This is a genomic window from Pseudoxanthomonas sp. PXM02 (genome assembly GCF_014851805.1).
GTDB lineage: Bacteria > Pseudomonadota > Gammaproteobacteria > Xanthomonadales > Xanthomonadaceae > Pseudoxanthomonas_A.
The window spans coordinates 903,831-1,015,824 of record NZ_JACVAK010000001.1 but is presented as its reverse complement, the minus strand read 5'-3'; the positions used below and the strand labels follow the sequence as shown (position 1 = coordinate 1,015,824).

The window sequence follows — 111,994 nt, the reverse complement described above, 5'->3', positions numbered from 1 at the left end:
GCGACGACGGAAGGCGCCTTCACCCTGCGGATTACCTGGGGCGGCGGCCAGACCGAAGACCTGGGTTTCGTGCGCCGGCTGACCGCGCGTGACCGCGAGGGCGTGGCGGAAGCGATCCGCACCGCCGGGCAGGGCGAAGACAGTCCCTGCGAAACCGACGCGCCCGCCGGCAGCGTGCGTGCGGCGCTGGTCTGCGGGCACGAGGAGTTCGGCGCGCTGGATGCCGGCATGCGCAAGCAGTTCAAGGAACTGGCGGACCGCTATCCCGACGGCGACAGGACGGTGGCCGCGGCGACCCGCCAACTGGATGCCTGCGACTCGCCGTCCTGCCTGCGCGCGGCCTATGCGCAGTGGCAGGCCTATTTCGACGAGAACTACGACCTGGGCGACGTCGTCGACTACCAGTGACCGGGGGCCGGTGATGCCCGCGGCCTAGACCATGGGCTAGTCGGTCGCGGCGGGGTGCCGTGATACCATTTTGCGCCGCAAAAACGACGGCGGCGACGCTCCCTAACCGTTCCCACGCGAGGTTGTGCAATGCCCCTGCTTGCCCGGCGCATCGGTCGCGCCAAGCCAAGTGCGATCATGGCGGTGGCCGAGAAGGCCAAGAAGCTGAAGGCCGAAGGCCGCGACATCATCAGCTTTTCGATCGGCGTTCCGAATTTCCTGCCCGGCGACCACGTCTACCAGGCCGCGCGCGACGCGCTGGCGAAGGACTCCGGCCAGTACGGCAGCAACCGTGGCACCGATGCGCTGCTCGATGCCTTCCTGCAGCACATAGAAGCGCTCGGCCTGACCGGCTACACCCGCGCCAACCTGTCCACTGGCATTGGCGCCAAGCACATCCTGTACAACCTGGCCGAGTCGCTGCTGGACGAAGGCGACACCATCGCCTATCCGTCGCCGTACTGGACCACGTACGCCGACATCGCCGACATCGTCAACGCGAAGGCCGTGCCGCTGCCGTGTCCGGCCAGCCAGGATTACAAGCTGACGCCGGCGCAACTCGACGAGGCGCTGGCGACGCACAAACCCAAAGTCTTCCTGTTCAACAACCCGTCCAATCCGACGGGCATGGTCTACACGCGCGACGAGATCGCTGCGCTGGCCGACGTGCTGGTGAAGTATCCGGACACCTGGATCATCACCGACGACATCTACAACCGCATGCTGTTCGACGGCCTGGCCTACACCAACTTCGTGCAGGCGCGGCCGGAACTGCGCGAGCGCACGGTGTTCGTCGACTCGCTGTCGAAGACCTATGGCATGCCGGGCTGGCGCGTCGGTTTCATGGCCGGTCCGGAGTCCGTCGCGAAAGCGCTGACCACGATGAACTCCAACCACATCACCAACGTGCCGGAAGTGGTCACCGCCGCGGCGATCGCTGCGCTGACCGGTCCGCAGGACGTGCCCGCGCAGAAGAACGCCGAGTTCCAGGCCAAGCGCGACCAGGTGCTGGCGGCGATGGAGGCGATCCCGGGCGTGGTCTGCCCGCGTCCGCAGGGCGCGTTCTACGTGTTCCCCGACATCAGCTGCGCATTCGGCAAGTCGCTTAACGGCGTGAAGATCGAGAACGACGTCGACTTCTGCAACGCGCTGCTCGAGGCCAAGGGCGTGGCCTGCGTGCCGGGTTCCGCGTTCGGCGAGCCGCGCGCGCTGCGCATCAGCTACACCTGCCCGACGCCGCAGCTGGCGCCGGGCCTGCAACGCTTCCAGGAATTTTTCGCCGAGTTGAAGTAATCGCACTGTGGGCCACGGCCCACGCTGTCCCCACGCGGCGGGCCGATGCCCGCCCTACGAAACCCCGAGGATCCGCATCATGAAAACCCCCGTCCGTGTTGCCGTCACCGGCGCTGCTGGCCAGATCGGCTACGCGCTGCTGTTCCGCATCGCCTCCGGCGAAATGCTGGGCAAGGACCAGCCGGTCATCCTGCAGCTGCTCGAGCTGCCGCTGGAGAAGGCCCAGGCCGCGCTGCAGGGCGTGATCATGGAGCTGGAAGACTGCGCGTTCCCGCTGCTGGCCGGCATCGTCGGCACCGATGATCCGGAAGTCGCGTTCAAGGACGCCGACGTCGCCCTGCTGGTCGGCGCGCGTCCGCGCGGCCCGGGCATGGAGCGCAAGGACCTGCTGCTGGAGAACGCCAAGATCTTCACCGCCCAGGGCGCCGCGCTGAACAAGGTCGCGTCGCGCAACGTCAAGGTGCTGGTGGTCGGCAACCCGGCCAACACCAACGCCTACATCGCGATGAAGTCCGCGCCGGACCTGCCGGCCAAGAACTTCACCGCCATGCTGCGCCTGGACCACAACCGCGCGCTGTCGCAGCTGGCCAACAAGGCTGGCGTGGCCGTCGGCGACATCGAGAAGCTGGTCGTGTGGGGCAACCACAGCCCGACCATGTATCCGGACTACCGCTTCGCCACCGTCAACGGCCAGTCGCTGAAGGACAAGATCAACGACGCCGACTGGAACGCCAACGAGTTCATTCCGAAGGTCGGCAAGCGCGGCGCCGCGATCATCGAAGCGCGCGGCCTGTCGTCGGCCGCGTCGGCCGCCAACGCCGCCATCGACCACGTGCGCGACTGGGTGCTGGGCAGCAACGGCAAGTGGGTGACGATGGGCATTCCGTCCGATGGCAGCTACGGCATTCCGGAAGGCGTGATGTTCGGCTTCGCCGTCACCACCGAGAACGGTGAGTACACGATGGTGAAGGACCTGCCGGTCGACGCCTTCAGCCAGGCCGCCATCGACAAGACGCTGGGCGAGCTGGAAGAAGAGCGCAGCGGCGTGGCGCACCTGCTGGGCTGATGGATCAAGCTTCCACGACAAAAAAGCCGGGCTTTGCCCGGCTTTTTTGGTTTAACCTGCGGCCGAGAGCTTCATCTGGCGATGGTAGGTCTGGCATGTGGTGTGTATTCGAGGCATGGATGTAAGTGTCATCAACCAAGGAGGATTGAATGAGCTTTCTATTGAGGGTCTTTACAGTTTTTGTCATGTGCGCTCCCTGCGTGGCATTCGCACAATCTTCCCGGCTCAGTGGCGCGTTTTTGCACTTCGGGTATGGTGCGAATGAGGAAGTCATCCGGGATGACCAGATTCCTGCGCTGCTGGATGAGCTTCAGGATCTGGGAAATGACGCCATAATTATCAATCAGACGCGGGCGGGGAAAACGCAAGCCTGTGCAACGTCATCGACCCAGTTCGAATGGGTGAAGGGCTTTCCTTCCAAGCTATCCACATTGCTGGATGCGGCGCACTCTCGCGGAATTTCTGTATTCGTTGGAACGACGTTGAGTTCGGGGTGCTGGAATTTCTGGCAGGGCACTAATTCCTTGTCAATTGAACAGGACGTTTATCAAAGCCACGCACTGGTAGCACAGCAGTACGCATCTCATCCGGCGTTCTCGGGCTGGTACGTGTCCGATGAGCCGGGATTGTTGGATGCTGACAAGCACGCGCACTATCAGCGGGTGGTTGCTGCTCTTAAGGATGTGGCACCTGGAAAGCTTGTGCTGGTTGCACCACATTTCTCAGAAGCGGAAAGCCTTTCGCCAGCAACGATCGCGTCCAGGGCGCTGGCATTCAGAAGCGCGACCGGAGTCGACATTCAGGTGTGGCAGGACAACCTGGGTGCAACGAAGTTGTTTCATTGGTCGCGCGCTGGCTACTCGTCGGAGCAGTATTACAGTGCGCTTGCGTCAGCGCTGGGCGCCAGTGGGCTGTGGGCGGACATTGAAGTTTTCAACTACGGAAAGCCGCTTATAAATCGAGTCGGCGGGGTGATGACCGGCGGATACCGTTCGGCCTCAGCGACTCGCATCAATCAGCAGCTTTGGAGCGCACGTGCTGCCGCAAAGCGCGTTTCATGGTTGCACCAGTGGCATATGTCGGAGGTCATAGGCCCCAGCCGGGGATACGTTGAAGCGCCTCTGGCGCAAGGTCTCTATCGGTCGATCTACGGCATTGGCGGAGCGGCCCGCCTGACTTCACTTAATTATTCTGGTTACTCGTTCGGTACCTCTCCAAACGCTTCTTATCCTGATTCAACAGGCTTTGAACTGTTCGATGGACAGACTGGCGACCCCATGAATCCAACGGATCGGGCGTGGATCGGGATTCCGGGCGCAGCCGGAGTGGTAAAAATGACGGTGGATCTCGGGGTTGCAAAAAAGACTGACTGGATTGGTCTGCATATGCTTACCTATCCATCGTGGGGCATCAGGTCCTCCACATCGGCAGATGTTTATTGCGGACAGTCGCTTGGAAGCCTCAACAAGGTTGCGACTATTTCGTCGCCGTTTTCTGCCGCGGCGCTCTTGACGTCTACTGGTGAAGAGTACCTGCTTGGAAACACGAGTCCGATTTCTGCGGTTTGCAGATTTATTGAGTTGAGAGTGGTTACCAATGGAAGTTGGCTGTTTGTGAGCGAGCTTGAGCTTGCGTCTGATTAGGTCGATTGCATGTTTCCGTCCGGTCGGTGGGTAGTTCGTGGAAAAGTGCCGATATCTTCCGGCATCAGCCGATAGCTCTTCACTCTGGGCGGATCGTGCCGGCATGGTGTACAAGAAGCGCCGGAGATCCCGGCGCTTTTTTTTGCCCCGTGCGGGGTGGGCGACCGGCAGAGAGGGAGCACATGATCGTTCCGCAGTACTGGGCCGAAGGGCGGTTGCGGCACCGTGCAAAGGGCCGGCAGGTCACCGTGCGCCGCTTCGGCTGGTCGGACTTGAGTCAGGAAGATGCGCAGGCGCTCGCGGACCAGCGCACGCGCGAGGCCTTCGACGAGGTGCTGGCCGGCGTGCCGTTGCCTCGCCGCGAGGACAAGCGGGCCTACAACGGTGCCGTGGGCGTGCCGATCCGCGAGGAGATCGTCGCGCGGGAAGGCGACTGCGTCATCACGCGCAACTCTTATGGCGCGCTTTGCCTCAATACGCCGAATGCATTGTTCGTGGATATCGACCTGCACGATCCAGGGCCGGAGCCGGCGCTCAAGCGCAAGGTCCGATGGCCGCTGCTGGCCTTGGCCCTGTGGGCCGGTCTGGCAGCTTCGTCGTGGCTGGTCGGCATCGTGGCGGCCGCGTTCGCGCTGTGGCTGGCCGCATGGGTCAGTCGTCGCATCCACGCATCATGCATGGGCAGGGATGGTGGTCCGGAGGCTCGGGCGGATCGTCGGATCGAGGCCTTTGTCGAGCAGCATCCGGATTGGCAACTACGCCAGTACCGCACCCCCGCGGGCATCCGGCTGCTGGCGATGCACCGTGCGTTCGATCCGCAGGAGCGGGAGGTCGAAGCCTGTTTCACCGCGTTACAGACCGATCCGGTGTACGCCGTGATGTGTGTGCGCCAGCATTGCTTCCGCGCGCGGGTCAGCCCCAAGCCATGGCGCATCGGCATCGGCCAGCACATGCGGCCACGTCCCGGCACATGGCCGATCGATCCGGAACGCATGGCCGACCGCATGCGTTGGGTGGCCGAGTACGAGCGACGTTCCGAAGGTTTTGCGGCATGCCGCTACGTCCGCACGCTCGGCGATGGCGCGACCGATCCCGGCATCGACGCCGTGCGAGCGCTGCACGATCGCCTGTGCCGCGCGGAGAGCACGTTGCCACTGGCGTGACCGGGCGTTTACTTCCCGCCCTCGGCTCGCACGACGACCTGCGATAGGATCGCTGCCGATTGCAGAACGATGATCAGGACGGGATGGACATGATGGATCCACGTGCGCCGCGCTACCGCTGGGCCTGGGCGACTCTGGTAAGTGCGCAGGTGATGCTGTTGATTGTCGGTGGGATCGCACTCGCCCTGTGGTGGTGGCCCGAGCCGCACAGCGACTGGGCTTATTACTGGCAGGCGGCAGGGCGACCGGAGGCCTACGTGCGTGGCGGACTGGGGCTGTGGTTGCTCGCGCTACCCAAGGTCCTCGGTCTTTCACCGGTGGCGGCATCGTTGGCGATCAACGTCCCCTCGGCCTTGTGGCTGCTGTTCCTTGCCTATCGACTGGACGATGGACGCTGGAAGATCCTCGCCCAGCTGGTCGCGTTGTACCTGCTGCTGATCACGCCTTTTGCGGGCATCGTGCAACTCGATCTGGTGGCCGCTGCCGCACTCGGTACGGCGTTCTGGCTGCTGGCGGATGACAGACTCAGGATGGCATCCCGCTGGCGCTCGGGCTTTGCCGTGGCCTGTATCGTGTTCGCTGTGTCGACCAAGCCGCAGTACGCGCTCGTGCTTTGGGCGCTGCTGGTGTTGACGCTTCCGGTTGCATGGCTGCTGCGCCGGTCCTTGTCGTCCGGCTTCCAGCGCGTGCTACTGGCGCTCCTGGTGGGGTCCGTGCTCGGCTTCGCAGTGGACATGGCAATGCGCGTGTCCAGCGGCAAGACGGAGCAGATCCGCACCAGTTCCGCGGTCACGCTCTATGGCGGTCTGCTGGTGTCGAGCGACCAGCGGTCCCAAGGGTGCGGCTACTGGTCCGTCGAAGCGGCGCAGGCGGCGAAGGATGATCTGCACAAGCCGTTGTCGGAAGCCGTGATTGATCGCCTGCGGGCGAAGCCGGCCAGTCACTGGGTGTCGGTGGTGCGCTGCAAGGCGCCGGAGATCCTGAGTCCGCCACCGTATGCGCTGTACTGGCTGATCGAATCGCCCAATGTCCGGGCGGCCATCGATGCGCGTCCGGACCATGAGCAGATCAATGCCACCTACCAACAGGCGCTTCGCGCGGAACGCAAGGTGTACGGCTGGGCACGCGCGCTGATCATCCTGGCGAGCGTCTGGACGGCCCTCGTGCTGTTGAGGAGGCGGAATCCGCTGGGCGCGCTGCCGTTGCTGTGGCTGGTGGGATTCTGGAGCGTGCACGTGGTGTTCGAGGTGCAGGGACGATACTTCCTGGGTCTCTTCGTGCTTGCGCCCCTGTTGTGCGCAGCGGTCGCGCGATTGGCCGAGCGGCCTGCGACATCCGGTGGGGGCGGATCGCAAGCGTTTTGACGTGCCGTGCGACCAAGGTAGGAAGGTCGCCGCCAGGACAGAGGACTATGCTCCTTCCAGTCGCTGCATCTGGGAGGATCGCATGGCATACGAAGACGTCTACCGGCGCTCTGTCGAGCAGCCCGAAGCCTTCTGGGGTGAAGAGGCGAAGGCGATCCACTGGCACGTGCCGCCGCAGCAGGTGCTGGACTACGCGAATCCGCCGTTCCGCCGCTGGTTCGTCGGCGGGCAGACCAACCTCTGCTATAACGCGATCGACCGCCATCTCGCCGAGCGTGGCGACCAGTTGGCGCTGGTGGCGGTGTCCACCGAAACCGACGTCACCCGCGAGCTGACCTACCGCGAGCTGTATCGCGAAGTGAATGCGTTCGCGGCGGTGCTTAAGAAGCTCGACGTGGGCCGCGGTGATCGCGTCGTCATCTACATGCCCAACATGGCGGAAGCCGTGTTCGCCATGCTCGCTTGCGCGCGCATCGGCGCGGTGCACTCGGTGGTGTTCGGCGGCTTCGCCGCGCACAACCTGGCGCTGCGCATCGACGACGCGCAGCCCAAGCTGCTGATCGCCGCCGATGCCGGCAGCCGCGGCGGCAAGGTCATTCCTTACAAGCCGCTGGTCGACGAAGCCTGCGCGAAGGCGCTCACGCCGCCGCCGAAGGTGCTGATCGTCTCGCGCGGACTCGACCCTGCCGAGCCCAGGATCGCTACCCGCGACGAGGACTACGCCTCGCTGCGTGCCGAGGTGGGCGATGCCGAGGTGCCGGTGGAATGGCTGGAGTCGAACGAACCCAGCTACCTCCTCTACACCTCCGGCACCACCGGCAAACCCAAGGGCGTGCAGCGTGATGTCGGCGGCTATGCCGTCGCGATGGCGCTGTCGATGCGCACCGTGTTCGATGTCGGGCCGGGGCAGGTGATGTTCTCCACGTCCGACGTCGGCTGGGCGGTCGGCCATTCGTACAACGTGTACGGGCCGCTGATCGTCGGTGCCACGTCGGTGCTGTACGAGGGGCTGCCGACCAACCCGGATGCCGGCATCTGGTGGGCGCTGTGCGAGCAGTACGGCGTGCGCACGATGTTCTCGTCGCCGACCGCGGTGCGCGTGTTGAAGAAGCACGACATCGACTTCATCAAGCGCCACGACCTGTCCGAACTGAAGTATCTGTTCCTGGCCGGCGAGCCACTGGACGAACCCACCGCGCACTGGATCACCGATACGATCGGCAAGCCCGTCATCGACAACTACTGGCAGACCGAGACCGGTTGGCCGGCGCTGACGCTGCTGCCGGGCCTGGACATGAAGCCGGTGCGCTTCGGCTCGCCCGGTTTCCCGAACCTCGGTTACCGGATGAAGGTGATCGACGAAGCCTCGGGCGAGGAAGTCGGTCCCGGCAAGAAAGGCGTGCTGGTGATGCAGCCGCCGTTGCCGCCGGGGTGCATGACCACCATCTGGAACGACGATGCGCGCTTCCTGTCCAGCTACTTCAGCCACTTCAGGGAACTGCTGTACAGCTCGCTGGACTGGGCGATCCGCGACGAGGATGGCTACACCTTCATCCTCGGCCGTACCGACGACGTCATCAACGTCGCCGGCCATCGCCTAGGCACGCGCGAGATCGAAGAGTCCGTCTCCGGCTTCGCCGCGGTCGCCGAAGCGGCCGTGATCGGCGTGGCCGACGAACTGAAGGGGCAGGTGCCGGTGGTGTTCGCCACGCTGCGCCAGGCCACCGACGAGCCGCACGAACGCGTGCGCGCCGCCGATGGCATGCGCCGCACGGTCGAACAGAGCCTAGGCGCGGTGGCGCGGCCGGCGCGCGTCTACATCGTCAATGCATTGCCGAAGACGCGCTCCGGCAAGCTGCTGCGGCGTTCGCTGCAGGCGCTGGCGCAGGGCGCGGATCCCGGCGATCTTTCCACGCTGGACGATCCCAACGCGCTGGAGGAAGTGAAGCGCGCGCTGCTGCGCGGCCCCGAGGTCGGCAGCTGAAACTCAGGATCCCGGCGGAGAGGGCGCTGCCGGATCCACGTTGCCATCCAGCGTCCACACCACGTCGCGGCCCTGCGGGTCGCGGCTGAGCACGAAACGCGCCGACGCGCCCGGGGTGAGCGGGGCCGGCGCGCGCGTGTCTTCGCTGTCATCGTCATTGGCTTCAATGACGGTGCGTTCGCCCGCGTGTCCGGCGATCGGCACGATGAACAGCCCGCGTGCGTCGATGCTCCGGCGCACCTTCTTCGTGCCCAGGTCGCCGACGTCGGCAATCGCGCCGTCGGTCTCGGCCAGCGGATTGCGGAAGTTGACCAGCAGGTCGGCGCGTGTGGGCGGATGGCCGGGCACGGCCAGGGTGCCGCCGCGCAGCATCAGGTCCGGCCAGACGTCGCCATTCTCCGGCAGGTCACGATAAAGCGCCGGCGACACGCCGGCATGGCTGCCAGTCGCAATGCTGTCCAGTGCGGCCACCATGCCGAGGAAGTAGAGCTTGCGCAGGCGCTGCTTCTGCACATCGCCTTCGATGCCGCCGGCCTCGATCAGCACCGTGCTGGCGCCCCATTGCGTGGTCAGGTCGCCGAACGCGCGCGGATCGAACTCTTCGTCCCAGCGTGCGATGTGGCCGGCAAGATACGGCTCCAGCGCGGTGCGGATGACGCCCGCCACTTCGATGGCGCGGGTGCGCACCTCGTTGACGTCGGCGGCGTGGTTGTACGGTGGCGACAGCAGCGCGATAGCGGTGCCGCGGTCGGAGTCGCCGGCGCGGTAACCGACGCGCTGGTCGTGCAGGTTGAAGCCGTATTTCGGCTTTACCTGGTCGAACAATGCCTTCAGCGTGCGCGCCTCGGGCGTGGCCAGCATCCGTGCATCGCGGTTGAGGTCGATGCCTTGCGCGTTGCGGCGCTGGAAGCGCGCAGCGCCGTCAGGGTTCACGATCGGGAAAAAGTGCAGCGTGGTGTTCGCCTGCAACTGTTTCACCAGCGGATGGTCGGCATGTTCGCCCAGGAAGCGGAACAGGTCGGCCAGTGCCATCGTCGCGGTGCTTTCGTCGCCATGCATCTGCGACCACAGCAGCACGGAGGTTTTTCCCGTGCCCCAGCGTACATGGCGCAGCGGACGGTCTTCGACACTGCGGCCGATTTCTTCGGTGCGGAAACCACGCTGCTTTTCCAGCAGCGGCGTGGCGACCGACCACCAATGTTCGGCAGTGAAGCTGCGGTCTTCCAGCCCGGCCACGCGCAGCTGCGTGTCGTAGAGCGCATCCAGACCGGGCAGCCATGCCGGCGGCGGAGGAACGGGTGTGGCGGAGGATGCCGCGGTCGCGGTCTCCGGCATGTGGGTGTTCCGGGCGATGGTGGTGGGGGTCATCATCGTCAGCAGCAGGCACAGGGTGAGGGCAGGGCGCATTGCAGCAGTCGCGGAGAGCGGACATCCGCAGGGTCCCTGCATGCGCCGGCGATGTCAAACCCGACGGTGCGCGCGGTTCACACCGTGCGGCGTCAATTCGGTGCTGCGGGCGGCGTGACGCCCGTGTAACTCGCGCGCGGACGGATCAGGCGACCCTGCGCCTGCTGTTCCAGCGCGTGCGCCAGCCAGCCGGCAAGACGGCCTGCGGCAAACATCACCAGCGCTGGCGTCGCCGGCAGCCGGTTGAGATGGCAGATCGCGGCGAGCATGAAGTCGATGTTCGGGCGCAGGCCGCTGATGTCTTCCGTGGCGGCGATGAGGGTTTCCAGCGCGGCCATCTCGCGCATGCCGGCATGGCGCAGGCGGGCGCGCGCGAGTAGTTCAGCGCCTCGCGGATCACCATGCGGATACAGCGCATGGCCGAAGCCGGGCAGGTCGTCACCGCGTTGCCAACGCTGTGCGATGAACGCGCGCGGAGATCGTGCTTGCTGCGCGTCGGCAATCAATGCGTACGCACGCGCCGTTGCGCCGCCATGGCGAGGGCCGGACAGGGCGGCGAGACCGCTGCACACGGTCGCGTGCAGATGCGCCCCGGTGGACGCCACCACGCGCGCGGCGAACGCGGACACGTTGAGCTCATGGTCGGCGCAGACGATCAGCGCGGCCCGCACGAGTTCGGCAAAGCCTTCGTCGTCGGGATGCCAGGCCTCCGCCAGCACGCGATGCACCGGTGCGTCGGACGGCGGCCGGGCGACGAGCAGGGCGGCGTTGTGGCGCAGCAGCCCGGCGGCGATCTCGTGGCGCACGCGCGGCGCGGAGCTGAAGGAGTGGCGCACGTCCAGGGCGAGCAGTGGAATGGCCGCCATCGCGCGCTCCAGCGGCGGCAGGGCGGCATCGGAGGCGAGCGGCGCCACGACGGCCGGCCATTGCGTCAGGGCGGGCGCCGCGAAGGGATCGTCCTCGCCGCCGTCCCACAGCTGCCGCGCCACGTCTTCCAGCGTGGCGCCTTCCTGCACCATCGCGATCGCCGAGCGACCGCGGTAGTACGGGCCGTCCGGACGGATCAGCGAGATGCGCGTCTCCAGAACCGGCAGGCCGCGATCGAGGCTCTGCGCGGCACCACGGGCGGCGCCACGGCCCACTTGCTTGCGCTGGGCCAGCCGTTCCACGTCCTGCAGCAGGTACAGGCGGCTGCGGTGGTCCTTGCCCGGGCGCGATTCCAGCAGGCCGCGGCTGACGTAGGCGTACAGCGTGGCCTGACTGATGCCGAGCAGGCGGCAGGTCTCGCGGGCGGTCAGCAGATCGGTGGCAGCGGCCATGTGGAAATATTGATTCGTTCGATCAAGATTGATCAACCCTGCGGATGGTGACAGATTTGCGGCCCGAGGAGGGGCGTACCCTTCACGCACCTCCGGTCCGGCCCCGATGGCCGGCCCCGAACACGAGGAGTTCCCGTCGCATGAGCATCCCGTCCGCAGGCAGCCGTTTCCGTGCCGCGCTCGCCGCTGAATCGCCGCTGCAGGTGATCGGCGCCATCAACGCCAACCATGCCCTGCTGGCCAGGCGCGCCGGCTACAAGGCCATCTACCTGTCCGGCGGCGGTGTCGCCGCCGGCTCGCTGGGCCTGCCCGACCTGGGCATCAACACGCTGGAAGACGTGTTGATCGATGTCCGCCGCATCACCGATGTCTGCGACCTGCCGCTGATGGTCGACATCGACACCGGCTTCGGTCCCAGTGCGTTCAACATCGAGCGTACGGTGAAGTCGCTGATCAAAGCCGGCGCCGCTGCGTGCCACATCGAAGACCAGGTCGGCGCCAAGCGCTGCGGCCATCGCCCGGGCAAGGAGATCGTTTCTGCCGGTGAAATGACCGACCGCGTGAAGGCGGCCGCCGATGCCAAGACCGATCCGGACTTCTTCCTGATCGCGCGTACCGATGCCATCCAGGTCGAAGGCGTCGATGCCGCCATCGAGCGCGCCATTGCCTGCGTCGAGGCCGGTGCCGACGGCATCTTCGCCGAGGCCGCCTACGACCTGCCCACCTACCAGCGCTTCGTCGAGGCGGTGAAGGTGCCGGTGCTGGCCAACATCACCGAGTTCGGCAAGACGCCGCTGTTCACCCGCGACGAATTGGCCTCGGTCGGCGTGGCGATCCAGCTGTATCCGCTGTCGGCGTTCCGCGCCATGAACAAGGCCGCCGAGAACGTCTACGAGGCGATCCGCCGCGACGGCCACCAAAAGAACGTCGTGGACACGATGCAGACGCGCGAAGAACTGTACGACCGCATTGGTTACCACGCCTTCGAGCAGAAGCTCGATGCCCTGTTTTCCGCAAAGAAGTAAGTAGGGAGTCCACCATGAGCGAAACCACGCCTGTCCCCGGCTTCAAGCCGAAGAAATCCGTCGCGCTGTCGGGCACCGCCGCCGGCAACACCGCGCTGTGCACCGTCGGCCGCACCGGCAACGACCTGCACTACCGCGGCTACGACATCCTCGACCTGGCCACGACCAGCGAGTTCGAAGAAGTCGCCTACCTGCTAGTGCACGGCAAGCTGCCCAACCGGGCCGAGCTGGCCGGCTACAAGGCCAAGCTGAAGTCGCTGCGCGGCATCCCGGCCGCGGTGAAGGCCGCGCTGGAAGAACTGCCGCCGTCGGCGCACCCGATGGACGTGATGCGCACCGGCGTGTCCGTGCTCGGCTGCGTGTCGCCCGAGAAGGACGACCACAACCATCCCGGCGCGCGCGACATCGCCGACAAGCTGATGGCGTCGCTGGGTTCCATGCTGCTGTACTGGTACCACTGGAGCCACAACGGCCGCGCCATCGACGTCGAGACCGACGACGACTCCATCGGCGGCCACTTCCTGCATCTGCTGCATGGCGAGAAGCCGAAGGACAGCTGGGTGCGTGCGATGCACACCTCGCTGATCCTGTACGCCGAACACGAGTTCAACGCCTCGACGTTCACCTGCCGCGTCATCGCCGGCACCGGCAGCGACATGCATTCGGCCATTGCCGGCGGCATCGGTGCGCTGCGGGGTCCCAAGCACGGCGGTGCCAACGAAGTCGCGTTCGAAGTACAGAAGCGCTACGAAACGCCGGACGAAGCGGAAGCCGACATCAAGGCGCGCGTGGAGCGCAAGGAAGTGGTGATCGGCTTCGGCCATCCGGTCTATACCGTTGGCGACCCGCGCAACGATGTGATCAAGGCGGTGGCGAAGGACCTGTCGGCCGAGCAGTCGAACATGAAGATGTACGACATCGCCGAGCGTCTGGAATCGGTGATGTGGGACATCAAGAAGATGTTCCCGAACCTGGACTGGTTCAGCGCGGTCAGCTACCACATGATGGGCGTGCCGACGGCGATGTTCACCCCGCTGTTCGTGATCGCACGCACCAGCGGCTGGAGCGCGCACGTCATCGAGCAGCGCATCGACGGCAAGATCATCCGCCCGAGCGCGAACTACACTGGTCCGGAAGACCTGGCCTTCGTGCCGATCGACCAGCGCTGAGCCGGTCCGGCAGGCGCCCGCGGGGCCGCTTCGACGAAGGTCGGGCGGCCCCGTGTCGTTTGTGTGACCCGTGTGGCAGCCCGGGAGGGGCCTGGCGCGGTACTACTGGCGGTCGCTAGGGGGTGTGCGTCGCGACCGTCGGGAGGGGCCCGTCGCGCGATGCCGGGGGACGCCATGCAGACCATGTGGTGCAAGACCGAGGCCGGACGCAACGAGATCCAGCAGCGCACGCGCAAGTTGCCGGCGGTGCTGCGCTCCATCCTGTTGCTGGTGGACGGGCAGCGCAACGACGACGAACTGCGCACGATGATGAGCGGGCTGCATGCGCCCGAGGATGCCTTGCAGCAGTTGGCGGCCGAAGGCCTGATCGAGCGCCGCTCGGGTGCGGCGTGGGTGCTGGCCGCAGTGTCGGCACCGAAACCTGGCGACACCGTGCAACCGTCCATCACGACGCCGGCCGACCGCTACAACCTGCTGTACGCGCGCATCACCGATGACATCCGGTCGTACATCGGATTGAAGGGTTACTTCCTGCAGCTGAAGGTCGAACGTTGCGCCGACGCAGACGAACTGGTGGCGTTGTTGCCTGACGTGGCCACCGCGCTGACGAAGGCGCGCGACCACACCTTCGCCACCCGCTGGTTGGAGGAAGTGCGCGCGTCGGTGGCCTGACGCGCGCGCATCACAATCAGCTCAGGCCTTCGGCCTTCAAGGCGGCCTGCACGCCGGCATCGGCATCCATGCGTTGCGTGAACGCGGCGATGTTCGGCAGGCCGGAGAGATCCACGCCGGTGCGCGCGGCCCAGCGCAGCGTGATGTAGAAATACGGATCAGCGAAGCTGCGGAAGCCCGCCAGCCATTCGCGGCCTTCCAGCTGCTTTTCCGCGCTTTCGAACAGGCCGCGCAGGCGCTTGCGCGCGGCATCTTTCACCGCGTCGAACTGCGTTTCGTCGCCGATGAAACGCGCCGGCCCGAACAGCGGGTGGAACGCCGGGTGCAGGTCGGAGTTGACGAACGACAGCCACTTCGCTGCCAGCGCGCGCTGCTGCGGAGAACCGTCACCTGCCAGGTGCGCCTGCGGATAGGTATCGGCGATGTAGCCCATGATCGCGGCGTTCTGCGTCAGTACGAAGTCGCCATCGACGATGGCCGGCACCGCGCCGGTGGGATTGATCGCGAGGTAGGCGGGTTCCTTCATCTCCGTCGCCGTCATCACCTGCACCTCGAACGGCTGGCCCGTCCACTGCAGCGCGATGTGGTCGGCGGTCGAGCAGGCGCCCGGCTTGGTGTAGAGCTTCATGCGATGTCCCCGTGGAAAAAAGAAAGGCCCGCGATTATCGCGGGCCTTCAATGGTTGCAGCGTGATGCGGGGTGCAACGGACCGTCGCACCGTCGCGGCTTGCCGTCTTACGAGCGCGGCTTGAGCTTCTGCACGCGCAGGAACGTGTGGTCGCCGATGGTGGCCACGTGGTACGCGTTGCGCCAGCTCGGGCTGGCGATCTGGTGCGCCATGAAGTGGCTCGCGCCCGGCACGATCTCCTTGCGCTGGCCGGGCGGCAGGGCCCAGTTGCGCTCGGCATTCAGGGCGACGCTGACCGACTTGGCCCAGGCGTCCGGGTTCTTCAGGCGGGTGTTCGGACCGACGATGGTCGGGGCGAACTGCTTGCGGGCGGTGACCACGGAGCAGACGGAGTCGCCCCACAGGCCGCTGTCGCGGCGGCGCAGGGCCACCTCGGCGACGGCCTGCTGGCCGCGAAGGGTCTGGTCGCGGGCTTCCAGGTAAACGGTCGTGCTGAGGCAAAGCGAATCGGCGGCCGGCTGCGGCAACATCTGCGACAGCCATAGGATCCAGGCCAGTTTCATAGGAACTCCTTGCTCCGTCTTTCCCGCACCCCTGCCTCTCCCGTCACGATGGGAGCGGCAAACCTGGGACATGCGGCAGGGCGTCATGGGGAGGCAGCCTTCACACGGGCTGCCCGGGGACCGGCAAGGCCGGACCAAGAGGGGTCCGAGCGCCGGGCTCAGCCCGCCTGAACTGGGCGGCGGGCCGGAAAGTCGGCGCAAGGTAGGGGGGGCAGTCCCAACTCGGCCTGAACGGGCCGGCTTGACGCGAAGGGTGCCCGTCTGGCTGGAAACTGTGAGGGGCGTCGCAGCCGCGGCCCGTCCAGGACCCGGCGAAGCCCCCTCCGGATACGGTGTTTACAGCCCGGCGGCGAGCCGGCTGCCCTGGTCGATCGCGCGCTTGGCGTCCAGTTCCGCCGCCACGTCGGCGCCGCCGATCAGGTGCGGCGTCTTGCCGGCCGCGACCAGGTCCGCCTGTAGTTCGCGCCGCGGTTCCTGGCCGGCGCAGACCACCACGTGGTCCACCGGCAGCAGCTGTTCGGCGCCGTCCACCTTGATGCGCAGGCCGGTGTCGTCCACGCCCAGGTACTCCACGCCGCCCAGCATCTGGACCTGTTTGGCCTTCAGTGTGGCGCGGTGCACCCAGCCGCTGGTCTTGCCCAGGCGGGCGCCGGGCTTGCCGGCACTGCGCTGCAGCAGCCAGACCTCGCGCACCGGCGGTTCCGGCTGCGGCTTCACTAGGCTGCCGCGGGCTTCGAAGGTCGGGTCCACGCCCCATTCGGCCATCCAGCGCTTCGGATCCAGCGAAGGCGAGTGGCCCTCGTGGGTCAGGTACTCGGCCACGTCGAAGCCGATGCCGCCCGCACCGATCAGCGCCGCGCGGGCGCCCACCGTGACGCGTCCGGACAGCACGTCCACATAGCTGACGACCTTGGCGTGCTCGGCGCCGGGGAACGCGACCTTGCGCGGGGTGATGCCGGTGGCCAGCACGACCTCGTCGAAGCCGGCCAGGTCGGCGGCGGTCACCGGCGTGGACAGTTTCACGTCGACGCGCGTTTCCTCCAGCCGGTGGCGGAAGTAGCGCAGCGTTTCGTGGAACTCTTCCTTGCCCGGAATCCGCTTGGCGTAGTAGAACTGGCCGCCGATCTCGTCCGCCGCATCGAACAGCGTCACCCGGTGGCCGCGCTCGGCGGCGACCGTGGCGCAGGCCAGGCCCGCCGGACCGGCACCGACGACCGCGACCGTCTTCGGCGCGAACGTCTTCTTATAGGTGAGGTCGGTTTCGTGGCAGGCGCGCGGGTTGACCAGGCAGCTGGCGAGCTTGTTCTCGAACACGTGGTCCAGGCAGGCCTGGTTGCAGGCGATGCAGGTGTTGATCGCCTGTGGCGTGCCGGCGCGGGCCTTGGCCGCCCACTGCGGATCGGCCAGCAGCGGGCGCGCCAGCGACACCATGTCAGCCTTGCCGGCGGCAAGGATGCCCTCGGCCACGTCCGGCATGTTGATGCGGTTGGTCGCCACCAGCGGCACGCGCACGTGCGGTTTCAGCTTGGCGGTGACGTCCACGAAGGCCGCACGCGGCACCGAGGTCACGATGGTCGGCACGCGCGCCTCGTGCCAGCCGATGCCGGAGTTGATGATCGTGGCGCCGGCCGCTTCCACGGCCTTGGCCTGCGCAACGATCTCCTCCCACTGGTTGCCGTCCTCGACCAGGTCCAGCAGCGACAGGCGGTAGATGATGATGAAGTCCGGACCGACCGCCTCGCGCACGCGGCGGACGATCTCCACCGCGAAGCGCATGCGCTTCTCCGGCGTACCGCCCCAGGCGTCGTTGCGCTTGTTGGTGCGCGGGGCGGTGAACTCGTTGATGAAGTATCCCTCCGAGCCCATGATCTCGACGCCGTCGTAGCCGGCGTCGCGGGCGAGCTTCGCCGCATTGGCGTAAGCATTGATCTGGCGTTCGACGCCGCGGGCCGACAGCGCGCGCGGGGTGAACGGGTTGATCGGCGCCTTCAGCTTCGACGGCGCCACCGTCAGCGGGTGGTAGCCGTAACGACCGGCATGCAGCAGTTGGGCGCAGATCTTCGCGCCATGTTCGTGCACGGCCTTGGTCACGAATTTGTGCGGGCGGGCTTCCCACGGCCACGACAGCTTGCCGCCGAACGGCTTCAGCCAGCCCACCAGGTTGGGCGAGAAGCCGCCGGTGACGATCAGGCCCACGCCGCCGGCCGCGCGCTCGGCGAAGTAGGCCGCCAGTTGCGGGAAATCCCTCGCCCGGTCCTCCAGCCCCGTGTGCATCGACCCCATCAGCACGCGGTTGCGCACCGTGGTGAAGCCCAGGTCCAGCGGGGTGAACAGGTGCGGGTAGGCGGGAGAGTCGGTGGCGGCGGCGGTCGACGTCATGCGGGCTTTGGATACGCGTGCGTATGGAAGGAGCGAACGATGCCGCGCCCGGGCGTCCGGCGCAAGCGGCATCCGCGGCGCGAAGCAGGGCACAGACCCGGTCGCCTTGCAAGAGTTGTCCGGCGCCAGCGGCTCGGGGACCATGGGGGCACCCAGGTTCCCGGCCTTTCATGGATACCGCCTCACCGCCCCTGCACGACTATCTGCGCGCCGGCTTCGCCGCCGCCGACCTGCCGGACCTCCACCCCCTGCTCAACGCCCGCGACCTGTTACGGGCCTTCTCGACGCTGTTCCACGGCGGCGAGGAGAGCGTCATGGTGCGCCTGCTGGTCCTGCGCACGCTTGGCGAACGCGGCGAGGCGCCGGACTGGTCGCCGCAGGAACTGCGCGACCAGTTCGCCTACCTGGACCCGGTCAAGTTCGACACCGTGCTCGGCCGCCTGCGCGAGAACGGCCTGCTGCTGTGGGACGCCGCCAGCCAACGCTACCGCATCAGTCCGGTCGGCCGTCAGGCGCTGGCCTCGATCGGCCTGCTGCTGCAGTTCCAGCGCGAGGGCGACGAACTGGCCTACGTCACCGCACAGCTCGCCGCCGGGCAGGCCGTCGGGCGGGTCAAGGCGGACGACCTGCAGCACCTGCTGTCGCGGTTGAATGAACTGCGCGAGGACTTCGACCAGGCCGTGCTCAGCGGCTCGGAACACCGTATCCAGCGCGCCGCCGACACGCTGCAGTCGGTCTGGCAGTGGGTGGAGAAGGGCACCGAGCTGATCCGCGACATCGCTGCCGATGGTGAACTCGATACCGCCACGCACCGCGTCGCCCAGCAGATCGGTCGCGCGCAGAGCGCGCTGCTGCGGCAGGCGTCGGTGTTCCAGCGCGCGCTGAACCAGCTGGACCGCCACCGCGTGCACCTCGGCGCGAGCGGGCTGTCGTCGTCCGACGTCAACCGCTACCTGCGCGTGCTCGATACCGCCGCGCTCACCGCGCTCGCCGACGACGTGCTCTCGCGCATGCCGCAACCGGCGTTCGCGCTGGGGCCGATCGCGCTGGACGTCGCCGAGTACGAACTGGTCGAACGCGAACGCGCCGCCCAGGACGACGCCTCGCTCCCGCCTTCGCAGGCCGCGCCCACGGAAACGCAGGCGCCGGTCGTGCAGAACGACTACGGCCACGCCGAGCAATGGTTCGACCAGCTCGCCGCGCTCGACACCGAAGCACCGCTGTCGGACTGGGTGCCGCAGGACGGCTTCGCGGTCAGCGCCTACCGCCTGTCGCTGCTGGGCCTGATCGGCGACGCCGGCGCGGAGAACCGCAACGGCGTGGCGGCCTCGCTGGCGCAACTGCCGATGCAGTGGCATGTCGATGCCGAATTCGAATCCGTCCAGCGCGCCGGCGTGGCCTACATGAGCCGCGGCCGCCTGCTGCCGCAGACCCCTGAGACGCAGGCCACGCCTGCGCCTTCCCGCAAGAAGAAAGCCCGTACCGCATGAATGATCCCATCGCTTCCCTGATCGCGCGGCTGTTGGCCGAGCGCTGGCTGCCGCGCGACGACCGCGCCGTGCGCCAGGTGCTCGTCGACGCCGAATTGCGCGACGACCTCGACCGCCGCCTTGCTGCCGCCGGCCTGCGCCTGCTCGAACATCCTTACGCCGCCCACGTCGCCGTCGGCATCGCGCGCGCGCAGGAGAGCGAGGTGTTCGGCCACGGCGATGCGTGGGCGGCCAGCAACCTGTCGCTGGGCCGCGACACCATCGCGCTGCTCGTCGTGCTGTGGGCCCTGCTGGTGCTGCCCAAGCGCCAGCGGCAGATCGCACGTCAGGAGGGCGATCGCCAGCATGAGCAGGAGCAGATGTTCGCCGAGCTGAAGCCGGTGCCGGTCGGGTCCGAACTGATCGAACCGATCAACGAGCGCACGCTGCTGGCCGACTTCGCCGACAAGCTGGGCGGCAAGGGTCGTTTGCAGATGAACCTCGGCACGCTGCAGCGGCACGGTTTCATCGTGCGCCGTCGTGAGCGCATCCAAGAGGGGCCGTTGCTCGATCTGGCCTTCGACTACGAACGCATCGCCAGCCGGGTAATGGACGGCGCGCTGGCGTACGTGATCGAAGAAGCGCGTGCCTCGCAGGCGAATGCACCCGCATTGCCCGCAGACGACAACACGGACGAAGTGAACGAGGAGCAGGCCGATGTTTGAGTTCCGCAGCCTGGAAGTCGTGCACTGGGACTATTGGCAGCGCTATACGCTGCCGCTGGACGCGTCGGTCATCACCGTCGTCGGGCCGAACGGGTCCGGCAAGACGACGCTGCTCGATGCGTTGCGCACGCTGCTCGCCATCGACGACCGCGACATGGCGCGCGACTACAAGACCTACCTGCGCCACAACGGCAAGCCGTACGCCTGGCTGCGCGCGGTGGTCAGCAATCCGGTCGACCGCCGCGGCAAGCGCGCATTCTTCCCGCACATGGACGAGCAGGTGACCATCGCCTGCCGCATCCGCAAGCGCGGCGGCGACTGGTCGCGCGACTACCAGATCGTCGCCGGTGACGTGCCGGTCGAAACGCTGGATCAGGGTGGTGACTGGCTGGGCGTGCGCGATTACCGCGTGCGGCTGGCGGGCGCCGGTCTGAGCCGCGCCATCTGCCGCGTGCTGACGCTGGAACAGGGCGCCACCGACAAGCTGTGCCAGCTGTCGCCGCGTGAACTGCTGCAGCTGGTGTTCGATGTGTTCGAAGACAAGGCGGTGCTGGACGACTATCAGCGCGCCCGCAGCGAGCAGTTCGACGTGGAGAAGGAAATCGGCCAGCTGCAGCAGGGCCTGGCCGAGCTGCACGTGAAGCTGGAATCCGCACGCGCCGACGTACGCTCGTTCGAGGACGGCCTGTCGCTACGCTCGCAGCGCAACCGCCTGCAGACCGAGATCGCGCCGAAGGTCGAGCTCGCCGATCTGCGCGCCACCGTCGAAGGCGCGCGTCCGCGTCTCACGGGCCTGCGCCGCGCGCTGCGCGAGCGGGAACGCGCGCACGCCAATCTGCTCGCGCAGGAAGTCGCCGCGCAGCTGCAGCGCGATCGCGCCGGCTCCGATCTGGTCGACACGCGCGCGCAGCTCAAGCAGGCCGAAGCCGCCTTTACCCAGGCACGCGACCATGCACGCGATGCCGAGTCGCTGGTGCGCCGCCACGACGAGCTGGCGAAGCTGCAGGCCGAACGTGGCGGCGCCGATGTCGACGCTCTGAGCCGCGAACTGGAGGACGGTCGCCGTCGCCAGGCCGAACTGAAGCTGGAGGCCGAACGCGACCGCCAGCGCACCGGCGAGATCGTCGCGCAGGTTGCGGCCCTCAGCGGCGGCGGTCGGGTGGTCGAACCGTTCGAGCGCGACTTCCGCGTCGCGCTGGACCGGCAGGGCATTCCGCATCGCGTGCTGACCGAACTGGTCGATGTCGTCGACCCCGAATGGGCGACCGCCGTCGAGGCCGTCCTGGCGCCGTACCGCCATCTGGTGCTGCTGGAACATCCGAAGGACGCGCGCGAGGCCTGGCGTCTCGGTGAGCAGCTGCAGTACCGGCACTTCGTCGTGGCGGATCGCGCGCCGGTCGAGAAGGCGACGAAGGGCTCACTGCTCGAGGTCGTGCGCTTCTCCGACGATCCGCCTGCGTGGCTGCCACGCCATCTGGACCGCATCCAGCGCGTGGCCGACGTCGAGGCGGGTCATCGCTTGTCGAAGGGACAGGATTGGATCACCGCCAAGGGCTATCTGCGCGAGCAGCGTGGTGGCCGCCATATCGGCGGTGGCGCGCATCACTTCGGTGCCGGTGCGCGCCAGGCGCATCTGGCATCGCTGCGGTCGGAGCAGGCGATGCTGCAGGACCGTGCGCAGGTGCGCGAAGACGCCCTGGCAACCCTGCGCCGGCAGCTCGATAGCGCGCAGTCGCGCCTGCTCGGCCTGGATGCCGGGCAGGAACTGGTTACGCGCGCCGCCGAGTTCGCCGATGCCGCCGAGCGACTGCCGGCACTCGCGGATGCCGCCGCCGAGGCGGCCGCTGCACTGGCAGAGGCGCGCCAGCGGCTCGACGGGCTGGAGGCGCTCGACAAGGCCGAAGGCATTGCCACCGCCAGCCGCGCGGGCGAGATCAAGGCGCTCGCCGGCGAGCTGAAGGAGCGTGGCCAGCAGATCGGCCAGGAACGCCTGACACTGGCGCAGCGCATCGTCGACTTCCGTCGCCGTCGCGCACAGATGCCGGCTGCATGGCGCAGCGCTGCAGTGCTCCGTGCCGCACGCGAGGAATACGAAAGCGCAAGCGCGGTGCGCCGCGAACTCGAACGCATCGATGAGCGCATCGCGCGTGGCGGTTATGTCGAGGACGAGGGCTGCGTCGCGTTGCGCGACAAGTTCGGCGCCGACCACGCGGGTCTGGAAGCGGCCATCGGCAAGCGCGAAACGCACCTGCATCGTGCCCGCCGCCTGACCGAGGAGGCGCGCGGCGCCTATATCAACGTGCTGCGCGCCACCGTGCGCCGCTACAAGCGCAACCTGGCGGCGCTAGGCGACCTCGCCGGCATCGGCGTCGACGCGGAGCTGCCCGAGCTGGTCAACGAGGACACGGCGCTGGCGCAGGCCGGCCTGACCGTGCGCTTCGACTTTGACCGCAAGGGCTGGATCGGCCTCGACGACGGCGAAGCCTCGGGTGGCCAGCAGGTGATGAAATCGCTGCTGCTGTTGGTGGCGTTGCTGCGCGACGAGGAGCAGCCGGGCGGATTCGTCTTCATCGACGAACCGTTCGCGCACCTGGACGTCGCCAACATCGAGAAAGTCGGCCGCTTCCTGCGCTCGACCGATGCGCAGTACATCCTGACCACGCCGATCACGCACAACGTCAACGTGTTCGAGCCGTCCGACCTGGTGCTGGCCACCAGCAAGCGCCGCGCTGCGAGCACGTGGGCTGAACCGGTCGCCGTACTGAAACGCGACCGCACCGGAGACGCCGCGGCCGCGTGAGAAGCGCCATCCTGTGGGAGCGACGTAAGTCGCGATGGAGTCGTCAGGAGATGAAGATGTCTCCGGCGTCCAGTCGCGACTCACGCCGCTCCCACAGTTCTTTTTTCCTTTACCAGCCGGCAAGTACCAGCTTGCCGATGGTGGTGCCGGATTCCAGCCGGCGATGCGCTTCGCGCAGGTTCGCGGCATTGATCGGCGACAGTGTGTCGGACAGCGTGCCGCGCAGCGTGCCGGCGTCAATCAGGTCGGCCACGCGATCCAGGATCGCACCCTGCTCACCCATGTCGGCAGTACGGAAGCGCGGGCGGGCGAACATCATTTCCCAGTGAATGCCGATGCTCTTGGCCTTGTAGGGATCGCCGATGCGCAACTCGCCGCGCGGTTCGACGATCAGGCCGACATGGCCCAGCGGCGCGAGCAGCTCGCCGAGTTCGGTCCAGTAGCGGTCGGTGTCGGCGAGATTCAGCGCCGCATCGATCGTGTCGAAGCCCAGCGCCTTCAGCTGCGGACCGAGCGGTTCGCGATGATTGATGACGTGGTCGGCGCCCATCCTCTTGCACCAGTCGATGGTGTCCTGGCGCGACGCGGTCGCGATGACAGTGAAGCCGGCGCGCTTGGCCAGCTGGATCGCGATCGAGCCGACGCCACCGGCACCGGCGATCACCAGCAGCGACTTGCCATTCCCGCCGCCGTCGATGGCGTACGGCATGCGGTCGAACAACAGTTCCCACGCGGTGATCGTGGTCAGCGGCAGCGCGGCAGCCTGCGCGAAATCCAGCGACGCCGGCTTGCGGCCGGCGATGCGTTCGTCGACCAGTTGGAACTGCGCATTGCTGCCGGGACGGGTGATGTCGCCGGCGTAGTACACGGTATCGCCGGGCTTGAAGCGGGTGACGGCATCGCCGACGGCTTCGACCACACCAGCGGCATCGTAGCCCAGCACCTTCGGCTGCGCTTCGACCTGCGGTTTCGGCGAACGGACTTTCGTGTCGACCGGATTCACCGACACGGCTTCCACGCGCACGAGGATGTCGTGGCCGGTAGCGGTGGGCGTGTCCAGTTCGACATCGGCCAGCGACTGCGGATCGTCGATGGGCAGGTAACGGGTGAGGGCGACGGCTTTCATGGTGGATCCTCGTGGGGGAGTCGGGAGGCGTGCCGCGATGATGCGGCGTGCGCAGGAAAGAGGCGATGCGACGAAGGGCGGATCAGGCGCAGTCCGCTTCGGGAACCAGCGGGAAACGCTGGCGACGCTCCAGGGCGAGAGCCCATACCGCAACGGCGAAGGCGGACGCCGGTACCAGCGCAGCGACCCACGGCAGTGCCGACAGGCCCAAGCCTTGCGAGATGACCACGCCGCCCAGCCAGGCGCCCAGCGCATTGCCGAGATTGAAAGCGCCGATGTTCAGGCTCGATGCCAAGCTCTGCGCGTCGCTGGCCTTCTGCAGCACCCACAGCTGCAGCGGCGAGACGGTGGCGAACGCGGCAGCGCCGAGCAGGCCGGTGAAGGCGATCATTGCCCACTGACTCTGCAGCACGAAGGTCATTGCGCCCATCACCAGCGCCAGCAGTGCCAGCGTGCCGAGCAGGGCCGGCGCCAGGCGACGGTCGGCGAAGCGGCCACCCAACAGGTTGCCGATGATCATGCCGACGCCGAATACCAGCAGGATCGGCGAGACGGCCGCATCGCTGAAACCGGTGACCTGCGTCAGCAGCGGCTGGATGTAGGTGTAGACGGTGAACATGCCGCCGAAGCCGAGCACGGTCATCAGCAAGCCCAGCAGCACCTGCGGACGGGTGACCACGCGCAATTCGTCGCGGAACGACAGCGGCGCCGGTGCGCTGCGGTCGGCCGGCACCAACGTCGCGATGATGATCGTGGCCAGCACGCCGATGGCGGTCACCGCCCAGAACGTCGCACGCCAGCCGAACTCCAGACCCAGCCATGCCCCCGCCGGCACGCCGAGCAGCGTCGCCACGGTCAGGCCGGTGAACATGATGGAGATGGCCGAGGCCTTGCGGTCTTCGCTGACCATGCCGGTGGCGACCACCGCGCCGACGCCGAAGAAGGTGCCGTGCGCCAGTGAGGTCACCACGCGCGCCGCCATCAGCAGTTCGTAGTTCGGCGCCAAGGCGCAGGCCAGGTTGCCCAGCGTAAAGACGACCATCAGCGCCACCAGCACCGCCTTGCGGGGCATGCGGCTGGTCGCGGCAGTCAGCAGCGGCGCACCGACGAACACGCCGAGCGCGTAGCCGGAGATCAGCAGACCGGCGGCCGCGATGGAAACGTGCAGATCGGCGGCGACCTGCATCAGCAGGCCCATGATGACGAACTCGGTGGTGCCGATGCCGAAGGCGCCGGCGGTCAGGGCGTAAAGCCCCAGCGGCATCCGGGAAGAGGGGGAGACGGGCGACATGGGAGAGGGTGGGGTGGGAAAGAAGGCGTGCAGCGTGCCCCTTCCCTCGCAGATGAAAAACCGAGAAGATGGCGAATCACTTTCAATGAAATATTGAAAATGGATCGTGTCGGTGACCTGACCCTGTTCCTGCGCGTGCTCGACCTCGGCTCGATCACGGCCGCGGCGCACAGCCTGGACCTGTCCGTGGCGGTGGCCAGCCAACGCCTGAAGCGTTTGGAAAAGGACCTGGGTGTGCGGCTGCTGCACAGGACCACGCGGCGGCTTCACGCCACGCCGGAGGGAGCGGCGCTCGCGGAGCAGGGCCGCGTGCTGGTGGAGGAACTGGAGACGCTCGGCTCGGGCCTGCGTGAGGCCGCACAGGAAGTGGCGGGAACGCTGCGAGTCACGATGTCGGCCTCGTTCGGGCGCCAGTACGTTTCTCCGTTGTTGCCCGCGTTCATGGCGAAGCATCCGAAGCTGAAGCTGAGCATCCACCTCAGCGACAACGTGGTGGACCTGGTCAGCGAGGGTTTCGACCTCGCCATCCGCATCGGCGCGCTGGACGACTCGCGTCTGGTCGCCCGGCGGATCGCGCCGAACCGGCGCGTGCTATGCGCTTCGCCGGACTACCTGCGTCGGCGCGGCGAGCCGCAGATACCAGCGCAACTGGCTGAGCACGACTGCCTGCTGCTGTTCGGCAGCGGCGGACGCCAGGACGTATGGCGGCTGGAGACGCCGGAGGGCGGCGAGGTTGCGGTGCGCGTGCAGGGCCGGTTCGAGAGCAACTTCGGTGAAGTGCTGCGCGACGCCTCGCTGGCGGGGCAGGGCATCGTCGTGCACTCGCTGTGGCATGTTGCCGACGATCTGCGGGCCGGCCGGCTCAAGGTGGTGTTGCCCGACTATCCGCTGGCGACGACGGCCATCAGTGCGGTGATGCCACAGCGACGGCTGGTACCGCCGCGGGTCCGCGCTTTCGTGGACTTCCTGTCAGATGCATTCGGTGAGCATCCGCCCTGGGAGCGCGGCCTGACAGCGTGACTACGCCGTGTCGAAGGCAAACGCATCCAGCGCCAGGCCGCCCATTTCAACGTCGCGGTGGAGCAGCCTTCCGCGGGCGTTCTCGCCACCGGCACCCAGCGCAACGTAGAGCGGATACAGGTGCTCGGTGGTCGGATGGTTCTCCCGCGCATAGGGCAGCGCCAGCCAGTCGAGCGCGGTGTCCACATCGCCGGCCAGCAGCGCCGCCCGCAAGGGATCGGTGAACGCAGCAACCCAGGGGAATGCGGGTGCTGTCGCGTGCTGCCAGTCCAGCGCGCGCAGGTTATGCGAGAAACCGCCGGAACCGACGACAAGCACGCCCTCCCGCCGTAGCGGCGCGAGCGCCCGGCCCAACTGGTAGTGCCATTCGGCGCTGCGGGACGGATTCACCGACAGCGCTACCACCGGGATGTCAGAAGCCGGATACATGCGCCGCAGCGGCACCCAGACGCCGTGGTCGAGTCCATGGTGATCGTCTTCGCGAGCCTCGAAGCCCGCTGCGGTCAGGCGCGTGGCGATGTCATGCGCGAGCGTGGGCGCGCCGTTCGCGGGATACCTGATCTGATAGAGCGCCTCGGGGAAGCCGCCGAAGTCGTGGATGGTGTCCGGCAGTGGCGTGGCCGTCAGCGTCGGACGGGCATGGATGAAGTGCGCGGAGGCGACGACGATGGCCCGCGGCCTGGGCAGCAGTTCACCCAGGCGATCGAGGAAACGACCAGTCGGCGAGTCCTCAACAGCCAGCATGGGCGAGCCGTGGGACAGGAAAAGGCTGGGAAGATGTACGGAAGCGGCGGGGAGGTTCATGATGCGAGCATCGGCTTCCGCTTGGCGCTTACCAAGTCTCATGCATGGACCGGTCTGTTGCCCATTCGCATGCTGTAGGTTGGAGTGGATCCGCGGCGTTTATCCTTGTGAGCGATCTGCGCCAGTTCACCTGAAGAGTGTTAACCGCGCCCAACTTGTTATGGTACCGTTAACACAGTCTTCACATGACCCCGCATAATCTGTTCAGCAAGGCGACGGAAGCCTGTCGCCTCGAATAACAACTAGAAATGCCGCAAGCGAGTACTTCGGTTTCTCTACTACTGAACTTTTACAAGGAAAGGAGCTGCAAATGAACAAGAAGATTCTCTGCGCCGCGCTGCTGGGCGGCCTGAGCTTCGCGAACCACGCGATGGCCCAGGAGTTCGATGACCGCTGGTACCTCACGGGTACGACCGGCTTCAATGTGCAGGACGATGACCGCACCACCCGCAACGCCCCTTTCCTGGGTCTGGGCCTGGGCAAGTTCATCAGCCCGAACTGGTCGTTGGACGGTGAGCTGAACTACCAGAACCCCAAGTTCGAAGACAACCGTGACCTGCTGTGGAGCCAGTACGGCATATCGCTGGATCTGCGTCGCCACTTCATCCAGGAAGGCCGTGGCTGGAACCCGTACATCGTGGCGGGCCTGGGCATGCAGCGTTCGGAAGAAGAGTACGAAATCGTGAGCCCGGATTCGCCGGCGCAGCGTCGTGACAACAATCTCGCCGCCAAGTTGGGCGTCGGCCTGCAGACCACGCTCGACAAGCGCGTCGGCGTGCGTGCCGAACTGGCCTACCGCGCTGACTTCGACGACCAGAGCGTCGCCGGTGCAAGCGAAGATTGGTTCGGTGACGTGCTGGCATCGGTCGGCGTCGTGATCCCGCTGGGTCCGAAGGCCGAAGTCGCTGCCCCGCCGGCCCCGCCGGCTGCGCCGAGCTGCGCCGATCTGGATGACGACGGTGACGGCGTCAATAACTGCGACGACAAGTGCCCCGGTTCGCAGGCTGGCCAGACCATCGGTCCGGACGGCTGCCCGGTGCAGGTCTCGATCGACCTGAAGGGCGTGAACTTCGACTTCGACAAGTCGACGCTGCGTCCGGACGCAATCGCGATCCTGAGCGAAGCTGCCGAGATCCTGAAGCGCTACCCCGACCTGCGCGTCGAAGTGGCCGGCCACACCGACCTGTGCGGTGCGGACGCCTACAACCAGTCGCTGTCGCAGCGTCGTTCGCAGACCGTGTACGACTACCTGACCAACAACGGCGTCAGCGCCTCGCGTCTGGTGGGCCCGATCGGTTACGGCGAGAGCCGTCCGCTGGAGCCGACCGCGCAGACCCTGCCGGGCTGCAAGAGCGAGCGTAACCGTCGTACGGAACTGAACGTCCAGAACTAATCTGACGCTCTTCCCGAAGTAACCGAAGCCCGGCCTTGTGCCGGGCTTCGTTTTTTGGCGGTGTACGCGGGATTTGCGTGACCGCGCTTCCGTCTTGTCGCATTGGCGCGTCGCAGGGCAGGCAATTTCTTGCCATGCCCCGGTGCGCTGCCTACACTCCGGGCACGCCCAGTAGTGAACGTTCAGGAGTTGTGCCGATGCGTCGTCATGTGTTTGCCAGTGTGCTGTGCATCGCCGCGATTCCCGCCGCCCATGCCGCACCCGACTGCAGTGGCAGCCTGGTCCCGCCACCGCTGAAGACGCCCGCCACGGTCATCGCGCCGGTGGCGCCGGAGTTCACCGCAGCTGCGACGCAGCTGGGCGCGCCTTCGGGCGTGCTGGCATCGCACGCCTTTGATGAATCGCAATCGGTGGACCGCGTGCTGATGCGTCTGCGCATCGAGGGCTGCCGCAATATCGCCAAGGCCCTGCCGGCCGCGCCCACGACTGCGGCCGCCACGGCGAGCCCGGCGGCGTACCAGCCGAAAACCGCCCACGACAACACGCCCTGGCGTTTCGACATGAGCCAGAACGGCAAGCGCATGACCGCCGACGAGTTCGATGCGTGGATGAAGTCGCGTGGTGTCCGCGTGGTGAAGGCGCCAGGTGCGCCCGCTGCGGCGCCCGCACCGGCGCCGGTCGATCCCGCCAAGAAGAACTGATCCACGAACGGCCGGTTTCCCGGCCGTTCTTCTTTCTACCTCATGACGATACGCAGACCACCTTCCCGCGAGACCTCGCGCAGGGGAAGCGTCCGTGCACCTGGCGTGCAGGGCGTACGCCATGGTCTCGCCCGCGTGCTGTCCAAGCAGGGCGTGTGTTCGCGCAGCGAAGCCGCGCGCTGGATCGTTGACGGCCGTGTGTCGGTCGACGGGCGCATCGTGCGCGACCCCGAGTTTCCCGTGGTTGCCGGACGCGCCGTGATCCAGGTGGATGGCCAAGCGAATGCGGCACCGGAGCGCTGCTACATGATGCTCAACAAGCCGCGCGGCCTGGTCACGACGGCGCGCGACGAACAAGGGCGCGACACGGTCTACCGCTGCCTGGACGGCGCGGGGCTGCCGTGGGTCGCGCCGGTCGGCCGGCTGGACAAGGCCAGCGAAGGCCTGCTGCTGTTCACCAACGATCCCGAATGGGCGGCACGCATCACCGATCCCGTGCAGGGGCCGGACAAGACGTACCACGTGCAGATCGACCGGCTCCCCGACGACGGCTTGATGGTGGGATTGAAGGCCGGGGTAAGCGTCGACGGGGAGCATCTGTCCGCTCGCGACGCGCGTGTGCTGCGAAGCGGCGAGCGCAATGCGTGGCTGGAAATCGTGCTCGATGAGGGACGCAACCGACAGATCCGCCGGCTGCTCGCCGCGTTCGACATCGGCGTGTTGCGGCTGGTGCGCGTCGCGATCGGTCCGCTCACGTTGGGGGAACTGGGCAAGGGCGCATGGCGCGTGCTCGAAGCGCATGAGCGCGACGCACTCGCGCCGACGACCGGGCGTTGATTGCGCGACGGTCGTCCGGGTTCGCGAGCGGGCGCCTGCCTACACTCGCTCACGCTGACCTTGGGGAAACCACATGTACCGTTCGATTCCGCGCCTGCCGCTGTGCTGCGCCGTGCTGCTCGTCATTGGCCTGTCGTCGGGCTGCGCCTCGAAATCGCCGACCGCTGCGATAAAGCAGGCCGCCCCGGAGGAGATCGTCACCGTGAAGGTCGGCCCGCACGGGCACCGTTTCGACATGCAGCAGAACGGGCGCAGCATGACGGCCGAGGAGTTCGACGCCTGGATGAAAGCCCGCGGCATCCGTGTGGCCAAGGGCGCGCCGGCGAAGCCGAAGACCGCCAGCACCGCCAGGCGCGCCCGCTGATACGCGGACGCGCCGGCGCAGCGATCAGGATTTGATCACGCCCAGTTCGCGGCCGATGCGGATGAAGGCGTCGATTGCGCGGTCCAGGTGTTCGCGCGTGTGCGCGGCGCTGATCTGTGTGCGGATGCGCGCCTGTTCCTTGGGCACCACCGGGAAGAAGAAGCCGATCGCGTAGATGCCTTCCTCAAGCAGCCGCTCGGCGAAGCGTTGCGCCAGCGGTGCGTCGTACAGCATCACCGGACTTATCGGGTGTACGCCCGGCTTGATGTCGAAGCCGGCGGCGGTCATCTTCTCGCGGAAGTAGCGCGTGTTTTCCTGCAGTTGTTCGCGCAGGTCGCCAGCGGCGGACAGCATCTCGAACGCCTTGATGCCGGCGGCCACCACGTGCGGCGGCAGCGAGTTCGAGAACAGGTAGGGACGCGAACGCTGGCGCAGCAGTTCGATCACTTCCCTGCGTGCGGTGGTGAATCCGCCCAGCGCACCGCCCATCGCCTTGCCCAGCGTACCGGTGATGATGTCGATGCGATCCAGCACGCCCTTCACCTCGGCCGAGCCTCGGCCGGTCGCACCGAGGAAGCCGGTGGCATGGCATTCGTCGATATGCACCAGCGCGTTGTATTTCTTCGCCAGCGCGGTGATCTCATCCAGCGGGGCGATGAAGCCGTCCATCGAGAACACGCCGTCGGTGGTGATCAGCTTGGTCTTGCAGCCGGCTGCATCGGCCGCCTGCAACTGCTTTTCCAGATCGGCCATGTCGCAGTTGGCGTAGCGGAAACGCTGGGCCTTGCACAGGCGCACGCCGTCGATGATCGAGGCGTGGTTCAACGCGTCGGAGATGATGGCGTCATCTTCGCCCAGCAACGGCTCGAACAGGCCGCCGTTGGCGTCGAAGCAGGCCGCGTAGAGGATGGTGTCTTCGGTGCCGAAGAAGTCGGCAATCGTCTGCTCCAACTTCTTGTGCAAATCCTGGGTGCCGCAGATGAAACGCACCGACGCCATGCCGAAGCCGTGCGTGTCCAACGCGTCCTTCGCCGCGGCGATGACGTCCGGATGGTCGGCCAGGCCCAGGTAGTTGTTGGCGCAGAAGTTCAGCACCGTCCGCCCGTCGGCCAGCGTGATCTCCGCCGACTGCGGGCTGGTGATGATCCGCTCGGCCTTGAACAGGCCCTGGGCGCGGATCTCGTCGAGGGTGGTGGCGTAGTGGGCGGTCAGCGCGTTGGACATGGCAGGGAGATGAGCGGGAAAGGCGCCATTCTACCCGCGGCCCATCCGGCCCCCGCGGCGTCATGCGGATACGGCATAAGCGGGCCCCGTTTCGTCATTTCCCTGCCCGCATGTGCGCACGCAGCATCGCGTTTCCGGCCCACGACGGGCCTTCACACGGGGAAAAGCGGTCATGCGGACACACTCGGGACTGGGCAGGCGGAAGGGCAGCGGCGTCGCCATCCTGGGCGCGCTGGTCTGTTCGCTGGCTGTTCCCGTATCCGCACAGAGCCAGCCGACCGTGCAAGAACTGCTGCAACGCCTGGAAGCCCTTGAGCGTCGCGTCGGCGACGCGCCCGCAAGCGTGGCCACCGAAGACGGCGAGTCCGGCCCGGCGACGCTGGGCGATCTGGACCAGCGCCTGCGCATCCTGGAGCGCCGCCTCGAGCTGCAGCAGGAAGAAACCGCGGCCAAGGCCAAGGAAGCACCGGTTGTCGCCGTGAACGACAAGGGCGCCTCGCTGAAGTCGGCGAACGGCGATTACGAGATCAGGATCCGCGGTCTGTTGCAGGGCGATGGGCGCTTCTTCAGCAGCGGCGTGCCGTCGGGAACCTACGACACCTTCCTGTTGCGCACGGCGCGTCCCACCATCGAGGGCACGCTGGGCAAGTGGATCGGCTTCCGCTTCACGCCGGAGTTCGCCGGCGACAGCGCCAGCATCGTCGATGCCTACGCCGACTTGAAGTTCTCGCCTGCCGCCACGGTACGGCTGGGCAAGTTCACCTCGCCGGTCGGCCTGGAACGCTTGCAGTCATCGTCCGCACTGTCGGACATCGAGCGCGCATTGCCCAGCGAACTGGCGCCGAACCGCGACATCGGCGTACAGCTGCAGGGTGAACTGGCCGGCAGCAAGGTCAGTTATGCGATCGGCGTGTTCAATGGCACGGTCGACGGACGCGATGCGGTGACCACCAATCCGGACGATGAATTCGAAGTCGCCGGTCGTCTCTTCGTCGAACCGTTCAAGGACAGCGCGGGCTTCTGGTCGGGCCTCGGCTTTGGCATCGGTGGCAGCGTCGGCGACACCGTGGGCACCGGCAACAACATCCTGCCGCGCTATCGGACGCCGGGCCAGGTGCAGTTCTTCAACTATCGCAGTGCCGTCGCCGCCGACGGCAAGCGTACGCGCTGGTCGCCGCAGGGTTACTTCTACCGCAACGGGTTCGGGCTGCTGGCGGAATACATCGCGTCGAAGCAGGAGCTGCAGGTCGGTGTTGTGTCCGCGGAGCTGGAAAACACCGCCTGGCAGGCGACCGCCAGCTACGTGCTGACCGGCGAGGATGCGAGCTACCGCGGTGTCGTCAAGCCGTCCAAGCCCTTCAGTCCTGGCAAGGGTGACTGGGGTGCCTGGGAACTGGTCGGCCGCTATGGCGAGCTGGAGATCGATGACGGCGCCTTCCCGCTGTTCGCCGATCCGGTGGTATCCGCGCGCCGGACGAAGGCCTGGACGCTGGGCGTCAACTGGTACCTCAACAGCAACCTGAAACTGGTACTCAACTACCTGGATACGCAATTCGAGGGCGGCGCCGCGAGCGGTGATCGCGAAGACGAAAAGGCCGTGTTCTCGCGACTGCAGGTCGCCTTCTGATTCCCGGAGACAAGCCATGAAACCCACTATCCGACGCCATATCCGCAACGCCCTGCTTGCCTTCGGCCTTACCGTCGCCGCTGCGGCCGGTGCCAAGGACCTCAACCTGCTCAACGTGTCGTACGATCCGACGCGCGAGTTCTACCGCGAGTTCAACACGGCCTTCGCCGCCGACTGGCAGAAGACGAAGGGGCAGAAGGTCAGCATCGAGACCTCGCATGGCGGTTCGGGCAAGCAGGCCCGTTCGGTCATCGATGGCCTCGAAGCCGACGTGGTGACGCTGGCGCTGGCGTACGACGTCGACTCGATTTCCCAGCGTGCCAGACTTTTCCCGGCCAACTGGCAGTCGCGCCTGCCGGAGAACAGCGCGCCGTATACGTCGACGATCGTGTTCCTGGTGCGCAAGGGCAACCCGAAGAAGATCCGCGATTGGCACGACCTGGTGAAGCCCGGTATCTCGGTGATCACGCCGAACCCGAAGACCTCCGGTGGTGCGCGCTGGAACTATCTGGCGGCATGGGCTTACGGGTTGAAGATCTTCAAGGGCGACGAAGCGAAGACGCGCAATTTCGTGCGCGGACTGTTCCGCAACGTGCCCGTGCTGGACACCGGTGCGCGCGGTTCGACCACCACCTTCGTCCAGCGCGGCATCGGCGATGTGCTGTTGGCGTGGGAGAACGAAGCCTTCCTGTCGATCGAGGAACTGGGGCCGGACAAGTTCGACATCGTCGTGCCGTCGTTGTCGATCCTGGCCGAGCCGCCGGTGGCGCTGGTCGACCGCAACGTGGACAAGCACGGGACACGCGAGGCGGCGCAGGCTTACCTGAAGTACCTGTACTCGCCCACGGGCCAGCGCCTGGCGGCCAAGCACTACTACCGTCCGCGCTATCCGCAGTACGCCGCACCGGAAGACATCGCGCGCTTCCCCAAGCTGGAGCTGGTGACGATCAACGGCGTCTTCGGCTCGTGGGCGAAGGCGCAGGCCACGCACTTCGCGGATGGCGGCGTGTTCGACCAGATCCAGGCGAAGTAACGTGGCGGCAGTAAATCCCTGGCCGGGAAAGGCGCGCCCCCGGCGCGTCATTCCTGGTTTCGGCCTCAGCCTGGGCTATACGCTGGCCTGGCTGGGGCTGATTGTCTTGATTCCGCTGGTGGGCGTGTTCGCGAAAGCCAGCGGCCTGGGGCCGGCCGGCATCTGGGCGATCTGGACCGAGCCGCGCGTGCTGGCGGCGCTGCGCATCAGTTTCGGCACCGCACTGGCGGCGGCTGCTTTCAATGCCGTGATGGGCACGCTGGTGGCCTGGGTGTTCGTGCGCTACCGCTTTCCGGGCAAGCGTGTATTCGACGCAATGATCGACCTGCCATTCGCGTTGCCGACCGCCGTGGCGGGCATCGCGTTGACGGCGCTGTACGGGCCGACCGGCTGGATCGGCCAATGGCTGGAAGCGGCCGGCATCAAGGTGGCCTACACGCCGCTGGGCATTACCGTAGCATTGGTCTTCATCGGCCTGCCGTTCGTGGTGCGGGTGGTGCAGCCCGTGCTGGCGGAGATCGAGACCGAGCTTGAAGAAGCGGCCGCCACCTTGGGTGCAAGCCGCTGGCAAGCCGTTCGTCACGTGGTGCTGCCAACCCTGTGGCCGGCCGTGCTGGCGGGCTTTGCGCTGGCGTTCGCGCGCGGCGTGGGCGAATACGGGTCGGTGATCTTCATCGCCGGCAACCTGCCGGGTGTGTCGGAGATCGCTCCGTTGCTGATCACGATCAAGCTGGAGGAGTTCGATTACGAGGGAGCTACCGCGATCGCGGCGGCGATGCTGCTGCTGTCGTTCGCCTTGCTGCTGCTGATCAACACGCTGCAGGCGCGACTGCAGCGCACGGGCAAGCGGGCAGGGGGCTAACATGGGCGACAGTATCTCCGCCGTCATCGCCATTCCCCCGGAGTCGTCCGCCGTGGAAGTGCACGAACGTCCTGCCGTCCGCCGTCATGCCGCCACCACCGAACCGCTTTGGGTGCAGGTGCTGCTGGTGCTGGGCGCGCTTGGATTCCTGCTGTCGTTCCTGTTGCTGCCGTTGGCGCTGGTGTTCGTCGAGGCACTACGCGGCGGTTGGGTGGCGTTCGCCTCCGCTGTCACTGAGACCGATGCACTCGCCGCCGTACAGCTGACCTTGCTGGTGACGGCCATCGTCGTGCCGCTCAACCTCGCCTTCGGCGTGGCCGCTGCGTGGGCGGTCAGCAAGCACGAGTTCCGCGGCAAACGCTGGCTGGTGACGCTGATCGATCTGCCATTCGCGGTGTCGCCGGTGGTCGCCGGCCTGATCTACGTGCTGATCTTTGGTGCACAAGGCTGGGCATATTCGCTGATTGACGAAGGTTGGCACTTCACCCTGCCGTTACTCGGCGAACTGCACCTGCAGTTGCCGAAGATCATCTTCGCGCTGCCGGGCATCGTGCTGGCGACGATCTTCGTGACGTTCCCGTTCATCGCACGCGAGCTGATGCCGCTGATGGAGCAGCAGGGCACCGATGAAGAGCTGGCCGCACTCAGCCTGGGTGCGAGCGGCTGGCAGACGTTCTGGCGGGTGACGCTGCCGAACATCCGTTGGGCGTTGCTGTACGGCGTGCTGCTGTGCAGTGCGCGCGCATTGGGCGAGTTCGGTGCGGTGTCGGTCGTGTCCGGCCATATCCGCGGACGCACCAACACGCTGCCGCTGCACGTGGAAATTCTCTACAACGAGTACGCGTACAGCGCCGCTTTTGCGGCGGCTTCGTTGCTTGCGCTGACCGCGCTGCTGACACTGGTACTGAAGACCTGGCTGGAATGGCGCCACGGCGAAGCGCTGGCTGCCAACCACCGTCACTGACAGGACGACCTCATGGGCATCAAGATCGAACACCTGGGCAAGCGCTTCGGCAGCTTCGCCGCACTGGATGACGTGTCGCTGGACATCCGCCAGGGCGAGCTGCTCGCGCTGCTGGGGCCTTCGGGGTCGGGCAAGACCACGCTGTTGCGCGTGATCGCCGGCCTCGAACATGCGGACAGCGGGCGCGTGCTGTTCGATGGCGAGGACGCCACCCGCCTCAGCGTGCAGGCGCGGCGCGCGGGCTTCGTGTTCCAGCACTACGCACTGTTCCGCCATCTGACGGTGGAGGAGAACATCGCGTTCGGCCTGCGCGTCCGCAAGGGGCGCGACCGTGTACCCGATGCGGTGGTCCGTTCGCGCGTGTCGGAGCTGCTTTCGCTGGTCCAACTGGAGGGATTCGGTGCACGCTATCCGGCGCAGCTCTCGGGCGGCCAGCGGCAGCGCGTGGCGCTGGCGCGGGCGCTGGCCATCGAGCCACGCGTGCTCCTGCTGGACGAGCCGTTCGGCGCGCTGGATGCGCAGGTGCGCCGCGACCTGCGGCGCTGGCTGCGCGAACTGCACGACCGCACCGGATTGACCACGATCTTCGTGACCCACGATCAGGAAGAAGCGTTGGAACTCGCCGACCGCGTCGCCATCCTCAACCGCGGCCGGATCGAGCAACTCGGCAGCCCCGCCGATGCCTACGACGTGCCGGCGTCGCCGTTCGTCTACTCGTTCGTCGGCGCGGTGAATCGCGTGCCGGCACAGTGGAACGACGGCGCGCTGCAGGTCGCGGGACTCCCGCTGCAGCCGCGCGGCGAGGCGGGGCAGGGCGAGGCCGAGGTCTATGTCAGGCCGGAGGACCTGCATCTGGTGGATGCGACGGCGTCCGCGGCTTGGCCGGCAACGATCATCGGCGCGCAGCGGACGGGACCTCGTCTGCGTCTGCGGGCGCGGCTGACGGACAGCGATGTCGAGCTGGATGTGGAGCTGCCTGCTGATCGCGAAGGCGACGCGACTGCACCCGGCAAGGCGGTGCGTTTGGCACCAAAACGGTTCGGCTGGTTTCCCCTGGATGGTGCGTCGGCACCAGCGTGATGCGATATAACTTGCTGAATTAATTGAAAAAGAAACCAATTTTACAAAGGCTGATCCGACACTTGACGCGAGCGATTGGTGCGGCGCACTATCGGGGCGCAGTTAAAAAACCGTGAAGTCGTGATGACGGTTTAACTCACGGCCAACGCCCCAACCGCCCAGGAGAACCCCGGATGACGCCCGCCAAGCTCTGCACCGCCCTCGCCACCGCCCTGCTGCTGTCCCTGCCCATGGCGGCCTTCGCCCAGGAAGCAGAAGAAGAAGCTTCCCCCTTCAGCGCCAGCTTCGCCGTGACCAGCGATTACGTGTTCCGTGGCGTTTCACAGACCGACAATGAGATCGCATTCCAGGCCGGACTCGGCTACTCGGCGCCTTTCGGTCTGTATGCCGGCGTGTGGGGTTCCAACGTCGACTTCGGTAGCCCCGAACTGGGTGTCCGTGGCCCCAATTTCGAAGTGGACTACTTCGTCGGCTGGAACAAGGATCTGAACGACAGTTGGAACATCGACCTGGGCGTGAATCGCTATACCTATGAAGGCGCTTCCAGCGGTTATGGCGACATCGATTACAACGAGTACATCGCCAAGGTAACGTGGAGCGGCCCAGTGACTGTCGGCGGCATCCTGGCTTATGCCGATGACTACAGCAACACGGGCGCTGAGGAAATCTATGCCGGCTTGAATGCCAGCTACGACATCGGCGAATCCGGCTTCTCGCTGGGCGCGAGCACCGGCTATACCTCGATCGACGCCGGTAGCGACGGCCGCACGGACTTCTACGACGGTTCCATCACGGTATCGAAGGGGTTTGGTCCTGCGACGGCGACCCTGGGTTACTACGACACCTTCGGCTCCGATGCGTCCGAACTGCGTCGTGGCTCGGACATCTACAAGCCGGGCCTAGTGTTCACCATCGCCGTGGCGGTTCCCTGAGCCGTCGAGCATGAAAAAAAAGGGCGCCGCAAGGCGCCCTTTTTTTCAGCGAAGTAACAGGCTCAGTTCCAGCTCAAGACCACCTTGCCGGCCTTGCCCTGTTCCATCAGATCGAAGCCCTTCTGGAAATCGTCGATCGGCAGTTGGTGGGTCAGCACCTTGCCCAGCGGGAAACCGCTCAGCACCAACTGCGTCATCTTGTACCAGGTCTCGTACATCTTGCGGCCGTAGATGCCCTGCACGGTGAGGCCCTTGAAGATGATCTTGTCCCAGTCGCAGCCGGCGCCCTTGGGCATGATGCCGAGCATCGCGATCTTGCCGCCGTGGTACATGCAGTCGAGCATGTCGTTGAACGCGCGCGGGTTGCCGCTCATCTCCAGGCCCACGTCGAAGCCTTCCATGTGCAGGTCGGCCATCACGTCCTTCAGCGACGTATTGGCCACGTTGACCACGCGCGTGGCGCCCATGTCGGCGGCCAGCTTCAGGCGGAAGTCGTTGACGTCGGTGACCACCACGTTGCGCGCGCCGATGTGCTTGCAGATGCCGGCGGCGATGATGCCGATCGGGCCTGCGCCGGTGATCAGCACGTCCTCGCCGACCACGTCGAACTCCAGCGCGCAGTGCGCGGCGTTGCCGTAAGGATCGAAGAACGCTGCCAGTTCCGACGGAATCTGGTCCGGGATCGGCCACAGGTTGCTGGCCGGCATCACCATGTACTCGGCGAAAGCGCCGTTGCGGTTCACGCCGATGCCGACGGTGTTCGGGCACAGGTGCTGGCGGCCACCGCGGCAGTTGCGGCAATGGCCGCAGACGATGTGGCCCTCGGCGGACACGCGCTGGCCGACCTCGTAACCGGTGACGGCGGAACCCAGCTGCGCGATGCGGCCGACGAACTCGTGGCCAATGGTCAGGCCGGGCTTGATGGTGCGCTGGCTCCACTCGTCCCACAGGTAGATGTGCAGGTCGGTGCCGCAGATGGCGGTCTTCTCCAGCTTGATCAGCACTTCGTTGGGGCCGGGCTGCGGAACGGGCAGCTCCTCCATCCAGATGCCTTTGCCGGCCTCGCGCTTCACCAGCGCCTTCATCGTCTGTGCCATCGGGCGTCGATCCAGGGAATGAGGGCGCGGATTATACGCCCCGCCTCTGTGGTGCCCTGCTGCAGGGCGCCTTGACACGCTTGGACGTCCCGGCAGCCGCCCTCCTAGTCCGAAAGTCATGGGTCGGCTGCCGTGACAGGTTCATTACAATCGGAACTTTCCTGCCAGTTCCCGGGGTTTCCATGCGTCCGAACCTGCTCGCCGCCGCCATCGCGGTTCCGTTGTCCTTGCTCGCCGCCCAACTCGCCCACGCTGGCGAGGGCATGTGGGTGCCGCAGCAGCTGCCCGAAATCGCCGGGCCGCTGAAGAAGGCCGGACTGAAGCTGTCGCCGCAGCAGCTCGCCAACCTCACGGGTGACCCGATGGGTGCGGTGGTCGCGCTGGGCGGTTGCACCGCCAGCTTCGTATCGCCGAACGGACTGGTGGTGACCAATCACCACTGCGCCTACGGCGCGATCCAGCTGAACTCGACCGCCGAGAACAACCTGATCAAGAACGGCTTCAACGCGCCGTCGACCAGTGATGAAGTCAGCGCCGGCCCGAACGCGCGCGTGTTCGTGCTCGACGAAATCACCGACGTGACCAAGGAAGCACAGGTCGCCATCGCTTCCGCCGGCAATGACGCGCTGGCACGGACCAAGGCGCTGGAAGCGTTCGAAAAGAAGTTGATCGCCGACTGCGAGGCCGATGCCGGTTTCCGCTGCCGCCTGTACAGCTTCTCCGGCGGCAACACCTACCGCCTGTTCAAGAACCTGGAGATCAAGGACGTCCGCCTGGCGTACGCGCCTCCCGGTAGCGTGGGCAAGTACGGCGGCGACATCGACAACTGGATGTGGCCGCGCCACACCGGCGACTTCGCGTTCTACCGCGCCTACGTGGGCAAGGACGGCAAGCCGGCGGCATTCTCGAAGGACAACGTGCCGTACCAGCCGAAGCACTGGCTGAAGTTCGCCGACCAGCCGCTGGGCGAGGGCGACTTCGTGATGGTGGCCGGCTATCCGGGGTCCACCAACCGTTACGCGCTGGCGGCCGAGTTCGACAACACCGCCGCCTGGACCTATCCGACCATCGCGCGCCACTACAAGAACCAGATCGCGATGGTGCAGGACGCCGGCAAGAAGAACGCCGATATCCAGGTGAAGTACGCCAACACCATGGCCGGCTGGAACAACACCAGCAAGAACTACGACGGCCAGTTGGAAGGCTTCAAACGCATCGACGCCGCCGGCCAGAAGCAGCACGAAGAGGCCGCCGTGCTGGCGTGGCTGAAGGGGCAGGGCACGAAGGGGCAGCCCGCGCTCGACGCGCACGCCAAGCTGCTGGCCCTGCTTGATCAGAACAAGGCCACGCGCGAGCGCGACCTGGCCCTGGCGATGTTCAACAACACCGCGATGGTCGGTTCCGCCACTCAGCTGTACCGCCTGTCGATCGAGCGCGAAAAGCCGAACGCCGAGCGCGAGTCCGGTTACCAGGAGCGCGACCTGCCGTCCATCGAAGGCGCGCAGAAGCAGCTCGAGCGTCGCTACGTGGCCGCGATGGACCGCCAGTTGCAGGAGTACTGGTTGAACGAGTACCTCAAGCTGCCGGCGAACCAGCGCGTGGCCGCCATCGACACGTGGCTCGGCGGCAACGACGCTGCTGCGGTGAAGCGCGCGCTGGATCGCCTTGCCGGCACCCAGCTTGGCAGCACCGATGAGCGTCTGAAATGGTTCGCCGCCGACCGCAAGGCGTTCGAGGCCAGCAAGGATCCCGCCATCCAGTACGCCGTCGCGGTGATGCCGACGCTGCTGCAGCTGGAGCAGGAGCGCAAGACGCGCGCCGGCGAGAACCTGGCCGCGCGTCCGGTCTATCTGCAGGCGCTTGCCGACTACAAGAAGACTCAGGGCGAGTTCGTCTATCCGGATGCCAACCTGTCGCTGCGCATCACCTTCGGCAACGTGATGGGCTATGCGCCGAAGGACGGCGTGGAGTACACCCCGTTCACTACGCTGGAAGGCGTGGTCGCGAAGGAGACGGGCGAGGATCCGTTCGACTCGCCGAAGGCCCTGCTCGACGCAGTAGCGGCCAAGCGCTACGGCGGACTGGAAGACAAGCGCCTCGGCTCGGTGCCGGTGAACTACCTGTCCAACCTGGACATCACCGGCGGCAACTCCGGTTCACCGGTCCTGGACGCACACGGCAAGCTGATCGGCCTGGCCTTCGATGGCAATTGGGAGTCGGTCAGCTCCAACTGGGTGTTCGATCCGAAGATGACCCGCATGATCGCCGTCGACGGTCGTTACCTGCGCTGGATCATGCAGGAGGTCTATCCGGCACCGCAGCTGCTCAAGGAAATGGGCGTCGGCAAGTAACACCTGCAACTGAGCCGGCAGGCATGGGACGGGAGCGGTTATCATCCGCTCCCGTCTTCGTTTCCGGCCGTCGGAACAGACACGGACTCGTCTCACACACCGGAACACTCCGCATGCGCATCCTGCTTGCCCGTCATGGCGAAACGCCCTGGAACGCCGAAGGCCGCTACCAGGGCCAGATCGACATCCCGCTCTCGCCGGTCGGTGAAGGCCAGGCCACCGCGCTGGGCCAGCGCTTGAAGGACGTGCGCATCGATCGCGCGGTGGCATCACCGCTGTCCCGCGCGCAATTGACTGCGAAGCTCGCCCTGGGCGATGCACGTGCCGACATGCTGCAGACGGACGCTGATCTGCAGGAAATCGCCCACGGCGAATGGGAAGGCCTGCTGGCCAGCGAGATCCAGGACAAGGATCCGGCGCGTCTGCTCGCCTGGCGCGAAGAACCGGATACGGTGCTGATGCCGGGCGGCGAATCGTTGCGCCAGGTGCTGGACCGTTCATGGCGCGGTCTCGCGCGTGCCGCCGAAGGGCTGGGCGATGACGACACGTTGTTGATCGTGGCGCACGACGCGGTAAACCGCGTCCTGCTGTGCCGCATCCTGGGCTTGCCGATCGCCAAGCTGTGGAGCTTCCGCCAGGCGCCGACCACGCTCAACCTGCTGGAAGGGCCGTCAGTGGATCAGCTGGAAGTCGTGCGCCTGAACGACTGCGCACACCACACGCCGTTCTTCGGCGAAGCGAAGCACCGGGCGCTCTGACGCGGGCAACGACGTCTACGGGCGAATCCGCATGGGCTGGAAGACGGCATGGCTCGGCTCGGAGACGCGCATCCGGCGCCGGGTCGACATCACCCTGGTCAGTCTCGGCGCCGGCGCACTGGCGTTGATCGGCATGTCCGTCGATTTCGTGCCTGCTCCGGCGTTGCATGGCATGCACGTCACCCTGCTGTTCCTGGTGATCGGGGTCATCGGTACCGCGGGGCTGCTTCGACATCGCGATCGTCACGGACGCATGCACGTCCTGCTCGACAAAGGGTTCCCGAAGTTCCTGTTCTTTTTCTGTGGAATGCCGGTCCTGCTGGGTTTCGTAAGCTGGTGCGTGTTGGTCAAGGCCCTGCCATGGGCATGGACACGCGCGTTCGGCGGGGAATTCCGCGAATCGCACATCATGAAGACGTACTACGTGAGCAGTAGGCGCACGTGCGAATACCGATTGGAGGGAGGCCCGATGGAGCGGGCCTTCCCGCGCTACTTGTGCGTCAGCGAGACGTTCTATCATCGCCACCCCGAGGAACAGGTCCCGGTCGTGCTGGTGGGGCGCCGATCCCCGTTCGGCGCGAGCATTGTGCACATCGAATCAGGCCGCTGACATGGCAAGCGCACCACAGAACCTTGACGGATGGTTGACCTACGTCGAGCAGCAGCACCCTAAGTCCATCGAGATGGGCCTGGACCGCGTGCGCGAGGTCGCGACGCGGCTTTCGCTGGGCAGGCCCGCCGCCCGCGTCGTCACGGTAGGCGGAACGAATGGCAAGGGCTCGACCGTGGCCTTCCTCGAGGCCATCGCGCGCGCCGCCGGCTGGAAGGTCGGCGCCTACACTTCGCCGCACCTGCTGCGCTACAACGAGCGCGTGCGCATCGACGGTACGGACGCCGACGACGCCTCGCTGGTCGAAGCTTTCGAGGCGGTGGAAGCCGCACGCGGTGACACGCCGCTGACGTACTTCGAGTTCGGCACGCTGTCCGCTTTGTGGTTGTTCCAGCGCAACGGGCTGGACTTGGCCGTGCTGGAAATCGGGCTGGGCGGACGACTGGATGCGGTGAACATCGTCGATCCCGACGTCGCCGTCATCACCACGGTCGACATCGACCATACCGATTGGCTGGGCAACGACCGCGAAACGATTGGCGCCGAGAAAGCAGGCATCGCCCGCGCCTGGAAGCCGCTGGTGCTGGGCGAAGTGGACTCGCCGTCCAGCGTGTTACGCCATGCCTACGCCATCGGCGCGAATGCGTTGAGGTTGGGCAGCGACTTCTTCCACGAGCCCATCGACAGTCAGCGCTGGCGCTGGCGTGAAGTCGGCGCCGAACTGGAACTGCCGTCGCCGGCACTTACCGCACCGTCGCAGCGTGCGAACGCGGCCACCGCGATTGCGGCGCTGCGTGCCTTGCCGGGCGAAGCTGTCCCGGACGAGGCCTTTGCCGAAGGTGTAGCCAAGGCAGTCCTGCCGGGGCGCCTGCAGCAGGTGACGCACGAGGATATCGACGTCGTGCTCGACGTCGGCCACAACCCGCAGGCGGCCCGCGAACTGGCGACGTGGCTGCAGGCGCACCCCATCGCCGGGAAGACCCGCGTTGTGTTCGCCGCGCTCGCCGACAAGGACGTACGCAGTGTGGTGGACGCGTTCGCCAGCGTGCCGTTGCACTGGTTCCTGGCGGGCTTGTCGTCCGGCCCGCGCGCGCAGACGGCCGAGCAGTTGGCGACCCGGCTGGACGATGTAATCGCGACGGCGGCGAGCCTGCATGCCAGCGTGGACGCCGCCCTGCGTGCGGCACTCGATGCCTCCGCCCCTGGCGATCGCGTACTGGTGTTCGGCTCGTTCCACACGGTTGCCGACGCGTTGCAGGTTCTGCATTCAGGTCGATGACGGGGAGCGCGCCGGAGCGCGCCGTATAATCGCCGCGGCATTCCCGCCGCAGCTGCCGTGGACTTGGATGGATACTGCCCTGAAACAGCGCCTGATCGGCGCCGTCGTGCTGGTGGCGCTGGCCGTCATCTTCCTTCCCATGCTGGTCAAGGGGCCCGCGCCCGACAGTGGCGTGTCCGACGTGCCGCTGGACGTACCGCCCGCCGCCGATGGCGAATTCGAAACACGCGAACTGCCGCTGGTGACGCCGGGCAACGCGCCTGCCGCTGGCGCGGTGGGGCTTCAAGGGCAGGTGGCTGCACCGGCAGCGGAACCGGCGCCAACCACGGGGACGTTGCAACCAGCCGCCACTGCCGGCGGCGATTTCGCCGTCAGTTTCGGCGCCTACGCCACCCAGGCCGATGCCGACGCGGTGCTGGCCCGTGTGAAGCAGTCCAAGCTCCCCGGCTTCGTCGAACCGGCGACCATCAATGGCAAGCCGGCCTTCCGGGTGCGCGTCGGTCCTTATGCCGACCGTCCGCAGGCCGAAGCCGCGCGGCTGGATGCGATCAAGATCCGCGGCGACGTCAACGCCCAGGTCGTGACGCTGGATGCCGCGGCCAACGCACCTGCGACGACGTCGCCCGCACCGGCGTCTTCGGCCTCGACCGCCACCGCCGCCCCTGCCTCGCCTTCAGTCACCACGCAGACGCTGCCGCCGGAGCCCGCCAAGCCGGCCCCGAAGCCTGCAGCGACCGAAGCCAAGCCTGTTGCGGCGACACCGGCCGAGACCAAACCCGTCCCGCCGCCGGCCGCCAAGCCGGTCGCCACCGCGCCCAAGCCGACCGAAGCGCCGAAACCGGCCGCGTCCGGCACCGGCTTCGCCGTGCAGCTGGGCGCCTTCTCGAACGCAGCCGATGCCAATGCCTTGCGTGATCGCGCGCGCGGCGCCGGCTTCAGCGCGTTCGTCGAGCAGGTCCGCACCGACAAGGGCACGCTCAGCCGCGTGCGCATCGGTCCGGTCGCCAACCGTGCCGATGCCGACCGACTGAAGGCGCAGGTCGCCTCGAAGATCGGCGTGGACGGCATGGTCCGACCGCATCCTTGATGGATCCGTCCTGTTGCGCGACTGACCGTTCCGGGCGCGCCGCGTGAGCGCGCTCGACCTGACGCTGCTGGCGATCGTCGGCGTGTCGACCCTGTTCGGCGTAATGCGCGGCTTCATCAGCGCGCTCGCCTCGATGGTCGCCTGGCTGCTGTCCGGCTGGGTCGCGTTCCACTACGGCGGCGATGCCGCGCACTGGCTGTCCAGCGACGGGCAGCCGTCGGCCAGCGAACTGCTGGGCGGCTATGTGCTCAGCTTCGTCGGCGTGATGATTTTCGTCGGTCTGACAGGCTGGGCCATCCGGAACCTGGTGAAATCGGTTGGTCTGTCGGGGCTGGATCGCGTGCTCGGCCTGGCGCTCGGGCTGCTGCGCGGTGCATTCGTGGCCTGCATCGTGCTGCTGCTGGCGGCCTTCACGGATCTCCCGCGCGAAACTGAATGGCATCGGTCATCCGTCGTACCGGTCCTCTTGCCCGGCTCGCAGTGGCTGTCGCAGTGGCTGCCGGAATGGACTGTGCAGGAACTGGACTTTGGCAATGGCCGGCCGGCGGGCGATAATGCGCGCCTGCAAAACCTGCTGCCCCTGCCGCTGGAAGAACCCGGCGCACCGCAGGACCACGCCCCCTCGTCCGCCTCACCCGCGTCGAAACCGGAGTAGATCCCCCATGTGCGGCATCGTCGGAATCGTCGGCAACCAGAACGTTGCCGGCCAGCTTTATGACGGGCTGACCGTCCTCCAGCATCGCGGACAGGATGCCGCCGGCATCGCCACCGCCGACGGCACGCGCCTGCGCGTGCACAAGGACAACGGGCTGGTGCGGGACGTATTCAACGCCAAGGCCATGAGCGTGCTGGAAGGCCGCGTGGGCATCGCCCACTGTCGCTATCCGACCGCCGGCTCGGAGGGGATGGACGAAGCGCAGCCGTTCTACGTCAACTCGCCGTACGGCATCGCGCTGGCGCACAACGGCAACCTGATCAATACCGAATCGTTGCGGCAGGACGTGTTCGCGCAGGATCGCCGCAACATCAACACCGATTCGGACAGCGAAGTGCTGCTGAACGTGTTCGCGCACGAGCTGGACCTGCAGCGCACGCTGACCCCGGAAGCGGCGATCCGCGCCGTCGCCGGCGTGCACCGCCGCGTGAAGGGTGGCTACGCCGTCGTCAGCGTTGTGCTGGGCCTTGGCCTGGTGGCGTTCCGCGATCCGCACGGCATCCGTCCGCTGGTGCTGGGCAAGCGCGAGCACAGCGAAGGCACCGAGTACATCATCGCCTCGGAATCCGCCGCGCTCGATATCCTCGGTTTCGTGCGCATGCGCGACGTGCAGCCGGGTGAAGCAATCGTGATCACTGCGCGCGGCGAGCTGTTCAGCGAGATCGTCGCCGATGCGCCCGAACATTCGCCGTGCATTTTCGAGTACGTGTACTTCGCGCGCCCCGATTCGATGATCGACAACGTGTCGGTGCACAAGGCGCGCATGCGCATGGGCGTGAAGCTGGGCGAGAAGATCCTGCGCCTGCGTCCCGACCACGACATCGACACCATCATCCCGATCCCGGACACCTCGCGCGACGCCGCGCTCGAGATCTCCAACGTGCTGGGCGTGAAGTACCGCGAAGGCTTCATCAAGAACCGCTACGTCGGCCGCACGTTCATCATGCCGGGGCAGGGCGAGCGCGTGAAATCGGTGCGCCGCAAGCTCAATCCGATCAACCTGGAATTCCGCAACCGCGTGGTGCTGCTGGTCGACGACTCCATCGTGCGCGGCACCACGTCGAAGCAGATCGTGCAGATGGCCCGCGATGCGGGCGCGCGCAAGGTGTACCTGGCCAGTGCCGCGCCGCCGGTGCGCCATCCCAACATCTACGGCATCGACATGCCGGCCGCGGACGAACTGGTGGCGCACAACCGCACCGTCGAGGACATCGAACGCGAGCTGGGTTGCGACTGGCTGATCTACCAGGACCTGGAAGACCTCGAAGCCGCCGTGCGCGAGGGCAACCCGAACCTGGCAGACTTCGATTCGTCCTGCTTCGATGGCCAGTACGTCACCGGCATCGAGCCGGGTTACTTCGAGCGCATCGAACAGGCCCGCTCGGACGAAGCCAAGCGCAAGCGCCGCGTCGGCTGACGCGGCACGCCCCGGCATGACCACGTTGTTCGAGGCCGCGCGCATCTGCCTGGATGCGGCGGAGGTCGACACCAAGGTCGCGCTGACACAGCAGTACGCCGCCGCCTTCGTGCAGGGCGGACTCGCGATCCCGACCGATGCGACAGCTCCCGAGCCGATCCGCATGCCGGGCCGTCCGCAGAAGCCGACGCTGGTACATCCACGCGAGCTGCCACGTCGTGGACTGGGCAGCGTGGCGGGCAGGGCGGCGTTCATCCACGCCATCGCACATATCGAACTGAATGCCATCGACCTGGCCTGGGACGCGGTGTACCGCTTCCGCGGCCTGCCGGCGGCGTTCTATGCCGACTGGGTGGCGGTGGCGCACGACGAGTCGCGCCATTTCGTCCTGCTGCGCGATCGCCTGCGCGAGCTCGGCCACGACTACGGCGACTTCGACGCCCATAACGGGCTGTGGGAAATGACCGAGAAAACCGCGCACGACGGCCTCGCGCGGATGGCGCTGGTGCCGCGCGTACTGGAGGCGCGCGGCCTGGACGTCACGCCCGGGATGATCGTCAAACTGCGCGAGCTGGGCGACGAGGCCACGGTCGCGATCCTCGACGTGATCCTGCGCGAGGAAGTCGCGCATGTCGCCGCCGGATCGCGCTGGTACCGCTGGTACTGCGCGCAGCGGGGCATCGAGCCGCGCGCGCGTTTCCGCGAGCTGCTGAAGGAATACGCCGGCGGCTATCTGCACGGCCCGTTCAATATCGAAGCGCGCCTGCTGGCGGGCTTTGACGAGGACGAACTCGCGGCGCTCGAAGCGCCGTAGGTCCGAAGTCTCCCGTGGACCCATGTGTGGGAGCGACGTAAGTCGCGATGAACCCCCGCGGTGCCGTCATCGCGACTTACGTCGCTCCCACAGCCGGCATCTCGTTGCGCGCCAGCGCTTAGAGCGAATCCAGCGACATCCCGTCCGGCTCGACGCGCAGCACCGAACCCTGTTCGTACCAGTCGCCCAGCACGATGCGCCGGCAGGCGCGGTCGCCGACGGTGAGTTCGTGGATCGCCGGCCGGTGCGTATGGCCGTGGATCATCGTGTCGATGCCGAACTGCGCGAACGTCGCATCCACGGTAGCCGGCGCCACATCAGTCAGCGTCTCGAACTGGGCTTTGTCGTTCTGCTTCATGCCGCCCTGGTGGGCTGCACTGGCTGCACGCGCTTGCGCCGCGAAGGCCAGTCGGGCGGCGAGCGGTTGCGACAGGAACTGCGCCTGCCAGGCCGGGTTGCGGGTCTGTGCACGGAATGCCTGGTAGGCCGTGTCGCCGGTGCACAGCAGATCGCCGTGCATCAGCAGGGTCGGCTTTCCGTACAGCATGACCACCGCCGGGTCGGGCAGGACGCGCATGCCGGCGCGGCGCGCGAACGCGTCGCCCAGCAGGAAATCGCGGTTGCCGCGGATGAAGAACACCGGCACGCCGGCATCGGCGACCTCGCGGATGCAGGCGGCCACGTAGGCGCCATTGTCGGACGGATCGTCGTCGCCGACCCAGGCCTCGAACAGGTCGCCGAGGATGTACAGCGCATCGGCCTGCGTGGCTTCCTTCTGCATGAACGCGCCGAACAGCTCGGTGACGGCGGGACGCTCGGCGTCCAGGTGCAGGTCGGAGATGAAGAGCGTGGTCATGGCGTAATTCTAAGCCCTGCCCCCGGAGCAGGCAGGGAAACGCGGCCCGCGCGGGTTAAAATTGGCGGCATACCGTTCATCGAGTCCACCATGGCCTGCCGTACCCGTTTCGCCCCCAGTCCTACCGGTTACCTGCACATCGGCGGCGCCCGCACGGCGCTGTACTGCTGGCTGGAGGCGCGCCATCGCGGCGGCGACTTCATCCTGCGTATCGAGGACACCGATCGGGAACGCAGCACGCAGGCGGCCATCGACGCGATCCTCGATGCGATGGACTGGCTGGGCCTGGGCTACGACGAGGGTCCGATCTACCAGACCCAGCGCATCGACCGTTACCGCGAAGTCGCCGAGCAACTCGTCGCGGCCGGCAAGGCCTACTACGCGTACGAGACGCGCGAAGAGTTGGACGCCATGCGCGAGGCGGCGATGGCGAAGCAGGAGAAGCCGCGCTACAACGGCGCCGCGCGCGAGCAGAACCTGCCGCACCGCGATGATCCGAACCGCGTCATCCGGTTCAAGAATCCGCTGGATGGCGTGGTCGCCTTCGACGACCTGATCAAGGGCCGCATCGAGATCGCCAACAGCGAACTCGACGACATGGTGATCTTCCGTCCGGACGGCTACCCGACCTACAACTTTGCGGTGGTGGTCGATGACTGGGACATGGGCATCACCGAGGTGATCCGCGGTGACGACCACATCAACAACACGCCGCGCCAGATCAACATCTACGAAGCGCTGGGCGCGCCGGTGCCGAAGTTCGCGCACATGCCGATGATCCTGGACGAGGAGGGCGCCAAGCTCTCCAAGCGCACCGGCGCGGCCGACGTGATGCAGTACAAGGACGCCGGCTACCTGCCGCATGCGCTGATCAACTATCTGGCGCGGCTGGGTTGGTCGCATGGCGACCAGGAGCTGTTCTCGCGGCAGGAGCTGATCGACCTGTTCGACGTGAAGGACGTGAACTCGAAGGCGGCACGCCTGGACATGGCCAAGCTGGGTTGGGTGAACCAGCATTACCTGAAGACCGATGCGCCCGCGGACATCGCGCCGCATCTGGTCTACCAGTTGGAAAAGCTCGGCGTCGACCTGACCGCAGGCCCGGCACCGGCCGACGTGGTGGTCGCGTTGCGCGATCGCGTGCAGACGCTGAAGGACATGGCCGAGAAGGCCGTGGTCTGGTACCAGCCTCTGACGGCCTACGACGACGCGGCCGTGGCCAAGCATCTGGGCGCGGCGGCGCAGGCCCCGCTGACCAAGGCGCGCGAGTCCCTGGCGGCGCTGACGGAGTGGAGTGCGGAAAGCGTATCGGTGGCGCTGCACGAAGCCGCCGCAGCGCTGGAACTCGGCATGGGCAAGGTCGCGCAGCCGCTGCGCGTCGCGATCACCGGCACCCAGGTCAGCCCCGACATCTCGCAGACCGTTTACCTGGCCGGCCGCGACGAGGCCTTGAAACGCATCGACGCCGCACTTATCAAGGTAGATACGTCCGCCTGACTCCGGATCGCCCATGCCGTCTTCCCACGCCTGTACCGACCCTCATCACCACGTCCATGACGCGCAAGCGTTCGTGGCCGCGGTAGAGCATGCGTGCCAGGAGCGTGGGCTGCGGCTGACGCCGATCCGTGCGCGCGTGCTGCAGTTGATCGCCGAAGCCGGCAAGCCGGTGAAGGCCTACGAACTGCTGGAGTGGGTGCGCGCCACCAAAGGTGTCGGCGCGGATGCACCACCGACGGTCTACCGTGCGCTGGACTTCCTGATGGCGAACGGCTTCGTGCACAAGCTGGAGTCGGTGAATGCCTTCGTCGCTTGCCACCATCCGAACAGCGCACAGCATTCGGTACCGTTCCTGATCTGCGACCGCTGCCATAGTGCGGTTGAGCTGGAAGACCGTGAGGTCGTGGCGGCGCTGGATGCGCGCGCCAAGGCGCTGGGCTTCCAGCCGCAGGCGCAGACGCTGGAAGTGCATGGGCTGTGTGCGCGGTGCGCGGCTGCATAAGGTGTTGCTGGCTGTGGGAGCGACGTAAGTCGCGAGCTCTTCCTCTGGCAGCACGGAAAGCTCGCGACTTACGTCGCTCCCACACCAAGCTTCCTCAGACCGTTGCCGGTACCGCCTTCGGTGAGCGTTCGCGGATCGGCAGGTTGGCTGCCGCTGCGATCAGCGCCAAGCCCATGTCGAGATACCACATCCACGTGTAATCGCCGGAGCGTTCGAGCGCCAGGCCACCGAGCCACGCACCGAAGAATCCACCGATCTGGTGCGACAGCAGCGTCAGTCCGAACAGTGTGCCCAGGTAGCGTGGGCCGAACAGTTTGCCGACCAGGCCCGCCGTCGGTGGAACCGTCGCCAGCCAGGTGAAGCCCAGTGCCGCGGCGAAGATGTAGAACGTCAGCGGCGTCGGTGGCGCCATCAGATACAGCGCGATCATCACCGCGCGACTGGCGTACATCACGGCGAGGATCCACTTCATCCGCACACGCTGACCCAGCGCACCGGCGATCAGGCTGCCTGCCACATTGAACAGGCCGATCAGCATCAGCGCAGCGGCCGACACGCTTGCCGGCAGGCCGCACAAGGCCACTTCGCCCGGCAGGTGTGTCACCAGGAACGCGATGTGTACGCCGCAGGTGAAGAAGCCGAGGTGCAGCATCCAATAGCTTCGATCGCGTAGTGCGATGGCGATCTGCTGCTTCAGGCTGATGTCGCCGATCGCGGTGGCGGTCGGTGTGCTGGATGCCGCGACTGCCTTCTTGCGCAATGGGAATGCGAGCGGGATCGCCAGCAGCGAGGCGACCGCCAAGGTGTACATGGCGCTGGCCCAACCGGCGAACGCGATGACCGCCTGGACCAGCGGCGCGAACACGAACTGTCCCAGCGACCCACCGGCGTTGATGAAGCCAGCGGCGAACGAACGCTTCTCCGGCGCCAACTGCTGTGCCGTGGCGCCGATCAAGATGGAGAAGCTGCCGGCGCCAGCGCCCGCCGCCGTCAGCAGGCCGAGCGTGAACATCAGCCCCCATGGCGACGTCAGGTGCGGCGTCAGGGCAAGACCGAGGGACAGCAGAATGGCACCGAGCACCAGCACGCCGGTGGAGCCGCGCTTGTCGGCGACGGCCCCGAAGATGGGTTGCACTGCGCCCCAAGTGAACTGTCCGATCGCCAGCGCGAAACTGATGGCCGCGATGCCGATGCCGGTGTCCTGGTGGATCGGTGCGACGAACAGACCGGTGGTCTGTCGCGCGCCCATCGTGATCATCAGCGTGGCCGACGCCGCCAGCAGCAGGCCCCAATGCATGCGTGGCACCGGCGTCGTCGTGGTGCTCATGCGGCTTCTCCCAGGTGTTGCCGCAACAGGCTGTCGAGACGATCCAGCTCTCCGTGAAGCCGCTGGACGGCGGCCTCGCCGAGCATGGTGTCGATGACCGACTGCGCCTGATGCCAGAGCGGCTTCGCGGCAGCGAGTCGGACGCGGCCTTCCTCGGTCAGTGCGATCACCCGTTGGCGGGCGTCCTTGCCGCGGACCGTTTCCAGCAGGCCTGCATCCATCAACGGCGACAGGTTGCGCGTCAATGTCGTGCGGTCCATGCCGAGTTCTTCCGCCAATCCGCCCAGCACGCGTGGCTCGCGCTCGGTCCGGCGCAGGATCGAGTACTGGTTGAGGCTCAGTCCCACGCTGGCCAGTTCGTGGTCATACACCTGGGTCACGCGGCGGCTGGCGCGCCGCAGGCGGAAGCAGGTGCACACGCTGCTGGTTGCGGCGGGAGGGGGTGTGGCGGTCATGGAGGTGCGCATGTGGGTGGATGGTCAATTATGTGTATATGCACGTAATGACTGTCAAGAAGGGCGGCTGCCATCCCGGCCAGCCGCCCCGGAGAGACCGCAGGTCAGAAGTAGGCGCGGATGCCGAACGCCACGCCACGGCCCGGCAGCGGCGCGTAGTCGCGCAGCAGCGAGGTATGCGGGCGCGCTTCTTCGTCGGTCAGGTTGCTGCCATCGAGGAACACCTCCCAGCTCGACGCGGTGCGATCCCAGCGGTACGCCACATGGGCATCGACCAGCGTATACCCGTCGCTGGTGTGCTCGTTCTGCGCAACGTCGTCCTGCTTGCTGTAGCGCACCGCACCCAGCGATGCGCGCCAGCCGCCCAGCGACCAGCCCAGGTCCGCGCCGACACGTATCGGGGCGATGCGGGGCAGGTAGCCGCCCTGCGCGATATCGACCTCGTAGCCGTGCGTGTGGTCGCCATGCGGGACTTCGAACGCAACGGTTCGCAGCCCACTGCCATCCAGCTTCGCACGCACGTAGTCGCCATACAGGCGCAGATCCCACATGCCGGCGGCCGTGTCGGCGAGCTGGATCTTCGCTTCGGCCTCGGCGCCGGTGAACGTGGCATCGTCCTGCGTCCACAAGCGAACCGGATAGCCTTCTTCTTCCACGCCGGTGTCGGTGAGGTAGATGAAATCCTTGAACTTCGTCTGGTAGACCGCGAACTTCAGGTCGACACGATCGGTGTGCCAATGCGCACCGATCTCGGCACGCACGCCCTTCTCGGTATCCAGTGTCGCATCACCGATCTCGATCGACTGCGTGGCGACGTGGGTACCGCCGGCGAACAGTTCCTCGTTGGTCGGCGCGCGCTCGGAACGGTCCAGGCCGAAGCGCAGGTCGAAGCCGTCACTCAGACGCCAGATGGCGGCAGCCGACAGGTTGATCGCATCGAAGTCCGTCGAGGCGCGATCTTCGGGCTTCAGCTTGACCTGATCGTAGCGGCCGCCGAGTTCCAGCTTCCACGGGCCGAAATCCTTCTCCTGCACCACGAACAGGCCCAGCGTATCGGTGACGGTCGGCGGCACGAAGGCCTCCGCGCCTACGGCGTTGAAGTCGGTGCTGCCGAACTGCAGGCCGAACGCACCACGCCAGCCGTTCCACGCCTTCTGCACGGCCTCCAGACGTGCGTCGTAGCCTTCGTTGGTGAAGCGCGTGCCGACCTCGTCGCCTTCCAGTTCGATGTGCTCGTAGTCGTTCCAGGCAGCACGCAGGTTGATGCTTTCCAGGAAGGACACCGGGTTGTAGACGCCGGCCTTCATGTCCAGGCGGTTCTGCACCATGTCGATGCGAACCGGACCTTCCTCGTGCTCCTCGTGATCATGGTCCTCCTCGCCGTCGTGGTCATGATCGTGGTCTTCCTCGCCATGCACGTGCGCACCGGCGGGAATGCCGTAGTTGCTGCGGTAGGTGCTGGCGGCCAGGCCGAAATAGCCGCGATCGCCGAGATAGGTGGCGCCAATCGCGCCGGCCTTGGTCTTGATCGAACTGTTCGGCAGCGTGCCGTTGGGCTGCGGCTCTTCTTCGTGTTCCTCGCCTTCCTCGTGATCGTGCAGGATGGCAACGCCGGGAATGTCGTAGTCGTCGGTGTCGCGCACCAGACCGTCGACGTGCAGCACCCAGTTTCCGTTCACGCCATCGAGGCGGAACATGCCGGTGCGCTCGTCATTAACGGTGTTGCCGCGGACCTCTGCGCGGCCGCTGAGCGGCTGGTCGGGGATGGATTCGGCCAGGCGACCGTCGACGACGTTGACGGCGCCGCCGATGGCGCCGCTGCCGAACAGCAGCGTGGCAGGGCCCTTCAGCACTTCGATCTGGTCGGCGAGAAAGGGTTCGATGCTGACGGCGTGGTCGGCGCTGACCGTGGAGGCGTCCATCGAGCCAATACCGCCGGACAGCACCTGCACACGCGGGCCCTCCTGGCCGCGGATGATCGGACGGCCGACGCCGGTACCGAAGTAGGTGGTTTGCACGCCCGGCAGCTTGGCGACGGTCTCGCCGAGGGTGCCGGCCTTGGCCTTGTCTAGGTCTTCGCCGTAAAGCACGTCCACCGGGGTGGCCACCGATTCGGCATTGCCCTTCAACGGCGAAGCGGTCACCACCACGGCATCCAGGTCCTTGGCCTGGGTGCCGCCGGCGTCATCGGCCAGCGCGGCGGGGGAGGCGAGCGCCAAGGCGAGGGCGGCGGCGAGCAGGTGGGGGGCGGGAAGCACGTTGCGGGGGAATGGCATGGGCGTGACGTCACTCATGGTGGAGAAGTTGAAGATGTTATAATATACCAATAGTGACAATATAACCCTCCCGGAAGTCATACTTGTCCCCCATGAAGTCCTCTTTCCGCTCCCTGATCGACCGCTTTGCCGCTGCCGGCTCGCTGGTCTGCGCGCTCCACTGCGCCATCACGCCGTTGCTGCTGGCCGTCATTCCCTCGCTCGGCTTGTCGGTCTGGCTGGGCGATGGATTCGAGCGGGCTTTCGTCGTGTTCGTCACGGTGCTGGGGCTTTTCAGCCTGATCTGGGGCTACCGCCGCCACCGTGTTTTCCGCGCGTTGGGCATGCTGCTGTTCGGCCTGTCCGCCCTGTGGGCCGGCGTGCTGTACACGCCGCTGCATGAATCCGTCGTTCCCCACGCCATCGTGATGACGATCGGCGGCATGCTGGTGGGCCTGGCCCACCTGCTGAACTTGCGCCTGAACCACTGGCACGTCCACGACGCCAGCTGCGCGCATTGAGCCGTGGAGCGGGCCGGACTGCGGCCCGGAAGGCCTTGCTGTGGTAGGCTTTGCGGCCTCGCGCGTGGCCCCCGGACCTGTGGGCAACCGCGCAACCGTCCCGACCGGGACGGACTTTTCATCGAATCAGGAGAACAAAGATGGGCAAGGGTGATCGCAAGACGGCCAAGGGCAAGCGCTATTCGTCCAGCTACGGCAACGCGCGCAAGCGCACCGTCGCCAAGGCCGGCATCGCTGCCACTGCCACCGCCAAGAAGTCGGTCGTGAAGGCGCCGGCGAAGAAGGCCGTGGCCAAGAAGGCCGTCGCCAAGGCGTAAGCCATCCGCGCCGGTATCGCCGGCAGCGAACACGAAACCCCGGCCCTGGCCGGGGTTTTCGTTTTTCTAGTCGCGGGTGACGTTGCGTCCGCCGACATGGACGGCGGAAACCAGATCCCCGCCCAGCCAGTACGCGAGTTGCGCGGGTTCGCTGATGCGCCAGCGGACGAAGTCCGCGCGTTGTCCGGTCACCAGGCGTCCGCGATCCTGCAACCCCAAGGCCTGCGCTGCATGCACGGTGGCACCCCGCAGCGCTTCTTCCGGCGTCAGACGAAAATGCGTGCAGGCGAGCGACATTGCCAGTCGCAACGATTGCAGCGGTGACGTGCCGGGATTGCAGTCGGTTGCGACCGCCATCGGCACGCCTTGGGCACGGAACGCCTCCAGCGGTGGCAGCTTCGTTTCACGCAGCACGTGGAACGCGCCCGGCAGCAGCACGGCGACACTGCCGGCCTGCTTCATCGCCGCGACGCCCGCCTCTGACGTGTACTCGACATGGTCGGCGGACAGGCCACCGAAACCGGCCACGAGTGCGGCACCACCGCCATCGCTGAGCTGGTCCGCGTGCAGCTTGACCGGAAGCCCGAGTTCACGCGCAACCTCGAACACGCGCCGTGTCTGCGCGTCCGTAAACCCGATGCGCTCGCAGAACGCATCCGCCGCATCGACCAGTCCTTCTGCGTGCAGCAGCGGCAACCACTCGCAGACCGCGGAAATGTAGTCGTCCGCACGGCCGGCGTACTCCGGTGGCAGCGCATGGGCGCCAAGGAAGGTCGTGCGTACCGTGATGCCGAGTTCCTCGCCGATGCGGCGCGCCACGCGCAGCATCTTGCGTTCGTTCTCCAGATCCAGCCCGTAACCGGACTTGATCTCCAGCGTGGTCACGCCGTCATCGCGCAAGGCTTGCGCGCGCGGCAGCGACTGCGCGAACAGGCCCGCCTCGCTGGCGGCACGGGTCGCCCGCACGGTCGAGACGATCCCGCCACCGGCGCGCGCGATGTCCTCGTAGCTGGCGCCTTGCAGGCGCTGCTCGAACTCGCCGGCGCGGTCGCCGCCGAAGACCACGTGCGTATGGCAGTCGATCAGGCCGGGCGTGACCCATTCGCCGCATGCGTCGATGACGGCGTCAGCCAGCGCATCAGATGATGCAGGCAGCTGGTCGGCAGGGCCTGCATAGGTCAGAACGCCATTGCGCCATGCCAGCGCGGCGTTCTCGCTCACGCCGTAGCCGGTGTCGCCAGCCAGCGTCACCAGTCGGGCATTCAACAGCAGGCCATCCCAGCGGCTCGCCATGAGATCAATCTCCTCCGCCATCGCCGCCTCCATCCGAATCGCCTTCCAACCCGTGGACGCTGCCGTTGCCGCCACTGTCATGCCCGCCTCGCGCCGCCTTGACGAACACGAAGAGCGCGAAAAGTATCGCCGCAGCGGCAAGCAGGAAGATTTCCATAAGGTCCATGGACGTGCCAGGGAAGGTAGCGACGCGGTAGCCTAACGCACCCCTGTCGCCGGCCGTAAGCATCGCCATGTCCAATCCCGACTCCACCGCAGGCCAGGTCCATGCCATCGAAGGCGGCTGGCGCGTGCCCGGCATCGCCAACCTGCATTCCCATGCGTTCCAGCGGGCCATGGCAGGCATGGCGGAACGGCAGACGCATCCGGAAGACAGCTTCTGGACCTGGCGCGAGATCATGTACCGCTTCGCTGCGCGCATGGATCCCGACAGCACGTACGCAGTGGCGACACAGCTCTACGCGGAAATGCTGGAAGCCGGCTACACCACGGTGTGCGAGTTCCACTACGTCCATCACCAGCCGGACGGCACGCCCTATGCCGATGCCGCCGCCATGTCGAAGGCGCTGATCGCCGCGGCACGCGATACCGGCATCCGGATGACGCTGCTGCCGGTGCTGTACATGACCGGTGGTTTCGATGGGCGCGCGCTGTCGGCCAGGCAGCAGCGTTTCGGTCACGGCGTCGACGGCTTCCTCCGCCTGATCGACGGCCTGCGTCCGCTACAGGATGACCAACTGCGCGTCGGCTGCGCTTTCCACAGCCTGCGTGCCGTGCCCGAAGCCGCCATGCGTGAGGTGCTGGCCGCACTGCCCGCCGACGCACCGATCCACATCCATATCGCCGAACAGGTGGGCGAAGTCCAGGACTGTCTGGCGGTGCGCAATGCGCGACCGGTCGAATGGTTGTTACGCGAGTTCCAGGTCGACCGGCGCTGGACACTGGTTCATGCCACGCATCTGACGCAGGAAGAGACGCATGGCATCGCCGCCAGCGGCGCGACCGTGGCAATCTGTCCGACGACCGAAGCCAACCTCGGCGACGGCTTGTTCCCATTACGCGAATACCTGCAGGCGGGCGGGCGTTGGGGCATCGGATCGGATTCGCATGTCTCGGTGTCGCCGGTGGAAGAATTGCGCTGGCTGGAGTATGGCCAGCGTCTGGTTACGCGCCATCGCAACATCGCAGTGACCGCAGATTCACCCAGTGTCGGCGAGACGCTGCTGCAGGGCGTACTGGAAAGTGCGACGGACGCCATTGGCTTCCCGGGTGGCAAAGATGATCTGGTACTGCTGGATGCCGATGCACCGGCGCTGGTTGGCGCAACGCGCAATGACCTGGTGGATCGCTGGTTGTTCGCCGGCAATCGGTCGCTGGTGAAGCAGGTGCGCGTCGCCGGTCGCGAGGTCGTCACCGATGGGCAGCATGTGGAGCGCGAGGCCATCGCGCGCCGGTACGGTGAAACGCTCCGGCAGCTGTTGCGTGATTGAGGCGGCCGGAGGATGACGTCGCCGCGTGGCGGATCATCGGCCGGATCGGGGGTTCCGTCGCGGGCAGGCCGGCGTCCATCCGATGTCCGCATGGCGATGGAGAAGGCACGGCAGCATGGCCTCCGTCCCCTCAGGAGCCGCGCCATGCCCTACGCACACACCCTTGCCCTGACGCTGGCGATCGCCAGCGGTTCCGCCCATGCGATGACCGATGCCTCGCTCGCCGATACCGTCAGCCAGCGCCTGCAGGGCGACCGGACCGGTGCCTGCATGGCGGTGGCCATTGTCGAGAACGGGTCGGTGGCCCGCACCTTCCAGTGTGCGGATGCCAAGGACACGTCGCGCATCGGACCCGACACGGCGTTCGAAATCGGCTCCGTCACCAAGACGATGACCGCCGCGCTGCTGGCCGACCTGATCTCCCAGGGCAACGGATCGCTGGATGATCCGCTGTCGGCATGGCTGCCACCGGGCACGAAGCTGCCCGACTTCCAGGGCAAGCCCATTCTTCTGCGGCATGTCGTGACCCACACCTCCGGATTGCCGGCGCTGCCATCACGCATGGGGGCGCCCGACATGACGGATCCGTACGCGAAGCTGGACGAGGCCGCACTGCTCGCGTCGCTGGGCGACGTGACCCTGGACGCCGCGCCGGGGACGAAGTTCGAGTACTCCAACTTCGCGTCGATGGTGCTGTCGTTCGCAGTTGCCCACCGCGCCGGCACGGATCTGGAAACGCTGATGAAGCAGCGACTGTTCGCGCCACTCGGCATGGAGCACGCCTACATCAACACCCCGCCCGCAGGCGTTCGCGCGGCGGCCGGGCATACGCCGAATGCGCGACCGACGTCCGCCTGGCATTTCCAGACCAATCTCGCCGGTGTGGGCGGCGCGCGCGCCACACTCGACGACATGGTCCGCTACTTGCAGGGACAGCTCGACGCGGAGGCAAGCGCTATCGCGCCTGCACTGAAGCTGTCGCAGCAGAAGGTGTCCGACGCGCCCCCGATGGCGATGAACTGGATGCTGATGCCGGTCGGCGGACGCACCGTGCATGTGCACGAGGGCGGCACGGGAGGCTTCTCGTCCTTCGTCTCGTTCGACAAGGAGAAACGCCGTGGCGTAGTGATCCTCTCCGATACGACCTGGAACTCGATCGGCAGCCTCGGGTCGCTGGGCCTGCACCTGGTCGATGCCAGCCTTCCGCTCGGTGCGCCGCGCCTGGAAGCCACACCTGATGCCGCGCTGCTCGACGCATTGGTGGGCGACTACGCGTTGGCCGGCGGCATGAAAATGACGCTGCGCCGGAAGGGCAATGCGCTGGAAATCCAGCCCGCAGGGCAGGGTACGTACGCGATGAGTTACGACAGCGCGGGCGACTTCTATCCGCGTGACTTCGATGCCGTCCTGCGGCCGCAACGCGGCGCGAACGGTTACACCTTCACCTGGATGCAGATGGGGGGCGCACTGCCGGCCACGCGCATCGACAAGGCGGTCGCGACGCCGGCGTTCGCCGTCGATCCCGCCACGCTGCGCGACTATGAAGGCGAGTATCCGCTCGTGCCGGGCTTCGGGCTGACGGTGAAGGTGCAGGGCGATGCGTTGACCATCCAGGGCACCGGACAGCCTGCACTGCCCGTGCAGGCGGTGGAGCGCGATGTGTTCGTGATGGATGCGGTGGGCGCGGAAATCCGCTTCGAGCGCGATGCCGCCGGCAAGGTCGCCGCGTTGACGTTGAAGCAGGCCGGCCAGCAACTGCGGGGCGAGAAGCAGTGACCACGCGACAGGACTATGCGCTGACGCAGCCGCTGCCCGCCGACGTACTCGTTGGCGGTGGCTCGGTACTGAGCCGCTATCGCCGGTATCCGGTGTTCGGCTCCCGTTGGCTGGCGGGCCGCAGTCTGTTGTTCTGCAGCATCATCGTGGTGGTGGCGGGCTTCATCGGGGCGGGCACCGGGCTCGCGGTACGGCAGTTCGATATCGCGTTGAAGGTGACGGCGACCCAGTTCGTCGCCTTCAGCCTGATGGCGACACTGGGGCCGGCGTTGGCCACGGCGGTGCGCCACCTGCGCTGGCCGGAGGCACGCGAGCGCAAGGCGGTGGTGGTGGCAGTGCTGGTCGGCATGGTGCTGAGCTTCTTCGTCGACCGCGTGGCATCGTCGTACCTCGACCAGCTGATCCGACCGGGCATGCTGGCCGCGGGCCTGCCGATGCCCGAGCAGGTAGTGCCGCCCGCACCGCTGCTGAAGGCGATAGGACTGGCGATCAATGTCGCCGCGCTGGTGCTCATCTACGGACTGTTCGGTGGCGGCTTGGCACTGCGGGCGTATTTCAGCGAGCGTCGTCGCTGGGACGACCACCACCATGCGCGTGAAGTGCACGCGCTGGAAGGACGCGTGCACGAGGCCGATCTTCGCCTCGGCGTGCTGCAGGCACAGGTCGAACCGCACTTCCTGTTCAACACGCTGGCCTCGGTGCGCGCGCTGGTGCGGCAGGATCCGGTGCAGGCCGAGGCCACGCTCGACGCGCTGGTCGACTTCCTGCGCGCCACCATTCCCAAGCTGCGCGAAGACCGCAGCCTGCATGCGACGCTGGGCCAACAGCTCGATATCTGCGCGAGCTACCTGGCGCTGATGCAGGTGCGCATGGGCGGGCGACTGGCGTACGCCGTGCAGGCGGATGAATCGCTACGCGCGCTGCCGTTCCCGCCGTCGCTGCTGATCACGCTGGTGGAGAACGCGATCAAGCACGGCATCGAGCCGCGCCCCGGCGCGGGGCGGGTTGAGGTGGCCGCAGTGCGCGACGGTGCCGGCTTGCGCGTCCGCGTCAGCGACGATGGCGCCGGCCTGCAGCCCGGCCTGAGCACGGGGATGGGGCTGGCGAATGTCCGTGAACAACTGGCCGCGCGCTACGGCACGCAGGCCATGTTCTCGCTGACGGCCGGTGATTCCGGGCGCGGAGTTTGCGCCGAGATCCGCGTGCCGATAGGGTCGTCCTCATGACGCCGGTCACCGCCCTGATCGCCGAAGACGAAGCGCCTCAGCGCCGCGCGCTGCAGCAGCAGTTGCGCGTGGCGTGGCCGGAGCTCGACGTGGTGGCGATCTGCGAGGACGGCGTGTCGGCGATGGAGGCCGTCGCGCAGCATCGCCCGCGGGTCGCCTTCCTCGATATCCGCATGCCCGGCGTCAGCGGGCTGGATGTCGCGCGACAGGTGGTGGCGCAAGGCGGCCTGGTCGTCTTCACCACGGCGTACGAGGACTACGCGATCCGGGCCTTCGAGGCCGGCGCGGCCGACTATCTGCTCAAGCCCGTGCAGGACGCGCGGCTGGAGCAGGCGGTCGCGCGCGTACGCGAGCGGCTGGCCGATGCGCGCAAGCCCGATCTGCGCACCCTCATCGACGATCTGGAGGCCCGCCTGCGGCCGCAGGGCGATCGGCTGATCCGCTGGATCACCGCCAGCGTCGGCGACAGCGTGCGCATGATCGCCGTCGACGACGTGCTGTTCTTCCAGGCGCAGGACAAGTACGTGCGCGTGGCGACCGCCACCGACGAGGCCATCATCCGCATGCCATTGAAGGAACTGCTCGGTGGCCTGGATCCGGATGTGTTCTGGCAGGTGCACCGTGGCGTCCTGGTGCGCGTGCAGGCGATCGACCGCGTACGCAAGGACGAACTCGGCCGGCAGCAGCTCAGCATCAAGGGTCGCAGCGACGTGCTGCCAGTCAGCGCTGCGTTCCAGCAGCGATTCCGCGGCATGTAGCCGGTCAGCCGAACAGGTCGTCGGCCGGCGGCAGCGCGCCTTCCAACTGCAACAGGAACTGCTTGGTCGGCAGGCCGCCACCGAAGCCGGTCAGCGACCCGTCCGCGCCAATGACCCGATGGCAGGGCAGCACGATCGGCAGCGGATTGCGTCCGTTCGCCGCGCCCACCGCACGCATCGCGGTCGGCTTGCCCACGCGTTGCGCCAACTGTGCGTAGCTGATCGTGTCGCCATAGCCGATGCCCGCCAGCGTCATCCACACCGTGCGCTGGAACTCGGTGCCACGCGGTGCCAGCGGCAGATCGAACGCACGCCGCGTGGCTGCGAAGTATTCGTCCAACTGGCGCGCAGCGAGATCGATCACGGCGTGGTCGCCTTCCGTCCATCCTTGCCGGTCCGCCGGATGTCGGTTGCGGGGGAACTCGATCGCATGCAGGCCGGCATCCGTCGCGGCGATGGTCAGCGTGCCGACGGGGCTGTCGAGATGGCGGAAGAGGATCATGGCGTGGGCAGGATAGGGCAGCTTGGATGTGGGAGCGACGTAAGTCGCGATGGGTCATCGGTAAAGCTTCATCGCGACTTACGTCGCTCCCACAACAGCGGAGGGCTTCGCTGCCGCCATGCTGCCCTTCCATACATGGATCACCGCATACGCGCGCCACGGCCGCCACGCTTCCGCGCGCGCGGTCAATGCTTTGGCGGTCATGCGCACGCCATCGGTGGGGACGGCCTTCTGCAGCACCAGGTCGTCGGCGGGAAATGCATCCGGATGGCCGAGCGCGCGCAGCGCCATGTAGTGCGCGGTCCACGGACCGATGCCGGGCAACGCGACCCAGCGCGAGGTGAAATCCTCCAGCGTCCGCTCGGGATTGAAGTCGACGCGGCCCTCCAGCAACGCGCGCGACAGTCCGCGGATCGTGTCGGCGCGCGCACGGGTCAGGCCGATTTCGGTCAGGTCGACATCGGCCAGCCGGTCCGGCGTCGGGAACAGGTGCGTCAACCCGTCGAACGCGACCGGCAGCGGTGTGCCGTGTCGTTGCGCCAACCGCGCGGTCAGCGTGCGTGCGGCGGCCACGCTGACCTGCTGGCCGATCACCGCGCGCACCGCGATCTCGAAACCGTCCCAGCCACTCGGCAGCCGCAGTCCGGGGCGTGCCTCCAGCAACGGGCGCAGGCGCGCATCGCCGCCAAGCGCCTGCGCGATGACGTGCGGATCCGCGTCGAGGTCGAACATGCGACGCAGCCGCTGCACGATGCCCAGCAGGCCGGCCGGCGCGGCGCCATGCAGTTCCAGCCTGAGCGCATGCGCATCGCCGCCCCAGGCACTGACACGCAGCCAGCCCGGGGCGTCGGCCGTGCCGACCACGCGCCGGTAGCTGCGGTCGTCCACCGCTTCAACGCCGGGCAATGCACGCCCGCGCAGGAAATCCAGCATCGCCGTCAGGTCGTAGGGCGGGCGATAGCCGAGCCGCAGCGTCACACCGTCGTCCGCGGGCGGCACATCGCGCTTGCGTAGTTCCCGCGGCGCCATGCGGTACTCCTCGCGGAACGCGGTGTTGAAACGGGTGAGGCTGCCGAAGCCCGCCGCCAGCGCCACCTGCGTGATCGGCAGCGCGGTCTCGGTCAACAGCTGCTTGGCGAACAGCAGGCGGCGCGTGCCGTGCACCTCGTTGGGTGTGGCGCCCAGCCGTTCGCTGAAGAGGCGACGCAGCTGCCGTTCGCCCAATCCCACCTTGTCGGCCAACGTCGACAAGGGCGCATCGACCAGCGCGCCCTGTTCGATGAGCTTCAAGGCGCGCGCCACCACGTCATCGCCACGTCGCCATGCGCCGTCGCCGGGCGCGAGTTCCGGGCGGCAGCGCAGGCAGGGACGAAATCCTGCTGCCTCCGCTGCTGCGGCATGGCGGTAGTACACGATGTTGGCGGGTTTCGGTGCGGGCGCCGGGCAGACCGGCCGGCAATAGATGCGCGTGCTGGTGACTGCGGTGAAGAACAGGCCGTCGAAGCGCGCGTCGCGACTCAGGCGCGCCTGTTCGCAGACGCGCGGATCGGGCAGGGCGGTGGCATCGGCAGCGGGCATGTGCGCAGGCTAGCACCGCCCCTGCGCACGGACTCGCCGTTTCCGGACATCAATGGGCGGTGTCGGTCCGCGGCGTCAGCACGGGGGTGAACACGTCGGACGAGCCATCATTGCGCGCCGGGGTGACGCCCAGCAGCCTCGCCAGCAACGGGTAGACGTCCACGTTGTCGAACGCGGGCAGCGTCATGCCATGACGGAAACTCGGGCCGGCCGCCACGAACACCGCCCGCATCGACGGAAACGCGTTGTCGTAGCCGTGCGAGCCGCGGTTGAGGTGCTCCGTCGTCGCACGGGCCAGTTGTGCGGCCGGCAGTCCGTTCCACCCTTCGTCGAACTGGCAGACGATCGCGGGGATGCGCGGATGCGTGCCGTAGTGCCAGCGTGCCGGCAGGTCCTGCTTGCGCCAGCAGGTGTAGTGCGCATGGCGGCCGAGCAGGCGCTGGTAGGTGGCCGCTTCGTGGCCTGCGCGCGGATTGAAGCCGATCACCTGGCCGGTGCTGACCGCTTCGGCCTGCTCGATCGTGGCCATGTCTTCGATCGCGATGTACTGGTCCGGCCGCACCGGTGCCATGCCGTGGTCGGACACGACCACCACATCGGTGCTGGCACGCAGTCCGTGCGCGTCGAGCGCCTGCACCAGCCGGCCGACGGCGGCGTCCACTTCGCGGATCGCGGCGTGGGTTTCTGGTGCCTCGGGTCCCTGGTCATGGCCGACGTTGTCGACGCGCTCGAAGTACAGCGCGGCCAGCCGCGGGCGAGTCGTGGCCGGTTCGGTCATCCACGCCGCCACCTGGTCGGCGCGGTCGGCGGAACTGATCTCGGGCGAATAGGGCACCCAGCGCGTCGGGCGCAGTCCCTCGATCGGGGCCGCGTTGCCCGGCCAGGCCCAGATGGCGGTGCGCAGGCCGGCTTTTTCGGCGGTGTTCCAGATCGGTTCGCCCTGCCACCAGCGTGCATCGGCGCCGGCCGTCTTGTCGGCCACCTTGAAGCCGCCGACGGCGTCGTCGCGCATGCTGTTGTGGATGATGCCGTGGCGGTCGGGCCGCAGGCCGGTCACCAGGGTGAAGTGGTTCGGGAACGTCAGCACCGGGTAGGACGGGTTCATCCATTCGGCGCGCACGCCGTCGCGGGCGAGCGCATCGAGGACGGGCGTGTTGCCGCGGCCCAAGGCGCTGGCCGGCAGGCCATCGATGGAGATCAGGACGACGCTGTGCGGGGCAGGAGGCGTCGCGGGCAAGGAGGGGCGGGTGGTGGTGCAGCCGGCTGTCCCTAGCAGGAGCGCCAGCACCGTCACCCTGACCAATGGCAGGCGCATGCGGTACGTGCAGAAGCTGAAATCGCGTACAGCTTGGCAGACTCCGGGGGCATCCGCATGACACAGGCTGTCCGACTTTCGTCCTTGCTGGCACTGGCTTGCGTCATCGCGCCCGTCCATGCGGCCACGCCCGAGGACATCCGCATGGCCGAATGCGCCGTCTGGCAACGTGAACGGAGTTTCGCCCGATCGGTCGCCGACCACGACGCGGCCGCGTTCGCCGAGCACCTCCACCCCGACGCCGCCTTCGGGGTCAGCGGCAAGCCCACGCGGGGCCGCGACGCGATCACCCGCGAATGGGCCGGCCTGATCAACGGTTCTGTGTTGATCCTGCGCTGGTACCCCGCCGTCGTGACCCTGGGCGGTGACGGGCGAACGGCCTATTCCAGCGGTCCGGCGCTGTACGAGGACCCGAAGAGCGGCGCTACGCGGCTGGGCCGGTTCGGCTCGGTCTGGCAGCGCGGGGATGACGGCGTCTGGCGTGTACTGTTCGACGACGGCATTCCCCCGCAACCGGCCGACGCCGCGGCCGCGCAACGCTTCCGCGAAGGTGAACGCGCTGCCTGTCCGTCAGCCTGAGTTCGGCCTGAATGCTGGGTGCGACGTCGGTCCCTGCGGACGTGTCGGGGGCGTATCGTGAAGTCACATTCACGTCCGGGAGCCGCCCATGAAACGCCTTCCTCTGATGTTCTTGCTCGCCGCTGGCCTGGCTGCCGCTACTGCACAGGCCCAGACCACCGCCGAGCAGACGCCCACGACGACGCCGGCCACGCAGGACGCCGCGAAGGCTGCGGAGTCAGCGACGCACGCAGCCGACGCTGACAAGAAGCTCTTGTCCGAAGCGAACTGCGTACGCGAGACCGGCAGCCGCATCACCAGGCGCGATGGCAAGTCGCGTTGCACCGGCCAGCCGGGCCGCGCATACACCAAGGATGACCTCAACAGCACCGGTCACCTCAACCTGTCCGACGCGCTGCGCACCCTGGATCCGTCGATCCGCTGAAGGGTGAAGTGTTGCCACCGCGTTTCCCGTGCTCAGGGAGCGCGGTGGCGGTCAGCAATCGTCCGACCGTGATGCTGCGTAACGCAACCCGCGCGTCAGCTGCTCAATGACGTTCGCGTCGGCGTACACGTTCGCCTCGTGGCCCAGCCCGGTATACCAACTGCGACCACCGTCGTAGTCATGGCACCACGCAATCGGGTGGTCGGCGCCCATGGTGCCGCCGCTGTAGCCGCGCTCGTCCACGGTGGCGATCACGCGCACCTGTGGCCTCGGATTCGTGCGGTAGTTGTACAGCTCGTCGGTGATCGGCCAGCGTGCACCCGCAGGCTGGCCGTCGAGCTCCGGCTGCACCTGCGTCGACTGCAGGCCCGGCGGATGGCTGGCGAAATACGCGCCGACGAGGCGCCCATACCAGGGCCAGTCGTATTCGGTGTCCGCTGCGGCGTGGACACCCACGAAACCGCCACCACCGCGGACGAAACCTTCCATTGCCGCCTGTTGCGCCTCGTCCAGCACATCTCCGGTGGTGCTGGCGAACACCACCACGCGATAGCGCGCGAGGTTGGCGGCACTGAAGTCGTTCGCGTCCTCGGTGTGGTCGGCCGCCATGCCCGCATCGGCCACCAGGGTGCGCAAGGTCGCGACCGCGGTGGGAATGGCGTCATGGCGGAAGCCGGCCGTCTTGGTGAAGATCAGCACGCGCTCCGGTGGCGCGGCCGGGGCGGGTGTCGCGGACAGCAGGGTTCCCAGCAGCACGGCGGAAACGACGGTGCGGAAGATGGCCATGGCCGGATTCTGCCACGCGCGTCATCACGCACTGCAGCATCGCGCCGGCTCGCACCCGACCGCCGGCCGCGTCGATAATGGCGGCCTGTCTGCATCTGGAACCCGCCATGTCCGATCCCCGCCACGACCCGTCCCGCGTCATCCGCGCCCCGCGCGGCGCCACGCTCACCTGCAAGTCCTGGCTCAGCGAAGCGCCGTACCGGATGCTGCAGAACAACCTGGACGCGGAAGTCGCGGAAGATCCCACCTCGCTGGTCGTCTACGGCGGCATCGGCCGCGCCGCGCGCGACTGGGCCTGCTACGACGCTATCCTCGCGTCGCTGCGTGAGCTGGATGACAACGAGACCTTGCTGGTGCAGTCGGGCAAGCCGGTCGGCATCTTCCCCACCCACGCCGATGCGCCGCGCGTACTGATCGCCAACTCCAACCTGGTGCCGCACTGGGCCACGTGGGAACACTTCAACGAACTCGACAAGAAGGGCCTGGCGATGTACGGCCAGATGACGGCCGGCTCGTGGATCTACATCGGCAGCCAGGGCATCGTGCAGGGCACCTACGAGACCTTCGTCGAGATGGGCCGCCAGCACTTCGGTGGCAACCTCACCGGCAAATGGATCCTCACTGCCGGTCTCGGTGGCATGGGGGGCGCGCAGCCGCTGGCCGCGGCGTTGGCCGGCGCCAGCTCGCTGAACATCGAATGCCGCCAGTCCAGCATCGACATGCGCCTGCGCACGCGTTACGTGGACGAGCAGGCCACCGATCTCGACGACGCCCTCGCACGCATCGCCAAGTACACCGCGTCCGGCGAAGCGAAGTCCATCGCGCTGCTCGGCAACGCGGCCGAGATCCTGCCGGAGCTGGTGAAGCGCGGCGTGCGTCCCGACGCCGTCACCGACCAGACCAGTGCGCACGATCCGGTGCATGGTTACCTGCCGATCGGCTGGACGGTCGAGCAATGGCTGGCCGCGCAGAAGGCCGAACCCGAGCGCGTGCGCGATGCCGCCAAGCAGGCGATGCGCGTGCATGTGGAAGCGATGCTGGCGTTCCAGCAGAGGGGCGTGCCGACGTTCGACTACGGCAACAACATCCGCCAGATGGCGTTCGATCAAGGCTTGAAGAACGCATTCGATTTCCCCGGCTTCGTCCCGGCTTACGTGCGTCCGCTGTTCTGCCGTGGCGTGGGTCCGTTCCGCTGGGTCGCGCTGAGTGGCGATCCGGAGGACATCTACAAGACCGATGCCAAGGTGAAGGAACTCATTCCCGATGATGCGCACCTGCATCGCTGGCTGGACATGGCGCGCGAGCGCATCAGCTTCCAGGGCCTGCCGGCGCGCATCTGCTGGGTGGGCCTGGGCCTGCGCCACAAGCTGGGCCTGGCGTTCAACGAGATGGTCCGCAATGGCGAACTGAAGGCGCCGGTGGTGATCGGTCGCGATCATCTCGATTCCGGCAGCGTGGCCTCGCCGAACCGCGAAACCGAAGCGATGAAGGACGGCAGCGACGCTGTATCCGACTGGCCGTTGCTCAACGCGATGTTGAACGTGGCCGGCGGCGCCACCTGGGTGTCGCTGCACCACGGCGGCGGCGTGGGCATGGGCTACTCGCAGCACTCTGGCGTAGTCGTCGTCTGCGATGGCAGCGAGGCTGCCGATCAGCGCATCGCCCGCGTGCTGTGGAACGACCCCGGCACCGGCGTCATGCGTCATGCCGACGCCGGCTACGACATCGCCGTGCAGTGCGCGAAAGAACAGGGATTGAAGCTGCCGATGGTGTGATCCGCAGGCGCTTTCATGCGTCTGTCGAACGGCCCGGTTTACCGGGCCGTTCTGCGTTCGGTGGCGTCAATTGCCGCGGACAACGCCGTGTCAGACCTGCCGCGCACGTTCATCGGGGTCGAACATCGCCACGCCGGCCCGCGCGGCGTTCACCGGCACCTCGTCCTGCAGCACATCCCAGTGCTCCGCCAACCGGCCGTCCTCGATGCGGAACAGGTCGATCACCACCTGTGGCGCGTCGGACCAGCCGCGGATGCGGCCGTGGATGGCGACGAACGCACCTTCCGCGACCATCAGGCCGGGTTCGTAGTGGACGTCGGGCGTCAGGCCGGCCACCAGTTGCTTCAATGCCTCGCGACCCTGCGGGATGTTGGGGTTGTGCTGGATGTAGTCCACGGCATACAGCCGGTCCACGGCGGCGGCATCGCGACGCTGGAACAACGACGTCATCGCCTCCAGCACCAGCGCCTTGTTGCGCTGGGGACGGTGGTCGTTGGCGCGATCCGACGTGCGCGTGATGGTCAGCGTCCCGGTCATCCGCAGGAACTGCCCATCGGGCAGTGTGGCGAATGAGTGCACCACGCCGCGATCGTAGTCCTGGACATTGGTGACGGTGGCGCCGTCCTTTTCCTGCCAGCTGACCGCGAACAGGCCGTTACCCAGCGGAATGACCTGGATATCGACGACCTCCGTGCGCGCGAAAGGCCCTTCGGCGATCGTGAAGCGCAACTGCGTGGCGGACAGCAACGCGAGGGCGACACGGAAGTTCGGGTAGGACACGTCCATTTCCTGTCCGACGGGGAAGCGATCCAATGACATGCGGTTGTCCTGTGTGGAGAGGGCGAAGCGTCACGCGCTGCGTGCGCGGGTGGCCATGTACTGGTGCGGGCGGATGCCGGTGGCCAGGTGGAAGGAGCGGGAGAAGTGGCTGTGGTCGAAGTAGCCCAGGCCCAGCGCGATGGCGACGAGCGGTTGCTGCCCGGCGCGGAGCAGGCGTTTGGCTTCCATCACGCGTCGCCAGCGGACGTACTGCATCGGACTCATCCCGATCTCGGCGCGGAACAGGCGCGCGAAGTGGAACTTGCTGACGCAGGCCACGTCGGCGATCACGCCTAGTGTCAGCGGCTCGCGGAAGTGCGCTTCGATGTGAACGAGGGCGCGCACCAGCGCACGCATGCGCACGTCGTGACGCTCTACAGTGGTGTCGATCGTGCGGGAACCGTCTTTCCGTGTGCAGGATCGCGGGGGAAGGGGCGAGCAGTTGCGCAGGCACTCGTGCATCCTCGAGATGTCCTCCGTGGGGTGGCCGCGTATCGACAACGAAGCAGGGGCACGTCGTCATGCCCCCGTCGTCGTCGCAGGCTCAGTTGGCCGGCACCGGCGTGTTGAGCAGCTGCTGTTCCCACAGGAAGGCGATGCCGCTGCCCGCGGCGTGGTACTTGATCACGTCGTTCAGCGCGAGCGCCGTGTCCATGCGGGCCCAGTCGCGCTGCCATTCCGCGGCCAGCGCCAGCCACGTCATCATGTTCGCGCCGGCGGCGATCATGCGCTGGATCGCGACCTGGTGGGCTTCAGGCGTTACCGCGCCACAGGCATCGGTGATCACGGTGACGTCCCAGCCTTCGCCCAGGGCCTGGATCACCGGCATCGCCACGCAGATCTCGGTCCACAGGCCGGCAATGATGAGCTGCTTGCGACCGGTCGCCTTGACCGCATCCACGACCTTGCGGTCTTCCCAGGTGTTGATGAAGGTGCGATCGATCACCGGCTGGTCCGGGAACACGTCCGTGACGTGGGGGAAGATCTTGCCGCCGCGCGCTTCCAGCACGCTGGTCAGGATGGTCGGCACGCCGAAGACCTTGGCGGCCTTCGCCAGGCCGGTCGTGTTGTTGACCACCATGTGCGGGTCGTGGCTGTTGAGGTTCGACAGCTGGTAAGGCTGGTGGTCGATCAGGACGAGGACGGAATCTTCGGGGCGGAGCAGGGAATCAAGGCCGTTGCGAAAGGTCATGGAGGCATCCTCGGGTGCGGGGTGGTGGGTGTGTCGCAGCGGCATCTGCACCGTGCGCTGCGTTGTGTGGTCTTCCACCTTGTCATCGGCCTCCACGGCGCGGTAGCGTCGTTCCATGCCAATCTGTGTCGCAGAATCCGGAACGCCGGATCGGACTTCCCCGTGGCACGCTGTGTCGCTCGATCAGGAACGCCTCATGGATATCGAAGACCTGCGGACATTCGTGGAAGTGGCGGACGCTGGCGGCGTATCGCCTGCGGCGCGCCGGCTGGGCGTCGCCAAATCCATCGTCAGCCGACGGCTGGGACGGCTCGAGACCGATCTGGGCGTGCAACTGCTTGCACGCACCACGCGCGGCGCCGCGCTGACCGAAGCGGGGCAGGTGTTCCGCGACCACGCCGCGCGTGCCTGCGCCGAGATCGATACCGCACGCGAGACGCTGCTGCCCGAAGGGGATCTGCGCGGCCGCCTGCGCATCGCGGCGCCGCTAACGTTCGGGCCGACGCATTTCGCCATGGCGCTCGCCGAAATGGGCCGTCGCCATCCGCAGCTCCATATCCACACCTACTACAGCGATCGTTTCGTGGACCTGGTGGCGGAGGGCTTCGATTGCGGCATCCGCGTCGGCTACCTGCCGGACTCCAGCCTGATCGCGCGCTGCGTCGGTCCGATCTACGGAAAGCTGGTCGCCAGCCCCGACTACATCAAGGCACATGGCGAGCCGGCGTCGCCGGATGAAATCAGCACGCACGAAGCGCTGATGCAGGGCACCGAAGCCTGGCAGTTCGTTGACGGCGACACCGTGGTGACGGTGCATCCACGTGGCCGCTTCAAGGCGGACAACGGCATCGCACTGGTCGCGGCCGCCGTGGCGGGACTGGGTATCGGGTGGCTGCCGGATGGCCTGACCGCGGAGTACGTGGCCTCCGGTGCGCTGGTCCCGATCATGACGCGCTATCCGCCTCCTGCGGCGGGCATCTACGTCGTCCGTCCGCCGGGCCAGCATTCTCCCCGCAAAGTGCGCGTGCTCATCGATCTGTTGCTCGAGTGCTTCGACAGTGCGCCCGAATTGACGGCGGCCCTCGATCGGCGCGCATGACAGGATCGCGGCGCGGTCCTGTGGTTGCCTGCATGAAGCAGGTGGTCGGACGCCAGTCGATCACTGCATGCGGATCCTGAGAGTCCTCTGCACGCGAAGGCCTCGTGTCGAGGGCACTGCTTCCAGCCAAGAGAGAGCGTGTTCATCGCAGTGCGTTCTCACGGCTGGCGATGCGATTGCCGTGTCCGGCAGGCGGCCCTAAGATCGAACCGCATCCAGGGGATGACGTGCCACGCGGGGCGTCAAGGACATCACACACACGACCGGACCCCGGGTCTCCACCCATTGGCCGTCAGGAGAAAGATTCGATGCAGAACCCACAGGACGTCGTCGCGCAGCTCGTGCGGCAGAACCGGTTGTTGAAGGCCTTGTTGGGCACGATGGGCCTGTCGCTCGCGGTGCTGCTGACGGTGGCCGCCAAGGCGCCGGATACCAAGGCGAAGTACACCGAGATCGATGTCGAGCGCATCAACATCATCACGCCCGACGGAAAGCGCGAACTGGTGCTGGCCAATCGCCATCGGCTGCCGCGGGCCGTGATCAATGGCCAAGAAAGCGATGACGATCGCGGCATGCCCGGCATCATCTTCTACAACGCCCAGGGCGACGAGAACGGGGGACTGATCTTCGACGGCAAGCCGGGCGAGGATGGCAAACCCAGCGCGGGCATGCATTTCTCGATGGATCGTTACGGCGGCGACCAGCAACTCGCGCTGGGACACTACGAAGCCGGCGGCACCATGGAGAGTGGGTTGAACGTCTATGACCGCGGACTCGAAGCCGAGTACGGCCCGCTCTACGAAGCCTTCAGGAAAGCGCCTGAAGGGGCGGAGAAAGACCGGCTGAGGCAGCAGTGGATCGACGCCGGTGGCCGGCAGACCAAGCGGTTGTTCGTCGGCAAGACGCGCGGCAAATCGTCGGCCGTCATTCTCGCCGACACCCAGGGACGGCCGAGGATCATGATGCTGGTCGATCCCAGCGGTACGCCGAAGCTCGACTTCCTGGATGAGTCGGGCGAGGTCATCCAGAGCCTGCCGCAAGCCGCTGCCGCAGCGTCCACGCGTTGACAGCCACAGGCGGGGAATCCCGGCAAGGGATTCCCTGCGTGTTCCGGCTCATGGGCTGCGCGTGCCCTCGTTGCCGAGTATCTCCATCCGGATCACCTTCACGCCGCCGTCGGCGAGTTCCGGCAGGTGCGCGAACCAAGCCTGCACATGCGGCGTCGCGTTGTGCGCTTCGAAGTCGGCCTGCGTCTTGAAGATCTCGTAGAAGACGAAGTGCCCCGGCGCCTGGCGATCCTCATGCAGGAAATAGAGCAGGTTGTTGGGCTCCGCGCGGACCTGCTCGACGAGCGGCAGCGTCACCGCGCGTAACGCCTCCTCCTTGCCGGCCTTCGCCCGGACTTCCGCGACGACGGCGTAGGCGCCCGCGGGAAGGGCGCCGTACTGCAGGGGGGAGGTATCTGCGGCGATCGCGGGTGTGCCCGGGAGGGCGAGGGCGGCGAGGAGGAGAGCGCCGCGCAACAGGGGGTAGCGTTTCATCGGTGCATGTCCTTCAGTGGTGGAGGGCGGTACGTCGCGGGCGTGGGAACTAGGCGCCGGACACCAGGCGCGTGCGTGCTTCAAGCGCGCTGTCGAAGACACGCTTGACCGGCCCCAGTGCCTGCACGAACTCCAGTTGCTCGCCTTCCGATCCCTTGCAGTAGATCAGCCGCCAGCCGTTCGACTTGCCCTCGGTGATGCCGTTGCTGTTGGCATCGAGCGGCGCCGCCTTGCGCTGGGCCTCGGTGGTGACCGTCAGGACGCGGTTGGCGCGCACCTGCGTCATGCCACGGCGTGCGGACTCGGCTTCCAGGTCCGCGATGAACTGGTTGAAGTCCACGTCGTCGCGGATGTGGAAGCAGATATGCATCATCCGGGGGAAGGCCGGGCTCATGTGGTCCAGCGGTTCGGCGAAGGCCGCACCCGTGCCCGCGGGCTGTTGCGAGTCCCGGTACTGCAGCAGCTCGATCACGACGTTGTCGAACTGGATGAAGCGGACGTCGAGGCGCTGTGCGCCACTGCGCAGGTCGGGAATGCCCATCGTGACGGGATTGACCTTGCGCGCGTTCGATTCGATCACCTGGTCGGTCAACAGCGTGTTGTGGATGCGCTCGCCATGGAAGTCGCCATCGCGCATCACCTCGGTGCCACCCAGCACGTCGGTGTAGAACGCGAACGCGCGGTCCATGTTCTGGACGGTCAGCCCAAAGTGCTGCACGCCGCGCAGGCGTCCCCCGATTGATCCCAGCGACGATGCGACACCGGTCACCTGCGTGCCTTGCGCAGTGAAGGCCGACGGCAGTGCCGACGCCGCGATGGCGGCACCGGCCGCCTGCAGCACGCCGCGTCGCTGCAGGTCGGTGTGATCGGGACGGGTGTTGCGGGTCATGGCGCTCTCTCCTGGCGAATGGACGTGCGTCCGCACCGGCGCACGTGGCCGGAGCATGCGCGCGGCCGTTGCGTGTCGAATTCCCCGAACGGGTAACCGGCGCCCGGGGCGCGTCTGGTATCTACCGGACCTCTGCCGCCAGGAGGGCCGCATGACATCGCACGTCGGGCCCGCCATGTCGCAGGAGTACATCGCATCGCCCGACGGGTGGCGTCTGCGGGTGCGTTGCTGGCAACCCGACGGTGTGCGTGCGGTCGTTGCCTTCGCGCATGAGCCGGGGTCGGCCGGCATCCGCTACGACGGCATCGCCCACGTGCTGGCGACGCACGGCATCGCCAGCTACGCCGTCGAGGTGGATGAAGGCAAAGGGACAACGTATGTCTGCGGGTAGGCGTCCTCGCCGGCGCACACGCTGGCCGACCTGCGGACCCTGACGACGTGCCTGCGGCTGCGCCATCCCGCGCGCCCGCTGTTCGCGTTCGGCCATGGTGCCGGTGCGCTCGTGGTCTGCCGCCATGCGTTGCGGTACCCGACCGACCTGGATGGCCTGATCGGCGAAGCCATCCTGCTGGACCCGCCCTGGTGTGCTGCGATCTTCCGGAAGCACCCCCGGCTCGCGCGCGTGTTGCGGGCGCCGCGCATGGCGCTGGTCCATGCCGACCGGCGATTGCGCGACACCGTCCGTGCTCTGTCTTTGCCGTTACTCCTGCTGCAGGGATCAGACGACGCGATGGCGCCGCCGTCAGGCAGCGAGTACCTTCATCGCTACGCGGGTTCCCGGGACAGGACGCTGCTGGTGTTCGAGGGCGGCGATCACGACCTGGTCAACGGTCGATGCCACCGGCGCGTCCGCGAAAAGACAGGCCAGTGGATCGAAGCGCAACTCGCGCCCGGCTCCCGCCGACGCATCGGCATCGAGTACATCAACGAGGAAGCATGATGGCCATCCGTGTCCTCGCCGTTGACGACCATCCCCTGCTCAGGGGCGGCATCGCCGCGCTGATCGCCGGACAGTCCGACATGGCGCTGGTGGCGGAAGCCTCCACGGGCGTGGAGGCACTCGAGCGCTTCCGCGTCTTCCGTCCCGACGTCACCCTGCTCGACATCCAGATGCCGGTCATGGGCGGCATCGAAACACTGGTGGCCCTCCGTGCCGAGTTTCCCGGTGCACGCGTCATCGTGCTGACCACCTATGGCGGCGATGCGCTGGCGCAGCGCGCCCTCGATGCCGGCGCGCACGCGTACGTGCTGAAGGGCGACGTGCGCGTGGAACTGCTGGATACCATCCGTTCGGTACACCTGGGGCGCAGGCACGTCACTGCCGACGTGGCCAGGGCACTGGCGGCGCATCGGGGCGAAGAGTGCCTGTCGCCACGCGAGATCGCCGTGCTGCGCCTGGTGGCGGCAGGCAACAGCAACGAGGAAATCGGCCAGCGGCTGTCGGTGAGCCGGGAAACCGCAAAGGCGCACATGAAACACATCATGGCCAAGCTGGGGGCGAGCGACCGCACCCATGCGGTGACGCTGGCGCTGGCGCGCGGCATCCTGCCGTCGATCAGCGAGTAGGGCGGTCGCGCTTCAGCCGGCGCGCACGTAGGCGCGGTTGGCGGGAATTCCCAGTTCCACCTGCGTGCCGGTGCCCTCGCTGCGGATCTCCAGGCTGCCGCCCACGTCGCGGGTCCGTTCGCGCATGCCATGCAGGCCCCAGTGGCCATCGCGACCGTGTTCGGCGAACCCCGGGTCCAGGCCGACACCGTCGTCCTGCACGCGCAGGACGAACCGCTGCGCGCCCCACTGCACCTCCACCCGTACCCGTTTCGCCTGCGCGTGCTGCAACGCATTGCGCACCGCTTCGCGCGCGATCTGCAGCACGTCGTCGCGCACGAGCGGAATCATCGGGTGGGGTGTCCCTTCCACGGTGATGCGGCATTCGGGCGGATCGTCGCGGTAAGGCGCGGCCACGTCGTCCACCATCATCCGCAGCGCCGCTTCCAGATCCAGGGTGCCGGTGCCGAACGTGCGCAGGTCGGTCACGGCCTCGCGCGCCATCGCCACGGTGTCGTCGCCGCGTCGCAAGGCTTCGTCCAGCACCGCGGCGGCGTCATCGGGACGTGCGGGGAGCAGGTTGCGTACCGCTTGCAGCCGGAACATCAGGCCGTGGAAACCCTGCAGCAGGGAGTCGTGCAACTCGCGCGCGATCCGCGTGCGCTCGGCCACGCGTTCGTCCAGGCGTATCTCGAAACGCTGCATCACCTGCCGAACGCGCAACCGGTAGGCGAGCAACACCGCGCCGACCAACAGCAGTCCGACCAGCAGATGGAACCACATGGCCTGCCACCACGGGCGCAGGATCGTCAGTGCCAGCGACGTGCTGTCGGACCAGTCGCCTCCGCCGACGGAGGCCTGCACGTCCAGCCGGTAATCCCCGGGCGGTAGCGAGTTGTACGCGGCCACGCGCCGGTCGCTGCCGACCACGTGCCAGTCCTTTTCCAGTCCCGCCAGGCGGAAGCGGTAGTCGATCGCGGAAGGATTGGCGTAACGCAACGCCGCGAAGCCGGCGGTGAACGAGTTCCGCGAGTACGGCAACGCCAGCGCCTCCGGCACCGGCAGCACCTGCGGCTGCGCAGCCGTCGTGCCGGCAGAAAACCTGCGGCCGGCGACCGTCAGGTCCGTCAGCGCCACGGAGGGCACCTGTCCCTGCGCGCGCACCTGGTCCGGCAGGAACGCCGTGCCTCCCGAGAAACCACCGAAGTACATCGTGCCGCTCGCACCGCGGTGGCACGTACCCCAGCCGGTGAAATCCACGCCCGGCAGTCCATCGCTGCGCGAGTAACCCTGCATCTTCCCGCTCGCGGCGTCCCGTCGCGCGATGCCGTTGTTGGTGCCCAGCCACAGGCCACCGCGCGCGTCTTCGAGCAGGCAGCTCACCGCGTTTCCTGGCAGACCATCCTGCGCGTGGTAGCCGTGTATCCGTCCCGTGGCGGGGTCCAGTCTGTCCAGGCCGTTCTGCGTGCCCACCCACACCGTGCCACGTCGGTCCACATGCACCGCGTTGATGCGGCCGTTGCTGACGCCGCGCGGCGCACCCGTCGGCGGATAGACATCGAACGCCTTCGTCACCGGATCGAACCGGTGCAGTCCGTAGCGATGGGTGCCCAGCCAGAGCGCTCCAGTGCCGTCGTCGGTCAGGGTCAGGTACTTCGGGTCGAGTCCCTTGGGCGTGTGCGTGTCGAAGGTGCCGGTGCGTTCGTCCAGTCGTGCCAGGCCGCCCCACGTCGCGAACCACAGCGTCTGCGACCGGTCCACCAGGATGTCGTTGACCACGTCGTCCGGCAGGCTGCGCGGATCGGTCGGGTCGTGCCGATAGTGCGTCAGGCGACCGGACGGTTCGCGCATGACGACGCCGGTGCCCACGGTGCCCAGCCAGAGCCGCCCGCGCGCATCCTTCGCCATCGCGATGACGTCCGACTGCAGGCCCAGCGCGCGGTGCAGGTCTTCGCGTTGCCCGGTAGCCCGGTCGACCCCCAGCAGCATGCCCAGGTAGCTGATCCACAGCGTCCGCTCGTTCACCTCCAGGATCGCGTTGACCATCTTCTCGCTGCGGGAGGGAACGGACGCCGGTCGCGGTGGCAGCTTGTGGAAGGGCGCCTTGCGCGGCGAGAACAGGTTGAGCCGTTCGCCATGCAGCGCCACCCACACATCGCCGTCCCGGTCCTGGAACAGCGCGGCCACGTCATCGCCGCTGAGGCTCTGCGGATCGCCGGGATTGTTGCGGTAACGGACCACGCGCCGCTGTTCGGCATCCAGCCGCAGCAGGCCGGCACCGCCCGTGCCCAGCCACAGTCCGCCGTCGCGATCCTGCAGCGCGGAAAAGATGCCGAAGCGCGGAACAGGCGCGCCCTTGCCGTCGACGAACCGGTAGTGCGCGAGCGTGCGGGTCGAAGGATCGAAGGAGGAAAGCCCGTTGCCGCCGGCATGCGCGATCCACAGCACGCCGGCACGGTCTTCGATGAAGCTGATCTCGCGCGGTTCCGGCAGCGGGATGCGTGTGCGCACGCGGCCCGAAGTCGGATCGATGGCTTCCAGTCCCGCGGTGCCCCCGATCCAGAACATGCCTGCGCGATCGCGCGTGGCGAACCGCACGTCGGTGCTCGCGAGCGCGCCGGGATCGGCAGGATCGGCGTGCACATGCGAGCGCACCCTGCCTTCCGCATCGAGTGCATACTGCCCGCCCGTCGTCGCGAGCCACATCAGCCCCTGCGGGTCTTCGTGGAACGCCTGGACCAGCGGCACGGTGGCGGTGGTCGCGTAGTGGACGCGGCGGAAGGTGCCCGCGCGGGGATCGAAGACGTCCAGGCCGCCGTCGGTGGAAATCCAGAGTCGTCCCGCCTTGTCCTTGTGGATGGCGTGGACGAAAACGCCGCCGGGCTGGTGCCTGTCGCGGGCATCCGCTGCAAAGGCGATGTGGCCGTAGCCGTCGAAGCGGTACAGGCCGTACTGGGTGCCGAACCACATGAAGCCCTGGTCGTCCTGGCTGATCTGGCCCACGCGCGCTGGAAGGAAGTCCTGCGCGTTCTCCACCCGACTGAAGGCGATGTCGTCGCCTTCGTCCATCGTCATGGACCGCCATTCGGTGGTGATGCCGCCGTCCGGCAGCGGAGTGGCCATCAGCGATGCGGACAGGCACGACAGGACGGCCGCCAGCCAACCCGCCAGCGCACGGTGCCCCCTTGGTGCGGTGGATCCGATCATCGACAGTCACCGCCAAGCGGGGAGGTAGGAACGACGGAGGTCCGGTGGCAGTCGAGTGTCCTGCCAGCGCGCAATCTACCGGAACGCCGCCGTGCTGCGCTGCCATGGGCGACTTCCCGGCATATCTCGCGACCCGTCAGGGACGATGCCCATCACGCGGGTGAGTGTCGGGGCGGGGCCTGTCGGGCGACCTGCGGCGGGTATCGGGCGATGCGGCGGCACGGGTCCCGTCAGGTCGCCTCGTGTCGCCTTGGCATGCGAACCACGTCATCGCCCCTGTCTTGCGAAGTGGTGATCGAGTGTTCGGCGTATGTCGCGCCATGATCGATCACATGGCCGTTGATACCACTGCATGTCACGCGCCATAGGGCGCGATATGAACGTTGATACCCGTGCTTATGACACGACACTCCCCGAAGCATGACCGGAGACACTCATCGGTATCAGCGTTGATACCTGTTGGTATCGAAGGTGATACCACTTGGTATGGCCGGTCAGTACCGCACGTGTGTCGCGTCATAGCGCAACGTATCGACGAATAGTCGGCAGCGGTCATTCCATGCCGTCGAACGGGGGGACACGTCAGCTTGTTGACTGGCTCCGGCCACCCTAAGATCGTTTCGTAGCAAGGGGATGGCCTGCCACGTAGGAGCGTCTGGACATTCCATTCCGGCGAGATCCGTCTAACGACGTGTTCCACGCCTCACCCGCGTCGAGACGATCGACAACGCTGTGTTCGTCTGCATTTCAGGCAGCATCCGATGCTGTTGGTCCGCAACAAGGTCTTTCACTCATCGAGGTGGGGAATGCGAACCAGGGGTTCCTGCAAGCGACAGTCGCCTCGCGGATCGGCACGTGTACCTGCAAGCGTGCCGTTGAAAAATGCATTGCGCACAGGGCTGTTGCTCGTCGTTTCCCTGCTTGCCGCATCCTGCGCAGGGCAACGGGACATCGAACGGACTTCCAGCCGTACGTGGCCTGCCTCCTGCTCTGCCGGGGCGCCGGGATGCGGTATCGAGGATGCGCAGTCTGCGTCGATGGAAACCCTCCGTAGCAATGGCGATCAGCTGCGCGTGTCGTGCGAGAAGCGCATCGAGATCCCGGTGGACGGCCCGTACATGGTGGAGTGCAAGAAGAAGATCGAGGCGCTGGCCCAGTCCCTGTCGACAAAGTGGCCCGCGCAGCTCGCTCCCATCAGTACGGGAAAGATCCGCTACAACTGGTCGGGCGGGGACTGCATCACCACCACGACCGTCTGCTTCTGTCGATATTCCGGAACGGCCACCATCCCGCTCGATTGGACTGAAGGGTCGCAGAGCGTGTTGCCCTCATCGACGCCGGGAGACACGTAAGCACTCGGCGGGTGACGTCCGTGTCCTGCCCGCTCAACCCGAGAACCCTGACACGCCGGAGCGCATCGTCAGCCAGGTCACCGATGTCCCGGACGCGTATGTCTCGTGCAACCCCCGCTGTTCCGTTCACTCCCAGCACAAGGACGATGCCAGTGCCCCGATTCCTGCGGAACCTGTTGATCCTCTTCGTCTTCAGCCTTCCTGCCGCGGCCCAGAGCGGCGACGCGCCGTTCAAGTCCTTTGAGGTGCTTGGCCACGGCACACCGATGAGCCCCACCTTCGTCTTTTCCGAGGCTTACGCCACTTCAGCCTCCCCGGTGATCATTGCCGTACCTGGAAGAAAGCTTGCCAGTGCGGACAGGACCTTTCGGGTCAGCCTTCAGAAACATTGGCTTTCGGTCAATGTTCCGACGGGTCTGGAGTTTCAGAGCCGCGGTCTTGTCGAGTGTGGCCTGAAGCGCGAGAGCGAGCCCCCGTTCTGCGATCTGTATGTATTCCTGGAGCCGGGAACGAACAAGGAACGCGAGTACTACATCTACGTGGGAAACTGGCCTTAGGGCCCGGTGCGGAGAGGGTTCCAGATCGGAGCGTTCGTCGATGCCTTCGATCGTCGTCGCTCAGGAGATCGCCGGGCGCATGTCGGCCGCGAGGGAGTAGCGGTTCCAGGGCATCAACAGATACTCCCTTCAGAAAGAGCGGCTTCTGATGAAGAGAACTCAAGGCGAGACTGCACTTGCGCTCTTCATGGTGGGGTGGCGTCCGCGGGCCTGCCCGACGGAGCAGTTCCTGACCCCGCCGCAGGACGGGTGAGGCCCGCCTCCTGACGCCCTGTACGCCGGGCGTGCGCGGATGTGGCATGCTCGCCGCGGTCGCAACGACCATGGGAGTGCATGTGATGGCGAAGGGCCTGGACAAGAAGAAAGAGCAGAAGAAAAAGCCCGCGAAGACGCTGAAGGAAAAGCGCGCGGACAAGAATGAGAAGAAGGCGACGCGCGGCTTCTCGCCGGGCTGAGTCGTATGAAGTTTTGGGGACGGGTCTCCTGGGACCCATCCATCCCGTACGCGGCGGCCCGATGCCGCGTGAGGCGCTCCGTCAGTGCGGCACGCGCCGGATCTTCGACACGTCGTAGCCCATCGCCTCGATCTGGCGGATACGTGCCTGGTAGTCGGCTTCGGGAATCCGCGGCGTCCGCGCCATCAGCCACACATAGTCGCGCTTGCTGCGACCCACGATGGTCTGCTGGTAGTCGGCATCGACGTAGGCGATGACGTACTCGGCCTGGATGGGCCAGACGAACTGCATGCCCCAGACCGCACCGCCCGTGTCCGGCTCCACGGTGCCGACGGGATGCATCGTCTTCTCCGGGCCATCGAGCGCACCCTTACGGTAGCGGAACGTGGTCTGGATGCGGCCATCGGGCAGCTTGGCGTACGACTCCACGGCGGCGTACGCGTCTCGCTCGGGGAACGACGGAATATGGGCGATGACGTACCAGCCGCCCATGAAGCGGTCGACATCGACCGGCGCCGCGGTGGTGATCGACGGTTTGACGGTATTCGAGCGGCAGGCGGAGGTCGCCGCGACGGCGGCCAGCAACAGGACGAGCGGGAGCGGGCGCATGTCAGGCCTCCACGGGGCGCTGGAAGCGGTAGTGCGCGACCAGCCATTCCTGGCCGTCGCGGTAGCCGAACAGTTCGGCACAGGCCATCCAGAACATGCGCCAGCGCTGGTGCCACAACGCAGCGGCGTCACCGTAGGTCTCGCGCAGCACGGCCATCACCGCGTCGCGGTGCGCGTCGTGGTTCTCCAGCCAGTGGTTGGCGGTGCGCTGGTAGTGGGTGCCGTCGAGCAGCCAGCGCTCCTGCAGGCGCAGGTGGTCCTGGAAGAACAGCAGCAAGTCGGCCGACGGCATCATGCCGCCGGTGAAGAAGTGCCGGCCCATCCAGTTGTCCTCGCCCTGCGTCTCGAACGGATACATCAGGTGGCGGTGGACGAAGATGTGCACGAACAGCGCGCCACCCGGACGCAGGGCGTCGTGGATGCGGTGCATCAGCGCGGCATGGTTGCTGACATGCTCGAACATCTCCACCGATACGCAGCGATCGTAGGTGCGGGGCTCAAGCTGCAGCTGATTGACGTCGCAGGTGATGACGCGGACGTTGTGCAGGCCACGCTGGTCGCACTGCGCCTCGATGTGGGCGCGCTGCGAGTGCGAGTTCGAGACGGCGGTGATGCGTGCGTTCGGATAGCGCTCGGCCATCCACAGCGTCAGCGAGCCCCAGCCGCAGCCGAGCTCCAGGATGTCCTGTCCGTCGGCCAGCGCCGCACGTTCGCCGTACAGCGCCAGCATCGCGTCTTCGGCCTGGTCGAGCGTCTCGGTGCCGGTGGGGTAGTAGCAGCTGCTGTACTTCAGCCGATGGCCGAGGCAATGGCGGAAGAAGTCGGCCGGTACTTCGTAGTGCTGGCGGTTGGCAGCATCCGTATGCACGGCCACCGCACCCTGCCGGAGGGCCCGCAAGCGATGCGCCAGCTGCGCGGACTGGGCCACCTGGCCACCCGCGCTTTCGTCGCGCAGGCGCTGAACGCAGAGCTGGCGGATGCCGGCGCGCACCAGCGCATCCGGCAGCAGCCCGCGTTCGGCCAGACCGAGCAGGCCGGGGGCCGCGCGGTCGGCGGCGAGTTCTTCGACCATCGCATTCATCGCGTCGTCTCCTTGGCGGCGGATTTCGGGAACCACGGGAACAGCATCGGCGTCGTGCGCTGGTACTCGCGGTAGTCGTCGCCACGCGTGCGCAGCGCCTGCGCCTCGGTGAAGGGAATGCCGCTGATCCAGCGCAGGAACACGAACATCACCAGCGGTCCGCTCCAGGCCAGCCAGAACCACGGCGAGCCCACGGCCAGGGCGATGTAGGCGAACCAGTGCAGCCATTCGAAGAAATAGTTGGGATGGCGCGAGTACCGCCACAGCCCGTCGCGGCAGGTACGGCCGCGGTTGGCGGGATCGGCGCGGAAGCGGGCGAGCTGGCGGTCGGCCAGGCTTTCGCCCACCACGCTGACGATGCCGATCAGTGCCGCCAGCGCGATCCACGGCCAGAACGTCGCGACCGGACTGCGCGCCACCGCCGCGAACGGCAGCGCGAACAGCAGCACCAGCAGCGACTGCCCGGCGAAGAACAGATAGAACTTGCCCTGGTGGCCCTGCCAGTGGGCACGCAGGTACTGGTAGCGGCCGTCTTCCGGTTCATGGGTGACGCGATCCCACAGATGGATGGCCAGCCGCAGGCCCCAGCTGCCGCCGAGGATCGCGAGCGCAGCACGCGCCTGCCAGGCGCCGTCGCCACAGACGGCCAGCCAGACGGCGGCGAAGCCGACGCAACCGGTCCACACCACATCGACCATGCCGGCGTTGTCGTGTCGCCGCTGCCACGCCCAGCCGACGGTCATGGCCAGCAGCGACACGCCCCAGACGACGGCGAGCGCAGGCAGAAGGTCCATCACGCCGCCGCCTGCACGTGGGACGGACGCTGCATCAGCAGGTGCGACACGCCGATCGAACGTTCCAGGAAACCGCCTTCGCAATAGGCCAGGTAGAACTCCCACAGGCGGATGAAGCGTTCGTCGAAGCCCTGCGCACGCACGTCCTGCAGGCGGGTCAGGAAGCGGCGCCGCCATGCGCGCAGGGTGTACGCGTACGACAGGCCGAAATCCTCCTGGTGGATCACCTGCAGGTCGCTGGCGCGGGTCTTCGCGCCGTACATCGCTTCGAGTGACGGGATGAAGCTGCCGGGGAAGACGAAGCGCTTGATGAAATCGACCGAGTCGCGCGCCTGCGCGTAGCGATGGTCCTCGATGGTGATGGCCTGCAGCAGCGCCTGACCGCCGGGACGCAGCAGGCGACCGAGCTTGCCGAAGAACGTGTCGAGGTACTGCGCGCCGATCGCTTCGATCATCTCGATGGAGACCAGCTTGTCGTACTCGCCCTGCAGGTCGCGGTAGTCCTGCAGCAACAGGGTGACGCGATCCTGCAGGCCGGCCTCAGTCACGCGCTGGCGGGCGAGCTCGTGCTGCTCGCGCGAGATGGTGGTGGTGGTGACGTGGGCGCCGTAGTGGCGCGCCGCATGCAGGGCGAAACCGCCCCAGCCGGTGCCGATCTCGATGACGCGGTCGCCCGGCGCCAGCGCCAGCTTCCGGCACACCGCGTCCAGCTTGCGGAACGAGGCGGTGTCCAGGTCGTCCTCCGGCGAGGCGAACATCGCCGACGAGTACATCAGGTCGGGCGAGAGGAACAGCGCGAAGAAATCGTTGCCCAGGTCGTAGTGCGCGGCGATGTTGCGACGGCTGCCTTCGCGCGTGTTGCGGCGGAGCGCATGCCAGCTGCGCAGTGCCCAGCCGCCCAGGCGCGCGAGCCCGGTTTCCATGCCGTCCAGCAGGGCGCGGTTGCGCACCAGCAGTCGCACCAGCGCGACCAGGTCGTCGCAGCGCCAATGGCCGGCGATGTAGGCCTCGCCAGCGCCGACACTGCCCTGTGCGGCGACGGCGCGGTAGAACGCGGCATCGTCCACCCACACGTGTACGGGGGGCAGTGCGTCTTCGCCGGCGCGGCCGAAGCGGTGTTCGCCCAGCGCGTCGCGCACCACCAGCGTGCCGTGCGCCAGCCCGTCGAGGCGGGCCAGCAGTTGCGTACGCAGCATGCGCTCCAGCGCGGTGAAAGAGGGCGAAGCGGAAACCTGGGCGATCTCGTTCATGGGATCTCGCGGGTGAGGGAAGGGTGGTCGTGGATCGGCGTGCGCTTGAGCCACAGCCGCAGTGCCTGCCAGTGGATGCCGCCGATCACCTGTGCGGTCATCAGCGGATAGCGCCACAACACGCGCGCGAGCGAGCGGCCATCCAGCGGACGGCGCTGCAAGGTCAGCGTCGCGTCGAAGGCGGCACGGCTTTCGCGTGCCACTTGCATGTGCACGCGCAGGGCGTCTTCCGGCGTGTTGAAGCGCCAACGGTAGTTGCAGTCCATCGGCAGGAACGGCGAGACATGGAAAGCCTTGTCGAAGCCCCATTCCCAGCCGTCGCCCCGCGGCGTGCCGTCGTGCACCGGCAGCACGTAGCTGTGGCGTTCGCGCCAGGGCGTGTTGGTGATCTCCGCCACCACGGCGTCCAGCGTGGTGCCGTCGGGCTGGAAGCAGTAGTAGAGGCTCACCGGGTTGAACACGTAACCGGCGTAGCGGACATGGGTCAGCAGGCGGATCGGACCGGCGGGACGGCGGCCGAGGGCCCGTTCGGCCCGATCCCGCACCGCCTCGGCCAGCGGTCGGTCGTCCGGCGCCAGGTAGTCGCGCCGGCGGAACTCGGCCAGGTTGCGGCGGTCCAGCGACCACAGCCACCGCCGGGCGAAGATCTGCTCCAGCTCGTCCAGGTCCAGGTAAAGCTGCGCCATGCGGTAACGGAAGGCGTGCCGCTGCGGCGCATGCCGGCGATGGCGCACCCAGCCTTCGTACACCGCGCTGGCCAGCGGTGCGCTCATGCGGGCATGGCCGTTTCGTCGCGCTGCAGGCGCTCGTTGCGCAGATGCGCGTCGAACGCGGCGACCAGTTCGTGCGCGCTGCGGATGCCGTCCTCGTGGAAGCCCCAGCCCCAGTACGCACCGGCGAACCACGTGCGGCGACGGCCCTGGATCTCGGCCTTGCGGCGCTGCGCCGCGACCATGGCGTGGTCGTAGACGGGGTGGCGGTACTGCATCCGGCGCAGCACCCGCGACGGATCGATCGCCTCGCTGCGGTTCAGCGTGACGATGAAGGGCGCGGGCGATTCGACGCCCTGCAGCAGGTTCATGCAATAGCTGACCGTGCACGGTGCGTCGGGATCGCGCGGCACGTGCGCATTCCACGCCGCCCAGGCCTTGCGGCGACGCGGCAGCAGGCGCGCGTCGGTGTGCAGGACGGTGTCGTTGGTCTGGTAGCGCATCGCGCCGAGGATGTCCCCCTCGCGCGCATCGGCGTCGCCCTGCAACAGGGCGAGCGCGGTGTCGCTGTGGCAGGCGAGCACGGCGTGGTCGAAGCGCTCGCGCCCGTGCTCGCTGACTATCTCGACGCCGTGCGCATCGCGCTTCACCGCATACACCGGGCAGGACAGGCGCTCCTGCACCTGCCAGCGCTCGCGCAGGGCACGGACATAGGTGGCCGACCCGCCGCTCACCACGCGCCACGGCTTGCGCTCGCCGAGCGTCAGCATGTGGTGGTTCGCCATGAACTGCACGAGATACCGCGCGGGGAACGCCAGGATGTCCTGCGGGGGCGACGACCACAGCGCGGACGCCATCGGGATCAGATGTTCGTCGCAGAACGCGATGCCGTAGCGGCCATGCTGCAGATAGTCGCCCAGCGTCGGTCCGGGGCCGTCGCCTTCCAGCAGCGCGGGTGCTTCTCGGTAGAAGCGGGCGAGATCCCGAAGCATGCCCAGGAAGCGTGGCGACAGCAGGTTGCGACGCTGGCAGAACAGGGTGTCGAGCGTGGTGGCGTTGTACTCCACGCCGCTGCGATCGCTGTGCACGGAGAAGCTCATCGTGGTGGTCTGCGACGCCACGCCGAGTTCGTCGAACAGTCCGCACAGCAGCGGGTAGTGATCCTGGTTGAAGACGATGAAGCCGCTGTCGATGGCGTAGCGCCGACCTGCCTGTTCGACGTCGTGGGTATGGGTATGTCCGCCCAGGTAATCGTTGGCTTCGTACAGCACCACCTCATGGTATTGCGACAGTTTCCAGGCCGACGCCAGGCCTGCGATACCGGAACCGATGACAGCGATGCGCATGCTCAGCGCCTCGCCTTGGCCAGCACCCAGGCGGGGATCGGCTTGAGATCACGGACCAGGCCGACCAGCGCGAGCAGGCGCAGCCCGTACCAGGTGAGGTCGATTTCCCACCAGCGGAAACCCTGGCGCGCCGTGCCGGGGAAAAAGTGGTGGTTGTTGTGCCATCCCTCGCCGAAGGTCAGCAGCGCCAGCCACAGGTTGTTGCGGCTGTCGTCGCGGGTATCGAAGCGGCGCGTGCCGAAGCGATGCGCCAGCGAGTTGATGGTGACCGTGGCATGGAACAGCACCACGGTGGAGATGAAGAAGCCCCACACCAGCAGCTGCGGGCCGCTGGTGCCCAGCGAGGGCGCGACGCGTTCCAGCACCTCGCCAAGCAGATAGAGACCGGCGGCGAGCACGACCGGAACCACGGTGTCGTAGCGGTCGAGCCAGCGCAGTTCCGGATAGCCGGCCAGGTCGGGGATGCGCGACCAGTCGGTGCGGAAGCCTTCGCGGGTGAGGAACCAGCCGGCATGGCTCCACCAGAAGCCCTGCTGGCCGGGCGAATGCGGATCCGCCGCCGTGTCCGCATGCCGGTGGTGGTTGCGGTGATGCGCCGCCCACCACAACGGACCGCGCTGCACGCTGGCGGCGCCGATCAGCGCGAACACGAACTGCACGGTGCGCGAGGTGCGGAACGTGCGGTGCGAGAAATAGCGGTGATAGAAGGCGGTGATGGCGAACATGCGCACCGCGTACAGCGCCGCTGCCACGATCACCGCGACCGGCGACACGCCGACCCACAGCACCGCCACGCAGGCCAGGTGCATGCTGATGAAGGGCACTGCGCGCAGCCAGTCGATGCGGTGTGCCGGCGTCGTCGCGTCCTCTTCACGCGCAGCGGTATCGAACCAGCGACGCAGCGTGGCCAGCGCGCGGGCGCCCAGCGGGAGGGAGGGGGAAGCAACTGCCGGCATCGCGTGGGTCTCCGCTGCGTTCAGGAGACATACGCAGTCGCGGAGGGATTGGATGCAGCGATATCGCTCAAGACGTGCACTGCTTCACCAGCGGTGTCGCCAGCGCCTCCCGCAACGCACGCGCATCCGCGGACACCGCCGGTTGCGGGAAGGCGATGCGCACGTCCTGGTGCTTTCCCTTCATGTCGCGGATCGTCGCGATGCCTGCGAACTCCAGCAATCGCTGGTCCGCGCTGGCGTACGTCAGTTGCATCGTCGGTGCGACGAAGCCGTACCAGCGGTCCAGCCGCATGGTCAGGCGCTGTGCGGGAACGCCGTTCCAGCGGACCGAGGGTCCCGGCTCCAACTTGACCGGCATGAACGCCATGCGGCTCGGCAGCAGGAACGGCTGCGTCACCGCGCTGCCGCCTCGCAGCCTGTCCCAGTGCAGGCGCACACTGGCGTCGAAGCCGGCATCGATCACGCCATCGGCCGGAACCGCGAGCGGACGTTCCTTCTGCGGTGCCTTCGTGCCCTCGCGCACGTAGACCACGCGTCCCTGCGGTCCGCTGCGCACGCCTTCGCGGTAGCCGTCGCGTGCATCCTCGAAATCGAAGTCCGGTGCCTGCGCACGCGGGCGTTCGACCACCGTCTTGCGTGCGAACGCGCGGCCGTCCGGGCAGCGGTACAGCACCAGGCGACGCGCGTCGCCGTCCTGCCGGTAGCGCCAGTGGGACTCGCGGTACAGCAGCGTGTCGCCCTTGCGCGTGTAGGCGCGGGCTTCCTGCTGCTGGATCTCCGTGGTCGCCGCGGCGGCGTGGCTCACGGCGACGAGGATCACCGCACAGGCCAGCGCGGACGGGAAGGGACGTGCAGGCATGCGACCGGTCTCCGGGGGCTTGGTCGTGCATACGGCGTGGCTTCGTTGGCGGATGCAGGCAGGGGCGTGATGCGCCCTGCATCCAAATCGCCCGATAGCCCGTAGAGCCTGCCGTCACGAGCCGCAACGGGAGCGGGCATTACCATGCCGTCCGATTTCATCAGGAGACTGCCGCCCCCCGGGGCGGCCCGGACGGTGTCCACGCCCACGCCTTCCCCGCGCGACGCCCACGACTGGACCGGCGACATGGTCGCGGTGGCCCGGCTGCGCGACCGTGCCAGCTTCATGCGCCTGTACGACCACTTCATGCCGCGGCTCTGCCTTTACCTGCGCGGTCTCGGCAGTCCCGACAGCGTGTCGGAAGAACTTGCGCAGGAAGCCCTGCTGCGTCTGTGGCAGCGCGCCTCGCTCTACGACCCGCAGCAGGGGGCGGTGTCGACGTGGCTGTTCCGCATCGGCCGCAACCTCCATATCGACCGCGTGCGACGCGAACCGGGCTGGGTGCAGGTGCTGGAGGACGCGCTGCCCGCCAGCGACGAGGAGATGGCGCGCCCCTTCAGTTCGGCCGAGGACTACGCGGAGCATGCCCATCTCCAGCGCCGCATCGAGGAACTCCCGGCTGTGCAGGCCCGGCTGATGCGCATGTCGTACTTCGAGGCCAAGAGCCACCAGGACATTGCGGACGAACTGCAGATGCCGCTGGGCACCGTGAAATCGCACCTGCGGCGCGCATTCCTGCGCCTGCAGGGTCTGGTACGAGGTCAGTCGTGAATCCGCATCATCATCTCGATCCTTCCACCGTGGTCAGCTACGCCGCCGGCGCGCTCGCGGTGGAAGTGGCGACCGTGGCCGCCACCCATCTGGAAACCTGCGCGCACTGCCGTGCCCGCGTGGAGGAAGCCGAGCGTATCGGCGGCCAGTTGATCGAACACCAGCAGCCGACCATGGTCGCGGCGGATCGCTTCGCGGACCTGCGTGAGGCGATGTTGCAATGTCTGGACGATCCGTCGCCCGCACCCGCGGCACCGACGCCGCGTGGCGCGCCGTACGAGGACGATGACCGCCTGCCCATGCCGCTGCATCCGTACTTCGGCAGTTCCTACCGCGCGCTCAAGTGGCGCTGGATGGCGCCCGGCGTGCACTGCATCCGCGCGCCCAACACGAAGACCGGCACACTGTTGCTGCTGAAGATCGGCCCCGGCCGCAGCATGCCGGTGCACGGCCACGGCGGCACCGAGCTGACGCAGATCCTGCGCGGTGCCTACCACGATGCGCTCGGCCAGTTCGCGCCAGGTGATGTGGCCGACCTCGACAGCGATGTCGAACACCAGCCGGTGACGGTGCCGGGCGCGGCCTGCATCTGCGTGTCCGCGCTGGACGCACCGCTGCGCTTCCCGGGTTGGCTGGCACGCCGGCTGCAGCCGTTGTTCAAGCTGTAGGCGCCCAGCCCTGGTGACGGCTCCGTCGGCATCCCGGTTACCGTAGGTCGGAAGACCGGTGAGGCGTCGGCGCTCCGGAGGCGATGTTGGCGCTACGCTGGCGGCATCGATTCCCTCCATCGGGTACGCAGCATGGCCAAGCCGCGGATTTTCCTGGGATCGTCGGGCAAGCAGGCGAAGCTGCTGCAGGCGCTGACGCGCGGTCTGGAAGACGTCGCCGACGTGGAGCCCTGGACCACCACGTTCAATCCCGGCACCACCACGCTGGGGCGGCTGCTGGAACTGACGCGGCAGGTGGACTTCGCCGCGTTCGTGTTCGCCCAGGACGACTGGACCACGCGCACGCCGGCGGTCGACGAGTCGTTGCCCGGGCAGGCATCGCCGCGCGACAACGTCGTGTTCGAAGCCGGCCTGTTCGGTGGCGTGCTGGGCATGCGGCGCACCTTCATCCTGCATGCCAGTGGCGCCAAGCTGCCCACCGACCTGCTGGGCCTGACCTGCGTGCGTTACGAGGGCGCAGGCACGGCCGCCGAAACCAAGGCGATCTGCCAGAAGTTGCGCCATGCCATCCAGAGCGAAGGTCTGTCTTCGCGCATCGAGGGTGCGTGGTGGCAGTTCTCGCTGACCCAGCGCACCGAAAAGGAACCCTCGGCGCTGGGGCTGGTGCGCCTGGTGCGCAACCGCGCCGGTGCGCTGGAAATGAAAGGCAGCGGCTGGCATGCGGACGGCACGCTGTCGTCGCGCTACTGGAGCGAGGCGATGCGCGAAAAGGAAGACGGTTCTGCGGTCTTCTACTACTGGAAGGGTGAGCGTCCCCTGCACCCGGATTCACCGCAGCTGGAGGGCACGGGCGAGGTCAGGCTGGAGTCGTCGGAGCGCGCCACCGGCTATTTCACGACCCGGGGCGACGACGTCAACGCGCGCACGGCGGGCGTCTACCTGCGCGCGGAGCCGGAGGAGATCGCGATCCTGGATGGGCGCGACGATCGCCAGCGAGCGGCGCTGATCGCGGACCGGCTGGCGCACTGGAAGTCGATCCTCGCCGTCTAGTGTGGGTGATGGCAGCCATGCAGATCGTCTTCACGGACACGGGCGGCGCAATCCTGTCCTCGACGTCGGCGTTCCCGTTCAGACACTGCGGATGGCGTGTGTTGCGTCCACGTTTCGTCTCATCGTGCGAGAGGGCGCTGGCTAGAATGACGACATGCAACTGAAAGACAAGCTCTCGATCCTCGCCGATGCGGCCAAGTACGACGCGTCGTGCGCGTCCAGCGGCGCCGGCAAGCGCCATTCGCTGGGCAAGGGCGGGATCGGCAGCACCGAGGGCATGGGCATCTGCCACTCGTACACGCCGGACGGACGCTGCGTGTCGCTGCTGAAGATCCTGCTGACCAACTTCTGCATCTATGACTGCGCGTACTGCGTCAACCGCGTATCGAGCAACGTGCCGCGCGCACGGTTCGCCACGGCGGAAGTGGTGCGACTGACACTGGAGTTCTACAAGCGCAACTACATCGAGGGGCTGTTCCTCTCCAGCGGCATCATCCGCAACGGCGACTACACCATGGAGCAGATGGTCGAAGTCGCACGCAGCCTGCGCGAGGACCACCGCTTCGCCGGCTACATCCACCTCAAGACCATTCCGGAAGCATCACCGGAACTGCTCGCCGCCGCCGGTCGTTACGCGGACCGCCTGAGCATCAATGTCGAATTGCCGACCGAAGCCGGCCTGAAGCAGCTGGCGCCGCAGAAGGAGGCGCAGGGCATCCGCGATGCGATGGGCGAACTGCACTGGCGCATCCAGGCGGCCAAGCCCGACAAGAAGGAAGCGCAACCGAAGCGGAAACGACCGCCGAAGTTCGCGCCGGCGGGGCAGAGCACGCAGATGATCGTTGGCGCTGACGCGGCTGACGACCGCGCCATCCTGACCAGCAGCGATGCGCTCTACCGGCAGTTCCGCATGCGGCGCGTGTACTACTCCGCCTTCAGCCCGATTCCGGATGCATCCACGCAGCTGCCGCTGCGTGCGCCGCCGCTTCAGCGCGAGCACCGTCTGTACCAGGCCGACTGGCTGCTGCGCTTCTACGGGTTCGACGTGAAGGAGATCGTCGAAGACGTGGGCACGCAAGGCGGCATGCTCGACCTGGACATCGATCCGAAACTGGCCTGGGCGTTGCGCCATCCGGACCGGTTCCCGGTTGATCTGAACACGGCGCCGCGCGAGATGCTGCTGCGCGTGCCGGGACTGGGTGCGCGCAACGTGCAGCGCATCGTCGACTCGCGCCGCCAGGGCCGGCTGCGCGTGGCGGACCTGGCGCGGCTGCGTGCGCCGCTGCAGAAAGTGCTGCCGTTCGTCGTGCTGCTGGACCACCATCCGCGGCAGCGCCTCGACGATCCGGTGCGGCTGCGCAGCGAACTGGCGCCGGCGCCGCGCCAGGCCGATCTGTTCGGCTGAGGCGTGGGGATGTTCCGCGCCACCGTGATGCCTGCGTGGGATCTGGATGCGTGGCGCTCGCAGGCGCGACATGCCTGGGAAGCGGAATTGCCGCCGGAAGCCGTGGAATGGCAGGCCGACGCGCAGGGCGAGCTGCTCGCGGCGGCGGCGGTGCTGGACCAGCCCGGGCGTCGCACGGGCCTGTCGGTGCCCGCGGAGTTCATGTCGTTCGCCGCGTCCGTGCTGTGTCATCGCGATGCCGGTCGCCACGCCTTGCTCTATCGATTGCTGTGGCGGATCGGCAACGGCGAGCGTGCGCTGCTGGATCGCGCTACCGATGTCGATGTGCACCGGGCGACGCGCTGGTCGCAGGCCGTTCGCCGCGACACGCACAAGATGAAGGCGTTCGTGCGCTTCCGCCAGGTCGATGGCGAGGACAACGCCTATATCGCCTGGTTCGAACCCGACCACTACATCGTCGACCGCGTGGCGCCATTCTTCACGCGCCGCTTCGCCGGCATGCGCTGGGCGATCCTGACGCCGTATCGCAGCGTGCAATGGGACGGGGCGGACCTGTGGGCGGGTGAGGGTGCGCAACGTGCCGATGCCCCGGCCGACGATGCCGAGGACGCGCTGTGGCGGACGTACTACGCCAACATCTTCAATCCGGCGCGGCTCAACACGCGGATGATGCGGCAGGAAATGCCGCAGAAGTATTGGAAGCACCTGCCCGAGGCGCACCTGCTGCCGGATCTGATCCGCGAGGCCGGCCGCCGCGTGCGCGAGATGGACGAGCGGGAAGCGCAGGCACCGCGTCGTCGCATTCCCGAACGCAAACCGCCTTCGCGTTGACGAAGGCGGTGGTAACTGCCCGGATCAGGCGCCGGCCGGCAGCGGGGCGTCGGGGTGCACCAGATTCGCGCTGCGCAGGTCGCGCCAGAAGCCGGCGGGGACGGTTTCCTTCAGCGCCGCGCTGTCCTCTGCGATGCGCTCCGGCTTGCTGGCACCGGGAATGACCGCGGCGACGGCAGGATTGGCCAGCGCGAACTGCAGGCCTGCCGCCTTGACGCTGATGCCATGGCGGTCGGCGAGCGCCTTGATCCGCGCCACCTTGTCGAGGATCTGCGGTGTGGCGGGCGCGTACTCGAAGTTCGGACCGCCCACCAACGCACCTGAGCTGTAGGGACCGCCGACCACGATGCCGAGGCCACGTTCGGCCACCTTCGGCATCACGCGCTGCAGTGCACGTGCATGGTCGAGCAGGGTGTAGCGGCCTGCCAGCAGGAAGCCGTCGGGACGCGGCCCTTCGAGGTCGAGCAGCAGCTCGATGGGCTCGACCCGGTTCACGCCCAGGCCCCACGCCTGGATCACGCCCTCGTCGCGAAGACGGTCCAGTGCCCGGAAGGCGCCGGTGCGCGCCTGTTCGAACATCGACAGCCACTCATCGCCGTAGAAGTCCTGCGCGATGTCGTGCACCCAGGTGATCTCGATACGGTCGGTCTTCAGCCGCTTCAGGCTGTCGTCGATCGAGCGCAGCGTGGCGTCGTAGGTGTAGTCGTTGACGATCTTGTTGGGACGTCCGTACTTGAAAACGTCGCCTTTCTCGCCGAGGTCGCGGGCACTGATGTCCTCGACCTCATCCAGGATCAGCCGACCGACCTTGGTGCTGATGACGTACTGATCGCGCGGCTTGTCGGCCAGCGCGTCGCCCATGCGGATTTCCGCGAGGCCAGCGCCGTAGAAGGGTGCGTTGTCGAAGTAGCGGATGCCGTCGTTCCAGGCGGCATCGACGGTGGCGCGCGCTTCGGCCTCCGGAATGTCGCGGAACATGTTGCCGAGCGGGGCGGTGCCGAAGCCGAGTTTGCCGGGAAGCAGATCGTGGAGGGACATGGTGGACTCCTGGGGGATCGGGATGCGGTGAGGGGGAGAGGTGATGCGCGGCGGTCAGGCGGCGTCGGCCTGCGGCGCGGTGAACTGCGTATAGCCTTCCGCGCCGCCGCCGAAGTAACCGGCCGTCGGCGCGTCGAACAGCGGCGCGTTGTCGCGCAGGCGTTCGACCAGATCGGGATTGCCGATAAACGGCTTGCCGAACGCGATCATGTCGGCGTGGCCGCTGGCGGTGGCGTCGAGCGCGCGCTGGCGGTCGTAGCCGTTGTTGGCGATGTAGGCCCCGCCGAACGCGTCGCACAGTGCCTTCACATCGAAATCGTCGGCGCCGTTGCCGGCATGCAGTTGGCCTTCGACCACGTGCAGATAGGCCAGCCCCATCTCGCCGAGGCGGCGGGCGATGTAGAGGTGCGTTTCCAGGGTGTGGCTGTCCAGCGGGGTGTTGCCGACGGCCGTGGACAGCGGCGACAGGCGCAGGCCGACGCGATCCGCGCCCCAGATCCCGGCGACGGCCTCGGTGACCTCGAGCAGCAGGCGTGCGCGGTTCTCCAAGGAGCCGCCGTAGCGGTCGTCGCGATGGTTGGTGCTGTCGCGCAGGAACTGTTCCAGCAGGTAGCCGTTGGCGGCGTGCACTTCCACGCCATCGAAGCCGGCGTCCTTCGCGCGCTGCGCCGCCTGGCGGTAGTCCTCGATGATGCCGGCGATCTCGTCGGTGGTGAGCGCGCGCGGCATCGAAGGCGGCACATGACCGGCTTCGGTGAAGACGCTGCCGCCGGCCTGGATCGCGGAGGGCGCGACCGGGGCGACGCCGTCTTCCTGCAGGCTGGTGTGCGACATGCGACCGACGTGCCAGAGCTGCACGACGATGCGGCCGCCCCGGGCGTGGACCGCCTCGGTGACCGGCTTCCACGCGTCAACGTGGGCATCGGTGTACAGGCCTGGCGTGTAGGCGTAGCCGCGGCCCTGGCGGGAGATGTTGGTGGCTTCGGTGATGATCAGCCCGGCGGAGGCGCGCTGGCCGTAGTAGTCGACGGCCAGCGGCGTCTGCACGCCGTCCATGCCGGCGCGCGAGCGGGTGAGCGGCGCCATCGCGATGCGGTTACGGACCTCGATGGCACCCAGGCGGGTGGGGGAGAACAGGGCGGCGTTGGACATGGCGGACTCCGGGAGGGCGGTGCGGGGAGGAGAGGCGCCTTCGCTTGCCGATCCGGCGCCTCGCCGGGATGGACACAGCCTGCGCGCCGCCAAGGCATTCGGCCAATTTATTTGTTGAATTCCAGATATATGGAATTCAATATGACTGCATGCGCTACGACCTCAACCTGCTGCCCGTGTTCCTGGCGCTGATGGACGAGCGCAACGTCACCCGTGCCGCCGAACGGCTGGGCATCACCCAGCCGGCGCTGTCGAACGCACTGGTGCGGCTGCGCGAGATGCTGCAGGACCCGTTGTTCATCCGTGAGCGCTACGGCATGCAGCCGACACAGAAGGCCGTCGAGCTGGCGCCCGGCATCGCGGCGGCGCTGGCGCAGCTGGATGCGGCCGTGCTGGGCCAGCGCCAGTTCGATCCCGCGAAGGAAGAACGGCTCTTCACCCTGGCGCCGAACAGCTATTTCGAGTTCGTGCTGGTACCCGCCATCGCGGCGCGGCTGCGCGAGCGCGCACCGGGCATCCGCCTGCGCCTGGTCCCGTTCGGCACCGATCTGGCCGAGACAGGGGCGATGTCAGGCGAAACCGCGATGGTGCTGGGGCGGTTCGTCGAGCCCCCGGACAATCTGGTGGTGCAGCACCTGGGCGACGATGGCATCGCCTGCGTGGTGCGGGCCGATCATCCGGTGGTCAACAAGCGCCTGTCGAAGGCGCAGTACGAGCAGTTGCGCCACGTCAACGTGGTGCCGCCGGGCAAGCTGCGCGCCGGGCTGTTCCAGGCGCTGGAGAAGCAGGGCCTGCGGCGCGAGGTCGCCGTGTCGGTGACGCACTTCCTGTCGATTCCAGAACTGGTGGCGGCCACCGACTACTGCGCCACGCTGCCGAAGCTGATCTGTGCGCGGCTGGCGCGCGATCCGCGATTGAAGGTATTGCCGGCCCCGGTCGACCTGGGGACGTTCCCGCTGGAGATGGCCTGGCATGTGCGCTATCGCCACGATCCCGCGCACCAGTGGTTGCGCGCGCTGGTCGCGGAAGTGGCGAAGGACGTCGCGACCGGGGCGACGCGCGGGTGATCGGGATGCCGGTGCCCCTGCGGGACACCGGCATCCGGTTACGACACGATCAGAACTTCCAGCCCACGCGGGCGTAGTAGAAACCGCCGTTGAAACCGTACGGCGAGTGCACCGGATAGGCCGCGCCGGCGACCGCCGCGCCCCAAGGGTTGTCGTCCGGGGTTTCGTCGAACAGATTCTGCGCACCGACGTTGACGTACAGGCCGGAAGCGAACTTCCAGCCCACCTCGGCATCCACGATCACCTTGCTGTCTTCGTAGATCGGCAGGCCGCCGTCTTCCACGGTGATCGCACCGCTGTCCAGGTGGTCTTCGTACCACGAGCCGTAGTAGCCGAGTCGCAGGTTGGCGTGGAAGACCTCGCGCTGGTGGTTGATGCTGAAGTAGCCCTTGGTCTTCGGCAGCGACTCCTCGATCTTGTAGACGCGGGCCTCGTTGATGAAGTCGGGGTCGTAGCGATCCACCTCGGTCTTGTTCCAGTTCATCGCGAGCGAGTAGGTCGTGGTGCCGCCGAAGTGGTCGGTCTCCCAACTGGTCACCAGGTCGACACCGGTGGTGGTGGTGTCGAACGCATTGCCGAAGTAGGTGACCGAGCTGAGCGACGCGGCTTCCGGATTGCCCGAGTCGACCAGCGCATCACGCTCTTCCGGCGTCAGCGCGAAGCTGGTGCTCAGCGCGATGCGGTCCTCGACTTCGATGCGGTAACCGTCCAGGGTGACCAGCCAGTCGCCGCTGCTCCACACCATGCCCAGCGACACGTTCTTCGACTCTTCCGGCGTCAGGGCGCGCGCGCCCTTGAGGATGGCGATGGGATTGGTCGGCGGTAGCGTGGCGATGTCTTCCAGCACGCTGCCGTTGAACGCCGTGCTGATCTGGCTGATGTTCGCCTGGCCCGGAGTGGGTGCACGGAAGCCGGTGTTGTACGCACCGCGCAGGGCGAACGTGTCGGTCACGTCGTAGCGCGCGGTCAGCTTGCCGTTGGTGGTGCTGCCGAAGTCATCGAAGTCCTCGCGACGGATCGCAGCCGCCAGCAGCAACTGCTCGGTGAACTGGGCTTCCAGGTCCAGGTACACCGCCCAGTTCCTGCGGTCCCACTCGCCGGCGGTACGCGGGTTGAAGCCATTGAAGCCGTTCGAGCCGAGTGCGAAGCCCTGCTCGGTCAGCGGGCCGATGCCGGTCGAGGCGGCGTCGCCGGCCTTCACTTCGAAGCTCTCCTCACGCCATTCGGCACCCGCCGACAGCCGCAGGGGCTGGACGGTGAAGCCGGTCTCGATGTCGGTGCCGACATCGAAGTTCACGCCCTTCTCGGTTTGCGTGTTGCCACCGGGATTGAAGCGCAGGCCCTGCGGTTGCGCCGCGCCGAGCGAGGCGTTGACGGTGTTGTAGATGACGAAGTCGATGTCGTTGCGGCCGTACGTCGCGCTGACATCCCAGTGCCACGCATTGCCCCAGGTGCCCTTGACGCCACCGACCACCGACATGTCTTCCAGGCTTCCGCCGAAGCGCGGCGTGAAGCCGCCGGGCAGCGTCGAGAGGAAGGTGAAGCAGTTCGACGGCAGCGCCGCGACCGCCGCACTCACCGTGCTGTACGGGATCAGGTTGCCGGCGCCGTCGCGCAGGGCGATGGTGGGGCAGCCGCCGGCACCGGTGGTGTCACCGATCAGCAGCGTCTCGCCGCCGTCGTTGGAATACACACCGGAACGTGCGGTCGGATCGCGGAAATAGAAGCCGCCATCGACTTCGCGCTGCGCGTAGTTGCCGAAAAGATAGACGTCGACGCTCTCACCGGTGATGCCGAGGTTGGCGACGAACTTCAGGTCGTCGTCCACTTTCGGCGAACCCCAGATCTGCGCCGGCACCGGCACGCCGGGATAACCGGCGGCGATCGCGGCCGCGGCATCGTTGCGCTGCACGCTGCGCGAGGTGTCGTCGGCCTGGCGCCATTCGGCGGTGAACGTGGCGTAGCCGTTCGACGTCAACGGCAGGCCGATCTGTGCGGAGTACTGCGTGGTGAAGCCGTCGCCTTCGTAGTACTGGCCGGCGAAGGCTTCGAACGCGCCGCCTTCACTGATCTTCTTCAGGCCGAAGTTGACCACGCCGGCGATGGCGTCCGAGCCGTACTGCGCCGCTGCACCGTCGCGCAGCACTTCCACCTGTTCCAGCGCCAGCGACGGGAACACCGACAGGTCGGGACCTTGCGAGCCGTCCGACAGGCCGTGGCCCAGGAACGTGATCACTGCGGAGCGATGGAAGCGCTTGCCGTTGACCAGGACCAGCGTGTTGTCCGGCGGCAGGCCGCGCAGGTTGGCCGGTCGGATGAGGCTGGCGGCGTCATCGATCGGAATGGTGCTGACGTTGAACGAAGGCACCAGCACGCGCAGCTGGTCGAGCGCGTCGGTGGCGCCCTGGTTGCGGAACTCCTCGGCATTGATGATGTCGATCGGCACCGCGGACGATGCGACCGAGCGCGGTTGTCCGCGGCTGCCCAGCACCGACACCGTATCGAGCGTCGTGGCTTCCTCACTGGATTGCGTGGCGGCCGGCGCGGCGGCCGGCTCTGCCGTCTGGGCGACGGCGGTGCTGCTGCCGGCCAGCGCGGCGGCGATCAAGGCCCATCTCACTGCGGACGCCAACGGCGCCCTCGAAACACCTGCGTACGGCTTCTCTCTCTTGCCCATGCGATGCGCCCCTAAATAGTGCGTTGGAAGTGGTGAGTCCCTCTCGTGTGCGGGAAGCAATGAATGAAGCGCTGTCCCAAGCACATCGGTAACCGGCGTAACGCTGTTCTGCAACAGCGTCGCGTTACCGCAACCACCTTAGGGGGCGGTGAAGCGCGTGAAGTGAGGCGGCCATCACATGGCGAAGCGGAACGACAAAAAGGTAATCGGCGTTATGTCCCGAATGCCGCTGTTTCCATACGGTTTCTGCGTTACGCACTGACGTGGTGCGCATTGCATCAGCAACGTGCATGCGTAACGAAACGCATGAATACACGTGTATGCAAGCGTGTGCAGCCGTCGCGTGAAAACGCCTGGCGTGAAGCCGGCGTGAGTGTCGCCATGCACTATCGAGCGCACGACATTCCATGCCGGGGCGACACATCGCGCCCCGGCATGGCACGGCATCAGGCGCGCAGTTCGACCACCGGGATGAAGCCGCCGTAGATCATGCGCTGGCCGTCGAACGGCATCGGAGTGTCGCCCTGGCTGGCGGGATCCATGCGCGGGTCCGCCATGACGTTCTTGTTGCCCGCATCGCGCGCCGCCTTGTCCGGCCATTCGATCCACGAGAAGGCGACGTTCTCGTCGTCCTTGGCCTGCACCGCGCGGAAGAAGTCGGTCTGCTTGCCGTGTGGCACGTCGTCGCCCCAGGCCTCGATGATGCGGGCGGCGCCGTACTCCATGAAGATGGCGTCGTAGGTGCCGGCGAAGTCGGTGAACGCGTCCTTGCCGTTCGCCGGCGCCGGAAGGACGAAGCCGTCCACGTACGACGACGGCACGCGATCGGGCCCCAGCGACACCGTGGGCACGAAGCCCCCGAAGATCAGCCGCTTGCCGTCGAACGGCATCGGATTGTTCTCCGGCTGCACGCGCGGGTCTTCCATCATCCTCTTCATGCCGGCGTCGCGCGTGGCCTTGTCCGGCCATTCGATCCACGAGAACACCACGCTTTCGTCCGGCTTGGCCTGCACGGTCCTGCGGAAGTCGGTGACCTTGCCGTCGGGCACGTCGTCTTCCCAGCACTCGACCACGCGGGTGGCGCCCTGTTCGATGAACACGGGATCGCCCATGTTCGCGTGGTCGATGAACTTCTGCTTGTTGGCGGTGGGCACGGCGGCCACGAAACCATCGATGTACGGCATGGAAACCTCCGGGGGATGCGGCGCCGGGATGGCGCCTTCCTGACTGCGACGAACGGGCCGGGATGATTTCGACATCCGACCCTCGGGCCTCGGACCCAATCTGCCCCCGCCGCGGGAACAACGGTGTGATGACCGCCGGTCGCGCCGTTGCGGGGCCGTCAGCGCTGCAGGCAGTTCCGGTAGCGCTCGTCCACGCGCGTCGCAAACCAGGCGGTGGTCAGGTCGCGGGTGATCTTCGGGCTTTCCAGCTTGATGCCGGGGATCACCGCGCGCGGCAACGGCTTGCCGGCGCGCGCTTCGGCCAGGGCGTACACGCGTGCGTACAGATCGGTGTCGCCAAAGTCGAGCCGGTTGCCGCGTTCCAGCGCATCGCGGAGGGCGCGGTCGTCCATGCGCAGTGCGGTCGACAGTTGGCGCACCGCGCGCTCGGTCTGCCCGGGCTTGTCCAGCGGAGCGCCGGGATTCAGGAGGTCGCCGTCCAGCGTCAGCGGAGTGCCGGTCGCAATGCCGACCGCGCTCTGGAACGCCGCATTGCGACTGGCGTACCAGCCGGCGTTGTAGTCGGCGAAGCGATGCACCTTGCGCGTATACGGCGTCTCGTAACCCAGCAGATGGGCGATGCCGAAGTACATGCCGCCGCGGCGGGTGAACACTTCGTCGCGGATGCTGCCGTCGACGGGGTAGGGATAGCCCGCGACCTTCGATTCGGCGAACGGAATGCCCACCTGCATCGGCCCGCCGGTCTGCACCGGGTTGTAGTCGGCGAACAGGCGCTTGCCCAGCGGTACGCTGCCGATCATGTCTTCGTAGATATCGCTGAGGTCGCGCTCGGTGCGGACCGAACGCAGGCGCTCGGCGTAGGTGCGTCCGTCCGGCGAGCGCACCGCCAGCGCCGCATCGACCACGAATTTCGGTACATGCATCGACGCGGCGCGGCGGTCGATCTCGCCGCGCGCGATCTTCGGCAGGTTGGCGACAGCGGGATTGGCGACATAACCGGACTCCTGCTCGGTCACGGCGAGTACGGCGCAGATGTTCTCGCTGTTGGGTTCTATCCGCTGCGCGGCGAACGCGGTCTCGATGTCGGCCGCCCAGCGCTCGCGGTCGACGACCTTGGCGGGCATGCGCCGCACGATCTCGCTGCGGGTGTCGGCCGGAGGACGCGTGGGCGCAGGCGGGGCGGTCACGCAGCCGGCCAGCAACAGGACCGAGACAATGGATGCGGCACGAAAGAGCCGGAGAACGGGCGAGGTCGTCATGCGCGCAGCATACGGAGCGCCACCGCCGGATGCACCACGGGCCCGCGCGTGGATAATCGCGTTTCCCCCGACGCGCACGCCCATGACCACTGCCCTCGACAACCCGTTCTGGTCCGCCCTGGATTCCATCCACGGCGACATCGCCCTGCGCGCCGGCGAGGTGGCGCGCTACCCGGCCGCCTATGCCCCATTCCTGGGGATCGCGTCCGCGGACCTTTCGGTTGAACACGCATTCGACACGCTGGTGGCCCCGGGCGAGTCGGTGTACCTGATCGGGATCGCGCCGTCGCGACACGAAGGCTGGAGCCTGCAGGCCTTCCGCCCGCTCGCGCAGATGGTGTGCGACGCGCCGCTCGCGGTGGCCGAAGGTCCGGACATCGTGCCGCTCGGCGAGGCGCAGCGCGGGGACGTCCTCGCCCTGACCGCGCTGGTCTATCCGCACTACTTCCGCGAACGCACGATGGAACTGGGCCGCTACTTCGGCATCTACGAGGACGGCCGACTTGCGGCAATGATCGGCGAGCGACTGGGCAGTGCTGACAGTCGCGAGATGAGCGCCATCTGCACGCATCCGGACTTCAACGGCCGCGGCTACGCACGACACCTGACGACGTGGCTGACCAACGAGACGCTGGCGCGTGGTGTGCAACCGTTCCTGCACGTCAGCCACGAGAATCCACGCGCGAAGACGCTGTACGAGCAGCTCGGCTACCGTGTGCGTCGCGATGTCGGGTTCTGGTCGCTGACGCGCACGGAGGGCTGATCCGTACCTGTCGGCGCGGTGCAGTTTCGTGAGGCGGATTTGACGCACGCGCAGGCCGGCGCGGCTAAGGTCGCCGCTGGTATTGATGGAGTGTGCGCATGATCGAGATCCTGGCCAGTCCGCCGCATGTGGCGGCCTATCGTTTCACCGACGAGCTGACCGGCGCGGACTACGACGCGTGCATCGCCGACCTCGAATCCCGGCTCCTGCAGTTCCCCCGGATCGCGGTGGTCAGCGACATCAGTGACCTGCATGGCCTGTCGTTGGACGTGGTCGGCAAGGACCTGCGCTACGCGTTGTCCAAGCGCGGCGAGTACGACCGCTTCGCGCGTGCCGCCGTGGTGACGGACAAGCGCTGGCTGGTGGCGGTCACCGGGATGGCGGACAGGATCATGCCGCACACGGCCATGCGGACGTTCGCGCCGGAAGAGCGCTCGATCGCGCTGGACTGGGCCGCGGAACTGGATCCGGCCGGGGAGGACTGACGGCTTCCCGGTCAGGGAAGCAGCGCGCCGCTGAGCACGGCGAGCGTCATGCCCAGGCCCATGAAGGCCAGGCGATGCAGCAGCGAAAACGGGGCGGGCGCGCGGTGCATGGTGCTATCCAAACCTGAGTGGCGCGAACGCGCCGTGAAGCCCCTGTGTCCGCTTTAACGCCGCGGCCGGAAAGCACCGGCCATGCCCGTTACACGGGAATCGCGCAACCGTCCGTCGCGCAGCCTGTAGCCGCCTGCGGGGGAATCTGCGTCTCTTCCGACACTGCGATGGCCTGCGCTTCATGCACCAGGGTGGCGATCTGCGCGCCCAGCACCAGGTCGCTGACCTGGCCGAAGTGCTGGTGACGGAGGCGGCCCTGTGCGTCGATCAGGATGAGCGTCGGTGTGCCGCGCATCGCGTAGGCCTCCATCGTCCGTGGAATCGGGCCGTGCGTGCCAGGCGGGTCCACGCCGACGGGGAAGGCGATGCGGTACTCGTGCAGGAACGCTTCCAGCGCGATCGGCGTCATCGCGGCGTGGTGTTCGAAGACCGTGTGCAGGCCGACAACGGCGACCTGGTCGTGCGGAAAGGTCGCGTGGATGCGCGTCGCCTGCGGCAGGCCGTGCGACACGCAACCGGGGCAGAGCATCTGGAAGGCTTCCAGCACGACCACCTTGCCGCGCAGGGATTCCAGGGTGATGGCGTGGGGTGTGTTGAACCAGCGGTCCACCTGCCAGGGTGGCGCCGGGCGATCAATGGCGTTCATGGGGGAAGGTCTCTGAGGGTCGCGGCCGGCCCGTGTGGACCGGCGCGACAGGGGGAGTGGCTTACTTGTTCGGCTTGCCGGGCAGGCTGAGGTTGCCGGACGCGACCTTGAACACATCCACCACGCACAGCAGCGGTGCGTGCACGCTGGCGTTGACGCGCAGGCCGGCGGTGACGCCGTCGAAGCTGCCGGCGGTGACCACGCCGATGTCGTCGAACGGCACCTTCACTTCCACCGTTTCGGCGTTGAGCGTGGGGCTCCAGCCCGGACTGTCGAGCAGGATCGGGAAGCCCGGCCAGGTCTTCGGCAGGCGCGGCTTGCTGCCTTCGGGGATGTCGACCACACCCAGCGCGCCGGGGCCGCAGGCTTCGTTCGGTTGCAGCACGACCCAGTGGCTGTGCCAGAGGTCGCCGTCGTTGTCGAGCTTGCCATCGCCGTTCTCGTCGTACAGCGGCGTGTCGTCGAAGTCGGGGTGCGCGGTGACCGCCATCGCCAGGATGCCGGCGCCTTTCTCGAAGCCGACTTCATAGGGATCGATGGTGGTCGGCCAAACGTAGGAGAACACGTCGCTGCCGGCCAGCTTTCCGGTCGCCGCAGGCGTGGTCTTGCCGGCCTTGCCGGAGACCGCCATGTGGAAGGTGGCGATGTTCTTCTCGGTGGTGATCTTGGTATGCACGATGTCGAAATCGGCGATGACGGCCTTGCTCGCCGCCGATGCGATGCCACCGGTGTGGGCCTTGCCGTCGTGGGCGTGCACGCCGCCGATGGCCAGCGCGAGCGCGGCGGCCAACGCGAAACGTCGGGTAGTGTTCTGGCGCATAATCGAATTCCTCTTGCTTGCTCTCGTAGGGTGGGTGGGAGGTACCGGGCGGCGTCCGATGGCAGTCGGGCGCCGTCCTTCTTGTTTCCGCCTAGGGCGGAGTCGGTTGGCGGAAGCGGATGACGCTTCCCTGGCGTCGTGCGTCGTCGGCGGATTGCTGCTCCGCGCAGTCCACGCGCAGTTCGGCATCGCCAAAGGCCTTGTCGAGGAAGGCGCAGACATGCGGCGCCTCGCGCTTGCCCGAGGCGAACGGGCGGAAGAACTCGCAACCCAGGCAGGTCCGCAGGCCGGTGGCCAGCCCTTGTTCCTGCGCCTCGTTGACCAGCAACTGGGTCACGCGCAGCAGCGCGCCGAGATCGGCATCACCCAGCGCTTCGACCAGCGAGCCCATGCCCTGGTCGGGGCGCTGCAACTGCGTAGCCATGCGCGAGCCGGACGAGGTCAGGCGGACGCGTGCGGCGCGGGCATCGTCAGGATCGGGCGTGCGGCGGATCCATTGCTTGCCTTCCAGCGCCTTCAGCGAGTCGCTGAGACTGGCGGCGGAGATGCCGAGGCGCTCGGCGATCTGCCGCGCGCGCATCCCGTCCTGCACGCCTTGAAGCATGCGCAGCACCGCCGCTTGTGTCGGCGGCAACGACGGCGTGCCGTCCTGGCGCCACGACTGTGCACGTACCAGCGACGCGAGCTGCTCCAGTCCGCGCGTGGCCTGTCTGCGTTGGAAGGGGGTATCGATCATGGATAGTAAGTTAGGAGTCCTAACTATATAAGTCAATGGCCGTCCGTCGGCGCAGGCCAGTGCCATGCCCATGTCACCACCGCATCATCGGCAGGGGCGAGAGCGGATGTCGCGCCAGGCGTTGCAGCGTGAGCTGCAGCAGGCGGCGATGGAAACCCGCATCGGGGAACATCCTTCTCACTTCGCGAACGACCTTTCGGTCCAGGCCGAAGCGCAACACGCCGTTGCTGACGTCGATCCAGTCCGCCCGCCGGAACATCTCCACGCTCGCATGCGTGTCGGCCGGCATGTGCCGGATCCTGTGGTGATGGTCGATCATCGCGTCCACGTCCTGCTGCCAAGCCACCCTGCCGATGGCGCGCAGGTGTTCGCTTGCCAGCGCACGCGAAGGCGGCAGGTAGTCGAAGGTGTGCGCCGTCCAGATGCCGAGGTCATGAAACGCCGCGGCAATGCTCAGCTTCTCCAGCATCTCCGCGTTGCCGGGCAGCAGGTGCCAGTAGAAATTCGCCACCCGGTAGGCGTGATGCCGATAACCGGTGGCATCGCGGCCAAGCCGGGATGCGTGCGTCTCCAGCAGGGCATCGAGGGTCGGCAGCGTGGTCAGCATCGCGACCGGCGCCCTGTCGGATCATGTCGCCGGATGCGGCAGCTGGGTGCGACCGCGGCGCAATGCGCGCACCTGCAACAGCATTCCGACCAGGAACACGAGCAAAGTCGCGCCCACCAGTTTCTGCAGCAGCGGATCCTGCGGGCCGGAGACCAGCGGTGATCCGATCGGAACACGGGTCAGCGTCTCGGTGAACCCCGGGATGAAGTGGAAGAACACCGTCAGCGTGAACGCCAGCGAGGCCGCGACATGCCGCCACGAACCGAGCACCGCGTTGCGGCCCAGCAGCAGCGCGACGGCAAGCACGATCAAGGTCAGCACGGTCAGTCCATGCGCTTCGCTCAGCTTGCCGGTCCGCATCAGGAAGAAGCTGGTGATGCAGGTGGCGACGGTGAACCAGGTGTAGGTCTTGCCCAGCGGGGTCGCGTAGCGGATGTCGTGGTAGCGCAGCAGTGCATACAGGCCACCGAACAACGAGACGAGGCTGATGGCGGTGTGGAACCAGCCGAAGGGCGTGATGTTGAGCATGGGATGTTCCTCAGGGGGCAGGCGGCGGCGGATCGGGAAGATCGAACTGCATAAGGTTCCAGCGGGTGACGTCTTCTTCCCACTCGTCCCCGGCGGCAGGCGTGAGCGGCAGGGCGAGATTGGCGACGATCATCCTGCGGCCCTGTACGGCGGAAGCCGCGGGGAAGAGCAATCCGCGAGGTTCGCCATCCGCGGACACGCCCATGAAATCGCCGGCGCGATGGCGCACGCGACCGTGTTCGTCGAGCGCGACGAGCGTGTCGATCTGGTTCGCCGATACCCACAGCAGTCCCTGGTGGAACAGCAGGCCATCGGCGCCGTAGACGCCATCGGCCAGGATTTCGATGACGCCCTCCGGCATGCGTCGCCGCAGCACGCGGCCGTCACCGGCGTTGTTGATGTAGAGGATCGATTCGTCCGCGTTGAACGCCAGCCCATTCGCACCGAACGGCAGCGCGCCGGTGGTGGCCAGCAGCGGATCGCGCGCGACGACCTCGACGCGGCAGGGCACGCAGGTCGTGGCGTCCGCGATGCGGTAGATCGCGCCCTGGAAGGAGTCGGACACGTAGAGCGTGCCCGCACGGTCGAACACCAGGCCGTTGATTGCAGGGAAGCCGGCCGAGCCGAAGGCGATGCTGTCGTGGCTGCCGTCCGGATTGTCGACGCGGCGCGCGGGTGGGGCAGGGGGCGTGAGTGCGGCGAAGCTCGCCAGGTCTTCGATGGGCGACGTGGCGGTGAAGGCAGCATCGATCCGTTGCAGCTTCGACGCACCGAAGTTCAGTACGTACAGTTTTCCCCGGAAGAAGCCGATGCCGGTCAACGGCGTCGCGCCGAAACTACGTTGGGCGAGCAGGCGGCCGTCGGCGGCGAATCGCAGCAGCTGGTTGTTGCGCGCCGTTGCCGGTTCTCGCGCGTCGAACGTGCCGACATAGATCTCGCCGCTGGCCGGATCGACCGTCAGGCTCTCCGGATGGCGCACGTCGGCAGGCAGGGTCGCGAACGCGGTTACAGGCAGCCGCTCCCTCTCTTCGGCCTGCACTGCGATGCAGGCGAACAGGCCTGCCAGGCACAGGGCGGGGAGGCGAAGACCGGGCATGCTGGACTCCAGCGGCGGGGCAGCCTGCACGCTGGCATACCGGTGTCGGCCGGGCTTGTACCGCCGTGCGGTGCCCCTGAGATCATCACGCGAAGACGCCGGCACGAGGCCGGCGTCGGTTTCGCGGTTGAGCGGGAAGGCTCAGCGGTTGTCGATGCTCCAGCCACCGGCACCGCGTGCGGCTAGGGTGATGAAGCCGCCGGCAATGGCGATGTTCTTCAGGAACATGATCTGCTGGATCTGGTCGCCCAGATTGTTGTGGAACAGCACGGCACTGGCGATCGAGAACACCGCCAGCAGGCTGGCGACGACGCGGGTCTTGAAGCCGGCGACGATGGCCAGGCCGCCCAGCACTTCCAGGGCGATGACCAGCGGCAACAGCGCGCCGGGGACGCCGACGGATTCCATGTAGCCGGCGGTGCCGGCGTAGGCGGCCAGCTTGCCGAGGCCGGAGATGACGAACAGCGACGCCAGCAGGGTGCGGCCGGCCAGATCGGCGGCGCCACGCAGGGCGGGAATGCGGGTAGTGCTCGGGGTAACAGTCACGGTGGACATCGGGTGCTCCAGGGAAGGTGGTGGTGGGTGCAGCGGGTACGGAGCGCAGGTTAGGCCGTCGCAACCTATCCCGGAAGCCTATATATTTCGATGAAATCCATCGTCTGGAGCGATATATGCTCGACGCCTTCACCCTCGACCAGCTGCGCACCTTCATCGCTGCCGCCGAGCAGGGCAGCTTCTCCGCCGCGGGGCGCAGGCTGCGACGCGCGCAGTCGGTGGTCAGCCAGACCCTCGCCAACCTGGAAGCGCAGCTGGGCGTGGCGCTGTTCGACCGCAGTGCACGCTATCCGCAACTGACCGACGCCGGCCGCGCGCTGCTGGTCGAGGCACGTGCGGTGGCCGAGCACATGGATACGTTCAAGGCCCGCGCGCGCAGCGTCGCCGAAGGGCTGGAGCCGGAACTGTCGGTGGTGGTGGACGTGATGTTCCCGATGCAGGCGCTGACGCGTGCGGCCGCGCACAGCGGCACCGCATTCCCGCACACGCCGCTGCGGCTGTACGTCGAGGTGCTGGGCGGCGTGGTCCGTCCGGTGCTGGATGGCACGTGCAGGATCGGCGTGGTGGGGTCGCTGCCGGATCTTCCGGACGAACTCGAGACGGAACCCTTGCAGGCGGTGCCCTTCGTCACCGTCGTCGCGCCCTCGCATGCGATGGCGAATGTACGCGGCACCGTGCCGACGAAGACGCTGGTCAAGCACGTGCAGCTGGTGCTGACCGATCGCACGCCACTGACCGCAGGCCGCGACTTCGCGGTGCAGTCGCCGCTGACCTGGCGGCTGGCGGACCTGGGCGCGAAGCATGCGTTCCTGCGCGCGGGCCTGGGTTGGGGACATATGCCGTTGCACATCGTGCAAGACGATCTCGCCAGCGGTCGCCTCAAGCGGCTGCGCATCGCCGACGCCGATCCGCGTTACGCGCAGATGCCGATGCGCGCGGTGTACCGCAAGGACACGCCGCCCGGTCCGGCCGGCCGCGCCTTCCTCGCGCAGCTGCGCGAGGGAGCGACGTAGTCGTTGGCGTATTCATGCGCGTGAAGCAACGACGACATCGCTGAAGGCATTCGCCGCGGTGTCAACGCATCGACGTGCGGCGCGTTGGAACCTCTGTCGTTCCCACGGAGCTTCCCATGATCCGACGCGAAGCCGTCAGCGCTGCCAACCGGTTCGGACTCGGCGCGCGTCCCGGCACGCTGGGTCGCATCGACGATCCGCGCGACTGGTTGCACGCACAGTTGGCCGTTGCCCCGGTGGCGTCCCCCGCGGCGTTGCCCTCCAGCGCCGACTACCTGCAGGCGGAATACGACTATCAGCGTGATCGGCGCGAGGCGCGCCAGGCCGGCACCTCCGGCAACGCGGCGATGGGATTCCGTGAACGCTTCGGTCGACAGCAGCAAGCGGAGCTGGGCTGGCGCTATCGCCAGGCCGTGGTGACCGAACAGGATTTCGTCGAACGGCTGGTGCGGTTCTGGTCGAACCACTTCGCCGTCTCCGTCGACAAGCGCACCGCCACGCTCTACGCCGCCCCGATGGAGCGCGAAGCCATCCGTCCGCATGCCACCGGCAACTTCGCCGACCTGCTGCTGGCGGTGGAACAGCATCCGGCGATGCTGCGCTACCTCGACAACGTGCGCTCGGTCGGCGAGCAGTCGCGGCTGGCCGAGCGGCAGCGCCGCCGTGCGCAGGGCGGCGCCGTGCAGCGTACCGGTCTCAACGAGAATCTCGCGCGCGAGATCCTGGAGCTGCACACCCTCGGCGTCGATGGCGGCTACACGCAGGATGACGTGCGTGAGCTCGCACGTGCCATCACCGGCTGGAGTGTGCCGGCAGCCCGCGAACGGGAAGCCGCTGGCGTTGGTACGGCGTTCAAGTTCCGGCCCAATGCGCACGAAGCCGGCCCGCGCGCGGTGCTGGGCCGTCGCTACGCGGCCAATGGCGAAGCACAAGGGCGCGCGATACTGCGCGACCTGGCCATGCATCCCGCGACGGCACGGCACGTCTGCGGCAAACTGGCACGCCACTTCATCAGCGATACGCCACCGCCTGCGGTCATCGAACGCATGGCAACGGTATGGCAGCGGAGTGGCGGTGCGCTGCGGCTGGTGTACACGGCGCTGATCGACAGCGATGAGGCCTGGTCGGCCGACGCGCGCAAGCTGAAGACGCCGGACGACTTCGTCGTCTCGACCCTGCGCAGCACCGGCACGGCGACCGTGGCACAACCACGCGCGCTGGCCGGGTTGCTCGGGCGCCTCGGACAACCTCCGTTTGCGCCGCGCTCGCCGGAAGGCTTCGCCGATGGCACGGCCGACTGGAGCGGCGCCGATGCGGTGTGGAAGCGCATCCAGGCCGCGCAGTCGCTGGCGGAGACCGCGGCGACCGAAGACCCCGATCCGCTGCGCACCGCAGCGAACGTGTTCGGCGATGCGCTCGATGCCGACACGCTGACCGCCGTGCGCCGTGCGGAGTCACCGCGCGAAGGGATGGCCTTGCTGTTCGCCAGTCCCGCGTTCCAATGGAGGACCTGATCATGTCGCTGACCCGACGCCAT

The 111,994-nt window shown here is 67.2% G+C and carries 107 protein-coding genes and 2 pseudogenes (2 of these 109 only partly in view); 62 read left to right on the top strand and 47 right to left on the bottom strand.

Features of this window, described 5'->3' with window-relative positions; all coding sequences use genetic code 11:
• The 7 genes from IB225_RS04855 to prpE all read left to right on the top strand — a co-directional run.
• Nucleotides 1–408 carry the 3' portion of a hypothetical protein gene (locus tag IB225_RS04855; protein WP_192310103.1) on the top strand. The gene continues 369 nt to the left of window position 1, outside the view, so 408 of the gene's 777 nt are visible here — the last part of the coding sequence; its start codon lies beyond the left edge, outside the window; the stop codon is at nt 406–408.
• 129 nt (nt 409–537) lie between these two features.
• Nucleotides 538–1,740, top strand: coding sequence for a pyridoxal phosphate-dependent aminotransferase (locus IB225_RS04850; protein WP_192310102.1), 1,203 nt, complete (start codon nt 538–540; stop codon nt 1,738–1,740).
• A 79-nt stretch (nt 1,741–1,819) separates the two neighbouring features.
• A complete protein-coding gene (locus IB225_RS04845) occupies nt 1,820–2,806 on the top strand; it encodes a malate dehydrogenase (protein ID WP_192310101.1) in 987 nt (328 codons plus the stop codon).
• A 149-nt stretch (nt 2,807–2,955) separates the two neighbouring features.
• Entirely contained in the window at nt 2,956–4,449 is a 1,494-nt protein-coding gene (locus IB225_RS04840; RefSeq protein ID WP_225583274.1) for a DUF4434 domain-containing protein, read from the top strand.
• A gap of 182 nt (nt 4,450–4,631) precedes the next feature.
• A complete protein-coding gene (locus IB225_RS04835) occupies nt 4,632–5,612 on the top strand; it encodes a hypothetical protein (RefSeq protein WP_192310100.1) in 981 nt (326 codons plus the stop codon).
• An 89-nt stretch (nt 5,613–5,701) separates the two neighbouring features.
• Nucleotides 5,702–6,976 (top strand): hypothetical protein, encoded by a 1,275-nt coding sequence (locus tag IB225_RS04830; RefSeq protein WP_192310099.1) that lies wholly within the window; start codon nt 5,702–5,704, stop codon nt 6,974–6,976.
• A gap of 82 nt (nt 6,977–7,058) precedes the next feature.
• Nucleotides 7,059–8,960 (top strand): propionate--CoA ligase, encoded by a 1,902-nt coding sequence (gene prpE / locus IB225_RS04825; RefSeq protein WP_192310098.1) that lies wholly within the window; start codon nt 7,059–7,061, stop codon nt 8,958–8,960.
• A 3-nt stretch (nt 8,961–8,963) separates the two neighbouring features.
• Here the strand turns inward: prpE and IB225_RS04820 are convergent, their stop codons facing one another.
• Together IB225_RS04820 and IB225_RS04815 are read right to left on the bottom strand one after the other, a co-directional pair.
• Entirely contained in the window at nt 8,964–10,367 is a 1,404-nt protein-coding gene (locus tag IB225_RS04820; RefSeq protein ID WP_192310097.1) for a M14 family zinc carboxypeptidase, read from the bottom strand.
• Between the two features lie 92 nt (nt 10,368–10,459).
• Entirely contained in the window at nt 10,460–11,686 is a 1,227-nt protein-coding gene (locus IB225_RS04815) for a citrate synthase family protein (protein WP_192310096.1), read from the bottom strand.
• Nucleotides 11,687–11,826: 140 nt separating this feature from the next.
• Here IB225_RS04815 and prpB point away from each other — a divergent pair, with 140 nt between their 5' ends.
• The 3 genes from prpB to IB225_RS04800 all read left to right on the top strand — a co-directional run bounded on the left by prpB (nt 11,827) and on the right by IB225_RS04800 (nt 14,552).
• Nucleotides 11,827–12,711 (top strand): methylisocitrate lyase, encoded by an 885-nt coding sequence (prpB, locus tag IB225_RS04810; protein ID WP_192310095.1) that lies wholly within the window; start codon nt 11,827–11,829, stop codon nt 12,709–12,711.
• A gap of 14 nt (nt 12,712–12,725) precedes the next feature.
• Complete coding sequence (prpC, locus tag IB225_RS04805; protein WP_192310094.1) at nt 12,726–13,880, top strand: 2-methylcitrate synthase; 1,155 nt, start codon at nt 12,726–12,728, stop codon at nt 13,878–13,880.
• Nucleotides 13,881–14,054: 174 nt separating this feature from the next.
• The gene (locus IB225_RS04800) at nt 14,055–14,552 is read left to right on the top strand and encodes a hypothetical protein (RefSeq protein WP_192310093.1); all 498 of its coding nucleotides are present in this window, start codon (nt 14,055–14,057) and stop codon (nt 14,550–14,552) included.
• A gap of 16 nt (nt 14,553–14,568) precedes the next feature.
• Here the strand turns inward: IB225_RS04800 and IB225_RS04795 are convergent, their stop codons facing one another.
• The 3 genes from IB225_RS04795 to IB225_RS04785 form a co-directional block, all read right to left on the bottom strand.
• On the bottom strand, nt 14,569–15,180 hold the full coding sequence (locus IB225_RS04795) for a glutathione S-transferase N-terminal domain-containing protein (RefSeq protein ID WP_192310092.1): 612 nt from the start codon (nt 15,178–15,180) through the stop codon (nt 14,569–14,571).
• 107 nt (nt 15,181–15,287) lie between these two features.
• A complete protein-coding gene (locus IB225_RS04790) occupies nt 15,288–15,743 on the bottom strand; it encodes a cell wall hydrolase (RefSeq protein ID WP_093296426.1) in 456 nt (151 codons plus the stop codon).
• A 336-nt stretch (nt 15,744–16,079) separates the two neighbouring features.
• Nucleotides 16,080–18,122, bottom strand: coding sequence for an NADPH-dependent 2,4-dienoyl-CoA reductase (locus IB225_RS04785; protein WP_192310091.1), 2,043 nt, complete (start codon nt 18,120–18,122; stop codon nt 16,080–16,082).
• 170 nt (nt 18,123–18,292) lie between these two features.
• Between IB225_RS04785 and IB225_RS04780 the strand changes: the two genes are divergently transcribed.
• Genes IB225_RS04780 through IB225_RS04770 form a run of 3 tightly spaced genes read left to right on the top strand, consistent with a single transcriptional unit; the run spans nt 18,293 to nt 23,116 of the window.
• Nucleotides 18,293–19,612 carry a hypothetical protein gene (locus IB225_RS04780; RefSeq protein ID WP_192310090.1) on the top strand — a complete coding sequence of 440 codons (1,320 nt, stop codon included), beginning with the start codon at nt 18,293–18,295 and terminating at the stop codon, nt 19,610–19,612.
• Nucleotides 19,609–20,316 carry a hypothetical protein gene (locus IB225_RS04775; protein WP_192310089.1) on the top strand — a complete coding sequence of 236 codons (708 nt, stop codon included), beginning with the start codon at nt 19,609–19,611 and terminating at the stop codon, nt 20,314–20,316. The genes IB225_RS04780 and IB225_RS04775 overlap by 4 nt, the downstream gene beginning before the upstream one ends.
• Nucleotides 20,309–23,116, top strand: a complete 2,808-nt coding sequence (locus IB225_RS04770; protein ID WP_192310088.1) for an ATP-binding protein — start codon at nt 20,309–20,311, stop codon at nt 23,114–23,116. The genes IB225_RS04775 and IB225_RS04770 overlap by 8 nt, the downstream gene beginning before the upstream one ends.
• A 109-nt stretch (nt 23,117–23,225) precedes the next feature.
• Here the strand turns inward: IB225_RS04770 and IB225_RS04765 are convergent, their stop codons facing one another.
• Entirely contained in the window at nt 23,226–24,242 is a 1,017-nt protein-coding gene (locus tag IB225_RS04765) for a zinc-binding alcohol dehydrogenase family protein (RefSeq protein ID WP_192310087.1), read from the bottom strand.
• An 82-nt stretch (nt 24,243–24,324) separates the two neighbouring features.
• Nucleotides 24,325–25,533, bottom strand: coding sequence for an MFS transporter (locus tag IB225_RS04760; RefSeq protein ID WP_225583273.1), 1,209 nt, complete (start codon nt 25,531–25,533; stop codon nt 24,325–24,327).
• 99 nt (nt 25,534–25,632) lie between these two features.
• Here IB225_RS04760 and IB225_RS04755 point away from each other — a divergent pair, with 99 nt between their 5' ends.
• Nucleotides 25,633–26,553: a LysR family transcriptional regulator gene (locus tag IB225_RS04755; protein WP_192310086.1), complete on the top strand. Its 921-nt coding sequence runs from the start codon at nt 25,633–25,635 to the stop codon at nt 26,551–26,553.
• On the opposite strand, the gene IB225_RS04750 is transcribed toward IB225_RS04755, so the two are convergent.
• Nucleotides 26,554–27,357 (bottom strand): class III extradiol ring-cleavage dioxygenase, encoded by an 804-nt coding sequence (locus tag IB225_RS04750; protein WP_192310085.1) that lies wholly within the window; start codon nt 27,355–27,357, stop codon nt 26,554–26,556.
• Nucleotides 27,358–27,667: 310 nt separating this feature from the next.
• Between IB225_RS04750 and IB225_RS04745 the strand changes: the two genes are divergently transcribed.
• The 4 genes from IB225_RS04745 (at nt 27,668) to IB225_RS04730 (ending at nt 30,652) form a co-directional block, all read left to right on the top strand.
• The gene (locus IB225_RS04745; RefSeq protein ID WP_192310084.1) at nt 27,668–28,750 is read left to right on the top strand and encodes an OmpA family protein; all 1,083 of its coding nucleotides are present in this window, start codon (nt 27,668–27,670) and stop codon (nt 28,748–28,750) included.
• A gap of 197 nt (nt 28,751–28,947) precedes the next feature.
• Nucleotides 28,948–29,451 carry a hypothetical protein gene (locus tag IB225_RS04740; RefSeq protein WP_192310083.1) on the top strand — a complete coding sequence of 168 codons (504 nt, stop codon included), beginning with the start codon at nt 28,948–28,950 and terminating at the stop codon, nt 29,449–29,451.
• Between the two features lie 42 nt (nt 29,452–29,493).
• Nucleotides 29,494–30,288, top strand: a complete 795-nt coding sequence (locus tag IB225_RS04735; protein ID WP_192310082.1) for a pseudouridine synthase — start codon at nt 29,494–29,496, stop codon at nt 30,286–30,288.
• Between the two features lie 73 nt (nt 30,289–30,361).
• Entirely contained in the window at nt 30,362–30,652 is a 291-nt protein-coding gene (locus tag IB225_RS04730) for a hypothetical protein (protein WP_192310909.1), read from the top strand.
• A gap of 24 nt (nt 30,653–30,676) precedes the next feature.
• Here IB225_RS04730 and kbl read toward each other — a convergent pair whose 3' ends face one another.
• On the bottom strand, nt 30,677–31,876 hold the full coding sequence (gene kbl / locus IB225_RS04725; RefSeq protein ID WP_192310081.1) for a glycine C-acetyltransferase: 1,200 nt from the start codon (nt 31,874–31,876) through the stop codon (nt 30,677–30,679).
• A gap of 172 nt (nt 31,877–32,048) precedes the next feature.
• On the opposite strand from kbl, the gene IB225_RS04720 reads away from it, so the two are divergent.
• The 6 genes from IB225_RS04720 (at nt 32,049) to IB225_RS04695 (ending at nt 38,374) form a co-directional block, all read left to right on the top strand.
• A complete protein-coding gene (locus IB225_RS04720; RefSeq protein ID WP_192310080.1) occupies nt 32,049–33,503 on the top strand; it encodes a porin in 1,455 nt (484 codons plus the stop codon).
• 16 nt (nt 33,504–33,519) lie between these two features.
• Nucleotides 33,520–34,536, top strand: coding sequence for a sulfate ABC transporter substrate-binding protein (locus IB225_RS04715; protein WP_192310079.1), 1,017 nt, complete (start codon nt 33,520–33,522; stop codon nt 34,534–34,536).
• Between the two features lies 1 nt (nt 34,537).
• Nucleotides 34,538–35,398 carry a sulfate ABC transporter permease subunit CysT gene (gene cysT / locus IB225_RS04710; RefSeq protein ID WP_345776570.1) on the top strand — a complete coding sequence of 287 codons (861 nt, stop codon included), beginning with the start codon at nt 34,538–34,540 and terminating at the stop codon, nt 35,396–35,398.
• Nucleotide 35,399: 1 nt separating this feature from the next.
• Nucleotides 35,400–36,362, top strand: coding sequence for a sulfate ABC transporter permease subunit CysW (cysW, locus tag IB225_RS04705; RefSeq protein ID WP_192310077.1), 963 nt, complete (start codon nt 35,400–35,402; stop codon nt 36,360–36,362).
• A gap of 12 nt (nt 36,363–36,374) precedes the next feature.
• Nucleotides 36,375–37,442, top strand: coding sequence for a sulfate/molybdate ABC transporter ATP-binding protein (locus IB225_RS04700; RefSeq protein ID WP_192310076.1), 1,068 nt, complete (start codon nt 36,375–36,377; stop codon nt 37,440–37,442).
• 173 nt (nt 37,443–37,615) lie between these two features.
• Nucleotides 37,616–38,374, top strand: a complete 759-nt coding sequence (locus IB225_RS04695; protein ID WP_192310075.1) for a TorF family putative porin — start codon at nt 37,616–37,618, stop codon at nt 38,372–38,374.
• 62 nt (nt 38,375–38,436) lie between these two features.
• Here the strand turns inward: IB225_RS04695 and tdh are convergent, their stop codons facing one another.
• On the bottom strand, nt 38,437–39,471 hold the full coding sequence (gene tdh, locus IB225_RS04690; protein ID WP_062354788.1) for an L-threonine 3-dehydrogenase: 1,035 nt from the start codon (nt 39,469–39,471) through the stop codon (nt 38,437–38,439).
• Nucleotides 39,472–39,653: 182 nt separating this feature from the next.
• Between tdh and IB225_RS04685 the strand changes: the two genes are divergently transcribed.
• The 8 genes from IB225_RS04685 (at nt 39,654) to IB225_RS04650 (ending at nt 48,502) form a co-directional block, all read left to right on the top strand.
• Complete coding sequence (locus IB225_RS04685; protein WP_192310074.1) at nt 39,654–41,822, top strand: S46 family peptidase; 2,169 nt, start codon at nt 39,654–39,656, stop codon at nt 41,820–41,822.
• 113 nt (nt 41,823–41,935) lie between these two features.
• Entirely contained in the window at nt 41,936–42,580 is a 645-nt protein-coding gene (locus IB225_RS04680; RefSeq protein ID WP_192310073.1) for a histidine phosphatase family protein, read from the top strand.
• Between the two features lie 31 nt (nt 42,581–42,611).
• A complete protein-coding gene (locus IB225_RS04675) occupies nt 42,612–43,190 on the top strand; it encodes a hypothetical protein (RefSeq protein ID WP_192310072.1) in 579 nt (192 codons plus the stop codon).
• Nucleotide 43,191: 1 nt separating this feature from the next.
• Nucleotides 43,192–44,469, top strand: a complete 1,278-nt coding sequence (folC, locus tag IB225_RS04670; RefSeq protein ID WP_192310071.1) for a bifunctional tetrahydrofolate synthase/dihydrofolate synthase — start codon at nt 43,192–43,194, stop codon at nt 44,467–44,469.
• 67 nt (nt 44,470–44,536) lie between these two features.
• Entirely contained in the window at nt 44,537–45,556 is a 1,020-nt protein-coding gene (locus IB225_RS04665; RefSeq protein WP_192310070.1) for an SPOR domain-containing protein, read from the top strand.
• Nucleotides 45,557–45,599: 43 nt separating this feature from the next.
• Nucleotides 45,600–46,211, top strand: a complete 612-nt coding sequence (locus tag IB225_RS04660; RefSeq protein WP_192310069.1) for a CvpA family protein — start codon at nt 45,600–45,602, stop codon at nt 46,209–46,211.
• A 7-nt stretch (nt 46,212–46,218) separates the two neighbouring features.
• A complete protein-coding gene (gene purF / locus IB225_RS04655) occupies nt 46,219–47,688 on the top strand; it encodes an amidophosphoribosyltransferase (protein ID WP_192310068.1) in 1,470 nt (489 codons plus the stop codon).
• A gap of 16 nt (nt 47,689–47,704) precedes the next feature.
• Nucleotides 47,705–48,502 carry a ferritin-like domain-containing protein gene (locus IB225_RS04650; protein WP_192310067.1) on the top strand — a complete coding sequence of 266 codons (798 nt, stop codon included), beginning with the start codon at nt 47,705–47,707 and terminating at the stop codon, nt 48,500–48,502.
• 118 nt (nt 48,503–48,620) lie between these two features.
• Here the strand turns inward: IB225_RS04650 and lpxH are convergent, their stop codons facing one another.
• A complete protein-coding gene (lpxH, locus tag IB225_RS04645; protein WP_192310066.1) occupies nt 48,621–49,358 on the bottom strand; it encodes a UDP-2,3-diacylglucosamine diphosphatase in 738 nt (245 codons plus the stop codon).
• 90 nt (nt 49,359–49,448) lie between these two features.
• On the opposite strand from lpxH, the gene gltX reads away from it, so the two are divergent.
• Both gltX and IB225_RS04635 read left to right on the top strand, forming a co-directional pair.
• A complete protein-coding gene (gene gltX / locus IB225_RS04640) occupies nt 49,449–50,855 on the top strand; it encodes a glutamate--tRNA ligase (protein ID WP_192310065.1) in 1,407 nt (468 codons plus the stop codon).
• A 13-nt stretch (nt 50,856–50,868) separates the two neighbouring features.
• Nucleotides 50,869–51,357, top strand: coding sequence for a Fur family transcriptional regulator (locus IB225_RS04635; RefSeq protein ID WP_192310064.1), 489 nt, complete (start codon nt 50,869–50,871; stop codon nt 51,355–51,357).
• A gap of 94 nt (nt 51,358–51,451) precedes the next feature.
• Here IB225_RS04635 and IB225_RS04630 read toward each other — a convergent pair whose 3' ends face one another.
• The 3 genes from IB225_RS04630 to IB225_RS04620 all read right to left on the bottom strand — a co-directional run bounded on the left by IB225_RS04630 (nt 51,452) and on the right by IB225_RS04620 (nt 55,415).
• A complete protein-coding gene (locus IB225_RS04630) occupies nt 51,452–52,684 on the bottom strand; it encodes an MFS transporter (RefSeq protein WP_192310063.1) in 1,233 nt (410 codons plus the stop codon).
• Nucleotides 52,681–53,139, bottom strand: coding sequence for a MarR family winged helix-turn-helix transcriptional regulator (locus tag IB225_RS04625; RefSeq protein ID WP_192310062.1), 459 nt, complete (start codon nt 53,137–53,139; stop codon nt 52,681–52,683). The genes IB225_RS04630 and IB225_RS04625 overlap by 4 nt, the downstream gene beginning before the upstream one ends.
• 104 nt (nt 53,140–53,243) lie before the next feature.
• Entirely contained in the window at nt 53,244–55,415 is a 2,172-nt protein-coding gene (locus IB225_RS04620; RefSeq protein ID WP_192310061.1) for a TonB-dependent receptor, read from the bottom strand.
• Between the two features lie 92 nt (nt 55,416–55,507).
• On the opposite strand from IB225_RS04620, the gene IB225_RS04615 reads away from it, so the two are divergent.
• Entirely contained in the window at nt 55,508–55,915 is a 408-nt protein-coding gene (locus IB225_RS04615; RefSeq protein ID WP_192310060.1) for a MerC domain-containing protein, read from the top strand.
• A 140-nt stretch (nt 55,916–56,055) separates the two neighbouring features.
• Complete coding sequence (locus IB225_RS04610) at nt 56,056–56,232, top strand: 30S ribosomal protein THX (protein ID WP_162339004.1); 177 nt, start codon at nt 56,056–56,058, stop codon at nt 56,230–56,232.
• Between the two features lie 66 nt (nt 56,233–56,298).
• On the opposite strand, the gene hutI is transcribed toward IB225_RS04610, so the two are convergent.
• Together hutI and IB225_RS04600 are read right to left on the bottom strand one after the other, a co-directional pair.
• Nucleotides 56,299–57,525, bottom strand: a complete 1,227-nt coding sequence (hutI, locus tag IB225_RS04605) for an imidazolonepropionase (protein ID WP_192310059.1) — start codon at nt 57,523–57,525, stop codon at nt 56,299–56,301.
• 4 nt (nt 57,526–57,529) lie between these two features.
• Entirely contained in the window at nt 57,530–57,760 is a 231-nt protein-coding gene (locus IB225_RS04600) for a hypothetical protein (RefSeq protein ID WP_192310058.1), read from the bottom strand.
• Here IB225_RS04600 and IB225_RS04595 point away from each other — a divergent pair.
• The 4 genes from IB225_RS04595 (at nt 57,759) to IB225_RS04580 (ending at nt 62,775) form a co-directional block, all read left to right on the top strand.
• Nucleotides 57,759–59,015: a formimidoylglutamate deiminase gene (locus IB225_RS04595; protein WP_192310057.1), complete on the top strand. Its 1,257-nt coding sequence runs from the start codon at nt 57,759–57,761 to the stop codon at nt 59,013–59,015. The genes IB225_RS04600 and IB225_RS04595 overlap by 2 nt on opposite strands.
• Nucleotides 59,016–59,159: 144 nt before the next feature.
• A complete protein-coding gene (locus IB225_RS04590) occupies nt 59,160–60,791 on the top strand; it encodes a serine hydrolase (protein WP_192310056.1) in 1,632 nt (543 codons plus the stop codon).
• Nucleotides 60,788–62,017 carry a histidine kinase gene (locus tag IB225_RS04585; protein ID WP_192310055.1) on the top strand — a complete coding sequence of 410 codons (1,230 nt, stop codon included), beginning with the start codon at nt 60,788–60,790 and terminating at the stop codon, nt 62,015–62,017. The genes IB225_RS04590 and IB225_RS04585 overlap by 4 nt, the downstream gene beginning before the upstream one ends.
• Nucleotides 62,014–62,775 carry a LytTR family DNA-binding domain-containing protein gene (locus IB225_RS04580; RefSeq protein ID WP_192310054.1) on the top strand — a complete coding sequence of 254 codons (762 nt, stop codon included), beginning with the start codon at nt 62,014–62,016 and terminating at the stop codon, nt 62,773–62,775. Before IB225_RS04585 ends, IB225_RS04580 begins: the two co-directional genes overlap by 4 nt.
• 4 nt (nt 62,776–62,779) lie before the next feature.
• Here the strand turns inward: IB225_RS04580 and IB225_RS04575 are convergent, their stop codons facing one another.
• From IB225_RS04575 to IB225_RS04565, 3 genes are all read right to left on the bottom strand, one after another.
• On the bottom strand, nt 62,780–63,277 hold the full coding sequence (locus IB225_RS04575) for a methylated-DNA--[protein]-cysteine S-methyltransferase (protein ID WP_192310053.1): 498 nt from the start codon (nt 63,275–63,277) through the stop codon (nt 62,780–62,782).
• Between the two features lie 78 nt (nt 63,278–63,355).
• The gene (locus IB225_RS04570; RefSeq protein WP_192310052.1) at nt 63,356–64,855 is read right to left on the bottom strand and encodes a DNA-3-methyladenine glycosylase 2; all 1,500 of its coding nucleotides are present in this window, start codon (nt 64,853–64,855) and stop codon (nt 63,356–63,358) included.
• Nucleotides 64,856–64,904: 49 nt separating this feature from the next.
• Entirely contained in the window at nt 64,905–66,170 is a 1,266-nt protein-coding gene (locus IB225_RS04565) for an ectonucleotide pyrophosphatase/phosphodiesterase (RefSeq protein ID WP_192310051.1), read from the bottom strand.
• Between the two features lie 84 nt (nt 66,171–66,254).
• Here IB225_RS04565 and IB225_RS04560 point away from each other — a divergent pair, with 84 nt between their 5' ends.
• Both IB225_RS04560 and IB225_RS04555 read left to right on the top strand, forming a co-directional pair.
• Nucleotides 66,255–66,749, top strand: a complete 495-nt coding sequence (locus tag IB225_RS04560; protein WP_225583270.1) for a nuclear transport factor 2 family protein — start codon at nt 66,255–66,257, stop codon at nt 66,747–66,749.
• Nucleotides 66,750–66,837: 88 nt separating this feature from the next.
• Nucleotides 66,838–67,173: a hypothetical protein gene (locus IB225_RS04555; protein WP_192310050.1), complete on the top strand. Its 336-nt coding sequence runs from the start codon at nt 66,838–66,840 to the stop codon at nt 67,171–67,173.
• A gap of 51 nt (nt 67,174–67,224) precedes the next feature.
• Here IB225_RS04555 and IB225_RS04550 read toward each other — a convergent pair whose 3' ends face one another.
• Nucleotides 67,225–67,959 carry a ThuA domain-containing protein gene (locus tag IB225_RS04550; RefSeq protein ID WP_192310049.1) on the bottom strand — a complete coding sequence of 245 codons (735 nt, stop codon included), beginning with the start codon at nt 67,957–67,959 and terminating at the stop codon, nt 67,225–67,227.
• A gap of 107 nt (nt 67,960–68,066) precedes the next feature.
• On the opposite strand from IB225_RS04550, the gene hutU reads away from it, so the two are divergent.
• Nucleotides 68,067–69,734 carry a urocanate hydratase gene (hutU, locus tag IB225_RS04545; protein WP_192310048.1) on the top strand — a complete coding sequence of 556 codons (1,668 nt, stop codon included), beginning with the start codon at nt 68,067–68,069 and terminating at the stop codon, nt 69,732–69,734.
• Nucleotides 69,735–69,824: 90 nt separating this feature from the next.
• Here hutU and IB225_RS20335 read toward each other — a convergent pair whose 3' ends face one another.
• From IB225_RS20335 to IB225_RS04530, 3 genes are all read right to left on the bottom strand, one after another.
• Nucleotides 69,825–70,553, bottom strand: coding sequence for a nuclear transport factor 2 family protein (locus IB225_RS20335; RefSeq protein ID WP_225583266.1), 729 nt, complete (start codon nt 70,551–70,553; stop codon nt 69,825–69,827).
• Between the two features lie 30 nt (nt 70,554–70,583).
• The gene (locus IB225_RS04535; RefSeq protein ID WP_192310047.1) at nt 70,584–70,910 is read right to left on the bottom strand and encodes a helix-turn-helix transcriptional regulator; all 327 of its coding nucleotides are present in this window, start codon (nt 70,908–70,910) and stop codon (nt 70,584–70,586) included.
• Nucleotides 70,911–71,097: 187 nt separating this feature from the next.
• A complete protein-coding gene (locus IB225_RS04530) occupies nt 71,098–71,862 on the bottom strand; it encodes a hydrolase (protein WP_225583265.1) in 765 nt (254 codons plus the stop codon).
• A 79-nt stretch (nt 71,863–71,941) separates the two neighbouring features.
• On the opposite strand from IB225_RS04530, the gene IB225_RS04525 reads away from it, so the two are divergent.
• Both IB225_RS04525 and IB225_RS04520 read left to right on the top strand, forming a co-directional pair.
• Nucleotides 71,942–72,844 (top strand): LysR family transcriptional regulator, encoded by a 903-nt coding sequence (locus IB225_RS04525; RefSeq protein ID WP_192310046.1) that lies wholly within the window; start codon nt 71,942–71,944, stop codon nt 72,842–72,844.
• Nucleotides 72,845–73,152: 308 nt separating this feature from the next.
• The gene (locus tag IB225_RS04520; RefSeq protein WP_192310045.1) at nt 73,153–73,911 is read left to right on the top strand and encodes a hypothetical protein; all 759 of its coding nucleotides are present in this window, start codon (nt 73,153–73,155) and stop codon (nt 73,909–73,911) included.
• Between the two features lie 48 nt (nt 73,912–73,959).
• Here IB225_RS04520 and IB225_RS04515 read toward each other — a convergent pair whose 3' ends face one another.
• Entirely contained in the window at nt 73,960–74,385 is a 426-nt protein-coding gene (locus IB225_RS04515) for a putative quinol monooxygenase (RefSeq protein WP_192310044.1), read from the bottom strand.
• Between the two features lie 49 nt (nt 74,386–74,434).
• A complete protein-coding gene (locus tag IB225_RS04510; protein WP_192310043.1) occupies nt 74,435–75,274 on the bottom strand; it encodes a VOC family protein in 840 nt (279 codons plus the stop codon).
• Between the two features lie 151 nt (nt 75,275–75,425).
• Here IB225_RS04510 and IB225_RS04505 point away from each other — a divergent pair, with 151 nt between their 5' ends.
• Genes IB225_RS04505 through IB225_RS04495 form a run of 3 tightly spaced genes read left to right on the top strand, consistent with a single transcriptional unit; the run spans nt 75,426 to nt 76,840 of the window.
• Entirely contained in the window at nt 75,426–75,665 is a 240-nt protein-coding gene (locus tag IB225_RS04505; RefSeq protein ID WP_192310042.1) for a hypothetical protein, read from the top strand.
• A gap of 21 nt (nt 75,666–75,686) precedes the next feature.
• On the top strand, nt 75,687–76,214 hold the full coding sequence (locus IB225_RS04500) for an alpha/beta hydrolase (protein ID WP_225583530.1): 528 nt from the start codon (nt 75,687–75,689) through the stop codon (nt 76,212–76,214).
• Nucleotides 76,214–76,840 (top strand): response regulator transcription factor, encoded by a 627-nt coding sequence (locus IB225_RS04495; RefSeq protein ID WP_225583260.1) that lies wholly within the window; start codon nt 76,214–76,216, stop codon nt 76,838–76,840. Before IB225_RS04500 ends, IB225_RS04495 begins: the two co-directional genes overlap by 1 nt.
• Before the next feature lie 12 nt (nt 76,841–76,852).
• Here IB225_RS04495 and IB225_RS04490 read toward each other — a convergent pair whose 3' ends face one another.
• On the bottom strand, nt 76,853–80,026 hold the full coding sequence (locus IB225_RS04490) for a sensor histidine kinase (protein WP_192310039.1): 3,174 nt from the start codon (nt 80,024–80,026) through the stop codon (nt 76,853–76,855).
• Nucleotides 80,027–81,063: 1,037 nt separating this feature from the next.
• Between IB225_RS04490 and IB225_RS04485 the strand changes: the two genes are divergently transcribed.
• The 3 genes from IB225_RS04485 to IB225_RS04475 all read left to right on the top strand — a co-directional run bounded on the left by IB225_RS04485 (nt 81,064) and on the right by IB225_RS04475 (nt 82,390).
• Nucleotides 81,064–81,378, top strand: coding sequence for a hypothetical protein (locus IB225_RS04485; protein ID WP_192310038.1), 315 nt, complete (start codon nt 81,064–81,066; stop codon nt 81,376–81,378).
• Nucleotides 81,379–81,554: 176 nt separating this feature from the next.
• The gene (locus tag IB225_RS04480) at nt 81,555–81,935 is read left to right on the top strand and encodes a hypothetical protein (protein WP_192310037.1); all 381 of its coding nucleotides are present in this window, start codon (nt 81,555–81,557) and stop codon (nt 81,933–81,935) included.
• A gap of 299 nt (nt 81,936–82,234) precedes the next feature.
• On the top strand, nt 82,235–82,390 hold the full coding sequence (locus IB225_RS04475) for a hypothetical protein (protein ID WP_192310908.1): 156 nt from the start codon (nt 82,235–82,237) through the stop codon (nt 82,388–82,390).
• A gap of 81 nt (nt 82,391–82,471) precedes the next feature.
• Here the strand turns inward: IB225_RS04475 and IB225_RS04470 are convergent, their stop codons facing one another.
• The 8 genes from IB225_RS04470 to IB225_RS04435 all read right to left on the bottom strand — a co-directional run bounded on the left by IB225_RS04470 (nt 82,472) and on the right by IB225_RS04435 (nt 89,995).
• The gene (locus IB225_RS04470) at nt 82,472–82,999 is read right to left on the bottom strand and encodes a lipocalin family protein (RefSeq protein WP_192310036.1); all 528 of its coding nucleotides are present in this window, start codon (nt 82,997–82,999) and stop codon (nt 82,472–82,474) included.
• Nucleotide 83,000: 1 nt separating this feature from the next.
• Nucleotides 83,001–84,080, bottom strand: coding sequence for a cyclopropane-fatty-acyl-phospholipid synthase family protein (locus tag IB225_RS04465; protein ID WP_192310035.1), 1,080 nt, complete (start codon nt 84,078–84,080; stop codon nt 83,001–83,003).
• Nucleotides 84,077–84,874, bottom strand: a complete 798-nt coding sequence (locus IB225_RS04460; RefSeq protein WP_192310034.1) for a DUF1295 domain-containing protein — start codon at nt 84,872–84,874, stop codon at nt 84,077–84,079. The genes IB225_RS04465 and IB225_RS04460 overlap by 4 nt, the downstream gene beginning before the upstream one ends.
• The gene (locus tag IB225_RS04455; protein WP_192310033.1) at nt 84,874–86,124 is read right to left on the bottom strand and encodes a cyclopropane-fatty-acyl-phospholipid synthase family protein; all 1,251 of its coding nucleotides are present in this window, start codon (nt 86,122–86,124) and stop codon (nt 84,874–84,876) included. Before IB225_RS04455 ends, IB225_RS04460 begins: the two co-directional genes overlap by 1 nt.
• Nucleotides 86,121–86,897, bottom strand: coding sequence for a DUF1365 domain-containing protein (locus IB225_RS04450; protein ID WP_192310032.1), 777 nt, complete (start codon nt 86,895–86,897; stop codon nt 86,121–86,123). The genes IB225_RS04455 and IB225_RS04450 overlap by 4 nt, the downstream gene beginning before the upstream one ends.
• Nucleotides 86,894–88,180, bottom strand: coding sequence for an FAD-dependent oxidoreductase (locus IB225_RS04445; RefSeq protein WP_192310031.1), 1,287 nt, complete (start codon nt 88,178–88,180; stop codon nt 86,894–86,896). The genes IB225_RS04450 and IB225_RS04445 overlap by 4 nt, the downstream gene beginning before the upstream one ends.
• 2 nt (nt 88,181–88,182) lie before the next feature.
• The gene (locus tag IB225_RS04440; protein WP_192310030.1) at nt 88,183–89,136 is read right to left on the bottom strand and encodes a fatty acid desaturase; all 954 of its coding nucleotides are present in this window, start codon (nt 89,134–89,136) and stop codon (nt 88,183–88,185) included.
• Between the two features lie 67 nt (nt 89,137–89,203).
• Complete coding sequence (locus tag IB225_RS04435) at nt 89,204–89,995, bottom strand: hypothetical protein (RefSeq protein WP_192310029.1); 792 nt, start codon at nt 89,993–89,995, stop codon at nt 89,204–89,206.
• 246 nt (nt 89,996–90,241) lie between these two features.
• Between IB225_RS04435 and IB225_RS04430 the strand changes: the two genes are divergently transcribed.
• From IB225_RS04430 to IB225_RS04410, 5 genes and pseudogenes are all read left to right on the top strand, one after another.
• The gene (locus IB225_RS04430; RefSeq protein WP_345776595.1) at nt 90,242–90,766 is read left to right on the top strand and encodes a sigma-70 family RNA polymerase sigma factor; all 525 of its coding nucleotides are present in this window, start codon (nt 90,242–90,244) and stop codon (nt 90,764–90,766) included.
• On the top strand, nt 90,763–91,434 hold the full coding sequence (locus IB225_RS04425; protein WP_192310027.1) for a ChrR family anti-sigma-E factor: 672 nt from the start codon (nt 90,763–90,765) through the stop codon (nt 91,432–91,434). Before IB225_RS04430 ends, IB225_RS04425 begins: the two co-directional genes overlap by 4 nt.
• A gap of 132 nt (nt 91,435–91,566) precedes the next feature.
• The gene (locus tag IB225_RS04420) at nt 91,567–92,484 is read left to right on the top strand and encodes a TIR domain-containing protein (protein WP_192310026.1); all 918 of its coding nucleotides are present in this window, start codon (nt 91,567–91,569) and stop codon (nt 92,482–92,484) included.
• A 154-nt stretch (nt 92,485–92,638) separates the two neighbouring features.
• Entirely contained in the window at nt 92,639–93,889 is a 1,251-nt protein-coding gene (locus tag IB225_RS04415) for a putative DNA modification/repair radical SAM protein (RefSeq protein ID WP_192310025.1), read from the top strand.
• Between the two features lie 9 nt (nt 93,890–93,898).
• A pseudogene (locus IB225_RS04410) lies at nt 93,899–94,696 on the top strand (TIGR03915 family putative DNA repair protein); the annotation flags it as partial.
• A 48-nt stretch (nt 94,697–94,744) separates the two neighbouring features.
• Here IB225_RS04410 and IB225_RS04405 read toward each other — a convergent pair.
• Nucleotides 94,745–95,758, bottom strand: coding sequence for an aldo/keto reductase (locus IB225_RS04405; protein WP_192310023.1), 1,014 nt, complete (start codon nt 95,756–95,758; stop codon nt 94,745–94,747).
• A gap of 54 nt (nt 95,759–95,812) precedes the next feature.
• On the bottom strand, nt 95,813–96,910 hold the full coding sequence (locus IB225_RS04400; protein WP_192310022.1) for an alkene reductase: 1,098 nt from the start codon (nt 96,908–96,910) through the stop codon (nt 95,813–95,815).
• A 149-nt stretch (nt 96,911–97,059) separates the two neighbouring features.
• On the opposite strand from IB225_RS04400, the gene IB225_RS04395 reads away from it, so the two are divergent.
• Entirely contained in the window at nt 97,060–97,977 is a 918-nt protein-coding gene (locus IB225_RS04395) for a LysR substrate-binding domain-containing protein (protein WP_192310021.1), read from the top strand.
• A 49-nt stretch (nt 97,978–98,026) separates the two neighbouring features.
• On the opposite strand, the gene IB225_RS04390 is transcribed toward IB225_RS04395, so the two are convergent.
• The 4 genes and pseudogenes from IB225_RS04390 to IB225_RS04380 all read right to left on the bottom strand — a co-directional run bounded on the left by IB225_RS04390 (nt 98,027) and on the right by IB225_RS04380 (nt 103,097).
• Complete coding sequence (locus IB225_RS04390) at nt 98,027–100,597, bottom strand: TonB-dependent receptor (RefSeq protein ID WP_345776569.1); 2,571 nt, start codon at nt 100,595–100,597, stop codon at nt 98,027–98,029.
• Nucleotides 100,598–101,100: 503 nt separating this feature from the next.
• Nucleotides 101,101–101,475, bottom strand: a complete 375-nt coding sequence (locus IB225_RS20330) for a DUF1428 domain-containing protein (protein WP_345776594.1) — start codon at nt 101,473–101,475, stop codon at nt 101,101–101,103.
• A gap of 9 nt (nt 101,476–101,484) precedes the next feature.
• Nucleotides 101,485–101,838: pseudogene (locus IB225_RS20325) on the bottom strand (DUF1428 domain-containing protein); the annotation flags it as partial.
• A gap of 158 nt (nt 101,839–101,996) precedes the next feature.
• The gene (locus tag IB225_RS04380; RefSeq protein ID WP_192310018.1) at nt 101,997–103,097 is read right to left on the bottom strand and encodes a DUF1615 domain-containing protein; all 1,101 of its coding nucleotides are present in this window, start codon (nt 103,095–103,097) and stop codon (nt 101,997–101,999) included.
• A gap of 82 nt (nt 103,098–103,179) precedes the next feature.
• Here IB225_RS04380 and IB225_RS04375 point away from each other — a divergent pair, with 82 nt between their 5' ends.
• Together IB225_RS04375 and IB225_RS04370 are read left to right on the top strand one after the other, a co-directional pair.
• On the top strand, nt 103,180–103,860 hold the full coding sequence (locus IB225_RS04375) for a GNAT family N-acetyltransferase (RefSeq protein ID WP_192310017.1): 681 nt from the start codon (nt 103,180–103,182) through the stop codon (nt 103,858–103,860).
• Between the two features lie 98 nt (nt 103,861–103,958).
• Nucleotides 103,959–104,345 (top strand): STAS/SEC14 domain-containing protein, encoded by a 387-nt coding sequence (locus IB225_RS04370; protein ID WP_192310016.1) that lies wholly within the window; start codon nt 103,959–103,961, stop codon nt 104,343–104,345.
• Between the two features lie 199 nt (nt 104,346–104,544).
• Here IB225_RS04370 and IB225_RS04365 read toward each other — a convergent pair whose 3' ends face one another.
• From IB225_RS04365 to IB225_RS04335, 7 genes are all read right to left on the bottom strand, one after another.
• Entirely contained in the window at nt 104,545–105,102 is a 558-nt protein-coding gene (locus IB225_RS04365) for a redoxin domain-containing protein (RefSeq protein WP_192310015.1), read from the bottom strand.
• 61 nt (nt 105,103–105,163) lie between these two features.
• Nucleotides 105,164–105,922, bottom strand: a complete 759-nt coding sequence (locus IB225_RS04360; RefSeq protein WP_192310014.1) for a hypothetical protein — start codon at nt 105,920–105,922, stop codon at nt 105,164–105,166.
• Nucleotides 105,923–106,013: 91 nt separating this feature from the next.
• Entirely contained in the window at nt 106,014–106,658 is a 645-nt protein-coding gene (locus IB225_RS04355) for a MarR family transcriptional regulator (RefSeq protein WP_192310013.1), read from the bottom strand.
• A 73-nt stretch (nt 106,659–106,731) separates the two neighbouring features.
• On the bottom strand, nt 106,732–107,265 hold the full coding sequence (locus tag IB225_RS04350) for a hypothetical protein (RefSeq protein WP_192310012.1): 534 nt from the start codon (nt 107,263–107,265) through the stop codon (nt 106,732–106,734).
• Nucleotides 107,266–107,286: 21 nt separating this feature from the next.
• Nucleotides 107,287–107,793: a hypothetical protein gene (locus IB225_RS04345; protein ID WP_192310011.1), complete on the bottom strand. Its 507-nt coding sequence runs from the start codon at nt 107,791–107,793 to the stop codon at nt 107,287–107,289.
• Nucleotides 107,794–107,803: 10 nt separating this feature from the next.
• Nucleotides 107,804–108,889, bottom strand: a complete 1,086-nt coding sequence (locus tag IB225_RS04340; RefSeq protein WP_192310010.1) for a hypothetical protein — start codon at nt 108,887–108,889, stop codon at nt 107,804–107,806.
• Nucleotides 108,890–109,030: 141 nt separating this feature from the next.
• Nucleotides 109,031–109,444: a DoxX family protein gene (locus IB225_RS04335; protein WP_192310009.1), complete on the bottom strand. Its 414-nt coding sequence runs from the start codon at nt 109,442–109,444 to the stop codon at nt 109,031–109,033.
• A 116-nt stretch (nt 109,445–109,560) separates the two neighbouring features.
• Here IB225_RS04335 and IB225_RS04330 point away from each other — a divergent pair, with 116 nt between their 5' ends.
• The 3 genes from IB225_RS04330 to IB225_RS04320 all read left to right on the top strand — a co-directional run.
• On the top strand, nt 109,561–110,457 hold the full coding sequence (locus IB225_RS04330) for a LysR family transcriptional regulator (protein ID WP_192310008.1): 897 nt from the start codon (nt 109,561–109,563) through the stop codon (nt 110,455–110,457).
• A 116-nt stretch (nt 110,458–110,573) separates the two neighbouring features.
• Nucleotides 110,574–111,971, top strand: coding sequence for a DUF1800 domain-containing protein (locus tag IB225_RS04325; RefSeq protein ID WP_192310007.1), 1,398 nt, complete (start codon nt 110,574–110,576; stop codon nt 111,969–111,971).
• A 2-nt stretch (nt 111,972–111,973) separates the two neighbouring features.
• Nucleotides 111,974–111,994, top strand: the start of a protein-coding gene (locus IB225_RS04320; protein ID WP_192310006.1) for a DUF1501 domain-containing protein. It continues 1,113 nt past the right edge of the window; the window shows 21 of its 1,134 coding nt (coding positions 1–21); the start codon lies at nt 111,974–111,976; the stop codon falls past the right edge of the window.

What these genes read in the sequence shown, in the direction of transcription:
- IB225_RS04850 (WP_192310102.1), top strand. Translation starts at nt 538, where the DNA reads ATGCCCCTGCTTGCCCGGCGCATCGGTCGCGCCAAGCCAAGTGCGATC.
- IB225_RS04845 (WP_192310101.1), top strand. Translation starts at nt 1,820, where the DNA reads ATGAAAACCCCCGTCCGTGTTGCCGTCACCGGCGCTGCTGGCCAGATC.
- IB225_RS04840 (WP_225583274.1), top strand. Translation starts at nt 2,956, where the DNA reads ATGAGCTTTCTATTGAGGGTCTTTACAGTTTTTGTCATGTGCGCTCCC.
- IB225_RS04835 (WP_192310100.1), top strand. Translation starts at nt 4,632, where the DNA reads ATGATCGTTCCGCAGTACTGGGCCGAAGGGCGGTTGCGGCACCGTGCA.
- IB225_RS04830 (WP_192310099.1), top strand. Translation starts at nt 5,702, where the DNA reads ATGATGGATCCACGTGCGCCGCGCTACCGCTGGGCCTGGGCGACTCTG.
- prpE (WP_192310098.1), top strand. Translation starts at nt 7,059, where the DNA reads ATGGCATACGAAGACGTCTACCGGCGCTCTGTCGAGCAGCCCGAAGCC.
- IB225_RS04820 (WP_192310097.1), bottom strand. Translation starts at nt 10,367, where the DNA reads ATGCGCCCTGCCCTCACCCTGTGCCTGCTGCTGACGATGATGACCCCC.
- IB225_RS04815 (WP_192310096.1), bottom strand. Translation starts at nt 11,686, where the DNA reads ATGGCCGCTGCCACCGATCTGCTGACCGCCCGCGAGACCTGCCGCCTG.
- prpB (WP_192310095.1), top strand. Translation starts at nt 11,827, where the DNA reads ATGAGCATCCCGTCCGCAGGCAGCCGTTTCCGTGCCGCGCTCGCCGCT.
- prpC (WP_192310094.1), top strand. Translation starts at nt 12,726, where the DNA reads ATGAGCGAAACCACGCCTGTCCCCGGCTTCAAGCCGAAGAAATCCGTC.
- IB225_RS04800 (WP_192310093.1), top strand. Translation starts at nt 14,055, where the DNA reads ATGCAGACCATGTGGTGCAAGACCGAGGCCGGACGCAACGAGATCCAG.
- IB225_RS04795 (WP_192310092.1), bottom strand. Translation starts at nt 15,180, where the DNA reads ATGAAGCTCTACACCAAGCCGGGCGCCTGCTCGACCGCCGACCACATC.
- IB225_RS04790 (WP_093296426.1), bottom strand. Translation starts at nt 15,743, where the DNA reads ATGAAACTGGCCTGGATCCTATGGCTGTCGCAGATGTTGCCGCAGCCG.
- IB225_RS04785 (WP_192310091.1), bottom strand. Translation starts at nt 18,122, where the DNA reads ATGACGTCGACCGCCGCCGCCACCGACTCTCCCGCCTACCCGCACCTG.
- IB225_RS04780 (WP_192310090.1), top strand. Translation starts at nt 18,293, where the DNA reads ATGGATACCGCCTCACCGCCCCTGCACGACTATCTGCGCGCCGGCTTC.
- IB225_RS04775 (WP_192310089.1), top strand. Translation starts at nt 19,609, where the DNA reads ATGAATGATCCCATCGCTTCCCTGATCGCGCGGCTGTTGGCCGAGCGC.
- IB225_RS04770 (WP_192310088.1), top strand. Translation starts at nt 20,309, where the DNA reads ATGTTTGAGTTCCGCAGCCTGGAAGTCGTGCACTGGGACTATTGGCAG.
- IB225_RS04765 (WP_192310087.1), bottom strand. Translation starts at nt 24,242, where the DNA reads ATGAAAGCCGTCGCCCTCACCCGTTACCTGCCCATCGACGATCCGCAG.
- IB225_RS04760 (WP_225583273.1), bottom strand. Translation starts at nt 25,533, where the DNA reads ATGTCGCCCGTCTCCCCCTCTTCCCGGATGCCGCTGGGGCTTTACGCC.
- IB225_RS04755 (WP_192310086.1), top strand. Translation starts at nt 25,633, where the DNA reads ATGGATCGTGTCGGTGACCTGACCCTGTTCCTGCGCGTGCTCGACCTC.
- IB225_RS04750 (WP_192310085.1), bottom strand. Translation starts at nt 27,357, where the DNA reads ATGAACCTCCCCGCCGCTTCCGTACATCTTCCCAGCCTTTTCCTGTCC.
- IB225_RS04745 (WP_192310084.1), top strand. Translation starts at nt 27,668, where the DNA reads ATGAACAAGAAGATTCTCTGCGCCGCGCTGCTGGGCGGCCTGAGCTTC.
- IB225_RS04740 (WP_192310083.1), top strand. Translation starts at nt 28,948, where the DNA reads ATGCGTCGTCATGTGTTTGCCAGTGTGCTGTGCATCGCCGCGATTCCC.
- IB225_RS04735 (WP_192310082.1), top strand. Translation starts at nt 29,494, where the DNA reads ATGACGATACGCAGACCACCTTCCCGCGAGACCTCGCGCAGGGGAAGC.
- IB225_RS04730 (WP_192310909.1), top strand. Translation starts at nt 30,362, where the DNA reads ATGTACCGTTCGATTCCGCGCCTGCCGCTGTGCTGCGCCGTGCTGCTC.
- kbl (WP_192310081.1), bottom strand. Translation starts at nt 31,876, where the DNA reads ATGTCCAACGCGCTGACCGCCCACTACGCCACCACCCTCGACGAGATC.
- IB225_RS04720 (WP_192310080.1), top strand. Translation starts at nt 32,049, where the DNA reads ATGCGGACACACTCGGGACTGGGCAGGCGGAAGGGCAGCGGCGTCGCC.
- IB225_RS04715 (WP_192310079.1), top strand. Translation starts at nt 33,520, where the DNA reads ATGAAACCCACTATCCGACGCCATATCCGCAACGCCCTGCTTGCCTTC.
- cysW (WP_192310077.1), top strand. Translation starts at nt 35,400, where the DNA reads ATGGGCGACAGTATCTCCGCCGTCATCGCCATTCCCCCGGAGTCGTCC.
- IB225_RS04700 (WP_192310076.1), top strand. Translation starts at nt 36,375, where the DNA reads ATGGGCATCAAGATCGAACACCTGGGCAAGCGCTTCGGCAGCTTCGCC.
- IB225_RS04695 (WP_192310075.1), top strand. Translation starts at nt 37,616, where the DNA reads ATGACGCCCGCCAAGCTCTGCACCGCCCTCGCCACCGCCCTGCTGCTG.
- tdh (WP_062354788.1), bottom strand. Translation starts at nt 39,471, where the DNA reads ATGGCACAGACGATGAAGGCGCTGGTGAAGCGCGAGGCCGGCAAAGGC.
- IB225_RS04685 (WP_192310074.1), top strand. Translation starts at nt 39,654, where the DNA reads ATGCGTCCGAACCTGCTCGCCGCCGCCATCGCGGTTCCGTTGTCCTTG.
- IB225_RS04680 (WP_192310073.1), top strand. Translation starts at nt 41,936, where the DNA reads ATGCGCATCCTGCTTGCCCGTCATGGCGAAACGCCCTGGAACGCCGAA.
- IB225_RS04675 (WP_192310072.1), top strand. Translation starts at nt 42,612, where the DNA reads ATGGGCTGGAAGACGGCATGGCTCGGCTCGGAGACGCGCATCCGGCGC.
- folC (WP_192310071.1), top strand. Translation starts at nt 43,192, where the DNA reads ATGGCAAGCGCACCACAGAACCTTGACGGATGGTTGACCTACGTCGAG.
- IB225_RS04665 (WP_192310070.1), top strand. Translation starts at nt 44,537, where the DNA reads ATGGATACTGCCCTGAAACAGCGCCTGATCGGCGCCGTCGTGCTGGTG.
- purF (WP_192310068.1), top strand. Translation starts at nt 46,219, where the DNA reads ATGTGCGGCATCGTCGGAATCGTCGGCAACCAGAACGTTGCCGGCCAG.
- IB225_RS04650 (WP_192310067.1), top strand. Translation starts at nt 47,705, where the DNA reads ATGACCACGTTGTTCGAGGCCGCGCGCATCTGCCTGGATGCGGCGGAG.
- lpxH (WP_192310066.1), bottom strand. Translation starts at nt 49,358, where the DNA reads ATGACCACGCTCTTCATCTCCGACCTGCACCTGGACGCCGAGCGTCCC.
- gltX (WP_192310065.1), top strand. Translation starts at nt 49,449, where the DNA reads ATGGCCTGCCGTACCCGTTTCGCCCCCAGTCCTACCGGTTACCTGCAC.
- IB225_RS04635 (WP_192310064.1), top strand. Translation starts at nt 50,869, where the DNA reads ATGCCGTCTTCCCACGCCTGTACCGACCCTCATCACCACGTCCATGAC.
- IB225_RS04630 (WP_192310063.1), bottom strand. Translation starts at nt 52,684, where the DNA reads ATGAGCACCACGACGACGCCGGTGCCACGCATGCATTGGGGCCTGCTG.
- IB225_RS04625 (WP_192310062.1), bottom strand. Translation starts at nt 53,139, where the DNA reads ATGACCGCCACACCCCCTCCCGCCGCAACCAGCAGCGTGTGCACCTGC.
- IB225_RS04620 (WP_192310061.1), bottom strand. Translation starts at nt 55,415, where the DNA reads ATGCCATTCCCCCGCAACGTGCTTCCCGCCCCCCACCTGCTCGCCGCC.
- IB225_RS04615 (WP_192310060.1), top strand. Translation starts at nt 55,508, where the DNA reads ATGAAGTCCTCTTTCCGCTCCCTGATCGACCGCTTTGCCGCTGCCGGC.
- IB225_RS04610 (WP_162339004.1), top strand. Translation starts at nt 56,056, where the DNA reads ATGGGCAAGGGTGATCGCAAGACGGCCAAGGGCAAGCGCTATTCGTCC.
- hutI (WP_192310059.1), bottom strand. Translation starts at nt 57,525, where the DNA reads ATGGCGAGCCGCTGGGATGGCCTGCTGTTGAATGCCCGACTGGTGACG.
- IB225_RS04595 (WP_192310057.1), top strand. Translation starts at nt 57,759, where the DNA reads ATGTCCAATCCCGACTCCACCGCAGGCCAGGTCCATGCCATCGAAGGC.
- IB225_RS04600 (WP_192310058.1), bottom strand. Translation starts at nt 57,760, where the DNA reads ATGGCGATGCTTACGGCCGGCGACAGGGGTGCGTTAGGCTACCGCGTC.
- IB225_RS04590 (WP_192310056.1), top strand. Translation starts at nt 59,160, where the DNA reads ATGCCCTACGCACACACCCTTGCCCTGACGCTGGCGATCGCCAGCGGT.
- IB225_RS04580 (WP_192310054.1), top strand. Translation starts at nt 62,014, where the DNA reads ATGACGCCGGTCACCGCCCTGATCGCCGAAGACGAAGCGCCTCAGCGC.
- IB225_RS04575 (WP_192310053.1), bottom strand. Translation starts at nt 63,277, where the DNA reads ATGATCCTCTTCCGCCATCTCGACAGCCCCGTCGGCACGCTGACCATC.
- IB225_RS04570 (WP_192310052.1), bottom strand. Translation starts at nt 64,855, where the DNA reads ATGCCCGCTGCCGATGCCACCGCCCTGCCCGATCCGCGCGTCTGCGAA.
- IB225_RS04565 (WP_192310051.1), bottom strand. Translation starts at nt 66,170, where the DNA reads ATGCGCCTGCCATTGGTCAGGGTGACGGTGCTGGCGCTCCTGCTAGGG.
- IB225_RS04555 (WP_192310050.1), top strand. Translation starts at nt 66,838, where the DNA reads ATGAAACGCCTTCCTCTGATGTTCTTGCTCGCCGCTGGCCTGGCTGCC.
- IB225_RS04550 (WP_192310049.1), bottom strand. Translation starts at nt 67,959, where the DNA reads ATGGCCATCTTCCGCACCGTCGTTTCCGCCGTGCTGCTGGGAACCCTG.
- hutU (WP_192310048.1), top strand. Translation starts at nt 68,067, where the DNA reads ATGTCCGATCCCCGCCACGACCCGTCCCGCGTCATCCGCGCCCCGCGC.
- IB225_RS20335 (WP_225583266.1), bottom strand. Translation starts at nt 70,553, where the DNA reads ATGTCATTGGATCGCTTCCCCGTCGGACAGGAAATGGACGTGTCCTAC.
- IB225_RS04535 (WP_192310047.1), bottom strand. Translation starts at nt 70,910, where the DNA reads ATGCGTGCGCTGGTGCGCGCCCTCGTTCACATCGAAGCGCACTTCCGC.
- IB225_RS04530 (WP_225583265.1), bottom strand. Translation starts at nt 71,862, where the DNA reads ATGGAACGACGCTACCGCGCCGTGGAGGCCGATGACAAGGTGGAAGAC.
- IB225_RS04525 (WP_192310046.1), top strand. Translation starts at nt 71,942, where the DNA reads ATGGATATCGAAGACCTGCGGACATTCGTGGAAGTGGCGGACGCTGGC.
- IB225_RS04520 (WP_192310045.1), top strand. Translation starts at nt 73,153, where the DNA reads ATGCAGAACCCACAGGACGTCGTCGCGCAGCTCGTGCGGCAGAACCGG.
- IB225_RS04515 (WP_192310044.1), bottom strand. Translation starts at nt 74,385, where the DNA reads ATGAAACGCTACCCCCTGTTGCGCGGCGCTCTCCTCCTCGCCGCCCTC.
- IB225_RS04510 (WP_192310043.1), bottom strand. Translation starts at nt 75,274, where the DNA reads ATGACCCGCAACACCCGTCCCGATCACACCGACCTGCAGCGACGCGGC.
- IB225_RS04505 (WP_192310042.1), top strand. Translation starts at nt 75,426, where the DNA reads ATGACATCGCACGTCGGGCCCGCCATGTCGCAGGAGTACATCGCATCG.
- IB225_RS04495 (WP_225583260.1), top strand. Translation starts at nt 76,214, where the DNA reads ATGGCCATCCGTGTCCTCGCCGTTGACGACCATCCCCTGCTCAGGGGC.
- IB225_RS04490 (WP_192310039.1), bottom strand. Translation starts at nt 80,026, where the DNA reads ATGATCGGATCCACCGCACCAAGGGGGCACCGTGCGCTGGCGGGTTGG.
- IB225_RS04485 (WP_192310038.1), top strand. Translation starts at nt 81,064, where the DNA reads ATGGAAACCCTCCGTAGCAATGGCGATCAGCTGCGCGTGTCGTGCGAG.
- IB225_RS04475 (WP_192310908.1), top strand. Translation starts at nt 82,235, where the DNA reads ATGCTCGCCGCGGTCGCAACGACCATGGGAGTGCATGTGATGGCGAAG.
- IB225_RS04470 (WP_192310036.1), bottom strand. Translation starts at nt 82,999, where the DNA reads ATGCGCCCGCTCCCGCTCGTCCTGTTGCTGGCCGCCGTCGCGGCGACC.
- IB225_RS04465 (WP_192310035.1), bottom strand. Translation starts at nt 84,080, where the DNA reads ATGAATGCGATGGTCGAAGAACTCGCCGCCGACCGCGCGGCCCCCGGC.
- IB225_RS04460 (WP_192310034.1), bottom strand. Translation starts at nt 84,874, where the DNA reads ATGGACCTTCTGCCTGCGCTCGCCGTCGTCTGGGGCGTGTCGCTGCTG.
- IB225_RS04455 (WP_192310033.1), bottom strand. Translation starts at nt 86,124, where the DNA reads ATGAACGAGATCGCCCAGGTTTCCGCTTCGCCCTCTTTCACCGCGCTG.
- IB225_RS04450 (WP_192310032.1), bottom strand. Translation starts at nt 86,897, where the DNA reads ATGAGCGCACCGCTGGCCAGCGCGGTGTACGAAGGCTGGGTGCGCCAT.
- IB225_RS04445 (WP_192310031.1), bottom strand. Translation starts at nt 88,180, where the DNA reads ATGCGCATCGCTGTCATCGGTTCCGGTATCGCAGGCCTGGCGTCGGCC.
- IB225_RS04440 (WP_192310030.1), bottom strand. Translation starts at nt 89,136, where the DNA reads ATGCCGGCAGTTGCTTCCCCCTCCCTCCCGCTGGGCGCCCGCGCGCTG.
- IB225_RS04435 (WP_192310029.1), bottom strand. Translation starts at nt 89,995, where the DNA reads ATGCCTGCACGTCCCTTCCCGTCCGCGCTGGCCTGTGCGGTGATCCTC.
- IB225_RS04430 (WP_345776595.1), top strand. Translation starts at nt 90,242, where the DNA reads ATGGTCGCGGTGGCCCGGCTGCGCGACCGTGCCAGCTTCATGCGCCTG.
- IB225_RS04420 (WP_192310026.1), top strand. Translation starts at nt 91,567, where the DNA reads ATGGCCAAGCCGCGGATTTTCCTGGGATCGTCGGGCAAGCAGGCGAAG.
- IB225_RS04415 (WP_192310025.1), top strand. Translation starts at nt 92,639, where the DNA reads ATGCAACTGAAAGACAAGCTCTCGATCCTCGCCGATGCGGCCAAGTAC.
- IB225_RS04405 (WP_192310023.1), bottom strand. Translation starts at nt 95,758, where the DNA reads ATGTCCCTCCACGATCTGCTTCCCGGCAAACTCGGCTTCGGCACCGCC.
- IB225_RS04400 (WP_192310022.1), bottom strand. Translation starts at nt 96,910, where the DNA reads ATGTCCAACGCCGCCCTGTTCTCCCCCACCCGCCTGGGTGCCATCGAG.
- IB225_RS04395 (WP_192310021.1), top strand. Translation starts at nt 97,060, where the DNA reads ATGCGCTACGACCTCAACCTGCTGCCCGTGTTCCTGGCGCTGATGGAC.
- IB225_RS04380 (WP_192310018.1), bottom strand. Translation starts at nt 103,097, where the DNA reads ATGACGACCTCGCCCGTTCTCCGGCTCTTTCGTGCCGCATCCATTGTC.
- IB225_RS04375 (WP_192310017.1), top strand. Translation starts at nt 103,180, where the DNA reads ATGACCACTGCCCTCGACAACCCGTTCTGGTCCGCCCTGGATTCCATC.
- IB225_RS04370 (WP_192310016.1), top strand. Translation starts at nt 103,959, where the DNA reads ATGATCGAGATCCTGGCCAGTCCGCCGCATGTGGCGGCCTATCGTTTC.
- IB225_RS04365 (WP_192310015.1), bottom strand. Translation starts at nt 105,102, where the DNA reads ATGAACGCCATTGATCGCCCGGCGCCACCCTGGCAGGTGGACCGCTGG.
- IB225_RS04360 (WP_192310014.1), bottom strand. Translation starts at nt 105,922, where the DNA reads ATGCGCCAGAACACTACCCGACGTTTCGCGTTGGCCGCCGCGCTCGCG.
- IB225_RS04355 (WP_192310013.1), bottom strand. Translation starts at nt 106,658, where the DNA reads ATGATCGATACCCCCTTCCAACGCAGACAGGCCACGCGCGGACTGGAG.
- IB225_RS04350 (WP_192310012.1), bottom strand. Translation starts at nt 107,265, where the DNA reads ATGCTGACCACGCTGCCGACCCTCGATGCCCTGCTGGAGACGCACGCA.
- IB225_RS04345 (WP_192310011.1), bottom strand. Translation starts at nt 107,793, where the DNA reads ATGCTCAACATCACGCCCTTCGGCTGGTTCCACACCGCCATCAGCCTC.
- IB225_RS04340 (WP_192310010.1), bottom strand. Translation starts at nt 108,889, where the DNA reads ATGCCCGGTCTTCGCCTCCCCGCCCTGTGCCTGGCAGGCCTGTTCGCC.
- IB225_RS04335 (WP_192310009.1), bottom strand. Translation starts at nt 109,444, where the DNA reads ATGTCCACCGTGACTGTTACCCCGAGCACTACCCGCATTCCCGCCCTG.
- IB225_RS04330 (WP_192310008.1), top strand. Translation starts at nt 109,561, where the DNA reads ATGCTCGACGCCTTCACCCTCGACCAGCTGCGCACCTTCATCGCTGCC.
- IB225_RS04325 (WP_192310007.1), top strand. Translation starts at nt 110,574, where the DNA reads ATGATCCGACGCGAAGCCGTCAGCGCTGCCAACCGGTTCGGACTCGGC.